The following is a 110992-nucleotide window of genomic DNA, read 5'->3' on the forward strand; positions in this document are numbered from 1 at the left end:
TCTCGAAATACATCCCGCTCTTTGCCGACACCAAGGTGGGTCTCGAGCTCACCGAGCCGGACGGCAAGCTGAAGCTTGGCCTCGTCCCCCTGGTCCGTCCCGTCACCATCGAGGATCTGCTTCGGCATACTTCGGGCATCACCTACGATTATATCGGAGCCGAATGGATCGAGCAGGCCTACAAGACGGCCGACATCTTCGAAAATCCCCTCGACAACCGGGTATTCGCCGATCGAATCGCCAAGCTGCCGCTGGCGCGGCAGCCGGGAACGCTGTGGCGCTACGGCCATTCGACCGACGTGCTCGGCCGCGTCATTGAGATCATCTCGGGCCAGACGCTTTATCAGTTTCTGAAACAACGCATCTTCGACCCGCTGGGCATGAACAGCACCAACTTCGTGCTCGCAACCGAGGATGAGCTGGCGCGGATGGCGCGTCCGCTGCCGAACGATTACATCCTGCTCGCCGGCGAGCGCGAACGCCTCGACCATCCCGACTGGCAATCCGGAGGCGGCGGCCTGCTCTCGACCATCACCGACTATCAGCGCTTTTCACAGATGCTGCTCAACGGCGGCGCCTTCGCGGGCAGGCGCTATCTCAGCCCGGCCGCGTTCAAGGCGATGACGACCGATCACATCGGGCCGGGCTCCGGCGTCGGACGCGACTATTTCTACTTCCCCGGGGACGGTTTCGGCTATGGCTATGGCCTTGCCGTGCGGACCGATCCCGGCAACGCCAAACCGCCGCCGCCCGGCTCGCTCGGCGAGCTGAAATGGGACTCAGGCAGCGGCACCTATTTCGGCGTCGATCCCAAGCTCGACATGGTCTATCTGATGATGCAGCAGACCCAGAACGAGCGCGGCCGCATCACTCCCGCGTTCAAGGCGCTGGTCTACGATTGCTACCCGCCCCCACTACGCCGCCCGTGAGGTGCGCTGACCGAAATCAGCCAGTAGCTTCGCGATGTCGGTCGCAGGCCGGGCCGCGCTGAACAGGAACCCCTGCACCTCGTTGCAGCCTTCGGCGCGCAGCCAGTCGAGCTGATCCTCGGTCTCCACGCCCTCGGCCGTCGTGGTGATGTTGAGACTGCGGCCGAGCCCGGAGATCGCGCGCACGATCGCGCCGCAGTCGGGCCGCTCCGCCAGATCCTTGATGAAGGAGCGGTCGATCTTGATCTTGTCGAAGGGAAAGCTTCGGAGATAGCTCAGGCTTGAGTAGCCGGTGCCGAAATCATCCATGGAGATGCCGACGCCGAGCTCGCGCAGCTGGTGCAGGATCGCGAGATTGGCATCGGTCTCGGCCAGGAAGATCGACTCGGTGATTTCGAGTTCGAGCCGCTTCGGCGACAGGCCGGACTGCGCCAAGGCGGAAATCACGACCTGAACCAGGTTGCGGCTGCGGAATTGCGCCGGCGACAGATTGACAGCGACCTTGACGTCGGAAGGCCACTTGACGGCCTCGGCGCAGGCTTCGCGCAGCACCCACTCCCCGAGCTGGATGATGAGGCCGATGTCCTCGGCAACGGGGATGAACTCAGCCGGCGAGATCATACCCTTGTCCGGATGACGCCAACGCAGCAGCGCCTCGAATCCGGAGATGCGGTCGGAGGCGATTGACACCAGCGGCTGGTAGTGCAGCTCGAACTCGCCATTGGCGAATGCACGGCGCAGATCGAGCTCCATATCGCGGCGCCTCTGCGCCTGAAGATCCATCTCGCGCTCGAAGAAGTGGTGCACGCCACCGCCGTCGGATTTCGCCCGGTATAGCGCCATGTCGGCATTGCGCATCAACTCTTCCGGCGTGGTGCCATCGCCCGGCGACAGCGCGATGCCGATGCTGGCGCCGATCACCATCTCCTGTCCGTCGATATCGTAAGGCGTCTTCACCATGTCGATCAGCAAGGACGCGCAGGCGCTGGCCTCGTTTGGCGAGACGTCGGCGGCCAGGATCACGGCGAATTCGTCACCGCCGAGCCGCGCCGCGAGATTGGCGCCGCGCACGGCGGTGGTCAGGCGCTCGGCGACCTGCTTCAACAGGCGGTCACCCACCGGATGGCCGAAGGAATCGTTGATGTTCTTGAACAGGTCGAGATCGATGTAGAGCACGCCGACCCTTTTTCCCTCCGCCTGATCGAGCGCCTGTTTCAGGCGCTCCTGGAAATGCTCGCGGTTCGGCAGGTCGGTGAGCCCGTCATGGTGCGCCATGTGGGCAATGCGCGCCTCCGCCTTGCGCCTTTCGGTGATGTCGACCACCGCCACCAAGTAGCCATCGCGGTCGTCGAAGGCGACGCGGCGGCCGAAAGTGAGCACCTCGATCTCGCTGCCGTCGGCGCGCAAGTGCCGCCAGTTGCGCGTGGAGTGATAGGCATCGCCGACGCGCTCCAGCGCCGCGGCGTGGCTGTCCCACTCGTCCTCGGGCCAGATCTCGTGCAGCTTCATGCGCAGGAAGGTGGCGCGGCTATAGCCGTAATGCTGGACTGCGGCGTCGTTCACGCTGAGGAACGCCTTGGTCTCGGCATCGAACACCCACATCGGCATCGGATTGTTGTCGAACAGCAGGCGGAACGAGGCATCGCGCCGCTTCAGGGCCGTGACATCGGAGATCGTCAGCGAGACCACGTCGGCGAAGGCGGTAGCGCTGAGCCGGAGGTAGCGTCCCTCGCTCTCGATCTCGAGCTGCTCGCCGCGGTCGCCCGAAACGGCCTTGAGCAGGAAGTTGATGATTTCGGGCGAGCCCAGCAGCGTGCCGCCCTCGCCGATCCGCCGCCACAGCAAGGGCCCGCTCTCGACCTTCAGGAGCGCGTTTGCACTCTTGTTGTGATGGACGACCTGGAGATCGAGCGGACTGCCGCCGGCATCACGCAGTGTCACCAGGGAGACCACCGCGTCCTCGGTCGAGGAAAAGATCGCGTCGAGAAGATTGTATTGCGCGCCGCGCTCGTTGACATAGGCACCGACCAGCGTGGCGCCCCAGCGGGAGGAGGTCGGCAGCGCCAGCACGTCGTAGGTCCTGACGATTCCGTCGCGCACGCAATGCGCACTCGCCTGGTGCGGCCGTAACGTCGCAAGCGCGTTCGCCGCCGCTTCCGACAACGCCGTGGCGCAATCGGGCGAAAGCTCGACGACTGGAATGTCCCAGCGCTCCTCGCCGAGCCATTTTTGCACATAGCGCCCGCTCCGCGACAGCTCGAGCGCGCCGTCGCTCCTGAGCAGCGCGATGTGGTCGGCGAGCCGTCCGAGACTGCCGAGCATCACGTCCTCGTAGCGCGGCAGCCTTTCGCCGGGCTTCAGCGCCGCGTGCCATTTGCGCTGAAGCACCGGGATGTCGTCAAACATTTCGGCGGCCGGTTTTCCCGGCATCTTCTTCGCGGCAGTCATTGCAGTCCCCAACGCACTTTGCCGGCGCATCCAATGCAGGCGCGCTTAACGACATGTAAAAGGCGCGCAGGCGCGGGTTCCATTCGGCGATTATGACAGTTTTAAGTCAGGTGTTGGTTAGTGGGCGTTAGAGATTATGACCGTGATGCGAAGACGATGCTCTCGTGTTCCGGACTCCGTCGAGGCCTGCGTCGCGCAGCATACCGGCAGCCGTCGGTTTCGACGTCGTCTACCACACTGTCGGCGGCAAGGTGCTCGACGCCTCATTCGAAGCCGTGCGCCGCTTCGGCCATGTGGTGAGCGCGCTCGGCTGGGGCAAGCATGCCCTTGCGCCGCTATCGTTCCGCGCCACCTATTCGGGGGTCTTACCCTGCTGCCGCTGCTGTCGGGCGAAGGCCGCGCGCGTCACGGGGAGATCATGATGCAGGCAACGCGCCTCGTAGAGACCAGCAAGCTGGTGCCGCGGCTCGATCCCAGGCGGTTTTACGCTGGAAAGCGTTGGTGATGCCCATGCGTTGATCCGCGATCATGCCGCGAAGGGCAAGCTGGTCGTCGACATCTGAGCTGAGGCTGGTTGCCGGGATGAGCGAGACAATATCCGGCGCTTCGCCGACGCCGGCCCGGAATCGCTCAATCGGCTGCGAAGCTGTCCGCTACTAATCCTCGCTGGACGCCGCAGAGCGGTTGCGCAAGTAGGCTTGCGACAGCAGGAAGAACAACGCACGCTCGCTCTGATATTTGGCGGACGGCCGCGTGCGTTCGAAGCCATCGGCAAATATCTTGCCGGACTGGTCGCACACCTGCCATCGCCAGCCAAACCGCTTGCGCCTTGTAAGGATCACTTCGAACATGCCGACCGGCCTGGTCCCCTGCTCCATGCCGGTCTCGCAGGCGCACATGCCTGCTCCGGCCCCCATTACACGGACGCCAGACATATAGCCTAGCGGAGTGCAAAGAGAATAAAATTGATGATCGGAAATTCGTATCGTGCAGCGGAGCGACGAACTCGCACGATGCGGGAATAAGGTCCCGCCGACGGTGTTTGCGCTGGCCCGAGCGGCAACTTGGCGACGCCAGCAGCCTTCAGTGAGCTAAAGGATGCGGGCGTACAGCCGTTGCTCACCCGGCATTCATGGCGGACCGGCGCAAACGGTAACCCGGGATGCACTTTCGTGCGCCAGATGAGAATTGCCGTCCCAGCCGTCACGGCGGCTGCACCCGGCATGGGCGTCGGGCCCTACCGAGCGACGACCTCGACTTCACCGTCGACGCCGTTGACGACGTTGAAACCGCGCTCGTAGACCTTGCCCTCGTTCTTGGCGATGGCGCGATATTCGCCTTCGGAGAGCACGACGCGCGGGAACGCACCGATGGATTCCTTGATCACGTCGCCGCCGGGGGTCAGCACCGACCAGGCGGTGTTGGCGAGCGCCTCGCCGCCCTTGTCGCTGACCAGCTTGAGCGTGATGACGGCTGCGCGGTGGGTAATGGTGACGTCCGTGAGCTTGCCGGCCTGGACGCGAATATCCGAGCGCACTACCGAATTGGCATCGCCGTAATTCGAGACGATGTAATAGGTGCCCTCGGGTATTAGCACGACATCGCCGGCCGCGACGTTCGGCACCAGTGAGGCGCGATCGCCGGATTCGAACTGGCTGCCCTTGTAGATCGAGAACGAGATCTGGTTCTGCGGAATGCGGCTGGTGCCGACCCGGCCCTCGATCCGCAGCCCGCCGGCGGGCAGTACGAATGATTCGCGGTCGGTCTCGGCCTTCAGGCTGACGGTGCGCACCGCGCTGACGAGGCCGAAGGCGACGTGAACGACGTAATTGCCAGGCGGCAGCACGATGTTGGGCGTGGCGCTGCGGTCCTCGCGGATCAGCTTGAAGGTGCCGTTCTCGTCGGGACGGTCGGCAAACACCCGCCATACCAGGCCGCTGGTAATGGCAGGGGAGTCCTTGCCGTATTTCGCCGTCAGCGACAGCACGCCCTGTCCGGGCACCGCCGCGTTCAGCGGGGCGGCCGGCGGCACGGTCGTGACCGCTGGCGGCGGCATGCTGGGCGTCGCCGGCTGCATCAGCGTCGGCGGGAGGCTTGGCGGGCCGGCGCCCGGCCCGGAGGGCGGCGCCAGGCTGACGGCGCCGCCGGGGTCGGGCACCGATGCCGGCGGCACCGGCGGCGGACGATCCGAGAAAAGCTGCGCCTGCACAACATTTTGGCTTGCGGTAACAAGGCACGCCGCAACGATCAGCGCCGGCAGCAGCCTGCTGCTGCGCCGCCATCCAATGATGCCGTCACCCCCGCGTGTCATGGTCCCTGCTTTTCACTGAAAACGAGGCAAATTCAAGCCTCTGAAGTCCTAGGAAATACGGTCCGAGCACGTTCGCTGGAACCCGAGTGACGGCGGCGTGATTACCCACAGGCATCGCCCTCGCCATACTCCTGCCCCGTGCCCTCCGCAAAGCGGCATAAACCATGCTTCGCCCCCGGTATGGCGGAGCGCAGATGCGGTGCCTAGTCTTAGGACACGGGCTGGCCTCGGCGTTAGGAGAGTGTTTCGGTGCTGGACAGATTGAAGGGGCGAGGCGCGAACGGCTCCAATGGCGAGAAGGTAGGGCTCGGCAGCATCCGCCGGCCGGTGATCGGCCTTGCGCTCGGCGGCGGCGCGGCGCGCGGTTTCGCTCATATCGGCATTATCAAGACCCTGCTCGCCAACGGCATCGTGCCTGACGTCGTGGTCGGTACCTCGATCGGCGCCGTGGTCGGCGGCCTCTATGCGGCTGGCAAGCTCGAGACCCTGGAAGAATGGGGCCGCAGCCTGCAAGGCATGCGCACCATCCTCGGCTATCTCGACATCCGCCTCAATGGCTCGGGCTTGATCGGCGGCGAGAAGCTCGCAACCCGGCTCGAGGAGGCCTGCGGCCAGACCCTGATCGAGGACCTTCCCATCAAGTTCGCCGCTGTTGCGACCGAGGTCCGTACGGGCCACGAGATCTGGCTGACGCGCGGCCGCGTGGTCGACGGGATGCGCGCCTCCTATGCCCTGCCCGGCATCTTCGCGCCCGTATTGATCGGTGACCGCTGGCTGGTCGACGGCGCGCTGGTCAATCCGGTCCCGGTTTCGGCCGCCCGGGCACTCGGTGCCGAAATCGTCATCGCAGCAAATCTTTCCAGTGACATCTTTACCCATTCCACGACGATCTATTCGCACGGCGCAATGCCGGACACCGCCGCGCCGGTAGCCGGGGAGTCGCCGGCCAAGCGGCGCTTTCCGCGGCTGTTTTCGCCGGAGAGGACGGTGAAGCGCGAGTTCTTCGGCGGCGCTGGACGGCCCGGCATCTCCTCGGTGATGGTCGATGCCTTCAACATCATGCAGGACCGCATTACCCGCGCCCGTCTCGCCGGCGATCCGCCAGACATGCTGATCACGCCGCGGGTTGGCCAGATCGGCTGGTTCGACTTCCACCGCGCGGACGAACTCATTGCCTTCGGCACCCGCGCCGCCGAGCGCGCGCTGGATTCGATCCAGGAGGCCATTCATGTGCTGGCGCCGGCGCCCGAGGGCACCGCGCCGAAAGCGCAGGAATGAGGCCAGCGGCGAGGACGATCAGGCCGTTTTGATGTAGTCGCGCAGGGCTTCCTGCTCGGACTCGTATTCCTGGACGCGGCGCTTGACGACGTCGCCGATCGAAATCAGGCCCACAACCTTGCCGTTGTCGACCACGGGCAGATGCCGGAATTTGCCTGACGTCATCATCCCCATGAGCTCGGCGACGGTGTCGGTCTCCTTGCAGGTCACGACCTTGCGGGTCATGACCTCCGAGACCGGCGCCTCCAGCACGCTGGCCCCGCGCTCGCCGAGCACGCGGACGATGTCACGCTCCGACAGGATGCCCTCGAGCCGGCTCTGGTTCATCACCAACACCGCACCGATCTTCTTCTCGCCAAGCAGCTTGATCGCGGCGGCCAGCCTGGCGTCGGGCTCGACGCTCACGATGTGATGGCCTTTGGTGTTGAGAATGGAACGTACCGTCATTGTCGCCTCCCTGAATCGGAGCCGTCCGCCTTGCCGCGTCCGAACTTGTTCTTCGAGTCTACAACTAACAGTTTCAGCGCCGGTTTCACGCTCAGGCGCCTTTGCGAAGCATCGTCGCCAGCGGCTTGCGGAACATTCTTCTGGGGAATGATGGATGAATTCGGGCGGAGCCGCAAGCGCCGCTTCAAATACGGTCTGAAACGTCCTGTGATGACGCACCCGCAGCATTGCCTCGAGCCCGCGGCACGGGATCGAACAGGGCGAACAGCAACAGGCCGGCGAAGAAGCCGCCGATATGCGCCTGCCAGGCGACGCTCGTCGTTTCGGAATCGACACCGATCGCGCCAACACCGAAGATGATGTTGACGCCGAACCACACGGCGAGGAAGCCGACCACCCGCCCATCGCGCAGCGCACGCGACAGCGGCAGCGCCGGAACCCTTGCGGCGGTGTCGGCGTCCGAACGACTGAACGACAGGAAGCTGCCGCGGACGAAGGCGAAGCGGATTGCCGCCGCCATCGCGCCCGACACTGAGGCCGAGGCGCCGATCATCGGCGCCACCGCGTGCTCATGGGTGATGAGATGGGCGAGCGCGCCGGCAGCCGCCGTCACGGCCAGGAAGACGAAGAACCGGACCGTGCCAAAGCGCCGCGCCAGGGCGCTGCCGAACGGCAGCAGCCACAGCACGTTGAAGCCGAGATGGGTGAGATTGGCGTGCAGCAGCGAGTAGGTGACGAAGGTCCAGATCTTCGCACCCGCCCCGCCCGGAATCTGCAAATTCAGCAGCGAGGAATCGTAGCGCTTCGGGATGAAGCCGAACACGTCGATGGTCCAGTTCTCGAACTCCGGCGGCAGCAGCACCCGCAGATGGATCACCGCCAGCAGGACGATATAGGCGGTCAGTGCCGGGGGCAGCGTCAGGATCGGCTCGCGAGGAGCCTCCTCGATGACGGCCGGCAGGTCCGGTGACGAATCTTGCGGAGAATCCAAGGCAGCTTCGCTTTCAGGCGCGATCGGAGCGACCGTCTGGAGATAGTCGCCTAGACCGCCCCTGCGCAAGTGCACAAAAGGAAATCCTCGACTGGGGGGCCTCGCTTTGAGCAAAAGCGTGCTGCGAAGACGGAAAAGGCAGGGCCCTGGGAAAGCCCTGCCTGTCCGTGTCGGTCTTCCGGTGGCCGGAGAGATTGGCTGATCCCCACCCCTCCCGCGGCCCGTGACCAAACTGTTTGACGCCCTAATTACAGGCCTCGCCGAGAACCTGGAGAAAGCGGCGAGGCTTGCGACCGCGGTCACCATAGCAGGCGAGCGGCCGGCACAAAGCGCATAGTTAACTTAACGTTAACGACGCAAAGCCTGGCACGAGAGTGCTGGAACCGCCGCTCCGGCATGGACGCTGCAGATTCCCTCCTGCACAACAAAAGAAGGGATCGCGGGTGCATTGAAGCGGGACAGGTCTGTCCCGCGGGGTTGCGCCCCCGGGGCGAGCGTTCAGTCATGAAACATCCGTCGAGCCGCGCGTTCTTCGCGTATTGGGACAAGAAGCGCGGTACGGCGCGGGCCCCCGACCGGGCCGACATCGACCCGGCCGCAGTCCGCGGCCTGCTCGGCGACATCTTCGTGCTGTCCTGTGAGCCGAACCTTGGCTTCCCGTTCCGCGTCGCCGGCACGCGCGTCTGCGCGCTTGCAGGAACAGACCTCAAGGACCAGAGCTTCGCGGCGCTGTTCACCGATGCGAGCCGCGGCGAGATCGAGGAGATCACCACCATCGTCGCCGACGAGACGCTGGGGGCGATCGCAGGCGTCACCGCAGCGCGCGAGGACGGCAGCAAGGCGCATCTCGAACTGCTGCTGCTCCCTTTCAACGCCCGGCCACACACCCCCGTGAGCGTGACCGGCGTGCTCGCGCCGTTCGGCGACGAATGCGGCCCGTTGTCGGCCTTCACGCTCACATCCTGGCGTTACCTGCACCAGCCCGAGAAGCTCCTGCCGCGCGCCATCCGCAAATTGCAGGTCGCACGCGGACTGATGGTGTATGAGGGGTTGAGATAGCCTCCGCAGTCCGCCGCGCCAGCAAATCAATCTGCACATGGCCGTTTTTGCCGGATCTGCGTCATTCCTGATGTCGTTGCCAGGGAGTAGCTTTCGCCCGCATGACGCAACGAGGATCGGGTGACATCATCATGGCATGGCGCATTCTGGCTTGGACCTGCGTCGGCTGCGTGGCATTGCTGGCGGCGATTGGCGGAACCTGGCTGTTCCTGCTGCCCGGACCGCCGGCTCAAGACAAAGCGCCAGCGATATCCAAAGAGGAGACCGAGGCAACACTTGCGGCATTGAAGCCGCCAAAGCGCAAACGTCCCCTGATCGCCATCGTCGGTATCAACGACATGAGCGAGACGACCGACTATCTGATGCCATATGGCATCCTCGCGCGCGCAGATGTCGCCGACGTCCTCACCTTGGGAACGGAGCCTGGCCCCGTCGCACTCTATCCCGCATTGAAGGTGCAGCCGCACGCCACGATCGCCGAATTCGATGCTGCGCATCCCGACGGCGCGGACTACGTCATCGTCCCCGCGATGAGCCGCGAGGACGATGCCGTCGCCCTGCAGTGGATCAAGAGCCAGGCCAGCAAGGGCGCGATCGTCATCGGCGTTTGCGTCGGCGCCAAGGTCGTCGCTAATACCGGGCTGCTCGACGGCCGCAAGGCCACCACGCACTGGTACTCCGTGCCAGATCTGCAAAAGCATTCCGACATCCGCTATGTCGCGGACCGCAGGCTGGTGGTCGACCGCGGCGTCGCGACGACGACCGGCATCACCGCATCCATGCCGATGGCCCTGACTCTGGTCGAGGCCATCGCGGGTCGCGCCGAGGCGGAGGCGGTTGCCCGCGACATCGGACTTGCGGAATGGGATGCGCGCCACCGCAGCGAGGCGTTCCGGTTCACGCGCCCGTTTGCGCTGACCGCGATCGCCAACACGCTCGCATTCTGGAACCGGGACCAATTCGGCATCCCACTGACGCCTGATGTCGATGAGGTGTCGCTTGCACTGGTTGCCGATGCCTGGTCACGCACATATCGCTCGCACGCCCTCACCTTCGCCGCCACGGCAGAGGCGCAGACCAGCCGTGGCGGTCTCCGCATCCTGCCGGACAAGGTCGCGGCCGGCTGGCCGGCCAAGCAGACGCTGCAGGCCGCCGTCGACCTGCCTCCGGCGCGGGCGCTGGAGCAGACATTGCACGCCATCGATGCGCGCTACGGGGAGCGCACGGCCGACTTCGTCGCGATGCAGCTCGAATATCCGAGATAGCGGCGCGGAAGTGCGCCGGCCGTCGTCTGCAACGGCCGGCGCAGGGCGTCGGCGCCCCGGGAGTTACGGCATCGCCAGATGCCAGGCGCCGTTCAGGAAGCCGTCGCCGGTGACGTCGCCGGGCTTCTGGTCCTTGGCGAACGTGTAGAGCGGCTTGCCCTTGTAGGCCCACTGCTTCGAGCCGTCGTCCCTGGTGATGATGGTGTAGCCGTCGCCACCGACGTCGCTCGCCTCGGCCTTCAACACCGGCCAATTCGTGGCACATGGACCGTTGCAGGCCGACTTGCCATCCGCATCCTTGTCGAAGGTGTAGAGCGTCATGCCCTTGGTGTCGGTGAGCACGGTGCCCTTGTCGGTCTTGCCGGTCTTGGTCGGCGGCGCTGCGAAGGCGGCGGGAGCGATCGCGAGCGAAATGGCGAGCGCGAGCGCGAGGCGGATCGAGGACGTCATGATATCTCCTTTCATGCGATTGGCTTGCATGGATAGGACGCCGCGCGTGGCCCCGTATTCCGCGAAAGGCGGCAAAGATATTTTTCGATGCGCGCGCCGATGCGGCGGAATAAACTGAACCAACAGAGATGGAACGGCGATACGACATGAGCAAGCCGCATTGGCGTCCGGCGCACGCATCCGACCTGCCCGCCATCAGCACCATCGCGGCGCGTATCCATCCCGATCTTCCGGAAAGCCCCGAGGTGCTCGCGGAGAAGATGCGGCTCTGTCCCGACGGATGCCGCGTGCTCGTCGCCGGCGATGAGATCGCCGGCTACGGGCTCGGGCATCCCTGGAAGCAGCACCAGATCCCGCCGCTCGATGGTTTCCTCGAACGACTGCCCGAAGACGCAGACTGCCTCTACGTGCACGATGTCGCCGTGCTGCCACATCGGCGCGGAGGCGTCGCGCGCACCTATATTGCGGGCATCGCGGAGCTGGCGCGCGCATCCGGCATCGGAACGCTCGCGCTGGTCTCGGTCTACGGCACGCGGCCGCTGTGGCAACGACTCGGCTTTCGTCCGCTGATGGCGGATACAGCGTTGCGCGCGAAACTGGCCTCCTACGGAGAGGGCGCGACCTACATGCTGCGCGACCTCGCTGCGACTTAACGCCCCTCCCCGCTCGCTCCCGCCTCACGCGGGCGTGAAACCGCCGGCTCGAACCGGGTCAGATCAGCCTCCGTCGAAGGTGTGTGCGAGCCCTTCCGGTCTCGCCGAACCGAGGCTGGAGAATGTCCATGAAATTCACATTGTCGAAAGTTGCTTTCGTTGCGTGCGTTGCGGCGACTGCGTTCACCGCGACCAGCGCCAACGCGGCGCAGTACCGGACCTATGGCTGCGACATCGCCTTTTTCGAAGGTTGCGGCTTCCTGATCGAGACGCCGAACGTGGGCAGAAAACCCACCACCGTAACCCATCGCGACACCTCGCCCGTCTACATGAAGCAGACCGATCCCCGCTACAGTTCGTCGCTAAGCGATGCCGGCGGCGGTGGTGGCGGAGGCGGAGGCGGAGGTGGTGGCGGCGGTGGCCGCTGAGTCCACCTGACTTTTCGAGTGATGTCGCCGGTGCAAGCCGGCGGCATCATAGCCGTCCTTCCTGAATGGCGGCGCTTCAGCCGCGATGCTTCTTCTTGGTCTTCTTTCCCGGCGCCCCCCTCACCGGCCATGGCGTAACCGACGGCTCCGCGCGGCCCATCTTATCGCGATGCTTCTTTTTCTTTCCGGAAGACGGCGCATCCTCGAATCTCGGTCCGCGCCCGCCGAGCGGTTTGCTGTGAGGTTTGAACTCACGTGCCTCGCGCGGACGATCCTCGCGGCGCTCGCCATCGTCTCTCGCGCGCCGCGGCGCGTGTGATCGCTCTTCCGACCGTGCCTGCTGCTGCGGCGCGTCCGCCATCGGCTCGATGCGGATGCTGTCTTCCTTGTCCGGACGCTTGACCTTTGCTGCGAAAGACTCCGCAACCCGCTCGGAGATCTGGAACTCGGTGGTGGTGTCCATGATCTTGATGGCGCCGATATCGCCCTTCTTGATGCCGCCACGTCGGCAGATCATGGGAAGCAGCCAGCGCGCCTCCGCGTTCTTACGCCGCCCGATCGCGGCCCGGAACCAGACGCTGCCCTCGTCCATGCCGTGCTTCGACGACGCCTGTCCGGACTTCGATCGCGGCTTCGCGGGACGATCGTCGCCACCTTCAAGCCTGTCGCGCCCCCGCTCGTCGCGCGGCCGGCCGGCCCGCTCGCCGGGATCGATGATGTCCTCGGGGGACGGCAGCCGGGCGCGATAAAGCCGCGCGAGCGCGGCGGCGATCTCCTCGGCTGACCGCTCGGCGAGCAATGCCTGCGCCAAGGCCACATCGTCAGGCGTCGTCTCTTCGCTGAACAGCACATCCTTCATGCGGTCGTGATCGAGCTTGCGGATCTCCTCGGCCTGCGGCGCCGTGCCCCAGACCGCATCGATACCCGAAAGATTGAGCAGCAGCTCCGCGCGCCGCCGACGCGCGGGCGGCACCAGCAGGACACTTGTGCCCTTTCGTCCCGCACGCCCGGTTCGGCCCGAGCGATGCTGCATCACCTCGGCGTCGTTGGGCAGATCGGCATGAATGACGAGGTCGAGACTCGGCAGATCGATGCCGCGGGCGGCAACGTCGGTTGCGACGCAGACGCGGGCGCGTCCGTCACGCAACGACTGCAAGGCCATGGTGCGCTCGTTCTGCGTCAATTCGCCGGAGAGAGCGACGACAGAGAAGCCGCGCTCCAGCAACGCCGCCTGCAAATGCCGGACGGCATCGCGCGTGCTGCAAAACACCAGCGCGCTCGGCGCCTCGTAGAAGCGTAGCACGTTGACCACGGCGTGCTCGACATCGGCAGGCGCGATGCGGATCGCGCGATACTCGATGTCGGCGTGGCCGCCTTCGTCGCCCGCGACCTCGATCCGGAAGGCGTCGCGCTGATATTGCCGGGCCAGCGCGACGATGCCGCGCGGAAAGGTCGCCGAGAACAGCAGGGTCCGGCGCGTCTCCGGGGTGGTCTCGAGGATGAACTCCATATCCTCGCGAAAACCGAGATTGAGCATCTCGTCGGCTTCGTCGAGAACGACGGCGGCGAGTTCGGAGATATCGAGACGACCGCGCCGCAAATGATCACAGAGCCGGCCGGGCGTCCCGACGACGATGTGCGCGCCGGCCGCCAGCTCGCGTTGCTCGCGCCGCGGATCCATGCCGCCGACACAGGAGACCACGCGCCCGCCTGCATGTCCGTAGAGCCAGGCCAGCTCGCGCTGAACCTGAAGCGCGAGCTCGCGGGTCGGCGCCACGATCAATGCGAGCGGCGCACCGGCCTGCTCGAACCGCTCGGTATCGCCGAGCAAATCCTTCGCCATGGCGAGGCCGTAAGCGAGAGTCTTGCCGGAGCCGGTCTGGGCCGAAACCAGCAGATCACGGCCAGCGGCTTCGTCCGCAAGCACGGCGAGCTGAACGGGAGTGGGAGAATCGTAGTTCCGCTCGGCCAAAGCGCGGGCGAGCGGCGGGGTCAGGGCCGGAAAGGACACGAGATGGAGAACCTTGGTTGATTCAGGCGCGTAAACGGTGGACGGCGGGCCTGAGCTCACGTGCGCGGCAGAAGGCCAGCAGCACGGGGCGATTTGATTTGGATGCTCTTTACGCCAAGCGCGGGGAAATCACCATGCTTATGTTGCATGGCTTGAGGGAGAGTAACGCGCCCGTTGGTTGCGGCCGACCTGGCATCAACCGTTCCGGACGCTTGTACCATGCAGGTTCTTTCAGATTTCCGCGTACACCTCCAGCAGATTACCGTCGGGATCACGGAAGAACAGCGTACGGTGGCCGAAGGACTGGTCCGTCGGCAGAGCCAACAGCACCACGCCTTGCCGCTGGAGTTCATCGGCGCACTGGTCGACCTCGTCCGCCGAGACCTTGAAGGCCAGCTGCAGCGCGGCGCTTCCCGCCGGAATCGGCACGTCGGAGGCCGTCCGGCTTGGCCTCGCCAAAACCAGCGTGTTGCTGCCGATGCCGTATTCGATCCAGTTCGGCGACAGCTCGCGTAGCAAGGAGAAGGCGAGCACGCCCTCGTAAAAGCGGCGCATCGCTGCCATGTCGCGCACGAAGATGACGGTGTAATCGATCGCGCGGATGGCGTGGAAGGGGGAGCGCGCGTTCACGTCGGGGGCATCTGTCATCGTGGCCCTCATTCCAGATTTCGGCACGTAACCCGCTTGAGCGGGGCGACATGCGGGAACGCCCGATTCGAAAACGCCTCGGATATCGCTCGTTCATCCGGGCTTCGGATCGTCTATCACGGCGGGGCATTACTCCACCAGCTCTGGCCACGGCACGATGGTCGACTTCACCGTCTTCATCGCCATCGCGTCTTTCACCGCCTGCGCGACGCCATCTTCCGTGAAGGGATAGATCGTCTGCATCTTCAGCCAGGGATACTTGTCCCGCGTGCGGTAGAGCATGTCGACGCCTAATGGCAGATCGTTGCCGGTGAAGCCCCAGGACCCCAGCACGTTGAGGTCCTTGGTGCAGATGCGGTGCCAGGAGGTGTCGATCGAGCCGGCGTCGGTGAACTGGCCCATCTCGACATAGGTGCCGCCGTCGCGCAGCATCTCGATGCCTTCGGGTCCGGCGGTGGGATGGCCCGAGCAGTCCATCACCAGATCGGCGCCGAAACCGCCCACGATCTCCCGCACGCGCGCGATGCGTTCTTGCGGCGATTTGAGCTCCTCGATGTTCACTGTCGCCTCTGCGCCGAACTCGCGCGCGAGCTTCAATCGCGGCGCCTCGGGCGCACCGACGCAGATGACGCGCCCTGCCCCCATCTCTTTTGCGGCCGCCACGGCGAGAATGCCGATCGGTCCCGAGCCCTGAATCACCACGGTGTCGCCCCAGCTGAAGCCGCCGGCGCGGGTCGCACGGTTGAAGGCGCGAATGCAGGAGGTCAGCGGCTCCGATAGCGCTCCCAACCGCAGCGACATGTCATCGGGCAGCTTGTAGATCTTGGTGCCCGGCAGCATCTCGAGATCGACATAGACATATTCGGCCCAGCCGCCCCACAGGTGCGGCGCCTTGTCGAAGCCGAGATAGCGGCCGTAATAGACCGGCGTCAGGCATTTGTTCGCGGTCTGGGGATAATGGATGCAGTAATAGCAGCGCCCACACGGCATCAAGGGCGGGATCATCACCTTCGAGCCGACCTTGAGCGGCTTGCTCATGAAGTCCTCGGAAAATTCATCGCCGCATTCGACGATGACCCCACCGAGCTCGTGTCCGAGCGTGAACGGCCACGGCAGCGGCTTCGGCCAATGACCTTTCAGGATATGCAAATCAGTGCCGCAAACCCCGCAGGCGCCGACCTTGATCAGCGCGGCCTTGCGGCCGACCTTCGGCCACGGCACGGTACGGATGACGGGCTCGGAGCCCGGACCTGCGTGAGTGCAGACGCGGATGGATTCCATGGAGACTTCCTCGCTGCCCGTCTGTTATGATTGATGGTGCGGGCTGATGCGAAGCGTATGTGAGATGCGCGCGCGTGCCAAGCGCTCGGCCTCGTAGCCTGCGTGAGCGCAGCAAGAACCTGCGGTGTGCTCCGGGGTCGGCACGAAGACAACTGATCACAAGACATGACCAGCGATCGCTCTCCTACATTGCTCGTATTCGGCGGCCTCCCCGGCACCGGGAAAACGACAATCTCCCGCGAGTTGGCGACACGGCTCAACGCAACCTACCTCCGTGTCGACGCCATTGAACAGGCATTGCGGCAGGGAGGCCTGGCGGTTGGCTCTATGGGGTATGCCATAGCGAATGCCATCGCCGCCGAGAACCTCAAGCTCCACCGAACCGTTGTTGCCGACTGTGTGAACCCGGTGCTCGCAAGCGTATCGGCTGGCGACAGACCGCCGCGGAAACTTCGGCACGCATTATCAAGATCGAATTGGTCTGCAGCGATCTGGCTATCCACCAGCGGCGGGCGGAAGACCGCGTCGCTGACATCTGGGGTCACGAGCTCCCAAGCTGGGAGGAGATAGTGAACCACGACTATGAGTCATGGGATCGAGAGCATTTTGTGCTCGACACTGCCGGAGCCTCTCTCGATCATCTCGTCGAGCAATTGGAGAAACATGTCTGTGACAGGCTCGGCTAATCTTAGGCCCACGGATAACCGCGTAGGCACGGGCCAATCTCACATAGGGTAGTGCGAATCCCTTGCTCGGCATGCGGGCCTTCAGCGAGAACACGATCGGATATTTGGCATGGCGGCCGGCATTCACTGGTGGCTTGGCCTGTCGGTCGCGCTGCGGCGGGTGACGCGCGCGGCTTGACCAGTCGAATCGGGTCCTCGGAATGTGGCTTTTCGAGCGCATTGCGTCGGTTCGTCGTGGCTAGGCCCAATCCTAACGCGGCATTAACCCTATACACCTTAGGGTCGTCCCGGACTCCGCCCGGGCGGGGGGTCGGGTGTTGGAAATGGCGTTGGCGAACAAAAAATTTCTTCCGGCCGCCGAGGAGCGCAGGCGCTTCCAGCGGGTGAAGGTGCACCTGCTCGGCCGTTACATGCTGCCGGACCGCCGGGAATTCCCCTGCCAGGTGATCAACATGTCGCCGGGCGGCCTCGCTTTGCTCGCTCCCGGCATCGGCAATGTCGGCGACCGCGTGGTCGCCTATCTCGACCACATCGGCCGCGTCGAGGGCAAGATCACCCGCATCATCGACAACGGCTTCGCCATGACGATCGGAGCCACGCCGAGGAAGCGCGACAAGCTGGCGGCCCAGCTGACCTGGCTCGCCAACCGCGACATCCTCAATCTGCCGGAGGATCGCCGCCATGACCGTATCGTGCCGCGCAACCCCATTGCAGTGCTGACGCTCGAGGACGGCACCAAGATGACCTGCCGCATCATCGACCTTTCTCTGTCCGGTGCTGCCATTGCCGCCGAGAACCGGCCGCCGCTGAAATCGACGGTGCTGCTCGGCCGGGTCCAGGGCCGCGTGGTCCGCAACCTCGAAGACGGCTTCGCGCTGGAGTTCTTGCACGAGCAGCCGATCGAGACACTCGAAGAGAGCGTTACCGCGCGGTAAAGCGCGAGGACGCGAAAACCTCGACATTTCCAGGCTGGAACGCGGCTTTCGCGATGAGCGATGCCGCCTTTTTCGCGTCCGGCGGCGAACGCCCTGCAGTTAACGCAGGGCCTGCGAACGCGCGCAATCACCGGTTCCGCCGCGGGTTTCGGGTTAATCGATAAAATTTGAATCAATTGCAGTCATGTCCAATTTTATTCGAATTCGATTCAAGTATAGATCGAATTCGTCGCGCGTTTTACTTGTATTCGTTTCGACTTGACTTGGTTGACTTAGCGGCAGCTCAAAAGCTCCGTGCGCAATGTGGTCCCAACAAGAAACGGGGGCCGCAATGTTTGACTTCAGGGGACAGGGGAAGAAGCTGGCGCTGGTCGCCATGCTCTTCGGGATCAGCGCGACAGCGCAGGCTGGCGAAAGCCGTCTGCTCTACGCGAGCCTCGGCGATACCACGCGTGCGCCGATCGGCTGGGTCGAGTTCTGCGCGGACAAAGCCGCCCAGTGCCAGGGCGCACCGCTGCAGCCGCGCGACATCGTGATGTCGCAGGCTGCGTGGCGCGACCTCGTCAAGGTCAATCGCTGGGTCAACGAGACCGTCAAGCCTTTGACCGACCAGGAGCACTGGGGCGTGATCGAAAAGTGGTCGCTGCCGTCAGACGGCTACGGCGACTGTGAAGACTATGTGCTGTTGAAGCGCAAGATGCTGATGGATGCCGGTTGGCCACGCCAGGCCCTGCTGATCACCGTCGTGCGCGACAAGAAGGGCGAAGGCCACGCGGTGCTCACGGTGAAAACCGACAAGGGCGAGTTCGTTCTCGACAATCAGAACGAGAACGTCGTTGCCTGGACGGAGACCGGCTACCGCTTCGTCAAGCGCCAGTCGCAGAGCGATCCCAACGTGTGGGTCTCGCTGGGCGATACCAGGCCGGCGGTCTCCACCGCCAGCGCGAGAGATTAGGAACGAGACAACGAGTTACGCGGCCCGGTCACATCCCCACCCCTCCCCGTCCCAGACCGGTTCGCGCGCGCCCAGCCATCCCCCAATGGCTGGGCGCAACTTTTTGGCGAGACGCGTCGCTCTCGCACCGAGCACGTCCGCAAGCCGCAGTCGTCGGCGGCGGATCCTTCAGGAACAGTTCGGCCTCGATTCGGTGGGTGCGACAGCATCAGCGCGCGAGCAGCTGCTTGTTGTGCTTGCGGATCGCGGCCACGATTCCGGCGTGGTGATCGGTGCCGCAGGCCGGCGTGATCGAGCCAGGCCGGAGAGACCGCATCGATCGCATGATCCATGACCTCAGCCGTTTCGTTCACGATGATCACTCTTGCGCTCGGCACCAACCACATGCTCAACAAGCGGCAGGCGGCCAGAGGTCCGGACGCCGGCAAGCGACTCGTCTGAGAAAGGACTAGTCTGGTCTGATGCGACTGCACGTCGTCAATCCCAACACCACCGCGTCGATGACGGCGAAGATCGCCGCAGCCGCGCGCAGCGTCGCCCTGTCCGGCACATCGATCGATGCGCGCCAGCCGGCGATGGGCCCGGTCTCGATCGAGGGATTCTACGACGAGGCTTTCGCCGTCCCCGGCATGCTCGGCTGCATCCGCGAGGCCGACCGCGACGGCGCGGACGCCCACATTATCGCCTGCTTCGACGACACTGGCCTCGATGCCGCGCGCGCCGCCGCCAAAGCGCCGGTAATCGGCATCGGCGAAGCCGGCTTCCACATGGCGAGCCTGATCGCCGCGCGCTTTGCCGTGGTGACGACGCTCGGCGTCTCCATCGTTCCGATCGAGCACAATCTGAAGAAGTACGGCCTCGCCGAGCGCTGTGCCCGCGTCCGCGCCGCCGAGGTGCCGGTGCTCGCACTCGAGGAGCGCAACACCGAAGCCGTCGGCAAGATCTCCGCTGAGATCACCGCCGCGATCCGCAATGATCGCGCGGAAGCCATCGTGCTCGGCTGCGCCGGCATGGCCGATCTCGCCGCTGAGCTCGCCGCCACACATGCCCTGCCCGTGGTCGACGGCGTTGCCGCAGCTGTGACGCTGGCGGAATCACTGGTACGGCTGCGGCTGACAACCTCCCGGCTCGGCCCCTATGCACCGCCGCGCGCGAAAAGCTATTTCGGGCCTTTTTCGCAGTTTCAGCCTTGATCCTGCTCCCAAGGGGGCTCTCGGAGTCCACAAGGCACGATGATCACTGGTTTTTTGGCCTTCAGCCTCTTTTTGGTCCCATTCCTTGCTGAAACCTAACGCTTTCGGGACGCCCCGGTGACCCTCTGGGTTGCCGGTCTTCGCCACTCACCAAGTTTCAATTTGGGTTTTGTCAGCGATGATCGATCTCGCCCAGGACACGCCATCCAATCGCCTGTTTCGGTTCGGCGGTCAGCCCATCGCGCTGACCGCGGCAGCTCTCTTGCTCTTGATTGTAGGCGTGACCTCGATCGCGATCTGGCGCGCCTATACCGGTGCAGCGCCGGAGACCGACCGGGTCGTCGCAGCGCGGCAGCTGCAGGCCCGCACCGCCCAAGCATCCGAGCAGTTGGTCGAGAAGACCAAGGGATTGGAGGCGACCCAGCAGGAATCGATCGACCAGCTGCAGGTGATGCAGGACCAACTCCTGACCATGAAGCGGCTGATGGCGGCGCAACAGGCCGATACCAAGCGGTTGTCCGAGCAGGTTGCAGCCCTGAACGAATCCATCGACGGCCTGCGGCAGTCCTTTGCCAGTGCCCGGGCAAGCGAGGTCGAAACGCCGCCGGTCACCCGCAAGAAACCGGTGCGGCAACGCGCCCACGCCAGCGCCCGCAAGCGGTCGCGAAGCTGAGCCGACGACCACGCGACGGGAACTTATTTCGCCAGTTGTGAACTGGATCACATTCGCCCGTATGATTCCGAGCCATGCTTGCCGTTACCGGATGGCGTGAGCCGATTTCAATATCCGGGGCTGGCAAGGTCGTTGACGGTATACTGCGTCAACGGCCTTGTTCTTTGACAACTCACTCCGCCTCACTCGCAGACGTCGACCCGACGGTATCGCCATCCCGACGGCGTCATGACGCGCTTTCGCGCGACATAGCAGCCGCCGTAGCCATCGTTGTAGCCGGTACCATAATAGTAGGGGACGCCGTAATAGGGATAACCGTACCCGTAGTAACCGCCGTAGAAGCCGGCACCGGCGATACCTGCCCCGATTGCGACCTCTGGCCAAAAGCCGCCGCCATGCCAATGACGGTGCCCCCAGCCGCCTCCGCCATGGAAGCCGCCACCATGGAAGCCTCCGCCGCGCCCGAAACCGCCACGCGCCTCGGCCGCCTGCGGCGCCGAGAGCCCGACCGCGGCGACAGCCAGCGCCGTCATCATCATCTTGCGTAACATCGCTCGATCCTCCGCGTGGACACGCTCCACGCTTCCGAACCAAGCTAGCTTCACTTGGAAACTCGTGACAGCCACGCTGTCTCACTTCCGCGCGAGCGTCAGCAGCCGCGACAGATGCTCTTCAGTCTCTTATCGAGCTGCCGATTCTCGGCGTTGACGGTTGCATCGACCCCGCCACCTCCGCCGGTGCCGGTCGTGACTCCGGAGCCGGATGATTGAGCCGTACCCAGGCTGTTGGTCCCGGGCGGCGGAACGGGCGAATTGCGAACACCTCCGGTCGATCCCGCCGAGCCTCCCGTTGATCCCATCGAGGCTCCGCTCGAGCCTGTCGAGCCGCCGGCCGCCTGAGCGAGCGCTGCAGCCGGCATCGCCGCGAGCGCGAGGATCACGATCATTCCTTTGATGGGGCCGAACGATGCGGGCATCGGAAATTCTCCTTTGGCGGTCAACGGCCGCCACGAAGACCTGTTCCGGAACAAATGCCGCCATATCAGCTTGAAGCGAGGGAGGCACGATCATGACCGTGGATTCAGATCCCTTTACGGAAGGCGAACGCGCCGCGCGCGAAAACATTCCCGCTGAGGCGAACCCCTACCAAGACGGCAGCGATGAGCATGCGCTGTGGGCTGCGGGCCACGAGAAGGTCGCAGGCGCGATCGAAGCGCGGGAATCGGAAGGCAGCTGACCTCAGCCGATCCGCTTCAATCCTTTCTTGAAGCGCGGGCCGTTGGCCACGTAGAACCTCGCGGCGCTTCCCATCCTCTGGACTTGCGCATCGTCGAGCGTGCGGATCACGCGCGCCGGCGAGCCGATGATCAGCGAGCGCTCCGGAAATTCCTTGCCCTCGGTAATGACGGACCCGGCGCCGACGATGCTGTTGCGGCCGATTCTGGCGCCATTCATCACGATCGAGCCCATGCCGATCAGCGCGCCCTCCTCGATGGTGCAGCCGTGCAGGATGACGTTGTGGCCGACGGTGCAGTTCTTGCCGATGACAAGCGGAAAGCCGAGATCGGTGTGGCAGGTCGAACCGTCCTGCACATTGGCGCCCTCGCCGATCTCGATCCACTCGTTGTCGCCGCGCAGCACCGCGCCGAACCAGACGCTCGCACCCGGCTTCAGGCGCACGCGGCCGATCACGGTGGCAGTCTCGGCTATGAAGTAATTGCCGTCGGCGGGAAGGTCGGGCGCTTGCCCGTCGAGCTCGTAGATCGCCATGGAGGTCTCCTGTCGCGTTGACCAGCCATAGCGAAACGGCAGCCTGGAGGCAAAGGGCCGGCCGCGTCCGAAGCGCGGGGATCAGACCGGAATGCCGGCGGCGCGCAGCGTCATCAGGAAGAAGGTGCCGCTCATCATGCTCCAGAAGCTCGCGATGACGGTCGCCATCATCACGAACTCGATCCGGCGGCTTTCCACCTGGATGCCTCGCAGCGTGTTGCGCATGATGATGAAGGGCGCGGCGAACACGAGGAACGGAACCGCCGCGAAGGTCTTCGGCGCCACGCCCTCCTGCAACAGGCCGAAGCCGGCGGGCCGCTGTGCGAGCGCCTGGTATCCGTTCACGAGCGCGCCCGCGAGCGCGAAACCGATGCCGATCGCAAAAAAGGTATTGAGAGCCTCAGGTGTCATCGGAACGGTCCGCCCTTACGCAACGCCACCGTCTTCCTGTGACAAAGAGTGCGGGTTAACGCTACATTATCCTTAAGGGAAGGTTAACGCCGCCGCCCGCCCGGCGCAGGTCCCTCCTCTGTCCCAGCAGGCGGGAACGCTGCGCGAAACCGCCGTCGCATGGCATATTCGCCGCTGATTCGTCGGCCACCGGCCGACGTCCGGCTTTCCCCAGCGCTCAGCTCATGACGGTGTTTTCGGCAGCTTCCCTCAGGTCCCCCCGCACGCGCATCAGGTCGCATATCGTCCCGATCGTGCTCGGAGGCGCGTCTGCGGTCGGTGCGGTCGCGCTCGTCGCCTATCTGCTGTGGCCGACCTGGGGCACGCGCGCCGCGAACGCACCGGACAAGCTGCCGGTGAGCGTCGGCGGCACGCTGTTCAACCTGCCCAGGGCTGCGATCCGCATGAAGATCCAGCGGCACTCGGGCCCGCAGGAGCGGATCGATCTCGACTTCCTCTATCCCTCGCTGGAGCCGCCCGGCGCGCCCAAGCACGTCACCGCCGACACGGTGGAAGCCGTGGTGCAATCGATCGATCGCATCTTCCTGTCGATCGCGGCCCATCACGATGCGCTCGCGCCCGAGCAGCGAACGGCCACGATCTATCCGCGCTATCTCGATCGGGCCGCGACGATGCCTGTGGAAGGCCTGACGATGCGGATGTTCCGCGCCGACACGCCCTACGGAAGCGAGGACCTCTATTCCGCCGCCAGTCCCGCGCTGACCGCGCGCTGCACGCGCGATGCGGCCACCCCGGGCATGTGCCTCTCCGAGCGCCGCGTCGGCGGCGCCGACCTCACCTTCCGCTTTCCACGGAGCTGGCTGTCGCAATGGCGCGACGTGGCGGATGCGATGGAGAAGCTGACGGCGCAACTGCGCGGACCGAAGGGCTGACCACGGCCGTGCTGACACGGCTCGGTGCCTCTCAAGCCAGAAATTCGAAAACAACCCCATGCACAGTAGCCAAGCCCTTGGCCGGATTTCGTATTTCCAGAATCACGGCCTGATCGTCGCGCCGCGAGCGAATGACGTGGCTATACCTCCCCTCCCTGCGGTATTCGCTCCGGCAATTCGTATTCTACGAAACTAGCTTGAAGCGACGGGCAAAACAGGGGCAGAATGGCGCGATGAAAAATGCGAGTGGGTCGTGTGAGCCGACCTCGTGACGTCGAGGTGCGGCGGTGACGGGCTGTTGTTGAAACGATAGAGTACCGGACTGCAGTCGCTGCTGTTCCTCGTTGCGAGCCAAGGGCCCCGCGCAAAGCGCGACCCGATGACAGGCTTCACGAAGCGATCCAGAATTTCTCCGCGGAAAGACTCTGGATTGCTTCGCTCCGCTCGCAATGACGGCCTGGAGAGAGCGGATCCAATTTCTCTGCGGTGGGTGTGGATCCCTCCCCCTGCACAGCAACGCTCGAGGCGTTGCAGCGCGTCCGGGACACGAGAGAGCGCGCGCGGCGAGGATTTCGTTACGCTCGCGACGGCGCCAAACGCCTATTCCTGATCGACGAGATCGTCTTCGAGGATCGCCATCTGGAACTGGAACGAGCGATCGTCGTCCTCGTCGTCGACGAACAGCACGCCGATGAACTCCTCGCCGATATAGACCTCGGCGGAATCGTCCTTCTTAGGCCGCGGCACGACGCGGATCTTGGGATTGCCGAATACGCGCTTCAGATACGCGTCGAGCTTCCTGACTTCCTTGACGTCCACGGCAAGTCTCCAATCGAAATCTAACGTGGCGGGGTTTTAGGACGAGACGCGACGAACCGCCAGCATGAATTGCCAAAGAATTTGGGGACGAAAAAGGCCGGAATTTCCGGCCCTTCGCGAGCATCATAGCCTGGCCTCAAAGCCCCATCGCGTTGATCATCTGGTCCATGGTGCGCGAGGGCTCGGCGCAGCCGGCTTCGCCGACGATCTTGGCGGGAACGCCCGCAACCGTGACGTTGTGCGGCACGGGCTTGACGACCACCGAGCCGGCAGCGATGCGCGCGCAATGGCCGATCTCGATGTTGCCGAGAATCTTCGCGCCGGCGCCGATCAGCACGCCGTGCCGGATCTTCGGATGACGATCCTCGTTCTCCTTGCCGGTGCCGCCGAGCGTGACGCCGTGCAGGATCGAGACGTCGTCCTCGATGATCGCCGTCTCGCCGCAGACGAAGCCGGTGGCGTGGTCGAGGAAGATGCCGCGGCCGATGCGCGCGGCGGGATTGATGTCGGTCTGGAACACCGCCGAGGACCGGCTCTGAAGGTAGAATGCGAAGTCCTTGCGGCCCTTCAGGTAGAGCCAGTGCGCGAGGCGATGGGTCTGGATCGCATGGAAGCCCTTGAAGTAGAGCAAGGGATCGATGAAGCGCGAGGTGGCGGGATCGCGATCGTAGACGGCGACGAGATCGGCGCGGAAGGCGTTACCGAGATCGGGATCGTCGCGCAGGGCCTCGTCAAAGGTCTGGCGCACCAGATCACCCGACAGCGCGGAATGGTCGAGCCGGTCGGCGACGCGATGGACCACGGAGTCTTCGAGGCGGCTGTGGTGCAGCACCGTCGAATAGATGAAGGTCGCAAGCTCGGGCTCGCGGTGGACGATGTCCTCCGCCTCGCCCCGGATCCGGTCCCAGATCGGATCGAGCGATGCGAGCTTCCCTCCCGGATTGACCTGATGCACTGCCATGGGATCTGCTCTCTCGAATTGGCTTCTTTTGCTGGCTGTATAGCACATCCTAGGCGACAAAGTCCTGACGGGCTTGCCTGAAAGTGAACAGCACCTTGCCTCGCGGGCACCTGCCAAACCCTTGAAACGTAACCGGTTTCCTCTGACGCCCCAAGCGGCAAGTCGGATCAAGGTGGTCAGAGTTCCACCAAATTCAAGGCGGGCTGCGTCAAACTATTGGTGAATTCTCTCCGAGCCGCTATTGCGGTGATGGTCCGAACGAGGGCGGGAGCGGATTTGAGCATCACCACCGATCAATTACGCGCGCGCGCCGCCGATACGTTATGGCTGCGCCTGACAGCGGCGGCTCTGCCCCTCCTGATGATCGCGCCGGCGTTCTGGAACGGCTATCCGCTGTTGCAATGGGATACCGGCGGCTATCTCGCACGCTGGTACGAGGGCTATCTCGTCCCCAGCCGCTCCACGGTGTTCGGCCTCTATCTGCATTACGGCGAGAGTTTGGGATTCTGGATCAACCTCGCCGTCCAGTCGCTGGCGACCCTGTGGCTGCTGCAGCTCACTTTGCGTGTCCTGGGATTGATGCAGACCTTTCGCTTCGTCGCGATCAGCCTCGGCCTGATCCTGTCGACCGCGCTGCCCTGGCTGGCGAGCATGCTGCTCACCGACATCTTCGCAGGACTTTCGGTGCTGTCGCTGTTCCTGCTGGTGGCTGGCGCAAGCCACACCTCGACGCTGGAGAAGATCGCGCTGTTCGTCTTCACCGCGTTTGCCGCCGCGACCCACAGCGCCACGCTCGGCGTGCTGCTGGGCCTCTGCGTCGCGGGTTGGATGGCGCGGCCGCTGCTCGGCAACCGGCTTCCGCTCGCCGGGCTGACGCAAGCGAGCCTCACCATCGTTGCGGGCAGCCTGATGCTGGTGTCGGCGAATTACGCGCTGTCCGGCAAGCTGGCCTGGACGCCCGGCGGCTATGGCGTCGCCTTCGGCCGCATGATGCAGGACGGCATCGTCGCGCGCTTTCTCAACGACCGTTGCCCGCGCGAACGCTTCAAGCTCTGTCCCTATCGCAACGAGCTGCCGGCCAGCGCCGACGAATTCCTGTGGGGCAAGAGCATGTTCAACACGCTCGGACGCTTCGAAGGCATGAACGACGAGATGAGCTACATCGTCGTGCATTCCCTCAAGGACTATCCTGCCTGGCAGGCCGCCGCGGCGCTGCGCGCGACGGGACAGCAATTGCTGCACGTGGCGACCGGCGAAGGCACCAATGGCTGGATCCCGCACACCTACGGCATCATCGAGCGCTACATCCCCGAGCAGGTTGCGCCGATGCGGGCCGCGCGGCAGCAGCACTGGGCAATCGATTTCGACTACGTCAACTGGCTGCATGTCCCCGTCGCGCTGGCCTCGATGCTGGCCCTGGTTACGCTGCTTGCGCATGCGCTGGCGAACCGCCGGCTTGACGACCTCACGCTGCTGGCGGGGACCGTGGCGCTGGCCCTGCTCGGCAACGCCTTCATCTGCGGCGTCATCTCCGGTCCGCACGATCGCTACGGCGCGCGGATGGTGTGGGTTGCCACCTTCGTGGTGCTGATGGCGCTTGCGCGCCGTTTCGGCGGCGACGTTGAAGCGCGATGAGATCGGGGTGTAACGTCATCGCGCTTGGTAGCTCTTTCGAGCTCGACCTCCCGCGCCGACGGCTTCCCATCTCGACGGCACTCATGCTCGCGGCGAACATAGCCAAGCGGGCCGGCCTGAGCGCTGAATCAGCGGATGCAACGGGACGGGGCTTTGCGGCTTGCTGGAACGGGCCGATGCTCATGGCGGACGGAGTCGCCGGCCGTTACATCCTGGCTGGCCGCCCAATAGCAGGCCTTGGCGACTCCGGCAGCGCTCGGAGCGGCGACCGGTGACCCAGAGCAGACGTGTGCGCTGTAAATGAGCAGGCTACTCAAACTGAGTAGCTCGCTCTAGGACGAAAGAACGCCCGAATAATCTCGGAGAACATGTGAAGCCGTGATAGCGTTTCACGATCACTGAACGACTTGTGGCTTATGACAGTGACTGAGAGACAATTTGCGCTCCCGCCTGAATGAGGGGGAGCGCCATGTGCGACAAATGCGATGAAATCGATAGGATGGTCAGCCAGTGGAAATTTATTCAATCATCAGCCACTGAACCCTTGGCCATCGAATTGCTTCGTATCGACATCGACGAACTCCTTCGTAGAAAGCACGAACTGCACAACGATCCGAAAGCTTCGGCCGATGAATAGCTCTCATCAGGCGGCGTGTTTCTTTTAATGCGTCGGCAGAATTTTTATGGTGCTGTTCCCTGCGATACCTCGTTCAGGCTTGCAGGGTGGTGGCCACCAAGCCTTGCATATCCTAATGCCGCTTTCGAGTCGCGAGCAGTTGGCGGATGTGGTCGAGCACGGGGCGATAATCAAGCTTCTTCGCCGCCTGGGGCCCCCCTTCGCAAAGGTCACCCGCGAGCGCAAGGACCTTCCCGACCGTCGCGCCTAGCATCGTCTTCACGGCTGGATAGTTGCTCCGTATCCACGCGGAAAGAGCAAACCCGGAACCGGTGGGAGCACCTACATCGATCAAGGCAACATCGATGTTGTGTTTGCCACCTTCGAGGCATTCACGAGCATCCTCGTGCTGAGCTGCTTCCACCACGCGGTAGCCGCACTCGCGAAGGTACTCCGCCAGCGGGTGACGCACGAGGACGTCCTGCTCGACGATCATCACAGTTGCTGCTTGCATGTATATTACGGCGCCGAGCCGAGCATCTCCGCGATCAGCGCTGCGATCTGCTTGGGATCGTACGGCTTGCTGATGAACCTACCTACGCGGCTCGCTGCGCTCTCCAATTCTACGCTTCCAGAGGCAACAAGGATAAGCAGCATTGGTTGCATGACGCGCAGCTTCCCGGCCAGTTCAAGACCATCAAGGGTTCCGGGCATTCGGATGTCGGTTATAAGCGCGTCAACTCGCTCGCCTGAGGAGATGTAGTCCATCGCTTCGTCGGCAGTGCTCGCCTCAACAACCTCAAACCCCGCAGTTCGAAGCTGCTCAGCTACGTCAAATCGGATGAACCATTCGTCCTCCACCAGCAAAACCCTGACCCGATCGCTCTCTAGCTGCTCTTGGGGGACCATCGTCGGCTCCGCAGATGACCGGGAGCCCAACTAGCTGAGGGGTCGAACGTTCCAAGCCATTGAGTTCTCTGCAGTTTGGAAGTCCGAAGCGCAGAGGCGGAATATCCGCAAGGCGGTACGCAAAATTTGATATCGCCGTCAGGGTCAGGGGCTCTGACCTACCTGCGACGACCCCGCGTTGTCGTGATGCCACAAAAGCGTCGGTTCATGACCCTCTGCTGGTGAGCTGCGGCCCGGTACCTCTGAGGGAGGGACTTCAGTTAGGAACAATAGAGTCGACTGATTGTTTGCGGCATGCGCCGAGCGTTTGAACTAAACCTCGGTGAGGATGTAGTCCATCAGCTCCCGCCGACGGGTCGGTATTGCCTGCATCACTCCAAGAGAGCCTCGACCGGATCGAGCAACAGATTCGGGCCTACGAGGCATACGATCTGGCCGAGAAGGCCCGGTTCGCCCGCGAATCCTGGCTATGGACAGCAGAAGAGCGAATCGAATGGCAGGAAACTCAATCTGACAACGGCAGGGTACTTCGTGATCTGCGTGAGCAGGCCGATGCCCTGCGTCAAAAGCTGACGCCCTTTCAAAAACCGGCATAACCTGAGAGCCGCGAACCGATACCCTGAGGGAGCGCGAACGTGGAGGGCAACATAGCGGGTTGCCGAGCTGCGCAAACACGTCGGGCGGATCACCGGCGAGCCCCGATCTTACCGAGGCCGCGGCAGGCTGTTCGAAAAATCTGACGATGCACTCTCTCAGGCTTAGAACCTTCGCGCCTACGAACACCCAGGACAGCCACGCAGGAAGCACACGACTGGCGCGTCATCGCGAGCAGTCAACCAGTCAGCGGCGGTAAGAAGCTGGCAAATGGCTCCTGCCGGAATCGAAACAAAGCCCTCGCTGACGGGCGAATAAAGGCGAACAGTCCCGCCACCCCCGAGCGGCTCTCAGCATCTATCGGTGGCGTGAACGCAGGTGCGCTCCCGTTCATCAACGGTCCCCAGGACATTCCTTGACGTTCGTCTGCGGCGTCATCTCCGGCCCGCACGATCGCTACGGCGCGCGGATGGTGCGGGTTGCCACCTTCGTGGCGCTGATGGCGCTGGCGCGCCGTTTCGGCGGCGACGTTGAAGCGCGATGAGATTGGGTGAAGCGTCATCGCGCTTGGTACCTTGTTCAAGCATGCGCTCCACGCCGACGGCCTCCCTCCCCATTTCCACCGCACTCATCCTTGCGGCGACCATAGCCCAGCGTGCGGCCACGCGCCCATTTAGCAGAACGAGCGGCACATCGGACGTCCGCGACAAGGAAGGTATGGGGACTGCGAGGAACGCACGAGCTGTTTCCTGATTGTCAGGCATGCCACGCTACTACTTCGACTCCCGTGACAATGAAAAATTCGTCTCAGATGAGATCGGCGTCGAGGTCGCCTCCCTGCAGGAGGTAAAGACGCTGGCCTCCACTGCTATGGCCGAGCTCGCTAGGGACGTGCTGCCCGGTTCGGTGGCTCGAAGGTTGGCGATTGAAGTTCGTGACGAGTTCGGCCTGCTCCTCAGCGTCTGCCTCCGTTTCGAGATCGAACCGGCACGACAAATAAGATAGAGCAGGTTTGGAACCTTTCCCTTAACCTGTGATTGTTGATTACCACCGGCCGAAGCATTGGGCGCTGGTGGCTGAGAGTTTTGTGCTCCCGCCTGTCTCGGCCGGAGCGGCGAGTTCCATCCGGCTCAAATTTCTCAAGCGTGGAGAAGTGCGATGCCCGGTAGCCCAACGGCTGCGCTCGTTCAAAAACTCACCAAAACCAATCGGCTTGACCAGGACGATATTCTGGCGATTCAACAGCTTCCGATCCAGAGCAAGCGGGTTCCCGCCCAGCACTGCTTCGTCCATGACGGTGACCGCCCATCGGAATCCTGTCTCATCGTCGATGGGTTCGCCTTCCGCTCCAAGCTGACGCCGGACGGTCAGCGGCAAATTCTCTCGCTCCACATTCCAGGAGAAATCCCGGACCTGCAAAGCCTGCACTTGCACGTCATGGACCATGACTTGACGACGCTCACGGAATGCACCCTCGGATTCATCAAGCACGAAGCCTTACGGGAGCTGAATCTGAGGAGGCCCAACGTAGCTTCTGCGCTCTGGCGCGAAACCTTGATCGACGCCGCAATCTTCAGGGAATGGATCGTCAATGTCGGGCGCAGGCCGGCGCGGGTCCGAACTGCCCACCTGCTGGCGGAGCTCTATGAGCGGCTCGAACTGATCGGACGAACCACGAATGGGTCCTTTGAATTGCCCATCACTCAGATCGAGCTGGCGGACTGCCTTGGATTGTCGGTCGTGCATGTCAACCGGACCCTGCAGGAGCTTCGTCACGACGGTCTCATCGCAACGGAACGCAGAACCTTCCACTTGCTCGATAAGAGCGGGGTGGAGGAAGCAGGGCAATTCGAGAAGATCTACCTGCACCAACGTCCTGCGCTTTGAAGAAGGAAAGCCTCCCCTGCATCGACACTTCTGGTTGCCCCTTGCCGACGTCCCGCCGTCCTCGATCCGTCGTCTCAATCGGCGCCAAGCGGACTCCCGATGTCTGCGCATGAAGGCGTGGACAACTGGCATGACATCAGGAGTATTGACCGACGAGCTCATCGGCGAAGACAGCATGCCTCAATCGCGGCGTGAGAGGAAATCGAGCACGCCGGTCTTGTAGACCTTGTCGCCGACCGCACGCATGTGATCGCGGTTGGGAATGTCGAGCACTTCCGAGCCGGGGATGATGGCGCCGAGCGCACTCGCAGAGCCGGCTACGTCGTCGGTGGTGCCGACCGCAATCAGCACCGGCACCTCGATGCGCGCGGCTTCCTCCCTGCTCATGAGATCGCGCGTGCCGCGCAGGCACGCCGCAAGCGCGCGGTGATCGGAACGGGTCTGGTCGGCGAACGCACGGAAGGTACGCCCCACGGGATCGGTGACGTCATCAAGGGAAGGCGCTTCCAGCGCCCTCGCGACGTTCTCGCCGGGGCCGGTGCCCTCGATCAGGCCGCCGATGCCGATGCCGCCGAGGATCGCCGCGCGCAACCGCTGCGGCTCGTTGAGGGAGAGCCACGCCGCTATCCGTCCACCCATCGAATAGCCCATGATATCGGCCTGCGGGATGGCGAGATGATCCATCAGCGCGAGCACGTCGCCGGCCATGGCCGGGATCGAGTACTGCGCGGGCTCGTAGAGCTTCGCGCTCTCGCCGTGGCCGCGATTGTCGAGCGCGATGACCCGGCGGCCGTTCTTGCGCAGCTCCGACACCCAGGTCGGATAGACCCAGTTCACGTTCTTGCTGGAGGCGAAGCCGTGGACCAGGATGATCGGATCGCCCTCGCCTTCGTCGAGATAGGCAATTTCAACGGCGCCGTTGTGAAAGCTCGGCATCATCAGTTCCGTGAGATCTTGTGGGGGACAGCTCGATCTTAGAGCATGATCCGGAACACTGTGTAGCGGTTTTCCGGCAACATCATGCTCAAACAATAGCCTGAGGCGCGCAGCGCTTCAGGCCGTCGCGGCCGCATTGGCCAGACTTGCCTCTGCTGCGATCTGCGCACGGCGGAGCCGGCGCGCGCGCCTGCGATCGCACCAGGCCTGGGTCAGGCCTTCCGTCGTGGCCTTGATCGACGACAACAGGCCAAACAGCGTCAGGGCCGCGCCGAACAGCCAGAGGGTCAGATTGAACGCGCCGGTCGCAAGCAGCAGCGCGCCGCGGCCAAGCAGCTTCATGATGGCGCGGGTCTTGCCGCCATGCGCTTCCGCAAGCCGCGCCGCGCGCGCGACATCCTTGGGGCCTTCGGCGATGCGCAGCGTATCCATCGCCCCGCGCGTGCCGGTCTTTCCGGCGACGCGCGTCACGTCCTTGCCGAGCCGGACCAGCGCACCGGCCTTCTCCGCCCGGAAGGCAGCCTTGATCGCGCTCACGGTCTGGCCCGGGCGCAGCACCGAGCCGGAGGCGACGGCGTTCCGGAGCATCGGCGCGTCGACCACCTCGCGTGCGGAGCGGCCGGCCCATGCGGCAAGCCCCTCGCCGAGCCGCCCCACCTTGCGCGCGTCCTTCACCAGCGATAGCCCCGCGCGCACCGGCGCGGCACCGCCGACGGAGACGTAGGTCGCCGCCGTCACCGCAAGGCCGGCAGCCGCAAGGGCGAGCACGAGGCGGTCGGTGTCCTCGCCCATGGCAAGATGCTTGCCTTCGCGCACCACGTCCCTGATGTCGCCGAACACGAAGAGATCGCCGGTCACCGTCCCAGAGAGGCTCGCGACGTCGTCAGCATTGCCGGTGACGAGACCGGTGACGAAGCGCTTGGCGAAATGCGAGGTGGAGTTCTCTGTTTTGACCGCATCGCTGACGCGGCTGAGGACGTCGTCCGGTAGCGCGATATTCCGGTCACGCGCCAGCGCGACAAAACTGTCGGCGAGGTCGGCGTCTCCGGCCGCGAGTGCGGCCTCGATGTTGTCCTGGACCAGACCCTCGTTCTGCCGCAGCAGTGCATCGAGCTTGAGCTCGGAGAGCACGGCCGGATCGTCCTGGGCCGCGAGAAGCGCGCCGGCCTCGCGGGCGTGCGGCGCGACCTGCACAAGCAGGAAGCCGCACGTCGCGATACCCGTCAACGCGGTGGTGATTCGCAGCCACTTCATCTGGAAAAGCCCGGCGATCCCAAAAAATCGACTACGCCTGATGTTTTCGTCTTTCGGCGCAAATTGCTCGCCAGAGGAGATAGTATGCCAAAATTGCGACACAACGTCCCCGACGAAAGAAGGGCTTCTCTCAGGCCGCAAGATTGTGTCGAATTTGCATGAGCAAATGAGCATGGGGCAATTGCGGAGCCTGCGGTTCCGCTGGACTAGCAATCATCTGCACCCGCCTTTATGGTCCGCCGCGCCTTAAAGATGCCGCGTCACTTGTTGATTGTGTCTGCCGCCATTGCCACTCCAGGATGAGTTACGATGTCCGACCATGTCGTCCCGCACTTCCATAACGATGCCGGCGTTCCCGTCATCGAGATCGGCTCGCATGAGTTCATGTGCGTGGGCGCCAACCCTCCGTTCGACCATCCGCACGTCTTCCTCGACCTCGGCAACGACGACGAGATCATCTGCCCCTATTGCTCGACGCTGTACCGCTTCGCGGCCGACCTGAAGCCGGGCGAAGCCCGCCCGCCGGAATGTGTCTTGAAGGACAAGGTGGCCTGACCGCTTCCGTCGGTCAGGGGTGGCGCTCTCCCGAACGATTGTCATCGCCGGTGCCGGCATCGGTGGGCTGACGGCCGCGCTTGCGCTCGCGGCCCGCGGCTTCCGCATCGTCGTGCTGGAAAAGGCCGAGCGCCTCGAGGAAGTCGGCGCCGGCCTGCAGCTCTCGCCCAACGCCAGCCGCGTGCTGGTCGAGCTCGGCCTCGCCGAACGCCTCGAGGGGCGCGCCGTCACTCCGGAAGCGGTCTCGATCATGAGCGCGCTCGCCGGAGGCGAGCTGCTGCGCATGCCGCTCGGGGAGGCCGCCTCCGCACGCGCGGGCGCCCCCTATTGGGTGGTGCACCGTGCCGACCTGCAATCCGCATTGGCCGGCGCCGTTGCCGATCATCCCGACATCGACCTGAAGCTTGGAGCGACCTTCGAGGACGTTGCAGCCCACGCCAAGGGCCTGACGGTGGTCCATCGCAGCGGCACCATCCGCCGCAGCGATCTCGCCAGCGCGCTGATCGGCGCCGACGGCATCTGGTCGACGGTGCGCCAGCACCTGTTCCCCGAGGTGCAGCCGCGCTTCTCCGGGCTGATCGCCTGGCGCGGCACGCTCGACGCCACGCAGCTGCCGAAGGACTATACTGCGCGGCGGGTGCAGCTCTGGATGGGGCCGAATGCCCATCTGGTCGCCTATCCGATCGCGGGCGGACGCCAGATCAACGTGGTCGCGGTGCTGCCCGGCACCTGGAACCGGCCGGGTTGGAGCAGCCCCGGCGATCCCCTCGAGGTGATGGACGCCTTTGCCGCCCCGCGCTGGCCGCCGCCGGCACGGATGATGCTCGCCGCGGTCGACAGCTGGCGGAAATGGGCGCTGTTCGGCGTGCCCGACGGCTGCCCCTGGAGCAAAGGTCCGGTGGCGCTGCTCGGCGATGCCGTCCACGCGATGCTGCCGTTCGCGGCGCAAGGCGCCGGCATGGCGATCGAGGATGCCGCCGTGCTCGCGCGGCATCTGAGCGTCGAGGCGGCGGAGAACACTGACGGCATCGCAGCCGCACTGACGCAATATGGCCGTGCGCGCCTGGCGCGGGTACGGCGCGTGCAGGGAACCGCGCGGCAGCAGGGCCGCATCTATCACCTCGGCGGGCCGCTGGCGATCGCACGCGACCTTGCGATCCGCGCGCTCGGCCCGGAGCGCATGCTGGCGCGGCAGGACTGGATCTACGGCTGGCGGACTTGATGCGACCCGCCGCCGGCGCGGCGCCTCAGCGCAGCGTTCTTCCGGATTTCGAGGCGGGCTTGGCGACGGGCGACGGCGGCTCGGCAGCCGGCACCGGCTCGGGCGTCTCCCGGCACCTGTTGCGGCGCCAGGCGTCGTCGGCCAATTGGGCCTGCCCTCGCACGGCGATATAGTCGTTGCGATAGGCGAGCTCGGACACGACCGCGCCACCCGCCCCGGTCTCGGCCTTCTGCATCAGCTTCTGCAAATCCTCGGTGCGCTTGTCGAGCTGCTTGCGCTCGGTCTCCAGCTGCTTGCAGTCGTACAATTCGTATTTGGCGGGATCGGCAAAGGCAGGCGCGATCGTCTCGCTCATGCCGGCGCAGCCGGACAGCGCGGCACCCGCTGCCAGCAGCGCGAGGAGCGCGCCGAAGCCGCGCAGCGAAGAGGACAACGAAGCAACCATGCCGGATGAATAGCCCCCGTGGATTGAGAATGCCTAAAGCAACAACAGATGTCGGGATTGAGGCTTTGCCTTGTGCGCCCGGCTCGCTTAAGGAAGGACCGTCCCCGGGCTCGAGCAACACGCCAATTCCAGACCGGGGATGGACTTAAGTGTTTGATCTCGTTGGATCAAGCGGGCATGGCGGAATTGGTAGACGCAAGGGACTTAAAATCCCTCGGTGCGCAAGCGCTGTGCCGGTTCGACCCCGGCTGCCCGCACCACCCGAGATTTTCTCGGCACGCTCAATGCATTTCGCTTGGAGTGCCGCCCTGAGCGTCGCGCAACCGTCTTTGGCTGGCCATCCGCGGGAAGGCGCTCCAGCGGCTTGTCGCTAGCAATTCAGACGAGAAGCTCGGCCGCCGAACGAGCTAGCCGCGCTCGAGGCGCTCGGGCTCCGCGCGGAAATCGAGCAACACGATCCAGAAGCAGATCAGGGCGACGACGAGGAGGATGAAACTACCCTCGAATGGTCCCCCAAGAAGCGAGATCAGCGTCGGGAACGCGATGCCGACGCCGAGAACGGCGGCGAGCGCCATGGCGGGAAGATCGACGATGAGGATGGCGGCATAGAGCGCGAGCTCGAAGAAGGCATATTCCTTGAGACGCGGTGAGCTGAGATAGAGCGCGAACATGGCGAGCACGGTGACGCGCATGGCCGTGCGAGGATGATCCCTCAGCCAGAGATCAAGTCGGATCAGAAGCGATCCCCCTTCCCCCGCGGGGCCGCGGCCCACCACGCGCAGGACGGCAAGGCCGAACGGCACGAGCACGAGCGCGAGTGCTGCGAGCGCATAGGCCGCGAACAGTGCCGGCTTGACGTTACCGAGCCCGGCGTAATCCATGAGGCTCTGCGCCAGCAGCAGCAACGATGGATTTGTCTCCAGCAAGTCGACAAAATGCTGGTCGGGAATCTGCGCCGCCATCGCGAGCCGCCAGCTTGCGAACAGATCGGGATACAGCAGTTTGGATATCAGGATCGGCACGGCAAAGCTGAGGATCGCCGCCGCGATCAAGGCCAGCTTGCGGACGCGCGGCAGCGGCAGGAAATAGAGCGCCGCCAGCACCGGGAAGAACACCAGCTTGAACGAGGTCACGAGGCCGAGCAGCGCAGCGCCGGCGAGGCGCGACGAGAAGCCTTGTTCTCCCTGCGCTTCCGATCCAAGCGGACGAAGCAAGAGCCTGAGCGCGAACGCAGTCAGCACACCGCTCAGAATCGCAAAATTCCCCGATGCCTGCACCCATTCGAAACCGACGAACGCGCCGATCGCGCAGAGCACCCGGAGCGCAATGTCGCGCGGGCTCGGGCGCGCACGGGCAAGGCCGGGCAAGAGCAACCCGCAGAGCACGCCAAGCACGAGAAAAATGCTTCTGTAATGATCGACCAGAACACCACCCGCGCAGAGGGGACGGAAAACGTCCAGCGTCACCGGCAGGTAGGGATAAGAGAGCTTGGTGCCCTTCAGGTTCTTGACGAAATAGGGATCGCGCCCTTCGGCATATGCATCGACCGCCGCGCAATTGACGCGAACGTCCCAGCCAAATTTCACATCGAGCGTTGCATCGTTGGCGAGATTGCCGAGCACCAGCAGCGCCGTCAGCGCGATCAGGCAGGCAAGCCAGACGTTGCGCCTGCCAGTCGTGGCGGCCGCGGGCTCCAGCCATCGTGCAGCACCGGACATGTCGGACACGGGCGGCCCCCTGTTTCGCCTGTTTCTTCCGGTGCCGCCGCGGCAGCCGGTCCTGCCACAATGGTCAGGATGGGTTGCAGATTCATCTCCCCGACGTCCTGTGCCCGACCTTATGGTGAATCCCTGGTTGCCGGCCGACCTCCGATCGCGGGAACTCGCTGGCGCCAACGAACCGCGGGCGCCTACCGCGACGCGCGAGGGGCCAGCCAGGCATCGAGCGCCTTTCGGGTGTCCTGTGTCGCCGCCATCCGCGCGAACTGCTCGCTTTCGATGGCGAGGCCCTCCGCGATCGAGACGTTCAGGCCCCGCGTGGCGGCCGTGATGACGCGGGCGACCGCCAGGTGGGAATGCCGCGCGATCCGATCCGCCAGCCCGAAGGCCGCGTCGAGAAGCTGTCCGTGCGGAACGACACGGTTGACCAATCCCAGCTCCACGGCGCGCTGTGGTGAAAAGGATTCCCCGGTCAAGAGGCATTCCAATGCCCGCTTGCGGCCGGCGAGCCGCGGCAAGCGCTGCGTGCCGCCGAAGGTCGGCGTGATCCCGATCGCGATCTCGGGCTTGGCGAAGCTCGCCCGTTCGCTGGCGATTGCCAGATGCACGGCTTCCGTGATCTCGCAGCCGCCGCCGAAGGCGATGCCGTTGACGGCGGCGATGATCGGCTTCGGAAATGATTCCATGCGCGCCGTCATCGCCTGCCCGCGTCGCACGAAATCCTTGACTGCAATGTCCGGCCCGAACCTCACGCTCTCGGAGAACTCGGCAATGTCGGCGCCCGCCGAGAAGGCGCGATCCCCGGCCCCGGTCAGAACCACCGCCCGGACATTCGCATCGTCCTCGATGCGGTCGAGGACGGCCATCAGGCGATCGATGAGCGCGTAGCTCAGTGCGTTGAGCTTGCTCGGGCGATTGAACGTCAGCAGCGCGACGGCGCCCCGCATCTCGATCAAGATCAAGTCGGACAATTTGCGGCTCCTTCCAGGTCGAACACGCAGGAAGTCAGCCACATCAAACTTGTCATGTATACTCACTAGGCAGTATACAAATGAGATGTCGGGAAGAGGCGATATAACGCGCCAGCAGATCGTCGTTGCGGCGACGCGCCTGTTCTATGGCGAAGGCATCAAGGCGGTCAGCATGGATGCGGTCGCCGAGAAGGCCGGCGTCACCAAGAAGACGCTCTATTATCACTTCGCCAGCAAGGACGAGCTCGTTGCGGAAACCATCGCGGCCCGGGACCAGCCGACGCTCGAACTCTACATGCGATGGTTCGCCGAGACCGACGGGAGCGTAGCCGACAAGATCCGCGGTCTCTTCGCCAAGCTCGGCCGCTCCGTGGATACGCCGCGCTGGCGGGGCTGCGGCTTCCTGCGCACGATCGCCGAGCTCGCCAACACGCCGGCCCATCCGGCCGTCAAGGCCGGCGCGGCACACAAGAAGCGTTTTGAAGCATGGCTTCAATCGGAGTTGCGAGATCACGGCGTGGCCGATGCAAGCGCGCTCGCGCGCCAGCTCGTCATCCTGCTCGATGGCGCCACGACCGTGATGCTGATCCATCGCGACCTGGACTATGTCGAGGCTGCAGGACAATTGGCGCGCGGCCTGGTCGAGCAGGCGGCAACCCGACCCGATTGAGGCAACCGTCGCGACGGCGACCTCACCAATTGTTGTCCGCCCCTGCTCCGCCTGCCAGCCATCCCGAAACATGGGTTGTGCACCGCAGCATCAACGATAGGTAGATCGCTCAATTTCAGGGGTGAGCTTCTTGTCTGACGTCAATGCCGACGATTGGGTGTCTACCGGACACCGCCCGATGGGGTTTCCAGAATTCGTCATCGTGATCGCGTCCATCATGGCGCTGAATCCGCTTGCGATGGACATGATGCTGCCGGCCCTGCCTAATATCGGGGCAGCTTTCAAGATTCCCGTCGCGAACCATCTCCAGCTGGTGCTGTCGACTTTCCTGATCGGCTTCGGTGCCGGCCAGTTCGTCATGGGCCCCCTGTCGGACCGCTTCGGCCGCCGGCCGGTGCTGCTCGGCGGCATGGCCGTCTATGCAGTGGCAAGCGTGCTGGCGGTCGCAGCGCCCTCTTTCGAGACGCTGCTGCTGGCGCGCGCGCTGCAGGGGCTCGGTACCTCGGCGACCCGCGTGATTGCGACATCCATCGTGCGCGACTGCTATGTCGGCCGCCGCATGGCGAGCGTGATGTCGCTCGCGATGATGGTGTTCATCGCGGTGCCCGTGATCGCTCCCTCGTTCGGGCAGGCGGTGCTGCTGGTGACGGCGTGGCGCGGCATCTTCGTGGTGCTGATGCTCTACGGCCTGCTCGCGCTCGCATGGTGCGTGCTGCGGCTGCCTGAAACACTCCCCGAATCCGAACGCAGGTCGCTGGCGCCCGCCGACGTGCTCTCGGCCTTCCGGCAGACCGTGACCAATCGCCAGACCATCGGCTATGCGACGGCTGCCGGCAGCGTCATCGGCGCGCTGTTCGCCTATGTCTTCTGCGCCCAGCAGGTCTTCACCGGCATCTACCATCTCGGCCAATACTTCCCGCTCGCGTTCGCGGCGATCGCCGCCGGCACCGCCATCGCCGGTTTCCTCAACGCAAGGCTGGTCGGGCGACTCGGCATGCGCGCGATCTCGCACGGGGCGCTGACGCTCTATACGCTAGTGGCCGGCGTGATGCTGCTGACGGAAATCCTCGGCGTGCTGCCGCTCTCACTGTTCATGCTGCTCTCCGCCCTGATGATGTTCTCATTCGGCATGATGGTCGCCAACTTCACCGCGCTCGCCATGGAGCCGCAGGGACACATCGCCGGCACCGCCTCTTCGCTTTACGGCTCGATCACGACGCTGATCGGAATCGCGGTCGGCATGGCGATCGGCCAGAGCTTCGACGGCACGCTGCTGCCGTTCTCGGTCGGCTTCTTCCTATCGACCCTCGCCGCACTCGGGATCGTGCTGGTGGTTGAGAAGGGCCGCCTGTTCAGGCCGCATCATCGTCCAGTCAGCTGAGGAACATCCCGGAGCTCTCGATGTTGTACCGCAGCAATCGAGAGGATGCCGAGATGGAACAAGAGAGCAGACCCGATCACCCCGCGTGGGAGATCGAACGGCCGGCGTCACAGCAACGTCCTTCGCCCGGCGAGCGGCCGGACCCCAGCTTGCCATTCATGAGCGAAGGGCTCGAGCAGCTGCGCGACAGCCACTGCTAACAGAAGCTCCGTAACTATCGCCCAATAGAAAAGGCGCCGTGGGAGACCCACGGCGCCGCTCGCATTTCAGACGAAGGCTATTCCGACTTCTCGATATTCCAGAATACCGGGGTCGCCGGGCCGTCGAGCACACCCTTCAGTGACTTCTGCCAGGCGCTCGGGGCCTGATACTGGCCGAGCGGAATGTAGATGACCTGCTCCATGGCTTGCTTCTGAATGTCGGCTGCGATCTTCTTCTGCGCATCTGCTGACGAGGCGCGAACGAAAGCATCCTTGAGCTCTTCGATCTTGGCGTCTTCCGCCCAGCCGAACCAGCCGCCGTTCTTGCCGCGACCGCCAATCGAGACGTTGGCGATCGGATTCATCACGTCCGCGGCAACCCAGTTGGTGAAGAACATATTCCAGCCGCCCTCCTTCACCGGCTTCTGGCCGGCGCGGCGGGCAACCACGGTCTGCCAATCCGTTGCCTGGAGATCGACCTTGAAGCCGGCCTCGCGGAGCAGCTGCGCCGCGACGATCGGCTGCGCCTTCAGAGTGGTGACGTCGCCCGGTGCCATGATGGCGATCGGCGTGCCGTCATAGCCGGATTCCGCAAGCAGCTTCTTGGCCTCCGCCATGCCGCCGCCCTTCACCAAAGTATCCGAGCCGATCTCCGAGGCGAGCGGCGTGTCGCAGACAAAGAAGGCGCCGCAGATCTTGTAAAATTTCGGATTTCCGACAAGCGCGTCCAACACGTCTTTCTGGTTCATCGCCAGAAGTGCAGCGCGGCGCACCTTGGGATTGTCGAAGGGAGGCAGCAGGAAGTTCATGCGGCCAAGCGTCTGGAAGCCGAACTTGTTCAGCACCTCGATCTTCAGGTCTTTGTTGCCCTCAAGGACCGGAAGCATGTCCCAGGGCACGTTCTCCATGAAATCGATATCGCCCGACTGCAGTGCGTTCACGGCGGTCTGCGAGTCCGGCATGGTAATCCACTCCACGCGGTCCACCTTCACAACCTTGCCGCCGGCGGTCCAGCTGGCCGGCGCGTTGCGCGGCACGTAGTCGGTGTTCTTGACATAGACCGCCTTCACGCCGGGCTGGAATTCACCCTGCACGAACTTGAACGGACCCGAGCCGATCTGCTCGGAAATCTGCTTGCCGGGCGGCGTTTCGGCGAGTCGCTTGGGCATCATGAACGGCACCAGCGACGAAGGCTTGGCGATGGATTCGAGCACCAGCCCGTAGGGCTCCTTCAGCTTGAGCACGATGGTCTTGGCATCGCTTGCCTCGATGCTCGCCGTGAAGTCCATGAGCTTCTGGCCCATGCCGTCATTCTTGCCCCAGCGCTTCAGCGAGGCGACGCAGTCTTCGGCCGTGACCGGCGCGCCGTCGTGCCACTTCAGGCCGTCGCGCAGGGTGAAGGTGTAGGTGAGCTTGTCGTCGGAGACCTTCCAGTCCGCCATCTGCGGCTGGACCTTGAAGCTTGAATCGGTGGCCAGCAGCGTGTCGTAGACCATATAGCCATGGTCGCGCGTGATGTAGGCCGTGGTGAAGATCGGGTCGATGATGCGGAGATCGGAATGCATCACGGCCGTAATGGTCTTCCCGGCGGCAAGCACGGGCGAGGCCAGCGCGGTCGAAAGCGCGACGACCGACAGCGCAAGTTTGGAGGCGAATGCGCGAGGCCCCCGGCGCATGAAGTGAAACATAGAAAGTTCTCCTGACGTGAAACTGTTCAAAGGCAGGCTATTGGTTAAGCATGAGGTTCATTCGTTGGGCGAACTAACTTCATGCAATGCCTTTGTCTTTTCGAGACTTGCAGACCGTGCCGAGCGCGTCAATCCGGTTTCGTTGCAAGCCCTCGCGGCGCGCGCACGGGCTCCACAAAGATCGATTTAGCTCTACAACACCCTCCGCTTGTCCCGCCCCGCGCTGATGCAATGCGCGTTCCACCTTTCGAAGCTTGAGAGACATTAAGATGAATCCTGCCAATCTCCCCTTTGATTCCGAGGCGATGCTCGAGGGCCTGCGCGGCTGGGTCGAATGCGAGAGCCCGACCTGGGACGCAGGTGCGGTGGACCGCATGCTTGATATCGCAGCGCGGGATATGGCGATCATGGGTGCGACGATCGAACGCATCGCCGGCCGGCAGGGTTTTGGCGGCGTCATCCGCGCGCGCTTTCCCCATCCGAAGCAGGGCGAGCCGGGCATCCTGATCGCCGGGCACATGGATACCGTCCACCCGGTCGGCACCATCGAGAAGCTGAAATGGCGGCGCGAGGGTAACAAGTGCTACGGCCCCGGCATCTACGACATGAAGGGCGGCAACTACCTCTCGCTGGAAGCGATCCGGCAACTGGCGCGCGCCTCCTTCACCACGCCGCTGCCGATCACCGTGCTGTTCACGCCGGATGAGGAGGTCGGCACGCCTTCGACCCGCGACATCATCGAGGCTGAGGCCGCGCGCAACAAATACGTGCTGGTGCCGGAGCCCGGCCGTGCCGACAACGGCGTCACCACCGGACGCTACGCCATCGCACGCTTCAATCTCGAGGCGACGGGACGGCCGAGTCACGCCGGTGCCACGCTGTCGGCAGGACGCTCGGCGATCCGCGAGATGGCCCGGCAGATCCTCGCGATCGACGCGATGACGACGGAGGACTGCACCTTCTCGGTCGGTGTCGTCAACGGCGGACAATGGGTCAATTGTGTTGCCACGACCGCGACCGGCGAGGCGCTCTCCATGGCCAAGCGCCAGGCCGATCTCGACCGCGGCGTCGAGAGGATGCTTGCGCTTTCGGGCACCAACAACGACGTCACCTTCAAGGTCACGCGCGGCGTCACGCGTCCGGTCTGGGAGCCGGATGCCGGCACCATGGCGCTCTATGAGAAGGCGCGCGGCATCGCCAAGTCTCTTGGCATGGAGTTGCCACATGCAAGCTCGGGCGGTGGCTCCGACGGCAACTTCACCGGTGCCATGGGAATCCCGACGCTCGATGGTCTCGGCGTGCGCGGCGGCAATGGCCACACGCTCGAAGAGTTCATCGAGGTCGAGAGCCTGGTGGAGCGCGGCCGGTTGATGGCCGGGCTGCTGGCGACGTTGGAATAAATTGAATCAACTTTGCACTGCACAATGCATTGGCAGTCGCGGTCGAAATTTAGCCTTGTCTAAAAATGAGGCGTATCGTACTGCTCGGCCGTCCACGCGACGATGCGGGAGAGATCGCGACGAAGGTTCTAAGCCTTCGTTGCGGCGCCGACGGAGCAACCGCCCCGGAAACTCTCAGGCAAAAGGACCGTTTCGTCAGGACGATCTGGAGAGAGGCGGCGCGATTTCAGGCAATCGCGACGTCCACCGAAGGGGATAGTCCGTTGCGAGATCCGCAGCGGATCAAGCTCTCAGGTAACCGTGACAGATGGGGCGCCGCCAACGGCCTTCGGCCGGCGGTTAGCCGACTCTAAACACGGGAGCCCCGAACCTCATCATGACTCATCTCGCCATCATCGGCGCCGGCATTACCGGCGTCACGACCGCCTATGCCCTGCTCGAACGCGGCTACAAGGTGACGGTGCTCGACAGGCACCGCTACGCTGCAATGGAGACGTCCTTTGCGAATGGCGGACAGCTCTCCGCCAGCAATGCCGAGGTGTGGAACAGCACCGCGACGATCCTGAAGGGCCTGCGCTGGATGTTTCGGCGCGACGCGCCGCTGCTGATGAACCCGCGGCCGAACTGGCACAAATATTCGTGGATGAGCGAGTTCGTCGCCAATATCGGCAACTACCGGTCCAACACGATCGAGACCACGCGGCTCGCAATCGAAGCGCGCCGGCACCTGTTCGACATCGCGTCGCGCGAGGGCATCGACTTCGATCTCGAACGCCGCGGCATCCTCCACATCTATCGCGACAAGGCCGGCTTCGAATCCGGTCTGCGCGTCAACGCGCTGCTGCAGGAAGGCGGCCTCGACCGCCGCCCGGTGACTCCGGACGAGATCCGCGCGATCGAGCCGACGCTGCGCAACGACTATTATGGCGGCTTCTACACGCCGTCGGATGCCACCGGCGATATCCACAAGTTCACCCGCGGGCTGGCGGAAGCCTGCAAGCGGCGCGGCGCGACCTTCGTTCACGAAGCCAACATCGATTCGATCGCACGTGCCGGCAGCGGCTTCGTCGTCGGCTGGGCCGATCTCGCCGCGAGCGATGCCGGCGCGTCGGCCCGCGGCATGCTGAAGGCGGACGGCGTCGTGGTCTGCGCGGGCGTTGCGAGCCGGCACTTCGCCGCCCTGCTCGACGAGCGCGTCAACGTCTATCCGGTGAAGGGCTACTCGATCACCGTGCAGCTCGACACCGCCGAAAGCCGCAATGCCGCCCCGACGGTCAGCCTGCTCGACGAGGCCGCCAAGATCGTCACCAGCCGGCTCGGCGCCGACCGCTTTCGCGTCGCCGGCACCGCCGAGTTCAACGACTTCAACCGCGACATCCGCGCCGACCGCGTGCAGCCGCTGATCGACTGGGTGCGCATCAACTTCCCCGCGGTCGAGACCTCGCGCGTCGTGCCGTGGGCCGGGCTGCGCCCGATGATGCCGAACATGATGCCGGTCGTGCGCGCAGGGCGGATACCGGGGGTCTTCTTCAACACCGGCCACGGCCATCTCGGCTGGACTTTATCGGCGGCGACGGCGCAGATGATTGCCCAGACCATCGACGGTTGGCGCGGACTCAACGCGCCGCCGACGGTACCTTCACTTGGGGTTGAGCGTGAACTACGGCAGGCATCCTGAGTGGCCGGCGCCCGAGACATGCCGTCCTCTTGCTCCAGCGCAGCCCTTGGCACACAATTTGCCCCGAGAGGGCGGCGTGTCCGGGCGACCTTTCCAGCCTATGTGGTAGGCATGATAGACACGACAGAGTTCACAGGCGCCCCAGGGCCCCACAAGTTCCGCAGCCGGAGATAGGTGCATGCTAGGTTATCTTGTTCGCCGCGTTCTGGCCGCGGTACCCGTGATGGGCGTGGTCGCCCTGTTCGTGTTCCTGCTGCTGCGGCTGACGCCGGGCGACCCCGCGGCGATTCTCGCCGGCGACAACGCAACGCCGGAACGGCTCGAGCGCATCCGCACCTCGCTTGGCCTCAACGAGCCCCTGATCGTGCAGTTCGTCACCTGGGTGAACAAGCTGCTGCACGGCGACCTCGGGACTTCGCTGATCTCCAACCTGCCGGTGATGAAGATGATCGGCCAGCGCGTCGAGCCGTCGATCTCGATTGCGCTTTCAACCATCATCCTCGCCGTGATCGTCGCCGTCCCCTTGGGGGTGATCGCGGCCTGGAAGCACGGCACCTGGATCGATCGCTTCGTGATGGGTCTGTCCGTGCTCGGTTTCTCGGTACCGGTGTTCGTGGTCGGCTATGTGCTGATCCAGGTCTTCGCCATCGAACTGCGCTGGGTGCCGGTGCAAGGCTTCCGCAGCATCTTTAGCGGCTTCGGGCCGTTCTTCGAGCGCATCATCCTGCCGACCTGCGCCCTCTCCTTCATCTACATCGCGCTGATCGCCCGCATGACGCGCGCGGCGATGCTCGACGTGCTCGGCGAGGACTATGTGCGCACGGCGCGCGCAAAAGGCATCAACGAGGTTGCAGTGATGATGCGCCATGCGCTGCGCAACGCGGCGGTGCCCGTGATCACCGTGATCGGCACCGGCTTCGCGCTGCTCATCTCCGGCGTGGTCGTCACCGAGAGCGTGTTCAACATACCCGGCATCGGCCGCCTCACCGTGGATGCGGTGTTGGCGCGCGATTATCCGGTGATCCAGGCGATGATCCTCCTGACATCGTTCATCTACGTCGTCGTCAATCTTCTCATCGACGTCGCCTATACCCTGCTCGATCCCCGGATCCGGTACTGAGGCAAGGATTAAGAACACAATGTCCGTCGATACCCTTCCCCAGTCCTCCATTCCGATCACGTCGCCGCTGCGGCCTCGATTCGGATTCCTCACCTCGACGCCGATCATCGCCGCGGCGACGGTCCTGCTCACCTTGATCGTGGTGGTCTCGATCCTCGCGCCGCTGATCGCGCCGCATGATCCGATCCAGCTCGCACCGTCGCAGCGGCTCAAGCCGTCCTCCGCACAATTCCTGCTCGGCACCGACGCCTACGGCCGCGACCTGTTGTCGCGCGTGATCTATGGCGGCCGCATCTCGCTTCTGATCGGCATCGGCGCGGCGATCCTGTCGATCGCCATCGGGCTCGCGATCGGGCTCGTCTCCGGCTTTTTCAAGCTGGTCGATTCGATCCTGATGCGCGTCATGGACGGCCTGATGGCGATGCCGAGCATCCTGCTCGCGATCGCGGTGGTGTCGCTGTCCGGCGCCAGCCTCTGGACCGTGCTGATCGCAATCACGATTCCGGAGATCCCGCGCGTGGCGCGCCTGGTGCGCTCGGTCGTGCTCTCGGCACGCGAGGAGCCTTACGTCGAAGCCGCGATCTCGGTCGGCTCCAGCTTGCCGAAAATCATGCTGCGGCACCTGATGCCGAATACCATCGCGCCGCTGATCGTCCAGGGCACCTATGTCTGCGCGAGCGCCATCCTCACCGAAGCCATCCTCTCCTTCCTCGGCGCCGGCATCTCGCCGGAGACGCCGACCTGGGGCAACATCATGGCCGAGGGCCGCCAGTACTTCCAGATCAAGCCGTCGCTGATCTTCTGGCCCGGTCTTTTGCTCTCGATCGCCATCCTCAGCATCAACCTGATCGGCGACGCCGCCCGCGATGCACTTGATCCGCGCATGAAGCAGCGGGAGGCAAAGTGATTTGTCTCGCGGCCCTGCCCCCTTGTCCGTCCTTGCGAGCGAAGCGAAGCAATCCAGTCTGCATCCGCGGATGGGCTCCGGATTGCTTCGTCGCTTCGCTCCTCGCAACGACGTCGGAGTGACCTGATGACCAACACCGTCCTCGACATCAACAACCTCGTCGTCTCCGTCGGCAAGAAGCCGGGCGGGCCGAAGATCATCGACGGGATCTCGATCCAGGTTCGCGAGCGCGAGACGCTGTGCCTCGTCGGCGAGAGCGGCTCGGGCAAATCGGTGACGTCGCTCACCACGATGGGCCTGCTGCCGAAGGGAACGCTGGTTCCCACCGGCGGCAGCATCAAGCTGGTCGGCGAGGAGCTGCTCACCGCGACCGATCGCCGCCTGCGCCAGCTCCGTGCCACGCAGATGGCCATGATCTTCCAGGAGCCGATGACCGCGCTCAATCCGGTGGTGCCGGTCGGCCGCCAGATCGACGAAGTGCTGCGCGCGCATACCGATCTCGACGCGAAGGCGCGCAAGAAGCGCATTCTCGACATGATGGAGCAGGTCCACCTGCCCCAGGTCGAGCGCATCTTCGCCTCCTACCCGCACCGGCTCTCCGGCGGCCAGCGCCAGCGCATCATGATCGCGATGGCGCTGGTGCTGGAGCCGAAGCTGCTGATCGCCGACGAGCCGACCACCGCGCTCGACGTCACCACTCAGAAGCAGATCCTGAGCCTGATCCGCGAATTGCAGCGCGATCACGGCACCGCCGTGCTGTTCATCACTCACGACATGGGCGTGGTTGCCGAAATAGCCGACCGCGTCGCGGTGATGCGGCAGGGCCGCCTGGTCGAGACCGGTCCGCTCGAGACCATTCTGCGCAATCCGACCATGGAATACACCCGCAACCTGCTCGCGTCGGTGCCGAGCCTGGTGCCGCGTGCGCCGCGCGAGGAGAGCCGCGACCCCGTGGTGCTGGAGGCCAACGAGCTCACCAAGGTCTACAAGGAGCGCGCCTTCTTCGGCAAAGGCCGCGAGGTCGTCGCCGCCGACAAGGTCACGCTGACGCTGCGCAAGGGCCGCACCCTCGGCATCGTCGGCGAAAGCGGCTCGGGCAAATCGACGGTGGCACGCTGCATCGTGCGCCTGATCGATCCGACCTCCGGCGGCGTGCGCCTGGCCGGCCGCGAGATCGCCGACATCTCGCGCCGTCTGCTCCAGCCGCACCGGCAGAAGATCCAGATCGTGTTCCAGGATCCCTATCGCTCGCTCAACCCGCGGGTCACCGTCGGCGAGAGCATCGCGGAAGGTCCGATCAACTACGGCGCGGCGCACGCTGACGCAATGAAGCGGGCGCGCGACCTGCTCGAGCTGGTCGGCCTGCCCGCCGATGCCGTGTCGCGCTATCCACACCAATTCTCCGGCGGCCAGCGCCAGCGCATCGCGATCGCCCGCGCGCTCGCCCTCGATCCGGACGTGCTGGTCGCGGACGAAGCGGTCTCCGCGCTCGACGTTTCCGTGCAGGCGCAGGTGCTGGAACTGCTCGACGAGATCCAGAAGCGGCTCGGCATCGCCATCCTGTTCATCACCCATGATCTACGCGTCGCCGCGCAGATCTGCGACGAAGTGGTGGTGATGCAGCACGGCCGCGTCGTCGAACAGGGCCCCGCCGGGGAAGTGCTGACGCATCCGAAGGAGGCCTACACCAAGGCGCTGCTGGACGCCGCGCCGGGCCGCAACTGGGACTTTGCCAATTTCCGGCCGGTGGCCGAGAGCGTGATGGCCAGCGCGTAAAATCTCCCCTCCGTCATTCCGGGACATCGCGAAGCGATGAGCTTTGGTGTGCTTTGCGCACCATGGTTCGCGCCCAAGTAGGCGCGCCCCGGAATGACAGCGCAGCAGCATTCCCAAAACGTCTTGACCCTATGCATGGCGCGATTGCTTCCCAGCTTGCCCTCGTCGCAATGCCGGGGCTAACGTCGCGCACTTTCAATCTAGGACCGAACTGAATGACACGTATCGCCGTCGGCGGCTTCCTGCACGAGACCAACACCTTCGCTCCAACCAAGGCCACATTCGCGGACTTCCAGCATGGCGGCGGCTGGCCGGCGATGACCCAAGGTGCCGACGTCTTGAAGGTGATGCGGCGCATCAATGTCGGTCTCGCCGGCTTCGTCGACAGCGCCGAGGCGAACGGCTGGGAACTCGTTCCGACCATCGCCTGCGGAGCAAGTCCGTCGGCTCATGTCACCGAGGACGCTTTCGAGCGCATCGTCAAAGCGATGGTCGACGGGATAGCAGCCGCAGGACCTGTCGACGCGGTCTATCTCGACCTGCACGGCGCCATGGTCACCGAGCATCTCGACGACGGCGAAGGCGAGATCCTGGCGCGCGTGCGCCGCGTCATCGGCAAGGACGTTCCGCTGGTCACCAGTCTCGACCTGCATGCCAACGTTACCCCCGAGATGATGGAGCATGCCGACGCTCTGATCGCCTACCGCACCTATCCGCACGTCGACATGGCAGAGACCGGCCGTGCCTGTGCACGGCACCTGGCCCTGCTGCTGAAGACGAAGCAGCGCTTCGCAAAAGCATTCCGGCAATTGCCGTTCCTGATCCCGATCAGCTGGCAGTGCACCAATGACCAGCCGACCAAAGGCATCTACGAGAAACTCGCCGCGCTGGAAGGGGACGCGGTTCCGACACTGTCTTTCGCGCCCGGCTTCCCGGCCGCGGATTTCCGCGATTGCGGGCCGAGCGTGTTCGCCTATGGCAAGACGCAGGCGGACGCCGACCGCGCAGCCGATGCGATCGTGAAACTGATCGAGAGCCACGAGGACGATTTCGACGGCAAGATCTGGTCGCCCGACGACGGCGTGCGTCACGCCATGGAACTCTCGAGGAACGCCAGCAAGCCAATCATCATCGCCGATACCCAGGACAATCCCGGCGCAGGCGGAGATTCGGACACGACGGGCATGCTGCGAGCGCTGGTGCGCAACAACGCGAGCGCTGCGACGGGCGTCATCTACGATCCGGAGTCGGCGAAAGCTGCGCACGAAGCCGGCGCCGGCGCCGCGGTAACACTCTCGCTCGGCGGCAAGTCCGGCATTCCCGGCGACGAACCCTATACCGAGACCTTCGTCGTCGAGAAGCTCTCCGACGGCCGGTTCATCGCGCCCGGTCCCTATTATGGCGGCCGCGAGATGGAGATGGGCCCCTCGGCGTGCCTGCGCATCGGCGATGTCCGCGTCGTCGTCTCCTCGCACAAGGCGCAGCTCGCCGACCAGGCGATGTACCGCTATGTCGGGATCGAGCCGACCGCGCAGAAGATCCTGGTCAACAAGAGCTCGGTGCATTTCCGCGCCGATTTCGAACCGATCGCGGAGAAGCTGATGATCTGCGCCGCGCCCGGCGCGATGCCGGCGGACACCGCTTCCCTGCCCTGGACGCGCCTGCGCCCGGGCATCCGCATCAAGCCGAACGGCCCTGTTTTCACGCCTCCCTCACGCTAACTGGACAGACCCTATGCCCACGATCGACCGCATCGACGGTTACGCCGACGAACTCACCGCTATCAGGCGCGACCTCCACGCCCATCCCGAAATCGGCTTCGAGGAAGTGCGCACCTCCGGCATCGTCGCCGACAAGCTCAAGAGCTGGGGCATCGAAGTGCATCGAGGTCTCGGCGGCACCGGCGTGATCGGCGTCATCAAGGGCAAGGGTTCGGGCAGCAAGCGCATCGGGCTGCGCGCCGACATGGACGCGCTGCCGATGGAAGAAAACACCAACCTGAAATGGAGCTCGAAAATCCCGGGCCGCTTCCACGGCTGCGGGCATGACGGCCACACCACCATGCTGCTCGGCACCGCACGCTACCTCGCAGAGACCAGAAACTTCGACGGCACCGTGCACCTGATCTTCCAGCCTGCCGAGGAAGGCCTCGGCGGCGCCCGCGCGATGATCAAGGACGGGTTGTTCGAGAAGTTCCCCTGCGACGAACTCTATGGCCTGCACAACGCGCCCGACCTCAACCATGGCGAGATCGCGATCCTGCCCGGCCCGGCGATGGCCGGCGCGGACTTCTTCGATCTGCGCATCACCGGCTATGGCGCGCATGGCGCGATGCCCGAGCGCTCCAAGGATGCCGTGATCATCGCAACGACGCTGGCGCAGGCGATCCAGACCATCGTCAGCCGCAACGTCGACCCGCTGCAGGCCGCCGTCATCTCGATCACCCAGATCCATGCCGGCTCGGCCTACAACGTCATTCCGGGCGATGCGCATCTGTGCGGCACCATCCGGACCTTCTCGAACGAAGTCCGCGCCATGATCAGCGAGCGCATCCGCACGATCTGCGCAGGCATCGCGAGCGCCTATCAGTGCGCGATCGACGTGGACATCCGCGACACGTTCGGGGTGCTGGTCAACCAGGTCGAGCAGTCCAAGGTGGTTGAGGAGGTCGCCCGCACCATCGTCGATCCCGCCAACGTGATCACCCGCACCCAGCCGAAGATGGGCAGCGAGGACTTTGCCGACATGCTGCAGACCATCCCCGGCGCCTATTTCTGGGTCGGCCATGACGGCTCGGTGCCCGTGCACAATCCCGGCTTCGTGCTCGACGACAAGATCCTGCCGATCGGCGCCAGCATGTTCGCCCGCATCGTCGAGACGCGCATGCCGGTGGGCGGCAATGCCTAAGAAGAGCGCCGAAGAGGCGGTCACCTCGCTGCACGATCTCTCCGCCGTCGATCTGATCGCGGGCTATCGCGCCAAGCAATTCTCGCCGAGCGAGGTGCTGGAGGACGTGCTCGCGCACGTCGCTGCGTGGGAACCTCACCTCAAGGCGCTCTATGCATTCGATCCCGACGGCGCGCGCGAGGCCGCAAAGGCCTCGACCGCGCGCTGGAGCGGCGGCGAGCCGTCGGGTGCGCTCGACGGCGTCCCGGTCACGGTGAAGGACAACATCGCGACCAAGGGCGTGCCGGTGCCGCTGGGCGCGGCCAGCGTCAAGCTCGTGCCGGCGGAGAAGGACGCCCCGCCTGCCGCGCGCCTGCGCGAGGCCGGCGCCATCATCTTCGCCAAGACCACCATGCCGGATTACGGCATGCTGTCCTCCGGTCTCTCCAGCTTCCACGCGCTGGCGCGTAACCCCTGGGACCTCTCCAAGAATCCCGGCGGCTCCAGCGCGGGCGCAGGCGCCGCCGCGGCCGCCGGCTATGGCCCGCTCCATCTCGGCACGGACATCGGCGGCTCGGTGCGCCTGCCCGCTGGCTGGTGCGGTCTCGTCGGCCTCAAGCCGAGCTTCGGACGCGTGCCGATCGATCCCAGCTATGTCGGTCGCGTTGCGGGCCCGATGACGCGCACGGTTGATGATTGCGCCCTGATGATGAGCGTGATCGCAAAGCCCGACCGGCGCGACGGCATGAGCCTGCCGGCCGAGCCGCTCAACTGGAAGGGCCTCGAGAAGTCGCCGCGGAAACTGCGCATCGGCCTGATGCTCGATGCCGGATGCGGGTTGCCGCCGGAGAAGCCGGTGCGCGAGGTCGCGGTGAAGGCGGCTGAGGCGTTCGAGTCGGCAGGCAGCGTCGTCACCGAAATCGACGGCATTCTCACGCGGGACATGCTCGACGGGCTCGACAATTTCTGGCGCGCGCGGATGTGGGACGACCTGTCCAAGCTGACCCCGGCAGAGCAGGCCAAGGTGCTGCCCTATATCTTCAAATGGGGCGAGTCCGGAGCCAAGCTCTCGGGCATCGACGTCATCCGCGGCTTCAACCAGACCATGGCGATCCGCGCTGCTGCGGCGAAGCTCTTTTGCGAGCTCGACTATGTGATCTCGCCGACCGCACCGAACGTGAACTATCCGGCGGAATGGGCCTCGCCCACCAACGATCCGATGAAGCCGTTCGAGCACATCGCCTATACCGTGCCGTGGAATATGTCGGAAAACCCTGCAATCTCCGTCAACGGTGGCTTCGACGCCAACGGCTTTCCGATCGGCGTGCAGATCGTCGGCCGCCGCTTCGACGATATCGGCGTGCTCGGCATGGCCAAGGCGTTCGAGGGCCTGCGGGGGCCGCAGCGGGCTTGGCCGAAGCCGCCTGCACACAAGACGCCGTACTAGCGTCACAGCACAACTCGTCATGCGCGGGCTCGACCCGCGCATCCATCGCCCTCAAAAAAGATGGATTGCCGGGTCAAGCCCGGCAATGACAGAATTGACTCAAGGAATGACAAGGAAGGAAACACCATGGCGTATGAGACGATCAAATACGAGGTCGCCGAGCAGATCCTCACCATCACGCTGAACCGGCCCGACAAGCTCAACGCCTTCAACGCACAGATGCAGGCCGAGCTGATCGACGCGTTCGATGCCGCGGACAAGGACGACGATATCCGGGCCATTATCGTCACCGGTGCCGGCCGCGGTTTTTGCGCGGGCGCCGACCTCTCCTCCGGCGCCGACACGTTCGATCGCGATGCGCGACGTGGGCCGGTGAAGCGCCTCCCCGACGGCAAGGTCGATTACAGCGATCCGCAGGTCCGCGACGGCGGCGGCCAGGTGACGCTGCGCATCTTCAAATGCCTGAAGCCGGTGATCGCCGCGGTGAACGGACCAGCGGTCGGCATCGGCGTCACCATGCAGCTTGCGATGGACATCCGCATTGCCTCCGAAGCCGCACGGTTCGGGTTTGTGTTCTCCCAGCGCGGCATCGTGCCCGAGGCGGCCTCGAGCTGGTTCCTGCCTCGGATCGTCGGCATCTCGCAGGCGCTCGAATGGTGCTATTCGGGCCGCGTCTTCCCGGCGCAGGAAGCTCTTGCCGGTCGTCTCGTTAGCAAGGTCGTGGCCCCCGATGATTTGCTGCCGACGGCGCGCGCGCTCGCCAAGGAGTTCGCCGCGAAGACCGCGCCGGTTTCGGTGGCGCTGATCCGGCAGATGATGTGGCGCATGATGGGCGCCGACGATCCGATGGAGGCCCACAAGGTCGACAGCCGCGGCATCTACGCGCGCGGCCGTTCGGACGACGTGAAGGAAGGTGTGGTGTCCTTCCTGGAGAAGCGTCCCGCACAGTTCAAGAACAAGGTGTCGACGGACATGCCGGACTATTTCCCGTGGTGGACGGAGCGGGAGTACAAGTGAGGCGGAGCGTCATCCCGGGGCTCGCGAAGCGAGAACCCGGGATCGCGAGAATCCGGGTTCGATGCTCCGCATCGCCCCGGAATGACGCTGGTAGAAACTAATCCATCACCAGCGCCACACGCCCGATCGCCTTGCGGTCGAGCAGCAGCCGCATGGCCTTTGCATAGTCCGCCAGCGGCAGGCGGTGTGAGACGTTGGGACGCAGCTTGCCCTCCTCCGCCCATTGCAAGAGCGCCTTCAGGCGTATCTCGCCGAGCTCCGGGTTCTTCCGCACGGCTTCGCCGGCGCGCACGCCGAGCACACTAGCACCCTTGATCAGTAACAGATTGGTCCTGGCCGAACCGATGCCGCCGGTGAAACCGATCACCAGCAGCCGCGCGCCCCAGGCGATGCAGCGCATCGAATCCTCAAAGATCTGGCCGCCGACCGGATCGAACACCACGTCCGCCCCGCGACCCTCGGTGATGCGCTTGACCGCATCGCGAAATGGCTCGCGATCGTAGCGGACGAGATGATCCGCACCGCGCGACTTCGCGATCGCCAGCTTCTCGTCGCTGGAGGCCGTTGCGATCACGGTCGCGCCCAGCATCTTGCCGACCTCGACCGCGGCAAGCCCGACGCCGCCGCCGGCGCCGTGCACCAGCAGCACCTCGCCCGGCTCGAGCCGGCCACGATCGATCAGCGCATGATAGGCGGTGCCGTGGCCCGCGAGATAGGTCGCAGCTTCCGCGTAATCGAAGGTCGACGGCATCGGCGTAAGCTGCGCCGGCGAGGCCACGGCCTCGTCGGCGAATGCACCATGGCGCATCTTGACGATCACCTTGTCGCCGACCGCGACGCCCGTTGCCTCCTGCCCGACCTCGGTGACATCGCCTGCAGCTTCCATGCCCGGGGTGAACGGCAACTCCGGCTTGAGCTGATATTCGCCGGCCGCCATCAGCACGTCAGGGAAATTCAATCCGGCCGCCCGGATCGCGACACGCACCTCGCCCGGCTTCAAGGCACGCGACGGAAACTCCTCCAGCCGCAGCGTCTCGGGCGCACCAAGCTCACGGCAAACGACAGCACGTACCATCAGGCCGCGCTCGCCTTGCTGCGCATGAGCGCCTCGCGGATCAACGGCAGCCGATCGTTGCCGAAGTACATGTCGGTCTTGTTCACGAAGATCGTCGGCGAACCGAAGCCGCCGCGCGCCACGACTTCTTCCGTATTGGCCTTGAGCTGGTCCTTGATGCCTTGCTCAGCAATGCCGGCGAAGAATCTTGCCTCGTCGATGCCGACCTTCTTGCAGATCCCGGCGAGCACCGCGTCCTGCGAAATGTCCTTGTCCTCGCCCCAATAGGCTTCGAACACCGCCGTCGCAAACGGCACCGTGTCTTTGCCCAGCCAAATGCAGCCGCGCATCGCCTTCACGCTGTTCACCGGGAATACCGTCGGCGGCATCTTGATCGACAGGCCGGCCGAGCGCGCCCAATCCTGAAGATCCTTCGTCATGTAGCGCGCCTTGAGCGGCACCGGCTTCTCGCGCTGCGCATAGACGCTCGGATTGACCGTGTTGAAGATGCCGCCCACCAGGATCGGCCGCCAGACGATCTCCGCGCCGAGCTCCTTGGCGAGCGGCTGGATGTTGTGAAAGGCGAGATAAGTCCAGGGACTGGAACAGTCGAAGAAGAATTCGATCATGGCGTTTCCTTGTTGCGTTATTGGCACTCTTCTCGTCGTTGCGAGCGCAGCGGAGCAATCCAGAGTGTCGCCCCGAAAGATTCTGGATTGCTTCGTCGCAAGGGCTCCTCGCAATGACGGGCGTGGCGAGCGGTCTACTTCTTTCCCAGCACTTCCTTAGCCCGTTGCCCGAACATGATCTTGCGTGATTCTTCGTCGAACGGCTCTTTCACGAACTTGCCGATCGCGAGCCCCGCCTGCACCTGCGGTCTCGCGCGGACCGCGGCATACCAACGCTTCACGTTTGGATAGTCATCGAGCGTGAAGCCTTGCGCCTTGTGAGTCATGGCCCACGGAAAGCAGGCGATGTCGGCGATGGAATAGTCGCCGGCGACATAGCTACCGGTCTTGCCGAGCTGCCGGTCAAGAACCCCATACAGACGGGCCGACTCGTCGCGATACCGCGTGATCGCGTAAGGGATTTTCTCTGCGGCGTAGAGGGCAAAATGCCCGTGCTGGCCGAGCATCGGTCCCAGCCCCGCCATCTGCCACATCACCCACTGGATGGTGGCAGAACGCCCGCGCAGGTCCGCCGGCAAGAACCGTCCGGTCTTTTCAGCGAGATAGATCAGGATCGCACCGGTCTCAAAGGCCGAAAACGGAGCACCGCCGTCGGCGGGATCGTGATCGACGATCGCCGGGATGCGATTGTTCGGGGAGATCGCGAGGAACTCGGGGCTGAACTGCTCGCCAGCGCGGATGTTGACAGGCTTCACGCTGTAGGGAAGCCCGAGCTCCTCCAACATGATGGAGATTTTCCAGCCGTTCGGCGTCGGTGCGTAATAGAGATCGATCACGGCCCTTTCCATCGGCCTTTCCCGGGCCTTCCCTATCGTCGTCTCCGAATGGAGAGCGACTTTCGTTGTTCTGTACCTAGAGGTTAAGTCATGGCAGGAAGAGGCGCAACACAACCTGCCGGGAGGGCCGCCATGCTGTTTCCAACCACGATCGCCGGCTCCCTGCCGAAGCCGGAATGGCTGGCGGAGCCGAACATGCTGTGGGCGCCCTGGAAGTCCGACGGCGACGAGCTGCTCCGGGCCAAGCGCGATGCGACCTTGATCTGGCTGAAGATCCAGGAAGACGCCGGCATCGACATCGTCACCGAGGGCGAGCAGGCCCGACAGCATTTCGTCCACGGTTTCCTGGAGAGGATCGAGGGCATCGATTTCGCCCACAAGGTCGAGATGGGCATCCGAAACGACCGCTACAAGGCAATGGTGCCGCAGGTGGTCGCTCCGCTCCGGCTCAAGGGACGCGTGCACGCCTTCGAGGCGCGCGTGGCGCGCACGCACACCAGGAACAAGCTGAAATTCACCCTGCCCGGCCCAATGACAATCATCGACACGATTGCCGATCGCTATTATGGCGACCGCGTGAAGATGGCCTTCGCCTTCGCCGAGCTTCTCAACGAGGAGGCCAAGGCATTGCAGGCCGACGGCGTCGATCTCGTGCAGTTCGACGAGCCCGCCTTCAACGTCTACATGGACGAGGTCAACGACTGGGGCATCAAGGCGCTGGAACGCGCCGCGCAGGGCCTGACCTGCGCCACCGCGGTGCACATCTGCTACGGCTACGGCATCAAGGCCAACACCGACTGGAAGGAGACACTCGGCAGCCAATGGCGGCAGTACGAGCAGATCTTCCCGGCGATCGACGCGAGCCCGATCCAGCAGGTCGCGATCGAGTGCCGCAATTCCAAGGTGCCGCTGGACCTGCTGGCGCTGCTCAAGACCAAGATCGTGCAGGCCGGCGTGATCGACGTCGCCAGCGACACGGTGGAGACCGCCGAGGACGTCGTGAAGGTGATCGACGCGGTGTCGCAATTCGTGCCCAAGAGCAACATCATCGCCACCACCAATTGCGGCATGGCGCCGATGCGGCGGGAGATCGCAGAAGCCAAGCTGATGGCGCTCGGCGCCGGCGCCGCGCTGGCACGCGAGAAGCTGGGGTGACGGCGGCGATCCGCAGATCGCCCTGCCAGTTAGTCCAGAGCGGTCGGATGCAGCGCCGGCTGATATCCAGCATTGAGCGCGCGGAGTGTGGAGGGTGGCGTCAGCAGCATCGGGCCCTCCAGCTCGTACTCCACGCGGGCATAGCCGGCCGGCGACCATAGCAGCGGCCGGCCTCTCGTCATCAGAAAGCTCTGCTCACCCTGCTGCACCATCGCGCCATCGGGCAGTTCTGCAAGCTGCACCGGCAGCGCATGCAGGCGCTTGCGACCATGATGCAGCCGCTCCAGGTGCAGCTGCGCGTCCATCGCCTTTGCGCTCACCTTGCTCGCGCCATTGCCCCTCTCCCATGCCGCGCGGAAGCGATTGGCATCGTCACGGCGGCAGAAGAAGCACGGACGGTGTCCCGCGGCAAAGGCGGTGGCCTCGTCGAGGAAGAACAGCTCGGTCCAGCTCCGCCGCGCCATCACCGGGCGCCGCCAGCCGCGGAATTCACACAGGCATGTAATCCACGCCGGCGACGACCAGCGCTTGTTCAGCAGTGTCTTCGTCGCGGGATCATGGATGATACCGCGATTGCCGGTGAACAGGCCGCGATGCGGCGTGGCGATGATCTCGCCGGTGGGCGTGACGCGGTTTTGCAGGGGGCGGGTAGCGAATGGCGAATTGCGAATTGGGGATTCACTACTCACCATTCCCTACTCGCTAGTCACCATTCGCGCTCAGTCAGGCCGCGCCATCGCGCAGCGGCGGGTGGTAGGACAGCGCGGTGTCCCAGGGGAAGAAGATCCAGGTGTCCTGCGAGACTTCGGTGATGAAGGTATCGACCAGCGGGCGCCCCTTCGGTTTGGCGTAGACCGTGGCGAAGTGCGCGTCCGGCAGTATCTCGCGCACCAGTCTGCCGGTCTTGCCGGTGTCGACGAGGTCGTCGACGATCAGAAGCCCCTTGCCGGTGCCCTCGCCGAGCTTCATCACCGCGTCGGAAATGCCCTTGAGGACCTGGAGCTCGCCCTGCTTGTCGTGATCATAGCTGGCGATGCAGACCGTATCGATCACGCGCAGGCCGAGCTCGCGCGCCACGATCGCCGCCGGCACCAGGCCGCCACGGGTGATCGCGATCACCGCATGGAAAGGGCCGACCTCGTTGAGCCGCCACGTCAGCGCGCGGCAATCGCGGTGGAACTGGTCCCACGAGACCGGGAAGGGCCTGCCCGCCCGCTCCTGCGCGCTCGGTTCCGGTGCTTCGCCAGCCATTGTCGTCTCCTGCTGCGTCTGCCGGTGCTAGCGCGAGACGTTCAATCCTGCCAGCATTTCCTTCACAGCAGTCATTGCCGCTGCCAGCCTCTCCGGATCGCGCGAGCGCACCACCAGATTGGTGTTCGGCTTCTGCTCCTCGTCCATGAAGGGGTAGCTGCCGATGATGGTGTCGGGATGGGCGGCGGCAATCGCCCGCAGAGGCCCGCCGATGTCGCCCTCCCGCGCATTGGCGCGGACCGATTCGGAGAGCATCCGCACGCCTGACTTCAGCTTGGGCGCGACGATGTCCATCATCGCCTGCATGATCGAGGGCACGCCGGCCATGACGATGACATTGCCGATCTTGAAGCCGGGAGCGAGAATCGTCGCGCTCTGGATCAGCTCGGCCCCGTCGGGGATGCGGGCCATGCGCAGGCGGGCTTCGTTGAGGTCCTGCTCGCTCCAGCGCTCGCGGAAACGGGCGACGACCTCCGGGTGATGGTCGATCCGGACCCCGAACGCTTTGGCGACCGCGTCGGCGGTGATGTCGTCATGGGTCGGACCGATGCCGCCGGTAGTGAAGACGTAGGTGTAGCGATGCCGCAATGCGTCCAGCGCGGCAATGATGTCTGCCTCGTCATCGGAGACGACCCGGACCTCCTTCAGATCGATGCCGATATTGGTTAGGTATTCGGCGATGAACCCAATGTTCTTGTCCTTGGTCCGGCCCGACAGGATTTCGTCCCCAATGACCAGAATGCCCGCCGTGACGATGTCGCTCATGCCTTAAATCCCTCACCTGTGACGCCGACTTTGCCGAGGTAACGCCTTGAAGTCACGCGGTTTTGCTTCTGAAATAAGCAGTCCTCAGCCATTTTTTCAGGCAAGTCGCTGGCCGTTCCCGGCAAACGTCTCTCCTCCATGCTTATCGCGCTGGCCCGGCCCTTGCTACCTCCTACGGAAGTCATGCACTCTCACGGCATGGCCACAGGCAACGCCCTGGGGGAGAACAGTCGGAATCTATGGCAGCCGCGTTTGACGAAATGAATATTCCCGGCGGGGACCTTCGCCCCGCCTATCAGGAGCTGGCGCGCTGGCTCAAGGAGACGCCTCCCGAGGCGCTCGAATATCGCCGCCAGGAGGCCGAACTCCTGTTCCGCCGAATCGGCATTACCTTCGCGGTCTACGGCGATTCCGAATCGACCGAGCGCCTGATCCCCTTCGACGTGATCCCCCGGATCATGTCCGGCAAGGAATGGGCGCTGCTCGAGAAGGGCCTGAAGCAGCGCGTCCGCGCGCTCAACATGTTCCTGCGCGACATCTATCACGGCCGCGAGATCCTCCGCGCCGAGATCGTGCCCGACGATCTGATCTTTCAGAACCCGGTGTTCCGGCCCGAGATGAACGGCCAGCAGGTGCCGCACGACGTCTACGTGCACATCGCCGGCATCGACATCGTCCGGGTCGACGCCGAAGACTTCATCGTGCTGGAGGACAACGCCCGCACGCCTTCCGGCGTCTCCTACATGCTGGAAAACCGCGAGATCATGATGCGGCTGTTTCCGGATCTGTTCGCCCGCCACAAGGTGGCGCCGGTCGAGCGCTATCCGGACGAATTGCTCGCCGCGCTGCGCTCGGTCGCGCCGCAAGGCGCATCCGGCGAGCCGACCGTCGCCCTGCTTACGCCCGGCGTCTACAACTCCGCCTACTACGAGCACTCTTTCCTCGCCGACAAGCTCGGCATCGAGCTGGTCGAGGGGCGCGATCTCATCGTCAAGAACAACGAAGTATTCATGCGCACGACGGAGGGGCTGAAGCGGGTCGACGTGATCTATCGGCGGGTCGACGACGATTTCCTCGATCCCCTCACCTTCCGTCCCGATTCCGTGCTCGGCGTCCCCGGGCTGATGTCGGCTTACGCGGCCGGCAACATCACGCTCGCCAACGCCGTCGGTACCGGCATCGCCGACGACAAGGCGATCTACTCCTACATGCCCGACATCGTGAAGTTCTATCTCGGCGAGGAGCCGATCCTGAAGAACGTGCCGACCTGGCGCTGCCGCGAGCCGAAGGATCTTGCCTATGTGCTGGACAATTTAAGCGAGCTCGTCGTCAAGGAAGTGCACGGCTCCGGCGGCTACGGCATGCTGATCGGTCCCGCCGCGACCAAAGCGACGATCGAAGCGTTCCGCGACAAGCTCAAGCGCGAGCCTGAAGGCTTCATCGCGCAGCCGACGCTGGCGCTCTCGACCTGCCCGACCTGCACCGAATCCGGCCTCGCGCCGCGCCATGTCGATCTTCGCCCCTTCGTGCTCACCGGCAGCAAGAGCACCACCATCGTCCCCGGCGGGCTCACACGCGTCGCGCTCAAGGAAGGCTCCCTGGTGGTGAACTCGAGCCAGGGCGGCGGCACCAAAGACACCTGGATCCTGGACGAGTAGAGAGATGCTGTCGCGTACCGCCGAAAACCTCTATTGGCTCGCCCGCTACGTCGAACGGGCCGAATATCTGGCGCGCACCATCGATGCGACGCTGCGCGTCACCGCGCTTCCCGCCGCCTATATCGGCAAGACCAACGAATGGGACTCGGCGCTGCTCACCGCCGGCGTCGCCGCCGGCTTCTATCAAGCCTATGAGGAAGCCAACGAGCACAACGTCGTCGAGTATCTCTCGTTCTCGCCGAACAACCCGTCCTCGATCAGGAACTGCATCGAAGCGGCGCGACTGAACTCGCGCTCGGTGCGCACCGCACTCACCAGCGAGATGTGGGACACCATCAACTCGGCCTGGATCGAGCTCCAGGCAGTGTGGAGCAAGGGCACCTCGACCCGCGAGGATCTCGCCAAGTTCCTCCGCTTCGTGCAGGAGACCTCGCTGCGATTCGACGGCTCGGCCTACCGGACCATGCTGCGCAACGATGCCTACTGGTTCTCGCGGATGGGCGTGCACCTGGAGCGCGCCGACAACACCGCCCGCATTCTCGACGTGAAGTATCACGTGCTATTGCCCGAAGAGGAGCACGTCGGCGGCCCGCTCGACTTCTATCAATGGAGCTCGATCCTGCGCTCGGTCTCGGCGCTGACGGCCTATCACTGGGTCTATCGCGAGACTCTGAAGCCGTGGCTGATCGCGGACCTGCTCATCCTCAACGACACGCTGCCGCGCTCGCTGGCGAGCTGCTACGGCAACCTCGTGCGCAACCTCGACCAGATCGGCGTCGCCTATGGCCGCCAGGGCCCCGCCCAGCGCCACGCCCGCGGCATCCGCAACCGGCTGGAACACAGCAACATGAACGACATTTTCCAGCACGGCGTGCATGAATTCATTCAGGAATTCATCACGGACAATTCAAGGCTGGGCGAAATCATCACGAAGCAGTATTTGATCTGACCCAAGCTGTCGTTCCGGGATGGTCCGAAGGAGCAGACCCGAAACCTCGAGCTTCCAGGTTCGATGCCGGCGCATCGCCCCGGAATGACGATGCCAGAACAAAACGGTCCACCATGCGCCTGCGTATCCAGCACACCACGACCTATCGCTACGAGCCGCCGGCGACCAGCGTGATCCAGATCCTGCGCATGACGCCGGGCAGCCACGACGGGCAATACGTCGCGGAATGGCAGATCGACGTCTCCACGGACACCAAGCTCGACACGCACGAGGACGCGTTCGGCAATGTCACCCATGTGCTGTCCTGCGGGCCCGTCGGCGACATCCGGATCACCGCCGAAGGACTGGTCGAGACCCACGACACCGGCGGCGTCCTGCGCGGCACGGACGAGCGTTTCCCGGCCGGCATGTTCCTGCGCTCCACCGACCTCACCTGCGTCAATCCGGCGATGACGGCGGTCGCGCGCCAGCTGCGGAGCGAGGCCGAGAGCGACACGCTCGGCTTCCTGCACACGCTCATGACGCAGATTGCCGATCACATGACATTCGACGAGGACCCGACCAACAGCGGCACGTCCGCCGCGGACGCGTTCGCGCTCAAGCGCGGCGTCTGCCAGGACTACGCGCACATCTTCATTGCTTGCGCTCGCGCCGGCGGCGTGCCGGCGCGCTTCGTCTCCGGGCATTTCTTGCGAGCAGACGACGCGGTGCATCAGGAAGCTGGCCATGCCTGGGCGGAGGCTTACGTGCCCGATCTCGGCTGGGTCGGTTTCGATCCCGCCAACAGCATCTGCGCCACCGATGCCCATGTCCGCGTCGCGATCGGGCTCGACTATCTCGGCGCGGCCCCGGTGCGCGGCACGCGCTATGGCGGCGGCACGGAAACGCTGGCGGTGACCGTGAAGGTCGAGCAGGCCGGCCGCGGCGGCCAGTCGCAATCGCAGTCGCAGCGACAGAGCTAGGCACCGCCGAGCGCCTGCGCCGTGCTACATTGCAGGATCAGATCGGACCTGTGAGGTGGCCCATGGCGACTGTGAAACTGCTTTCGGATGATGAACTCTCGGCCGAGGCGCGCGCCGTTTTCGACGACATCCGCAAGGTGCGGAAATCAGACTTCGTCAACAATTTCTGGCGCGCGCTGGCGCATGATCCGAAGACGCTGCGACGGACCTGGGAAAGCATCAAGGAGGTGATGGCGCCTGGTGCGCTCGATCCCAAGGTCAAGGAGATGCTCTACGTCGCGGTCTCGATCGCGCATGGCTGCAGCTACTGCATCCATTCGCACACCGCCGCAGCACGGGCCAAGGGCATGACCGAGGCCGAATACGGCGAGCTGCTCGCCATCGTCGGCATGGCCGCCGAGACGAACCGGCTGGTCACGGCGCTCGGCGTCCCGGTCGACCAGGCGTTTCTGGTCGATGGCGCGGATTGAGGTCGGCGGTCGCAGCAGCGTACCTTGCCTGTCATTCTGGGGCACGCGTAGCGCGAACCCGCAATCCATTCATCCACCAGTGCCGCAGCCCAATGGATTCCGGGCTCGCGACTTCGTCGCGCCCCGGAATGACAGCTTTCCCCCGCGGGAATCGGGGGTTTCATGGCCCCCTGAAATTGGCTAGTAATTCCGCGCAAACGCGTTCGGGGACTGGAAATGACCTATTGCTGCGGAATCCTGGTTCGGGACGGTCTGGTGATGATCGCCGACACCCGCACCAATGCCGGCCTCGACAATGTCTCGACCTTCCGCAAGCTGCACATCTTCTCCAAGCCGGGCGAGCGCATCATGGCGATCGCCAGTGCCGGCAACCTCGCCATCAGCCAGTCGGTGCTCTCGACCCTGACCGAGGGCCTGGAGGACCCGAACACGGGCGAGGTCGAGACGCTGATGAACGCGCCGACCATGTTCCAGGCCGCTCAGCGCATCGGGCGGGCGATCCGGGCGGTGCATGCGACCGAAGGGCCGGCGCTGAAATCCGAAGACGTCTCCTTCGACGTCTCCTTCCTGTTCGGCGGCCAGATCAAGGGGGCACGCATGCGCCTGTTCATGGTCTACACCGCCGGCAATTTCATCGAGTGTACCACCGACACGCCCTACCTGCAGATCGGCGAGCACAAATACGGCAAGCCGGTGCTCGATCGCGCCATGCACTACGATGTCGAGCTCTACGAGGCGCTGAAGACCGGCCTGATCTCGATGGATTCGACCATGCGGTCGAACCTCGGCGTGGGCCTTCCGATCGACGTGCTGGTGGTGCGCAACGATGCCTGCGAGGCCGATCTCAACCACCGTATCGAGGCGGGCGAGCCTTATTTCCACGATCTGCGCTCGCGCTGGTCGGCAGCCCTGCGCGCGGCGCATCAGAACATTCCGCGCCCGCCTTACAAGAACGACAAAGAACCCAAGACCTGAACAGCTCGAGAAAAGGCAGGAAACGATGAGTGAAGCGAAGAAGATCGCATTGGTGACGGGCGCCGGCACCGGTGTCGGCCGAGCGGCGTCGCTGGCGCTGATGAACACCGGCTTCACCGTGGTGCTCGCCGGCCGCCGGCTCGACATGCTCGAGGAGACCGCGAAGCTCGGCCCCGCGGGAAAAAGCCTTTGCGTCACCGCCGACATGACCAAGCCGGATTCCATCGCCGCGCTGTTCGACAAGGTGAAGGCAACCTATGGCCGCCTCGACCTGCTCTTCAACAATGCCGGCATGGGCGCGCCCGCCGTGAACTTCGAGGATCTCAGCCTCGAGCAATGGCAGGCGGTCGTGAACACCAACCTCACCGGCCCGTTCCTGTGCACCCAGCACGCCTTCCGCATCATGAAGGACCAGACCCCGCGCGGCGGCCGCATCATCAACAACGGCTCGATCTCGGCGCATGCGCCGCGGCCGTTCTCTGCCGCCTATACCTCGACCAAGCACGCCGTCACGGGCCTGACCAAGGCCTCCAATCTCGACGGCCGCATGTATGACATCGCGGTCGGCCAGGTCGACATCGGCAACGCCGCGACGCCAATGACCGATCGCATGGTCAACGGCCCCGGCGTGCTGCAGCCCGACGGTACGACCAAGCACGAGCCGCGCATGGACGCCAAGGCGGTCGGCGACGCCGTGGCCTACATGGCCAGCCTGCCGCTCGATGCCAACGTGCTGACCATGACGGTGATGGCAACCAAGATGCCGTTCGTCGGACGGGGCTGACCCAAAGCGCGAAAACAACCCCATGCACAGTAGGCGTCAAGAGGCGTCTACTGCTTGCCCCGCTGCGGGGTGGCGCGAGCTAAGTCCGCAGATTATCTCAACAATCGTCATTGCGAGCCAACGGGTCCGCGCGAAGCGCGGCCCGATGACAGGCTCCGCGAAGCAATCCGGGCTGCGTCCGCGGTGAGATTTCCGGATTGCTTCTCCGCAAGAGCTCCTCGCAATGACGTGGAGAAGGCGGCGCCACGACGGCATTGCCTTCGGCGTTTGCACGGCCATAATCGTTGAGGGTTTGGGGACATCATGCTGCGGCTGCAATCTGCACTCGGCATCTTCGCGTTGCTGCTGATCGCCTGGGTGCTGAGCGAAAACCGCCGGGCGGTATCGGCTCGGCAGGCCGCGATCGGCCTCGTCGTGACCTTCGTCGCCGCAATCGTGTTGTTGAAGCTGCCGGTCGTGGCGCATGCGTTTGGCGCCATCAACGAGGCGGTCGGCACGATCTCCGCGGCCTCCCGCGCCGGCTCCGCCTTCGTGTTCGGCTATGTCGGCGGCGGCACCCTTCCGTTCGATCTGAAGGTGCCGGGCGCGGATTTCATCCTGGCGTTCCAGGCGCTGCCGATCGTGCTGGTCATGAGCGTGCTGACGACGCTCTTGTTCTATTGGCGCGTCCTTCCGCCGATCGTGCGCGGCATGGCCTGGCTGCTCGAGCGGACGCTGGGCGTCGGCGGCGCGGTGGGACTGTCAACCGCCGCGAACATTTTCCTCGGCATGGTCGAGGCGCCGCTGTTCGTGCGGCCGTATCTGGCACAGATGACCCGCAGCGAATTGTTTCTGGTCATGACCGGCGGCATGGCGGGCATCGCCGGTACCGTTCTGGTGCTCTATGCGACGCTGCTGGCGCCCCTCATCCCCGACGCCGCCGCGCATTTCGTCATCGCCTCGGTGCTGGGCGCGCCGGCCGCGATCCTCGTCAGCCTGATCATGGTGCCCGAGACCTCCGACAAGCGCACCGGCGGCGCTCTGCAGAATCCCGAGATGGACGTGTCCGGCACGATGGATGCGATCGTAAAGGGCACCACCGCCGGCCTCGATTTGCTGCTCAACATTGTCGCCATGCTGCTGGTGCTGGTGGCGCTGGTCTATCTCGTCAACGCCATGCTCGGCCTGCTGCCGCATCTCGGCGGTGCCCCGATCTCGCTGCAGCGCCTGCTCGGCCTCGTCATGGCGCCGGTATGCTGGTTGATGGGACTGCCGTGGGATCAGGCGATTGCCGCAGGCAGCCTGATGGGCACTAAGACCGTGCTCAATGAATTGATCGCCTATGTCGACTTCTCGAAGCTGCCGCCCGAAGCGCTCGACCCGCGCTCGCGCCTGATCATGCTCTATGCGATGTGCGGCTTCGCCAATTTCGCCAGCCTCGGCATCATGATCGGCGGCCTGGGGGTGATGGCGCCGGAACGGCGCGAGGAGATCAACGCACTGGGCTTGAAGTCGATCGTGTCGGGGACGCTGACCACGTGCTTGATGGGCGCGGTGGTGGGAGTGTTGGCGTAGGCTCCCCGCTCGTCATTGCGAGCCAACGGGTCCGCGCAGCGCGCGGCCCGACGACAGGCTCCACGAAGCAATCCGGTGTGCATCCGGGGAAAGACAGGAAGAGCACCTACGCCTTCAACTCCACCGTCTTGAACTCAGCCGGCAGAATCACTTCCAGCAGTTCGACGTCATCCGAGTAATCCAGGATCATGTGCTTGATCTTCGGCGGCTGGGTCCAGGCGCTGCCTTCCTTCATCAAGGTCTCGCCCTGCCCGTCCATATAGGTCTTCACCCAGCCCTTCAGCACGTAGACCATCTGGAACTCGACGTCGTGGAAGTGCAGCTTCGACACCTCGGCAGGATTGCACGGGCCCTGCAGCCGGATCACATGCGCCTGCGCGAGGCCGTGCGTTGCCGCAGCGATGCCGAGATCGCGGTACTTCGCGTAGGCACGCAGGCCGTCGGCCTTGAAGTCCTCCTCGCGGTGATGGCTGATGGCGATGCGCTGCTTCGGCCGCACGGGCTTCTTTGGAGCGACGGTACGCGGCTTCGCCTTCACCGCCTTGCGCGCCGAGGATCGCGCCGCAACATTGGCGCCGCTCCGCTTCTTCAACGCGGTCTTCATTGCGGGTCTCGATGCCTTGTGCTTGGCCATTGTTTGCCTCCCTGATCTGAGCCGCGTCCGCCGGACGGGCACGACCCGAAAGGCAGACTATCCAGTCCGGGGCGAGGCAGCAATCGCCAAGCTTGAGCCAGTCATTCGATTGCTCAGCAGATCGTAGCTTGTCCCAAGCTGTCGTGGCGAGCGGCGCTCGTCTCGTCTTCGCTCGCTCGCTGAACTAGTCTCGCCAGGAGATCTTGGGGGAATGATTCATGGGCAACAGCGTCGGTCAGCGTGCGTTTCAGAATGCCCGGCTTCACAAACGGCAAAAGGGCGTAGTTCTGCCATTGCTCGGGCATGCGCTCGAGTTGCACAAGAAGGGACGCCTCCCCGAGGCCAGAGCTGCCTATCGCGAGCTCCTGCAGATCGCGCCTACCCAATTCATCGCGCTGCACATGCTCGGCGCTCTCGAGTCTGACGCAAAGAACTTTCAGCAGGCTGAAGCCCTGCTGAGCCGGGCGGTTGCCGTGGATCCGCGCTCTGCCGAAGCTCATATGAGCTTGGGCATCGCCCTGAACGGGCTGAAGCGTCACGATGAGGCCCGCGAGAGCTATCGAAAGGCTCTCGCCTTGCGACCCAACTACGCCGCGGCCCTTGCCAATCTCGGCAACGCGAGCGCCGCGCTCGATCTGCACCAGGACGCGGTCGAGAGCTACGACAAGGCGCTTGCAATCGACGGAACTCTTGCCGAAGCCCACAACGGCCGCGGCTCTGCGCTCTGCCGACTGCGCAACTATGACGAAGCTCTCGCAAGCCTCGATCGCGCGCTCGCGATCTAGCCCGACTATGCCGCCGCGCTTGCCAACCGTTCCGTCGTATGGCGCGAGCTGCACCGGCTTGACGAGGCCATGGCGGACTGCGATCGGGCAATCGCCCTCGCCCCCGACGACGCGAATGGGTGGCTCTCGCGGGCCAGTGTCTTGCTCCAAGTCAAGCAAATTGCCCGCGCCTATTCCGATTGCGCGACGGCCCTGGCGCTTGCTTCCGATTCCGCGCAAGCTCACCTGGTGCAGGGCCTATGTCTTGCCGGACTTGGCCGGGTCGATGAAGCGCTCGCAAGTTTCGACCGAGCCCTCGACATCCAGCCTGACCTTCAGAGCGCCATCTCCAGCAAGATCTTCACGCTCGACTTTGCGGCGGACGCGACTGTCGAGCAGCATCAGCAAGCGCGGCAAGTCTGGTGGGAGCGGGTCGGGGCGAAAATCGCATCAGAAGCGGCGGGCCCGTACGACAACAGCTGCGATCCGGATCGCCGTCTGGTGCTCGGCTACGTCTCGTCGGATTTCAACGCGCATTCAGCGGCATTCATTTTCAAGCCGGTCCTGCAACACCATGACCGGGCACGGTTCGAGATCGTGTGCTATTCATGTTCGTCGAGGGTCGACGCCACGACGCGCGAATTCGAAGGAATGGCCGATCGCTGGCGCGACGCCGCGCAATGGACCGACGATCGCCTCGCCGCTCAGATTCGCGCCGATGGCGTCGATATCCTGATCGACCTGTCCGGCCACACCAGAGGCAACCGCCTCGGCGTGTTTGCGCGCAAGCCGGCGCCGATCCAGGTTCATGGATGGGGCCACGGCACCGGCACCGGACTGCCGACGATCGAATATCTCTTCTCGGACCCCGTCGCGATTCCTGTCGCGGTCCGCCATCTGTTTGTGGAGACCGTCATCGATCTGCCGTGCTTCGTGACCCTGGCGCCGCTGCCGGCCGGGATCGCGCGGGCGGGGGCGCCGGCTCTCTCGAACGGCTTCGTCACGTTCGGCGTGTTCACCCGCATCAGCAAGATTTCGGACGAGGCGGTTGACGTCTGGTCCAGGATTCTCGAGCGGGTGCCAGGTTCGCGCCTGCTGATCAAGGATTTTGCGCTGGACGATCGGCTGGTGCGCGACAACCTGCTGGCGCGGTTTGCAGCTTGCCGCCTGCCAGCCGAACGGGTCGAGCTGCTCGGGGCCACTTCGAGGGACGAGCATCTGGCGTCGTTCAATCGCATCGACATCTGCCTCGACACATTCCCGCAGAACGGCGGCGTCAGCACCTGGGAAGCCTTGCAGATGGGCGTGCCGGTGGTGGCGAAGCTCGGCAACAGCCTGCCCGGCCGTGCGGCGGGCTCCATCCTGACCGCGCTTGGCCTGCCGGACTGGGTCGCCGATTGCGATCAGACATATGCCGACATCGCGGCAATCCGCGCATTTGGGATCGGCGACGTTTCGCAGCTGCGCCGCGAATTGCCGGAACGGATCAGAGATGCTGCCGCCGGCGACCCCGTCTCCTACGCGCGCGCGGTGGACGACGCCTACCGCGCGATGTGGAAACGGTACTGCCGCGATTGCGCCTGATCTCTGCTCAATGCAGCCGGAATACGCCGTCCACCGCGCGCAGCTCGGCGGGCTTGATCAGCTTGGAATGCGCCACCGTGACCGAGTGGAGAGGGCCGTCGAGCTTCTCCTGCCAGAATGCCAGGAAATCCTTCAGCGCCGGAAATTTCGGAAACATGTCGTAGTTCTGCCAGACATAGGTCTGGAGCAGCGACGGATGATCCGGCATCCGATAGAGAATTTGTGCCGTCGTCAGTCCGTATCCCAGCATCTGCTTCCGGAAATCGTCGGAAACACCCCCAACGCGCAGTCCCATGCCAAACCTCCTTTGCAGGAGCGCATTCAGGGGGTGGCTTGATCCGTGCCCCGGGAGCCACCCGGAAACGATGCGCTCACAGACGAGAAATGTGACGCAAACTGACAATCCATCTCAAGCCCAAAAGTTTAACAAGCTGTTGAAATTCAATGCGTTAGCAGCAGATGCCGCTCCGTGCTAATACGGCCTCGGCCTCGGTTAACGATGGCTGAGAGATCCTGGCAGTGCGAACTGTCGGCTGCTAATTTTTCTGCTACAAACCCTTGCCCCCGCAAAATTCCTGTCCTATTTGAGCCTCGCTCGTGCTAGCACTCGCGGGCAACGATTGCTAACAATCTCAAAATCCTCAACTCGTGCAAATGCTTAGGAGGACTGCATGAAATTCCGTCCGCTTCACGACCGCGTCGTGGTCAAGCGCATCGACGCAGAAGAGAAGACCGCTGGCGGCATCATCATTCCCGACACTGCCAAGGAAAAGCCCTCCCAGGGCGAAGTCGTCGCCGTCGGCCCGGGTGGCCGCGACGAGTCCGGCAAGCTGATCCCGATCGACCTCAAGGTCGGCGACCGCGTGCTGTTCGGCAAGTGGTCCGGCACCGAGGTCAAGATCGACGGCCAGGACCTGCTGATCATGAAGGAGAGCGACGTGATGGGCGTTCTCGAAGTCAGCGAGTCCAAGAAGAAGGCGGCTTAAGAGCCCTTCTCCTCCCCCCAGTCAAACACCACTCAAGGAAAATTCCAGATGGCAGCCAAAGAAGTCAAATTCTCGGTTGAAGCGCGCGACAAGATGCTGCGCGGCGTCGACGTCCTCGCCAATGCAGTGAAGGTCACGCTCGGTCCGAAGGGCCGCAACGTCGTGCTCGACAAGTCGTTCGGCGCTCCCCGCATCACCAAGGACGGCGTCACCGTCGCCAAGGAGATCGAGCTCGAGGACAAGTTCGAGAACATGGGCGCGCAGATGGTGCGCGAAGTCGCCTCCAAGTCCGCTGACGCGGCCGGCGACGGCACCACCACCGCCACCGTGCTCGCCCAGGCAATCGTGAAGGAAGGCGCCAAGTCCGTCGCCGCCGGCATGAACCCGATGGACCTCAAGCGCGGTATCGACCTCGCGGTCGAAGCCGTCGTTGCGGACCTCCAGAAGAACTCCAAGAAGGTCACCTCGAACGAGGAGATCGCTCAGGTCGGCACCATCTCGGCCAACGGCGACCAGGAGATCGGCAAGTTCCTCTCCGATGCCATGAAGAAGGTCGGCAACGAGGGTGTCATCACCGTCGAGGAAGCCAAGTCGCTCGAGACCGAGCTCGACGTCGTCGAGGGCATGCAGTTCGACCGCGGCTACATCTCGCCCTACTTCGTCACCAACGCCGACAAGATGCGCGTTGAGATGGACGACGCCTACATCCTCATCAACGAGAAGAAGCTCTCCTCGCTGAACGAGCTGCTGCCGCTGCTCGAGGCCGTGGTGCAGACGGGCAAGCCGCTCGTGATCGTCGCCGAGGACGTCGAAGGCGAAGCGCTCGCGACCCTCGTCGTGAACCGGCTGCGCGGCGGCCTCAAGGTCGCGGCCGTCAAGGCTCCGGGCTTCGGCGATCGCCGCAAGGCCATGCTGCAGGACATCGCGATCCTGACCGGCGGCCAGGCGATCTCGGAAGATCTCGGCATCAAGCTCGAGAACGTCACGCTCAACATGCTCGGTCGCGCCAAGAAGGTGATGATCGACAAGGAGAACACCACGATCGTCAACGGCGCCGGCAAGAAGGCCGACATCGAGGCGCGCGTGGCCCAGATCAAGGCGCAGATCGAGGAGACCACCTCGGACTACGACCGTGAGAAGCTCCAGGAGCGTCTTGCCAAGCTCGCGGGCGGCGTCGCGGTGATCCGCGTCGGCGGCGCGACCGAGGTCGAGGTGAAGGAGCGCAAGGATCGCGTTGATGACGCGATGCATGCGACCCGCGCGGCGGTCGAGGAAGGCATCGTCCCGGGCGGCGGCGTCGCCCTGCTCCGTGCCTCCGAGCAGCTCAAGGGCCTGCGCACCAAGAACGACGACCAGAAGACCGGCGTCGAGATCGTGCGCAAGGCGCTGTCGGCTCCGGCTCGCCAGATCGCGATCAACGCCGGTGAAGACGGCTCGGTGATCGTCGGCAAGATCCTGGAGAACAAGACCTACAATTACGGCTTCGACTCCCAGACCGGCGAATATGCCGACCTCGTCAAGAAGGGCATCATCGACCCGACCAAGGTGGTCCGCACCGCGATCCAGAACGCTGCCTCGGTGGCCGCGCTCCTGATCACCACGGAAGCCATGGTCGCCGAGCTGCCCAAGAAGGGCGGCGCCGGTCCGGCGATGCCTCCGGGCGGCGGCATGGGCGGCATGGACTTCTGAGTCCAGCCTTTCAGGCAAACGACGAAATGCGAAACCCCGGCAGCGATGCCGGGGTTTTTGTTTCATGGAACGTCACTCCGGGGCGCGTCCCCTTGGGCGCCAGCCCGGAATGACAGCGCGGCACAATCGACCCCGCCGCCCCGGAATGAGGGGCCGTCACTCCACCTTGCCCAGCCGCTCGAAGCGCGGCTCGCCGTCCTCGTCGAGCGACCAGAAGATCCGCGTGACCTTGCCGACGAGATTGTCCATCGGGACGAATCCGATCCCCGGCATGCGGCTGTCGGTGGAATTGTCACGGTTATCGCCGAGCACGAAGATATGGCCCGCCGGCACCGTGAAGACGCTGGTATTATCCAGGTTGTCGTCGTCGCCGCAGTCCAGAGTCACGTAGGACGCGCCGTTCGGCAGCGTCTCGCGCCAGAGCTTCGCCGTCGCGTCGTCATCCACGCCGCACGTGTCGCCGACCTGTGCCTTCTTCTGCGCGACACGCGTCACGGGACGATCGTTGAGGAAAAGCCGGCCCCGCCGCATCTGGATGCGGTCGCCGGGCAGCCCGACCACGCGCTTGACGAAGTCGGTCGCGGTATCCTTCGAGGAGCGGAATACGACAATGTCCCCATATTCCGGATCGGCGGCGAGGACTCGGCCCGAGATCCAGGATGGCGCAAAGGGGACGGAATAGCGGCCGTAGCCGTAGGCATGCTTCGCGGCGAAGACGTAGTCGCCCACCGTCAGCGCCGGCGCCATCGAGTTCGAGGGGATGTTGAACGGCTGATACAGGAAGTAGCGAAACAGGAACGGCGGCGACCATAGCACCGGGATCAGCAGGATCAGGATGACGATCGCCCTCCATTCCCGGGATTGTGCCGCTCGCCGCGCGGGCGGCCGGATCGTGTCCTGACACGTAGTCATGCAACTGCCCTGGTCAAAATCATGTCATCGCGAGATTGGCAACTCCTGCGCGCATGCGCAATCTCCTGCGAATTCCGAAATTTGTCGCACGTCGAGCAGGCTGCGTTCAACGCGGGGCCGTGAACGTCGCCGGGCTGTCAGCCCTGGGAAATATCCCTGAAGCACTGCCGCACCCATTCGATGGTGAGCCGCGCCGCCGGATCGCGCTTGAGGTGGTTCTGCACCAGGAGCCAGACGTCCCGGCGCCTCGGCAGCAACGTGGCGCGCAGGCTGCGGTCGGCGAGCAGCAGGCCGCAGCTGTACTCGGGCAGCACGCCGATGGCCAGATGCGACTGGATCATGGTGCGGATGATGCGGACATTGTCGGTGATGCAACGGGCGTTCTTCAGTCGTTTCGACCGTAAGAATTGCTGCTCCGGGATCGCGTCGAGTTCGTCGGGATAGACGCACGCAACCGGCTCGATCCCGCTGCGGTCCGCGGGCTCGAGGAAATACAGCCTGACCTCGCCAAGCTTGGAGATGGTGAAGTCGCCCTTCTCCGGCTTGCGCAGGCGAATGGCGAGATCGGCCTGCCAGCGCGAGAATTTGACATTGCCGCTGGCGGTGAGGAATTGCAGCGTCAACCCTGGATGGTCGCGCAGGAAGTCGCTCGCATGCGGCGCCAACAGCTCTTCGGCAATGGCATTGGTCGAGGCGATGCGGAGCCGGCCGACCGGACCGGGCTGGCTCTCCTTGATCCGGTCGATCGCCGCGGCATGCGCCGCCATCGCGCCGACATGCTCGAGCACCGCCTCGCAATGGCGCGTCGGCCGGCGCAAGCCATCCACGGCTTCGAACAACGGCACGCCGAGATCCCGCTGGATGCGCGCCAGCCGGCGGCCGACAGTGGTCTCGTCGATGCGCAGCCGCGCGCTGGCGCCGGCATAGGTGCCCTCGTCCCTGACCGCGGCGATGATGCGCAGATCGTCCCAGTTCATTCCAGGAGCCTAGCAGGAGACAGCGGCATCCTGCAAATTCGCAGCCATATGCCGCAATATTCCTGCACATCGGCAGGCGCCGGCTGCGCTAGTGTCGCGTCATCCGACATCCACAGGAAAGCCTGCCAGCATGACCGCTCCCAAGACCCTGCTCGAACTCGCCGGCGCCGATCTCAATCCGCCGAAACTCCACGAGGCCTGCCTCGTGCTGGTCGACATTCAGAACGAATATTGCGCCGGTCCGCTGGCTTTGCCCGATGCGCAGCCCGCGATCGCCGCGGCTGCGCGCCTGCTGGCGCGGGCACGGGAGAGCGGAGCCGCGATCTTCCACATCGCGCACAAGGGCCGCGCCGGCGGCCTGTTCGACCGCGAGACCGCACGCGGCGCAATCGTTGACCGGCTGGCGCCCCTCGCAAGCGAGCCCGTGATCGAGAAGGCGCTGCCGAACGCCTTCGCCGGCACCGACCTGCAGACACGGCTTGCCGCGACCGGACTCAAGAACGTCGTGCTGGCCGGATTCATGACGCATATGTGCGTCTCTTCGACCGCCCGCGCCGCGCTCGACCTAGGCCTGCGCACGACGATCGCAGCCGACGCCTGCGCCACGCGCGACCTGCCAGACGGCCGAGGCGGAACGCTGGACGCCCGGACGATCCACCAGGTCGCGCTCGCCGAGCTGTCGGATCGCTTCGCGATCATCGCGCAAGTCGACGCGCTGACTTGATGGCGCGTGAGACGCTGCAGCTTTATTTCTCCGACGGCCTGCCCGCTATCGAGCCGCATCGCGCTGAGGGAGGCCGATATGGAGGCGCAGCATCAGCGCGCCCGCTGCCGCAAGGCGATGGCGGCGTGAATGCCTCACTCCACCCGCTCGAGCACCGCGAGCTTGCGGATGCCCTTGTTGCGGTAGGCGTCGAGGAATGCGTAATAGTCCTTGAACGACACGCAGCCGTTGGAATCTCCGTTCGGCCCCAGCATGTAGGTGTGGGCGAGCAAACCGTCGCGGCCGTAGATCGCGCTCTCGCCGCCGATCGGCGTCAGTCGCAACGCCGGCACGCCGTGGAACAATGCCTCGCGCGGTTTCAGAGTGTAGATGTGCGGCGGCGTCACGCCGCGCATGCGCAGGCGGCGGGAGCCCGGATCGTCGCGGTTGGCGCCGAGGCCGGAATGAGCCTCGAGCCTGGTGCCGTCGGGCAGATACACCATCTTGGCCGTGATGTCGTAAACGGCGGTGTCGCGCTCGTAGGGCGGAGCGCCGCCGAGCATCGGGTTCTGCTCCTTCGGCGCGATGGACGCAGTAATGCTGGCGTCGGCGGAGGCATAGGCGAGCAGCCCGCCGGACGGCTCGCGCTTGCCCCAGAGCTTCTCCACCATCGACTGGCGCGGAGCGGTGATCGACATCACCGCGGCCTTGGCCCGGTCGGCGAAGGATTTTGGTTTGGCTTCGGGCGCCGGCACGATCTGGGCCGGGTCGGCCGAGGCAAGCTGCAGCTGGGCCTCCGGCGCGCGCTTGGCCCTGTCTGCAGCCTTGTCAGCTCCCTTGGCTGCCGGCTTCAGTGCGTCCGCAACCTTCGCGATCACGCTCTGCTTCGGGGCATCTTTGGCCGCGGCAACCTGGGTCGCGGGGGCGGCGCTCGCCGCATTCGATGGCACGCCTTGGGTCGCAGCGGCGGCGAAGCGCTCGTTGAACATCTCGCGCGAGATCGGCGTCGCGACCTGCAAACGGTCGGGCAACAACGCAAAGGCGTCCTTGATGGCCTCGCCGGCGTCGCGCAGCACGACCTTGGGCGCGCGCCTGACCACCGGCTCGTCGTAGCCGATGCTGCCGACGGTCGGATAGACGCTCGCGCCGAGAATGTTGCTGTAGATGGTCCAGCCGGCGCCCATCACGACGCAGCCGATCGCCGCGGCGCCAAGCCAACTCGTCGTGGTCATCTTCCGGGAAGGCTTCCGAAGAGAATTCTTGGACTTCCGTGCCGCGTTACTTTGCGCAGCGATACTCGTACTCATTCGCCTTGCGTCCAGGACGGTGTCACTCAGTCCCCCCTCGAAGTGCCGCTGGTCACGATCCGGGAACAGCATCTCGCAGAGGGTCGGAGCGTCATTAAGGCGACTTTTAGTTAAATGCGGATTAAGTTCGGGCGGATGTGAGGCAACTCGTTAATGCTGTCCCATTCTGAGAAAAATCCCGCAGAATTACGGACTTAGTCGCATCTGTTAACCATGTTTCTCGACCGGTTTGCGTCGCCTCTCCGACGCTTGCGGCCGCACTCATGACGCATTCGACAACGTCATTTTCGTGATCGTCGAACCGGCCTCGACCCTAGTTCGGTAGCGTTGCGCGAAGCTGGTGGCTCCACGTCGGCCGGCCTTACGGCTGCCGCCGATCGCGGCCCATGCGCATCACGCGCCGCACGGCTTCCGGCAAGCCGGCGCGTGACCGAAAGTTGATCGCATCGGTTCTGGACACCGCCGTCACAAGAAAATAGCTGCTGCCTCGGCACTTTCGGCGGCCTCTTCGTGTGATACGATGCAGTATCATCCCACCTTTGAGCTGTTCCGAACACGCAAACGGAGGCCGGCATGAAAGGGATCGCGCGCGCAGGTCTTGTCGCCCTGGCGGGTTCGTTCTTGCTGATTGGATCTGCGACTGCCCAGCCCGCAGCCAATGCGGGCTGCACGGCAACGCTCTCCCTTGCCGGAACGCAGACCTGGCGCTGTGACAACGGCATCACCATCGTTGCGGAAAACGGCGCCAGGTTTGAACTTAAGGACGCCAACCGCGACGGACGTATAGACGCCGTCGAATTGAGCAGCAAAGCCCTGCTGGTCGACGTACCCAGGAAGCCACGCGGCACTCCCTTCAAGGTGCTGACGCCACAGGCGATTGCCGCCGTGCGCGGCACGAGATGGGCGGTCGACGTGGCCGACATCAAGACCGCCGTGTTCGTCGCCGACGGCCGGGTCGGGGTGACCCGCAGGACTGGCGGACGCGGCGTCGTGCTTGGACCCGGCGAAGGCGTCGACGTCGAGGCAACCGGCCCGCTGACGGTCAAGACATGGGGCCAGCCGCGCGTCGACGCGCTCATGGCAAGGCTCGGACAATAAGGCTGGGTCGAGACGGCCTCGGCCCTCGATATTTGAACAACAGTAGATTGCAAGACGACCGCATGCGCAGGCGACGCGTTCAGATCCTGGTGGCACTCGTCCTCACCGCGCTGTGGGGCGCGGGCATCTATGCCGCTCATGCCAACGGCCGCCTGCGCTTTCTCGACCGGCTCGAGGCGACGTTGACGGATTGGCGGACTCAGGTCCGCGGCGTGCAGCGTCCGCCCGACCTCGTCACCATCGTCGCCATCGACGACACCGTCGTGAAGCGCGGCGGCAGCTATCCGCTGCCGCGTGCCGACCTTGCCCGCGTCGTCGACACCATCGTGCAGTTCAAGCCGAAGGTGATTGGAATCGATCTCCTGCTCGTCGACCGCAGCGCTGCGATCGGCGATGCCACGCTGGCCAACACGCTCGCCACCGGCCCCATGGTGCTCGCCGCCGCGGCGATCTTTCCCTCCGCCAGCGAAACAGTGGCGCCCGACAGCGAAGGGCCCCTTGCCGTTCTGCCGCAGGCCGAACGCTTCCTGCAGCCCCTGCCCGCCTTCGCCGATCACGCCGAGGTCGGCATCGTCAACGTCGCGACGGGACAATCGGGGTCGCCGCTGTCAGTGCCGATGCTGTTCCGGACCCGCGACAAGGTCGAGTTGTCGTTTCCATTGCGCGTTGCCGCCCGTGCTCTCGACGAACCGTTGACCGTCGCGCCGGACCATCTGCGAATCGGTGAGCGCGTGGTGCCGACCGACAGCGATTTCGCGCTGCCGATCACTTATTACGGCCCGCGCCGCACGATCCGCACGGTCAGTGCACAAAGCATCTTCGACGGCACGCTCGACCGCGCAGCGATCGAGAACCGGATCGTCGTGATCGGCGCCTCGGTGGCGGGCGGCGGCGACTTCTATCCGACGCCGTTCGATTCATTGATGCCCGGCGTCGAGGTGGTCTCGACCGCAATCACGCAACTCGTCGCTGGCGACGGCATCGTGCGCGACCGCAGGGTCCGCATCGTCGACGCGCTCACTGCGATTCTGCTGCCGGTGCTATTGGTGGGCCTGCTCGCCTGGCGACGCAGTGCGCTCGGGATCATGGCGGCGGCGGCGATCATGATGGCCTGGGCCGGGCTCAACCTGTTTACGTTCACGCACGGCGTCTGGCTGAACGCCGCAACCACGCTGGCCGCAGCGGTCCCGCCGGTTCTCGTTTTTGCCGGCGTGCAGCTGTGGGCGGGAAGCCGCCGCACGCAATATCTTGCTGCCAAGAGCAGGTCGCTTGCGCAATTCCAAGCTCCGGCGGTGCAGGAGTGGCTGGCGCGAGATCCGGACTTTCTGTCGAAGCCCGTCCGGCAGGACGCAGCGGTAGTCTTCCTCGATCTCTCCGGGTTCACCGGCCTGAGCGAGCGGAGTGATCCGGACGAGCTCAGGAATCTTCTGAAGGCGTTTCACGCCTTGATCGACAGGACCGCGGCCGATTGCGGCGGCATGATCACCGGATTTCTCGGTGACGGCGCCATGATCCTGTTCGGGCTGCCGCGCCCGATGCCCGACGACGCGGCGCGCGCGCTGAAATGCGCGATCGATCTGCATCGCGGCGTCGAACGCTGGATCGCCTCGCTGCCACCGCCGATCGCGGGGCAGCTCGGCTTCAAAATCGGCGCGCATTACGGAGAGATCGTCGCCTCCCGGCTCGGCGAGAGCCATCAGCACCTGACGGCAACAGGCGACACCGTCAATGTCGCGAGCCGGCTGATGGAGGTAGCCGCCCAGAACGATGCGCGCCTCGCGCTGAGCGATACGCTGCTGGATGCCGCCGACTTCGAGGGAACCCCCGACGGGATCCTGTCGGGCCCCCTGCTCGCCCGCATCCGCGGCCGCTCAGCCGTCGTGACCGTGTGGTTCTGGCGGGATCCGGACGGGCCGGGTCAGGTTGCGACCACGGCCGAGACAATCGTCTGAGGTCTGCTACCGCGCTTCCGGCGGGGGCGAGCGGTCCAGCACGTCGCCCTTGGCGCCCTCGAGCAGATCGATACCGTAGGTCTCGACCACGAGCGGCCCGCGCTTGCGCTGCAATTGCGCGATCCGCGTGACCTGCGCAAAGAGATCATTCAAGGCGGGATGCCCGTCCGGGCGCAGTTCGTCGACATAGAGCAGCTTGCCGGCCAGCAGGCTGGGGTCGGGCTCGGGCATGTTGACCCAGCGGATGCGCTGGGTCTGCTGCGCGACGCACGTGCCGGGCGGGAGATAGAACGCGAGCCAGCCTGTAGTGCCGTAGTCCTGCGCGAGCACGCAGGTCGCACCGCTGCGCACGCGCACTGCTTCGATCTCTGCGGCGAGTTCGCGCCAGCCGACACCGACGCTGCGCACCGTGGCATCGCGGCGATAGCCCGACAGCCAGCCTGTATTGGCCTGAACGATCAACGCTGCAAACATCACGATGCCCACGGGTGCAGCCCAGCGCCGGCAGAAGGCGACGAGACGCCGCTGGCGCGGCTTCCATTGCGCGAGATTGGCTGCGGCCGCCGCCGCGATGACGAAGGGCGGATAGACGGGTGCGAACCAATTGGCCTCGACGCGGGCATGCAGCGAATGCCAGACGAAATAGGCGACGATGGTCCAGAACATCGTCCCGATCAGCACGCGCGAGGCCAGCGCGCCGGTGCGCTGCCACGTCAGCGCGTGCAGGCCCATGGCGCCGAGAATGAAAGCCAGCGGCGTTGCGAACGCGATCTGGGTCGGGATCAACTCGGCAATGAATACGGGGCGGAAGTCCTCGATCCTGGCGCGGCCGAGCTGCTTTGCGAATGAAACCCATTGATGGTCCGCGTTCCAGAGCAGCACCGGCGAAAACAGCGCCAGGGCAGCGAGGCCGCCGAGATAAGGCCACGGCGAAAGGAACCAGCGCCTGAGCTTCGGTACGACCGCGAGCCAGATCAGGATCGCCGGCCCAAAGAACATCGCCGTGTATTTCGACAGCAGCGCCGCGCCGACGGCCGCGCCGACGGCAAGCCACCAGGCACCCCGGCCGGTCTCCAGCACCTTCGCGAGGAAGAACAGCACGTAGCTGGAAGCGACCAGCAGCGGCGCATCGGGCGTGACGATCAGCGTTCCGACCGAGGCCAGCAGCGTCACATTGAGCAGGATGGCGCTGGTCGCAGCCACGCGCACGCCGCCGAACAGGATTGCTGCGGAGCGATAGACCGCATAGCTCATCGGCAGCGCGAGGAGGATCGAGACGAGGCGAACGCCGAGCTCGGTATCGCCCGCGATCATGGTGCCGGCGCGGATCACATAGGCGACCATCGGCGGATGGTCGTAATAACCGCCCGCCAGATGCTTCGACCACATCCAGTAATAGGCTTCGTCGAAGGTGATGGGCGTGAACGCAGCCGCAACCAGCCGCAACCCGACGAGGGCAAGAATCAGCAGCGCGGTGTTGCGGACGATCCGCGCGTCAGCCTCGCCCATCACGCGCTATTTCTTGCGCCAGACGAACAGTCCGGACATCGCGTAGTTCCACACCACGCCCATCAGCGCGCCGGCCATGCCGGCCAGCCACCAGATCGGCTCCTGGTCGTACACCGAGAAGGCGACGCCGACATTGGCGAGCAGGCCGACGCTGCACACGATGTAGAAGGCGATGAGGCCGCGCAGCAGCGCAAAACCCTTCAGGCGCTGGTCGCGGTAGGTGAGGAAGTTGTTGAGGATGAAGTTGCTGGTCATGGCGACGATGGCGCCGGCGGCTTGCGCCTCCGCGAACGGCGCGTTGAACAGGCGGAGCGCGATGAACAGCGTGGTCAGGTGAACCACGAGGCCGATACCGCCCACCATCGCGAACAGGATGAAGCGCAGCGAGACGATGTCGTTGGTCAGCTTGGCGAGAACGAGACCGAGGAAATCGAGCGCGACCATGGAATCGAGCTTGCTCTCGCCATGCTGGCGGGCGCCGAACGTATAGGGAATCTCGACCGTGCGCAGGGTGCCGTGTGCGGTCGCGACGACATCGAGCAGGATCTTGAAGCCGTGCACCGACAGCTTGGGTGCGATCTGCTCGAAGCGATCGCGGCGCATCATGAAGAAACCGCTCATGGGATCGGCTATCTCGACCCGCAGCATCTTTCTTGCGAACTCGGTCGCAAGCGCGCTGGCGCCGGCGCGCTGCTTGTTGAAGCCCTCGCTCTTGTAGCCCTCGATGTAGCGGCTGCCGACCACGAGGTCGGCCTGATCGCTTGCAAGCAGCAACAGCATCTTCGGCAGCTGCGTCTCGTCGTGCTGGAGGTCGGCATCGATGACGGCCACGTAAGGAGCGCTCGAGGCGAGGATGCCCTCGATGCAGGCCCCGGACAGGCCGCGGCGGCCGATGCGGCGGACACAGCGCACGCGGCTGTCGCGCTGCGACAGCGCGCGCACCACGTCCCAGGTGCCGTCGGGCGAATTGTCGTCGACGAACACGACTTCCCAGGCAATGTTGGCGAGCGTCGCCTCCAGTCGCCGATACAGCACCGTGACGTTGTCGCGCTCGTTGAAGGTCGGGACGATGACCGACAGTTCCGGGCCCTCTTGAGCCTGCGGCGGGATGTCGGCGCCGGGTCTGATCGCTTCGTTCATGACGGCAGCGTATATCCGCCGCGTCCTGCGCTGCCAAGCCGGGGGCTCTGGAGAACGGCCGAAATGGGGGGCTAAAATGCCAACGACCCCGGAACGGCGGGCCGCGCGTACATCCGGCGCAAGCCCAAGCTATTCCAAGGTCGTTCCAGCGCCGGAGTTTTTGCTCAACGTCGCCGTTACAGACCAGATGGGGACGGAAAAGGCGCTTCGCAAGAGGGCGGAAATGCCATTTTTCGCGCCCTATTGGTTAGGCACTTCCCGGATGATCGGCCCGCGCGGCGCGGGCACAGCGGGGGCCGCCGGTTCGGCCGCGGGGGCCGGCTCGACCTTCGCCGGCTTGGGCGGCTTGCCGTACTGGCCAATCGGCCCGAACACGACGGCAACCGCAAGCACGATCACCGCGACGATCGCGCCCAGAATGCCCCCCAGCGACTCAGACGACATGCAAGTCCACCCCTACTCCAGATGCGGCGAGTAGTACCACGGATGCGCGCGCGGCCGGAAGGCCCGGGCGAATGGCGAATAGCGAATGAGGCAACCGGGGCCTCAGCCCTCCTCGCTCCTCGCCATCCGCCACTTCCTATTTCGCTGGTGCCCGATGCTTTACATAGGCCGTCACGATGTCCTTCTGCGCTGCCTCGACCGCCCTGTTCGCGGTGGCGAGATGGGCGCCGGCATCGATGCTCGGATATTGCGTGGTGAGATAGTCGAGCAGCGTCACCCGGTAATATTGCCGCTCCGAGGGACAGGCGCCCGCAACCGAGCGGCCGAAATCCCGCTCCGACAGGCCCTGGTTGGATTCGCGCGAATATTCCCGCGCCAGACAATGCCAGTAGTCGTCGCGGCTCTGCTGGGCGAGCTTCTGCATACTCTTGGCATCGTCGTCATCCGCCAAGGCGGAACGGGTCATGGCAGCAGATGTCATCATGACGAGCGCGGCTCCCACCAACAGCATCCGCATGTTGTTCTCCTTCTTTCGCGGGCCCTTGCGAGCTTAGACGGGAGCGGCCAACTGGCCAATCACATCTGGTTTGATTAGGATGAGATCCCTCCCCGTCGATGCGAGATCCTCCCGTGGCCAATGCAAAAACCGCGTCAAAAAAATCCGGCAACATCTTCATCGGTATCGGCGGGTGGACCTTCGAGCCCTGGCGCGGCGTATTCTATCCGGAGAAGCTCGCGCAGGCGAAGGAGCTGTCCTACGCCGCCTCGAAGCTGACGTCGATCGAGATCAACGGCACCTATTATGGCTCGCAGAAGCCGGAGAGCTTTCGCAAATGGGCCAGCGAAGTCCCTGATGGCTTCGTGTTCTCGGTGAAGGGCCCGCGCTTCGCCACCAACCGCCGCGTGCTGGCCGAGGCCGGCGATTCCATCAAGCGGTTCTACGATTCCGGCGTGCTGGAGCTCGGAGATCATCTCGGGCCCGTGCTGTGGCAGTTCGCGCCGACCAAGAAGTTCGACGCCGGCGATTTCGGCAAGTTCCTGGAGCTCTTGCCGCGCAAGCTCGACGGACGCGCCCTGCGCCATGTCGTGGAAGTGCGCCACGACAGTTTCTGCACACCTGATTTCGTTGCGCTGATCCGCGAGTTCGAGACTCCAGTGGTGTTCGCTGAGCACGGCAAATACCCGGCGATCGCCGACGTTGCCGGCGATTTCGTCTACGCAAGGCTCCAGAAGGGCAGCGACGAGATCAAGACCTGCTACCCGCCGAAGCAGCTGGACGCCTGGGCTGAGCGCCTTCAGGCCTGGGCGTCAGGCGGTGAACCGGACGACCTGCCGAAAGTTGACAAGGCCAGGCCGAAAAAGGAGCCGCGCGACGTGTTCGCCTACGTCATCCACGAGGGAAAGGTGCGCGCGCCCCACGGGGCCATGGAGCTGATCGCACGCGTGAGCTGAGGTATTCCATGGCAAAGGCAAAGAAGCTGTTCACGATCGGCTATGAGCAGACGCCGCCGAAGGCGGTGCTGGACGAGCTGGAACATGCCGGCGTCAAGCTCGTGGTCGACGTGCGCGCGGTGACGTCGTCGCGCCGGCCGGGTTTTTCGAAGAAGCAGCTTTCGGCAGGTCTCGATGAGCGCGGCATCGCCTACGTCCATCTCGCCGCGCTCGGCACGCCAAAAGATGGGCGCCTCGCAGCACGCAGCGGTCACTACGACGTGCTGGAGAAGATCTATTCAAAGCACCTGAAAACGCCGCAGGCACGGGAAGAGATGGACGAGCTCTCGGCCCTGGTGAAGAAGGCCGGCCCTGTGTGCCTGCTCTGCTACGAGCGCGACCACACCCATTGTCACCGCCAGATGATCGCGGAGATGATCGAGGAGCGCGATGGGGTGACGGTGAAGAATCTGGTGGGGCGGCAGCTGTAGCCACACTCCGTAATTCCAGCGCGCCTGTTGGCGCGAGCTGCGGTGCGCAATTGCGCACCTGAGAATCCGTCGCGCGGCAGGGTTGGTGGACAAATGGATTCCGGGATCGCGCCCCGGAATGACGGATGGATTGATCTACCCTTCCCCCGCCAGCTTGAACGTCCCCTCCATCATCTGCACGCAGCTGCCGCCGACATGAGCGGAGACGATCTTGCCGTCCTGCTTGCGCACGCGGGTGAGGAGGATGCTCGGACGGCCCATGTCAAAGCCCTGGCCGATCGTAAGCTTGAATTCGCCGTCGCGCGTCGAATCGAGATCGGCGAACAGCGCGGCGGCTGCGACCGTCGCGCTGCCGGTGGCGGGGTCTTCGATCAGGCCGCTTGCGCCGGGAAAGAACATCCGCGCCTGCCGCTCGCAGGGCGCCTCCGCTGCCGGTACATCGCGCGTGTAGAAGTAGACCGAGAATGCGCCGTCTCTCGGCAAAATCCGGCCAAACGCTGCGGCATCGGGCTTGGCCCTGCGCACGGCTTCGCGCGATCGCACCTCCGCGACCACGAACGGCGTTCCGACGCCGACGACCTGCGGCGCATGATGATCGGTTTTGATGTCATCCGCCGTCAGGGAAATGCAGCCGGCGACGTCGGCTGCAGACAGCTGCGCGAGCCTTGCCAGCGGCTGCGGCGCGGTAAGCTCGGTGCTGATGACCCTGCCCTGCTCCCGCACGATGTCGACCGGGACCACACCGGCCCTCTCCTCGAACAGCAGGCGCGGCTTCGGCTCCCTGGCGATCGTCGCCAGCACGAAGGCGGTGCCGACATTGGGATGGCCCGCGAAGGGCAGCTCGCGGACCGGGGTGAAGATGCGCACCTCGGCATCATTGGCCCTGTCGCGCGGCGGCAGTACGAAGGTGGTCTCGGAATAGTTGAATTCGGTGGCGATCGCCTGCATCTGCCCGGTCGTGAGCCCGCCAGCATCGAGCACAACGGCGAGCTGGTTGCCGCCGAAGGCGCGGTCGGTGAACACGTCGACGGTGACGTAGCGGCGCAGCATATTCTCTTCCTCATGCAAGTCGCGGCCGCAACCGGCCGCACGGGCGACAGTCTACAAGCCGGCGACGTCGGCCGTCATGCCCCAAAATTCGGAGCAATCGGAGCAATCGGAGCAACCGCGCAAGGGAGAGTGAGACGCCGTCAACCGGCGATATCCAAAGCGAGCTATCCCAGCTGAAACACGGCCACCGGCCGCTCATAGCCGCGCACCTCGACTTCGCCGAGCGCGACGGCATCGCTGCCATCATCGCCCAGCGCCTCACGCACGGAGGCGGAGATCAGGAGCTGCGAACCGAACTCCTTGTTCAGCGCCTCCAGGCGCGAGGCGAAGTTCACGGTGTCGCCGATGACGGTGTATTCCTTGCGCCGGGGGGAGCCGATGTTGCCCGCGACGACTTCGCCGAAATGGATGCCGATGCCGATGCGCAGCCGCCAGCTGCTCTGGGCGTTGATGCGATCCATCGCGGTCAGCATCTCGCGGCCCGCGGCGACCGCGCGCTGCGCGGCGTCGGACGCTTCCAGCGGCGCGCCGAACAGCGCGAGGAAGCCGTCACCGAGAAACTTGTTCACGATGCCGCCGTGGCGATCGAGAATGTCGACCAGTACGGCGAAGGCGCCGTCGAGCCGGTCGACCACCTCCTGCGGCGTGCGGGACCGCGCGCCGGCAGTGAAGCCGCGAAAATCCACGAACATCACAGCGACGCGGCGGAGATCACCGGTTGCGCTCGTTCCCGCCGCCATCAGCCGCTCCACCACCTGCGGGGAGACGTGCTGGCCAAACAGATTGGTCACACGGTCCCGGGCGGTCGCCGCAGCGATGCTGGCGGCGAATTGCCGCCGGAGCTGCGCGCCGACGGCGCCGGCCAGCACGCCGCAGATCAGGATGATAGTGCTGCGCACGGCGTGGAAGTAGACGAGCGGTTCGCCGGCCTCGCTCTCCGCGTTGTAATACAGGCCGATGGCCAGAAGTCCGGCTCCGGCCACGAATCCGGTGAACGTGGACAGCCAGAAATCGAGCCGCAGCGTCGAGAGGATGACGAATATGAAATACATCAGCGGCACGGCAAAGCCGAGCGCCTGGGCCACGCCTATGGTCCGGATTTGCAGGATGAGGATTACCGTCGGCAGCGACGTCTCGATCAGCGTACCGATATAGCGCCGGACTACCGGCAGATCGCGATCGAGCCGCAGGTTCTTCCTGATCTGCGTGTGGACCCAGACCTCGAACAGAATGAAGCCGACGAGAAGGCCATAGACCTGGACGAGTCCTTCCGTCCCGCGCCAGACGCGGTTCACCACAGCAGGGTCGATCAGATAGATCGCGGTCAGGAATAGCATCATGACGCAACCCGTGAGGATTAGTGCCCTTACCCGCAGCAGCTCGGTACGCAGCACCTCCCGCGTCAGCTCGCGTTCGAAATCTGCCGACAAGGCGGCATGCTGTCGTGCCTTCCTGCTTGCAAACCTGACCATCACCCCCCCCGTCACTCCGGGGCGCCGCGAAGTCGCGTCTCCGGAATCTCGCAATTCCCAGATGCGCAATGGCGCACACAGCGCACGCGAGGCGTGCTCCGGAATGGCTATCGAGAGGCATTGTGCCTCAATCGAGCGTGCGGCGGAAGCGCGTCACGGCGATGGTCATGGCCAGCAGCATCAGGGCCGCCAGCGCCAGCGTGTCGAAGCGCAGATTCTCCATGCTCGCACCCTTGAGCATGATGGCGCGGACGATCCGCAGATAGTGGGTCAGTGGCAGGCATTCGCCCAGATATTGCGCCCAGGCGGGCATGCCGGCGAACGGAAACATGAAGCCTGAGAGCAGGATGCTCGGCAGGAAGAACATCATGGACATCTGCATGGCCTGGAGCTGGTTCTGCACCACGGTCGAGATGGTATAGCCGATCGACAGATTGGTGGTGATGAACAACGTCGAGAGCAGCGCCAGCAGGAAGAGACTGCCGAGCACGGGCACCCCGAACAGACCGACGCCGATGCCGATAATGAGGAACGCTTGAAGGAAACCGACCAGCACGTAAGGCACGATCTTGCCGAACATGACTTCGACCGGCTTGATCGGCATAGCCAACAGGCTCTCCATGGTGCCGCGCTCGACCTCGCGCGTGACCGACAGTGCGGTGAAGATCAGCATGGTCATGGTGAGAATGGTGCCGACGAGGCCGGGCACAATGTTCAGGCTGGAGGCCGCGGCCGGGTTGTAGCGGGCGTGCGCGCGGATCTCGAACGGCATCTCCGGGGGATCGCCGATATAGAGATCATGCTTGAGCGCCGTCTGCACCACCATACCCAGCGAGCCGATCGCCGCGCTCGCCGCGACCGGATCGGTGGCGTCAGCCGCCACCAGCAGTGCCGGCTTGTCGCCGCGCCGTACCGCCCGCTCGAAGCCGCGCGGGATCTCGACACCGAACAGCACCTTGCCGGATTTCAGGAGATTGTCGAAATCATCGACGTGGTGCACTTCATAGAGGAAGCGGAAATAGGCGGTGTTCTCCAGCGCCTTCAGGATCGAGCGGGCAAGATCGGAGTCCTCCTGGAGCAGCACCGCGCTCGGCAAGTTGCGCGGCGTCGTGTTGATCGCGTAGCCGAACAGCATGAGCTGCATCACCGGCAGCATCACGATCATCGCGAAGGAGACGCGATCACGCTTGAGCTGGATGAACTCCTTGACCAACATCGCGTAGGAGCGCCGCAGAAAGCCGAAGCGCTCGCGCATTGCGCGGGCTGAAGCAGGGGCATCGACGCCGCTCATTGGAAGTTGTCCTTGGAACGCCCCATCAGCTCGATGAAGACGTCCTCGAGTGACGGTTGCGACTTCTGCCATCGCAATCCCCCCCTCTCGCGCCAAGGCGCGATGCTGTCTTCGAGCGCCGCGATGTCGCGCCCCGACACGTGCAGCGAGGTGCCGAACGGCGCCACCATGTCGATCCCGGGCTTGCCCGTGAGCGCCGCCGCAAGCTCGTTCAGCGCTTCGCCCGTGACCGTGTAGGTCGCCAGCGCAGATTGCGCGATCACCTCCTCCACCGTGCCGTGCGCCAGCAGATAGCCGTAGGCGATGTAGGCGATCTCGTGACAGCGCTCGGCCTCGTCCATGTAGTGGGTCGAGACCAGCACGGTGAGGCCTTCGGCTGCGAGTGCGTGGATCTCGTTCCAGAAATCACGCCGCGCCTTGGGATCGACGCCGGCAGTCGGTTCGTCGAGCAGCAAAAGTTGCGGATTGGGCAGCGTGCATGCCCCCAGCGCCAGCCGCTGCTTCCAGCCGCCCGAGAGTTCGCCCGCAAGCTGCTCTTCTCGCCCGGTGAGCCCGAGCCGCTTGATCATGTCGCGCGCAGCGCCGCGCGCGTCCGTGACGCCATAGAGCCGCGCCACGAACTCGAGGTTCTCGCGCACCGAGAGATCCTGGTAGAGGCTGAAGCGCTGGGTCATGTAGCCGACGCGGCGCTTGATCTTCTCGGCATCGCGGCGGATGTCATACCCGAGGCAGGTGCCCTCGCCGCTGTCGGGCGTGAGTAGCCCGCACAGGATGCGGATGGTCGTGGTCTTGCCCGAGCCGTTCGGCCCGAGAAAGCCGTAGATCGAGCCGCGCTTCACCTGCATCGACAGGTCGTGCACGACCTCGCGGCCGCCGAACGACTTCGTCAGGCCCTTGACGTCGATCGCGATGTCGTTGCCGCTGCTCATCGTCTGTCCGCCACCGGTGTCTTGAGCTCGGAATTCTTGGGATTGAGATAGACATCGATCGGCTGTCCGACCCGCAGGGCATCCGGCCGCGAGGGCCGCGCCTGGATCAGATAGACCAGCTTGTTGCGCTCATCGAGGCTATAGATGACGGGCGGGGTGTATTCGGCCGAGGTCGCGATGAAATAGATCTTTGCGGTAAGGTCGGCCGCGCAATTGTCGCAGGAGATGCGCACCGTGTCGCCGATCGCCAGCTTCGGCAATTCGGTCTCCGGCACGAAGAAGCGCAGCTTCATGTTGCCGGGCGGCATGATCGACAGCACCGGCCGCTGCGCCGCCACCATCTCGCCCTCGCGAAAATAGATCTGCTGGATGGTGCCGGCAACCGGCGCAAAGCCCTTGCGCCTCGCCATCCGCGTCTCCGAGGTCGCTACTCGCGCTTCGGCGATGCGCAAGGCGGACACGGCGGAATCGAGGTTGGCCTGTGTGCCCGAGCCGGTCTTGCTCAGCGAAGCCGCCCGGTCATAGGTCTGCTGCGCGTTCGCCAGCGTCGCCTTGTTCTGATTGAGATCGGCGCGCTGGAGATCGTCATCGACGGAATAGAGGGGATCGCCGACCTTGACCTCGTCACCCTCGCGGACGTTGAGCCTGGTGATCCGACCCGCTTCGTCCGGACTGACGAAAATCATGTCGGCCTCGACCCAGCCCTGGAAGCCGGGATCGCGCTTCTCCTTGCAGGCCGCAAGAGCGGTTGCGACCACAAGCGTCAATGCAAACCTCAAAACTGCTTGCGACGACCTCATGTCGTCCTCCGTTCGCCAAAAATCAAATCGAGATGGACGCGCAGCATCTCCTGCGCATCGAGCGGCGCATGCCGCGCAAACAGGCTCTGCCAGATCACCGCGATCATTGCGGGCGCAACCAGGATCTGCGGATAGCGCGCGAGATCCTTCTGACGGATCTCGCCGCGGGCAATGCCGAGCTCGATCAATGCGCGCATGGCGGCGATCCCGCGCGAGACGACCTCGCGATAGTAGAAGTCGGCCACGGAGGGAAAGCGCGGCCCCTCCGCCACGATCAGACGCACCAGATCGCCCCGACGCGTCCCGATCACCTCCTTCAGGAAATTGCCGGCAAACGTCTCGATGACTTCACGCACCGTTCCGGCGGGCGGCGGCAGCGTCGTGAGGCGCGTGACCACCGGCACGATCACGGTGCGCACCAGCTCCTCGAACATCGATTCCTTGTCCTTGAAGTGCAGATAAATCGTGCCCTTTGCGACGCCGGCGCGCTTGGCAATGTCGTCAAGCCGCGTCGCGGCAAACCCGCGCGCGATGAATTCGTCCATCGCCGCCTCCACAATGGCCGCGCGCCGCTCCGCCGCGCGCGTGGCACGGTTGGAGGCCGGAGCAGCTCCGCTGGCTTCGGAGTGTCCGCCGCTCTGGTGGACGCGAGCCGCGGACCGCGTAACGCTTTTGGTCGACTTCCTGGTCATCCCAGATGAATGACTGACTAGTCAGTCATTGTCAAGAACAAGAACCGGCAGGCGCCAAAACGAATTAGTGTTGACTAATGCATTAGCGTTCGCTAATTGAAACTTCATGATTGAAGCCGCCCAAAACCCCGTCACAACCGTGATGCGCGCTCTTGCCGATCCGACGCGCCGCGCCGTTTTCGAGCGGGTGTTCGCGAGCAAGGAGATCAGCGTCGCAGAGCTGACACGTGGCAGCGGCGTAACCCAGGGTGCGATCTCGCAGCACCTGAAGTCGCTCAAGCAGGCCGGTCTCGTCACCGAACGGGCCGAGGGCCGCAACGTCTACTACCGCGCCGCGCCGCAAGGACTCGAGCCTCTGGTCAACTGGATGGACCATTACGGCGTGTTCTGGCGCGAGCGCTTCCAGAACCTGCGTGATTTCTTGAAGGAGATCGATCCGTGAGTACTGCCGCGTTGAAAGCCGAAACAAAGGACATCGTCATCGACGATGTGTTCCCTCACACCGCCGAGACGATCTGGAGGGCGTTGACCAGCGCCCAGCTGATCGCGCGCTGGCTGATGCAGCCGACCGGCTTTGAAGCCGTCGAAGGCAACTCCTTCACATTCCAGACCACTCCGGGCGGCAATTGGGACGGCGTGATCCATTGCCGCGTTCTCGAGGTCGTGCCGAACCGCCGCCTCGTCTACTCTTGGAAGGGCGGCGACGAACGCAACACCGGCTATGGCGCACCGCTCGACACCGTCGTGACGTGGTCCCTCTCCCCGGTCGAAGCCGGCACGCGGATCCGCCTGGTCCATGCAGGCTTCGTCCTGCCCAGGAACGAGTCGGCCTACACGGTCATGAGCGGCGGCTGGAAGAAGGTGGTCCGCAAGCTCGACGAGATCAGCGGGGAAGAGTGAGGAGATGGCGCGATGGAAAAGTCCTATACCGGCGGCTGCGCCTGCGGCGCGATCCGCTATTCGATCCTCGGGGAGCCCCTGTTCAGCAATCACTGCCAGTGCCGGGACTGCCAGCGGGAAAGTGGCAGCGGGCATGGCTCCTACGCGACCTTCGCGCGCGCCGGCGTCACGGTGACCGGTGAAGCGACGCACTGGGACATGGTCGCAGACAGCGGCAATGTGAAGACGCGCGGCTTCTGCGCAAAATGCGGCGTGCCCGTCTACATGACCTTTGCGGCACAGCCCGATGTCTTCACGATCCGGGCGGCAAGCCTCGACGAACCCGCCCGCTACAAGCCGCAGGCGGTCACCTTCGCCGCGCGCGGTCACGACTGGGATCGCCTTGGCCCTGGCCTGGTGAAATTCGAAGGCATGCCGCCAGCGTAAGCAACGGCGACGAGAGTGACCGGCGGCTCAGATGCATGGCCGGATGTAGGGCCGGTTGATCTCCCACAACTCCTCGAGCAGGCCTCGCGCGGCCTTCTCGGAATGGACGACGGGGTCGAGCAGCAAGGCCTGCAGCGCCATCTCCTTCGAAGCGTGCATGGCCGCCTCCACCGCCATCTGCTGAACCTGAACCTGGATCGTCATCAGCTTGGCCACGGCGTCGGGCAGCGCCCCAAGCGAGACAGGATGGATGCCGGCAGCATCTACTTCCACCGGCACCTCCACGGCGGCATCGGCCGGCAGGTTCGGGATCACCTGTCGATTGTGAACGACCGCGGATTCGACGAGTTGCTTGCGGTTATGGACAATGGCGGCGATGATGCCGATCGCTCGCTCGCCCGAGGGCATCGACCACCAGTCCGGCATCTCGGCCCGACCTGCGAGCACGTCGTCGATCAGCCGCGTCAGTTTCGCGCGCTCGCTCTCGTCCCAGTCGAAATTATAGCCGCCCTCGCCGGCCTCCCAGCCGAACGAAAGATACTCGCCCACGTGACTGTCTCCGCAGCCGAGCCAGTAGCCGAACGCGTGCAACAATTTGCGCGTCAGCGGTGAGAAGGCGGGATCGAAATCCCGCTCCTTTTCGCGCAGCAGTGGATAGAGGTCCGCGCCCGTCTCGCGGTCACGAATTTCGGTCAGGCACTGGAAATGGTTGAGACCTGCACCCCACACGTCCACGCGACTCTCCGGCATCCCCAGAATTCGCGCGACGTTGTCGCGGGCAAGGAATATTCCGTGGCACAGGCCGACGCTGCGGATTCCGCTGTACCGGCCGAGCGCCAGGATGATTCGGCTTTCCGGATTGGAGAAATTGATGAACGTCGCGCGTGGGCAACGGAGCTCCATCTCGCGCACGAAGTCGAAGACGGCCGGCAAGGTGCGCAGCGTGAAGAACAAGCCGCCGGGCCCTCCGTTCTCACCCAGCGTATGACGGATGCCGAACCTGCGCGGAATCTCGAAATCGAGCCGCCACAACCGATTGCGATCGATGGCGGTGGAATGCACGACGAACTCGGCGCCGTCCAACGCCGCGCGCCAGTCCGTCGTAGCCTCGACGGCATAGCCGGCGCCGGATTTCTCGTTGAGCAGTTTGGCAAGCCGCGTCGACCGGCCAAGCCGGTCGACGTTTCGTCCGACCAGGACCAGTGTCGAACCGGCGAGATCGCGGGTCGAAAACAGGTCCCGGAACATGCTCATCCCGAAGGATGCGCTGCTGGCGCCGAGAAAGACGATCTTCGTTGTCCGGGCCATGCCCTGCTCCTCGCAGAGACTAGGCGAAGTCGAGCACCATGCGGCCGTCGATCTTGCCGGCCTTCATCCGGTCGAAGACCTCATTGATCTGCGCGAGCGGCACCTTGGCGACCTCGGCCTTGACCTTGCCGTCGGCGGCGAAAGCAATGGCCTCGTCGAGGTCGCGCCTGGTTCCGACGATCGAGCCGCGCACAGTGATGCGCTTGAGCACGACGTCGAAAATCGGAGTCGGAAATTCGCCCGGCGGCAGCCCGACGAGGCTGACGGTCCCCTTGCGGCGCACCATCTTCAGCGCCTGGGCGAACGCCGGGGTGGAGACCGCAGTCACCAGCACACCATGCGCCCCGCCTCCGGTCGCTTCCAGCACCTTGTCCACCGCATCGGCGGCGAGCGCGTTCACCGCAAGATCGGCACCGGTCTCACGGGCCAGGTCGAGCTTGTCCTCGGCGATATCGACGGCCGCAACCTTGAGACCCATCGCCTTGGCGTATTGAACCGCGACATGGCCGAGCCCGCCGACGCCCGAGATCACCACCCACTCGCCGGGCTTCGCCTCGGTCTCCTTCAGTCCCTTGTAGGTGGTGACGCCGGCGCACAGGATCGGCGCGATGGCGGCAAAATCGACGGTTGCCGGCAGCTTGGCCGCGAAGGCCGCCGAAGCGATGACATATTCGGCGAAACCGCCGTTCACGCTGTAGCCGGTGTTGTGCTGGTGCTCGCACAGCGTCTCCCAGCCGGTCTCGCAATACTCGCACGACATGCAGGCGTCGTGCAGCCAGGCGACCCCGACGGCATCGCCGACCTTCAGATTCTTCACACCGGGCCCGATCGCGGCGACGATGCCCGCCGCCTCATGGCCGGGAATGAAGGGTGGAACCGGCTTCACCGGCCAGTCCCCGGAGGCGGCATGCAGATCGGTGTGACAGACGCCGCAGGCCTTGACCTTCACCAGAACCTCGCCGGGACCGGGCTGCGGCACCGGCACATCCTCGATCACCAGCGGCTTGCCGAATTGTCTGACGACTGCAGCTTTCATGGTCGGCATCGGTCTGCTCCTTTGCGTTGGCTGGGGCAGATTAGCCATGCCGGGGGCCTTGCTCTTGACCGGCGTCAAAGAGCACAAAGTTTGCGCAAGCACTTCCGCCATCGTGACACCACGATGACAACGAGAAGCGACGACCAACGCCCTCAGCTATGGAACTTGAGGCCATCGACGATCTTGTCGATCACCTTCCGTTCGGCGCGCATCGCAATGCCGACGAGATTGAGGTCGGCGCGTGCGACGGCCCTGACCGCCTCGCGATTGGCGGCATCGTGCGTGGTCCTGAACATGTCCTCGGTGTAGACCGCCGGCTTGACATTGCGGGTGAGCGCGCGGTCCAGCGCGCGCGACAATGCGGCCCCGTCGGCGCCGTAGATCAGGATCGGCTGGCCGATCAGTGCGTGATACTTGGTACCCGAGGCGTCTTCATAGGCCTCGCCAATGCATTCGGGAAAGGCTGCGGCAATGCCGCTGGTGAGAAAGGACGCGACGTTGAGCTTCTGCCAGGCTTGAAGATCGGTGCGGATCACCACGGCGATCTTGGTGTCGAACTGCATGCATTCCCTCGATTGTCATTCCGGGCGCGCCACTTGGCGCAAGCTACGGAGCGCAATTGCGCACCTGAGAATCCATCGCGCCACAAGGCAAGGGGACGAATGGATTGCGGGTTCGATGCTACGCATCGCCCCGGAATGACAGCAAGAGGAATCAACCCTTGGCGTCGCAGGCCCAGGCGCGGATCACGCATTCCTTGCCACCATACTTGTAGCATTCGCGCGTGGCGGCATTGAGCGAGGCCGAAATCTTCGGCTTGACGGCATAGCCATAGGCGCCGCAGGGATTGGTGAGATCGACCGACATTGCGGCGCAGGCGCGCTTCATCGTTACCGTCGTGCAATCGCCCTTGCACTGCTTCTGCGCCGCGGCGCGCGCCTCATGCTCGGCGTCGTAATCATACGCTTGGCCATAGGCGCCGCATTTGCCGACTGCAAATGCGCCGGCGGCGTGGGCTTCAGTAATGTAGCGGGCGCCCGTAACGGCAACAGACAAGACAACGCAAAACATCGCGAAACGGCGCGCGACGGCATTCGAAGCCATGGAAAAACCCTCCCCCCAGGCAAGGCGATGGGAGTCTAATCGGCGGTCGTTTCCAGACGGTGAACGGGTGGTTGAGCTTGGCGGACGGGGACGTGTCGCGGGGTGGATTGCGCCTTCGGCTAATCGACCCGGCGCTGCTGCGGCACCTTCATCCCCGTCTTGCCGCCTCCAGCGCCTGCGGCGTGTCGATGTCGAGGAAGGCACTTTCGCCGTCGACGGGCACTTCGGCGACCGCCTCGGTGTGCTTGGCGATCAGATGACGCGCGCCGACGTCGCCGTCGAGCGTCATCAACTCCTTGAAGAAGCGGCGCGACCACAGCACGGGGTTGCCGCGGCGGCCCTCGCTGACCGGTACGACGATGAGATTGCCGCAGTCGGGGGCAAAGCTGTCGATGAGACGGTCGATCAGCCCGGCGTCGATCAACGGCATGTCGCCGAGACACACGACAGCGCCGTCGCACGCCTCGGGCACGGCCGCCATGCCCGCCTTGACCGAACTGGCGATGCCACCGGCGAACTCCGGATTGCGGACGAACTTCACCTTCAGGCCTTGCAGCGCCTGCTCGACCAGCTCGGCCTGATGACCGGTGACGACGATCACCTCGGAGGCCTTGGAGGCCAGCGCCTGCTCGGTCGCGAGGCGCACCAGCTTCTTGCCGTCGAGTTCGGCGAGCAGCTTGTTCGGCCCGCCCATCCGGGTCGAGCGCCCCGCGGCAAGCACGATGGCCGCGACCTGGCTATTGCCTTCGGTCTCCGGCTTGGCGCGCGGCTGCGGCCGCGTCACGATCTCCATCAGGAGGCCGCCGACGCCCATGCCCATCAGCTCGGACCGCGTCACCTTGATGCCGGCGAGCAGCCGCATCAAGACCCAGTCAAACCCGTTCTCGACCGGCGAGCGCGCGCAACCCGGCGCGCCCAGCACGGGCACCTCGCCAGCACGGGCGATCAGCAAGAGGTTGCCGGGATCGACCGGCATGCCGAAATGCTCGATCTCGCCGCCGATGCCGGTGACGGCCGCCGGGATAACGTCGCGGCGATCGGCAATGGCGGAGGCGCCGAACACGATGACGAGCTCGGCACCAAGGCCGAGCAATTCCTTGATCGCGGCCGACAGCGCCTGCTCCTCGTGCGGGACCCGCCGCTCGGCGATGATGCCGGCGCCGGCTGGAGCAAGGCGCTCGGCGGTGACGCGCAACGTCTTGTCGATCACCTTGGAGGAGAGGCCGGGCAGCAGCGTCGAGACCACACCGACGCGCTTGATCACGTAGGGCGCGACCTTCAGCACGTCCTTGCCGGCGGCCTGCACGGCAGCATCGCGCAAACGTCCCTCGACGCCGAAAGGGATGATCTTGACGGTGCCGACCATCTCGCCCTCGACCACCGGCTTGAACGGGGTGAGCGTCGCGAAGGTGATGGCCTCGTCGATGTTATTGATACGATCGACCGCGGCGCGGTCGATCACCAGCACGCCCGGGCGCGCAGCAAACAGATTGGCGCGGCCGGTGAAGGCGCGTTCGACATGGATGCCCTCGCCGCCAATGGCGAGCGCGATGCTGGCGGCTGCAATGTCCTCGGAGACGTCGCCCTCCTCCATCCGCACCACGACAATGTCCTTGATGCTGGCGCGCTCCAGCGCCTCGGCCTCCGCCGGTCCGATCGTCGTACCTTTCTTCAGAACCAGCGGTCCCTGACGCAGGGTGTGGACGGTCACCCCTCCGATCGCATCCCTGGGGCTCGCCGGTCCGAACTTCATGCCGCTTCTTCTTTTTCTTTGGGAGGCAGACGAAGCACCGCCGTGATCTCGGCCATGATCGACACCGCGATCTCGGAGGGAGAGACTGCCCCGATCGCAAGCCCGATGGGCGCGTGGATGCGTGCGATGTCGCTTTCCTTGGCGCCCTGCGCCCGCAGCCGGTCGGCGCGTTTGGCATGCGTCTTTCGCGAGCCGAGCGCGCCGATGTAGAAGCAGTTGCGTTCAAAGGCATGCAACAGCGCGGGATCGTCGATCTTGGGATCGTGCGTCACCGCGACGAATGCGGTGTAGGCATCGACATTGAGCGGCGGCAGCGCCGTGTCGGGCCATTCCGCGATCAGCGGGATGTCGGGAAAACGCTCGGGGCTGGCAAAGGCCGTGCGCGGATCAACCACAGTGACGTCATAGCCGAGGGAGCGCGCGAGCGGCGCCAGCGCCTGGCTGATGTGGACCGCACCGATGATGACGAGCTTGGCCGTCGGCGCGTAGACGTTGAGAAACAGCTTCTTGCCCCCGGCCTCGACACTGGCGCTCTTGCCCATGCGAAGCTGCTTTTCGAGCTCGGCGCGCAGAGGATCTTTCGCAAAATCCCTGGCCTTCACCAGGCGTTGCTCGCCGCTGTCGGTGTCAGTCACCAGGATCACCGGCCGGCGCGCGGCGCGCTCGGCATTGAGTTCGTGCAGGATCTCGAGCTTCACGGCTAACCGACCTTCTCGACGAAGACGCGGATGGTGCCGCCGCAGGACAGACCGACGTTCCAGGCGGTCTCGTCGGCAACGCCGAACTCCAGCATCTTGGGCTTGCCGCTCTCGATCACGTCCATCGCCTCGGTGACCACGGCGCCCTCGACGCAGCCGCCGGAGACCGAGCCCAGGAATGTGCCTTCGTCGTTGATGACGAGGCTCGAGCCCGCCGGGCGCGGCGCCGAACCCCAGGTCTCCACGACGGTGGCGAGCGCGACGCCACGGCCGGCCTTCTGCCAATCCTCCGCCGCCTTCAGAATGTCCTCGTCGCGATCGAGCATGGGGTGCCTCTCAAGCTGCGGAGCGGATCAGGCTGCGGTGATGCGGCGGCAGCGGCTGGGAGAGCGTCGTGATCAGCTCCTGGATCGAACTCAAATTATGCACGGGGCGGAATTCGTCAACGTGGGGCAGCATCATTTTGATGCCCTGCGCCTTGGCCTCGAAGCCCCCGAACCGCAACAGCGGATTGAGCCAGATCAGCCTTCGGCAGGACCGGTGCAGCCGATCCATCTCGAAGGCCAGCTTGGAATCGGCCTCCCGTTCCAGCCCGTCGGAGATCAGGAGCACGATGGCGCCCTGGCTCAGCACCCTCCGCGCCCACAATTTATTGAAGTTGTGCAGCGAGGCCGAGATGCGGGTGCCGCCGGCCCAATCCTCGACCGAGGCCGAGCAGCTCGCCAGCGCCTCGTCGGGATCGCGCTGGCGCAGCGCGCGACTGACATTGGTGAGGCGGGTGCCGAACAGGAACACCGAGACGCGCTTGCGCGCGTCCGTGATGGCGTGGAGGAAGTGCAGGAACAGGCGGGTGTACTCGCTCATCGAGCCCGAGATGTCGAGCAGCGCGACGATCGGCGCCGGCTTCTCGATCCGCCCGAGGCGATGGATGTCGATGATATCGCCACCGGTGCGGAGCGATGCGCGCAGCGTACGGCGCAGGTCGAGGCGAAGCCCGCGCCGATCGGGCCGGTGCCGGCGCGTTAGAAGCTCGGCCTGCGGCAGCCGCATCCGCTCGACGGCACGCAGCGCCTCGGCAATCTCCGCAGCGCTCATCTGCGCAAAGTCCTTCTTCTGGAGGATCTCCTTGTCGGAGACCGACAGGCGCAGATCCTGCTCCTGGTGCTGCGGCGTCTCGGTCATGCGCGGCTGCGACATCGCTTCCTGCACGCGGCGCGAGCCGGCCTGCGGCTTCTTCTTGGCCTCGTCCGGCAGCGGCACCGAATCCAGCATGTGCTTCCACTCTTCAGAGGCGCGGAAGAACAGGTTGAAGGCCTGCTTGAAGATCAGCGCATGCTCGTGCCGCTTGACGAAGATCGCCTCCAGCGTGGTGAAGACATCGCTGCGGTTGCCGATGTCGATTGCCTGCAATGCGCTCATCGCATCGATCACCGCGCCGGGCCCGACCGGCAGGCCGGCTGCACGCAGCGCGCGGGCGAAGCCGACGATGTTGTCGGCGAACTGCTCGGTTTGCTCGGGGGCAAGGTGGTTGATGGCCATGGTCTCGTATCCATCCCCTCGGGGGCGCGCCACTTGGCGCGAGCCCCGAATCCATGCTCCCGATCGTGTTATGGATTCCGGGCTCGACGCTTGCGCGTCGCGCCGGAATGACGGGAGCAGCTATGACGCACGCGAGATCAATTCTCGCTCGTCGCTTCCTTCAGCACCTTCTGCAGGGCATCGCCCTGCATTCGGGTGATGTCGTCCTGATACTTGAGCAGCGCACCCAGCGTGTCGCCGACCACTTGGGGGGTGAGCGAACGCGCATCGAGCTCGGACAGCGCGGTGGCCCAATCGATGGTCTCGGCGACGCCCGGCGACTTGTAGAAGTCCTGGTTGCGCAAAGCCTGGACGAAGCGCACGACCTGCTGTGACAGCTTCGCAGAGATGCCTGGCACGCGCGTCTTGACGATCGCAAGCTCGCGCTCGGCAGCGGGATAATCGACCCAGTGATAGAGACAACGCCGCTTCAGCGCGTCGTGGATCTCGCGGGTGCGGTTCGAGGTGATGATGACGATCGGGGGGTGCGGCGCCTTCACGGTGCCGAATTCGGGAATGGTCACCTGGAAATCGCTGAGGATTTCGAGCAGGTACGCCTCGAACGCCTCGTCGGCGCGGTCGAGTTCGTCAATCAGCAGCACCGGCGGACCGGCAACGTCGGGCTCCAGCGCCTGAAGCAACGGCCGCTTGATCAAGTAGCGGTCGGCGAAGATGTCGCTCGAGAGCTGGTCGCGATCGGTGTCGCCGGCGGCCTCCGCCATCCGGATCGCAATCATCTGCGCGGCGCTGTTCCACTCGTAGACCGCCGAGGAAACGTCGAGACCCTCGTAGCACTGCAGGCGGATCAGCCTCCGCCCCAGCGCCGCCGAGAGCACTTTGGCGATCTCGGTCTTGCCGACGCCGGCCTCGCCCTCCAGGAACAGCGGCCGGCCCATGCGCAGCGACAGAAAGGTCACCGTCGCCAGCGACCGCTCGGCGAGGTAACCGCGCGACGTCAGAAGTTCGAGCATCGCGTCGACCGATGCCGGCAAAGCACCGGAAGAATTGGCCGCTGAAGTCATGAAAAAGCCAGTCTTGCTACGCCCTCGCCAGGGACAGGTGTGGACCGAGGAACGAGTTCAGCTCATTCCTTGGCATTGGCGGCGTCGACGGCACGCCGAGTCAGCACCCCGATGAGATGCGCACGATACTCTGCGCTGCCGTGGATGTCGCTGTTGAGGCCTTCGGCCGGCACCGCGATGCCTTCCAGCGCCTTCGAGGCGAAGCGCTTCTTGAGAGCCTCCTCGAACGCGGTGACGCGAAATACGCCCTCTGAGCCGGCACCGGTGACGGCAACGCGCACGTCCGACGGACGGCGCGCCACGAAAACACCGACCAGCGCGTAACGGGAGGCCTGGTTGCGGAACTTGATGTAGGCTGCCTTTTTCGGCAGCGGGAACATCACCTTGGTGATGATCTCGTCGGCTTCGAGCGCCGTCGTGAACAGGCCCTGGAAGAACTCTTCCGCCTTGAGGCGACGCTTGTTGGTGACGATGGTCGCGCCCAGCGCAAGGACCGCGGCCGGATAGTCGGCGGTCGGATCGTTGTTGGCGAGCGATCCGCCGATCGTACCCTTGTGACGCACGGCGGGATCGCCGATCTGACTCGCGAGGTTCGCCAGCGCCGGGATCGCCTCACCGACGATCGCGGAGTTCGCGACCTCGGCGTGCCTGGCGGTGGCGCCGATCACCAGCGAGCGGCCCTTCATCTCGATCGCGTTGAGACCCTCGATATGGGAGAGGTCGACCAGATGCGGCGGGCTCGCGAGGCGCTGCTTCATGACGGGAATCAGCGTGTGGCCGCCGGCGATCACCTTGGCGTCTTCGTTCTTCACCAGGAGATTGGCCGCCTGGCGAACGGTCCCAGGGCGATGATATTTGAATTCGTACATCTGAATGTCCTGATCGCGGGATGCGCGTTACGCGAGATCGGATTTCGCCATCGCCTTGGCGCCGGCAGAGATCGAGGCGACGATGTTCTGGTAACCAGTGCAGCGGCAGAGATTGCCTTCCAGCTCCTCGCGGATCGTGTGATCGTCGAGTTCGTGTCCTTTGCGATGGACGATGTCGATCGCGGTCATGATCATGCCGGGGGTGCAGAAGCCGCACTGCAGGCCATGATGCTCGCGGAAGGCCTCCTGCATCGGATGCAGCGGCGCGCCGTCGGCGGCCAGTCCCTCGATCGTCTTGACCTCGTGGCCGTCGGCCATCACGGCAAGCGTGGTGCAGGACTTCACGGCCTTGCCGTCGAGATGCACGACACAGGCGCCGCACTGCGAGGTGTCGCAGCCGACATGCGTGCCCGTCAGCCGCAGATTCTCGCGCAGGAACTGCACCAGAAGCGTGCGGGGATCGACATTGGCCGTCACAGGATTGCCGTTCACGATGAGGGAGATTTTTGCCATAAGCACTCTCTATCAGCGCCCCGACGGGTCCCGTCGAAGCGGTTCTTATAATTATTCCAACCCATCATATGGGCCATTGTCCCCCGGGGCAACATCGCCCCCGACGCAAGCCGCCATGCCGAAAGGCGATAGGTTTCAGCCCTGTACCGCCTTGGCAAAGTTCGCAAAAAATTCGTCGGCGAGCTTCTTGGCGGTGCCGTTGATGAGGCGCTGGCCGAGCTGCGCCAACTTGCCGCCGATCTGCGCCTCGACGTCGTAAGAGAGCAGCGTGCCGCCGTCCTTCTCGGCGAGCTTGACCACCGCGCCGCCCTTGGCGAAGCCGGCCACCCCACCCTCGCCCTCGCCGGAGATCTTGTAGCCGTTTGGCGGGTCGAGATCGGACAGCGTGACCTTGCCCTTGAAGCGCGCCGACACCGGGCCGACCTTCATCTTTGCCGTTGCGCGAAAGCCGCCGTCGTCGGTCTTCTCCAGCTCCTCGCAGCCGGGGATGCAGGCCTTCAGCACCTCCGGATCGTTGAGCTTGGCCCACACGGCCTCGCGCGGCGCCGCAAGCTGGACTTCGCCGTTCATCGTCATGGCCATGAGGTGCCTCCCGGATCGCGCAACTATAATGCTGATCAAGTAACGCAGGGACGCGGCAAAGGAAAGGGCGGCGCTCAGCCACGTGCAATGCATATTCGCAACTGCAAAAAGATGTGTGCAGGCGGTTGGGGATTGGCACAGCGGGGCCATGATGATTAGGTCGCGCGCAACATGAGCACATCCCTCTCCCCCCTGCTCGCGCCGATGCTGTCGAGCGCGGCGATGCGCGCGGTCTGCGACGACCGGTCTACCCTGCAGAACATGCTCGATTTCGAGGCAGCGTTGGCACGCGCCGAGGCCGCCACGGCTGTGATCCCGGCGTCCGCCGTTGGCCCGATCGAGGCTGCGTGCAATGCCGATTGCTTCGACATGGCCGCGCTGGCCGACGCCGCGACGCGATCGGGCAATCTCGCGATTCCCCTGGTCAAGATGCTGACCGCCAATGTCGGCAGGAACGACGCGGAGGCTGCGCGCTACGTGCATTGGGGCGCGACCAGCCAGGATGTCATCGACACCGCGACCATGCTCACGCTCCGCGCCGGCATCGCCGCGCTGGATGCCGATCTCAGCCGCGCCATCAAGGGATTCGCCGCGCTGACGCGCAGCCACCGCAATACCCCGATGGTGGCGCGGACCTGGCTGCAGCACGCCTTGCCGATGCCGTTCGGGCTCAAGGCGGCGGAATATGCCGCAAGCCTCGCCCGCGCCCGTTGCCGCCTGCGGCGGTTCTCCCGCGAGGGCCTGGCGCTGCAATTCGGCGGCGCGGCCGGCACGCTCGCTGCGCTCGGTGACAAGGGGCTCGCGGTGGCCGAACGGCTGGCCCAGGAGCTCGGTCTGCCGCTGCCCGAGGCGCCCTGGCACGCCCATCGCGACCGCATCGCCGAGGCTGCTTCCTGTCTCGCCATTCTCGCCGGCAGCTGCGGCAAGATCGCACGGGACGTCTCGCTGCTGATGCAGACCGACGTCGGCGAGGCGTTCGAGCCCGCCGGCGAAGGCCGCGGCGGCTCCTCGACGATGCCGCACAAGCGCAATCCGGTCGCCGCCGCGAGTGCGTTGGGCGCCGCCACCATGGCCCCGCAGCTCGCCGCGACCATCTTTGCCGCGCAGGTCCAGGACCACGAACGCAGCGCCGGCCCCTGGCACGCGGAATGGCCGACCCTGCCGCAACTGATGCTGGTCACCTCCGGCGCGCTGGCCGCCATCGTCGATATCGCGGAGGGTCTCGAGGTCGATGCGGCGCGCATGTGCAGCAATCTCGATGCGACGCAGGGGCTGATCATGGCCGAGGCGGTCACCTTCGCGCTGGCCGAGACGATCGGCAAGAGCGATGCGCACCATCTGATCGAGGCCGCGAGCAAGCGCGCAGTCGCCGAGAAGAAGCATCTGCGCGAGGTGCTGTCGGCCGATTCGCAGATCACCACGCACCTTTCCCCGGAAAAAATTGCTTCATTGTTCGAGCCGATGGCCTATCAAGGGGCCTCCCAGGCGCTGATCGACCGCCTGCTGGATTCCTTGGATCTCTCCTGATGTCATTGCCGGGCTTGACCCGGCGATCCATCATCCTGGATAGATTCACTTATTGGATGGATGCGCGGGAAATTTGGGATAAGACGCGCTGAGCGCTATTGCCCGCCCATGACGAGGAGCATGCCATGCCCATGATCGATGCCGACGGTTGCCTGCTCAACGTCTCGGTCGAAGGCCGTGACGGCGGGCCGACCTTGATGCTGTCCAACTCCCTCGGCTGCACATTGCAGATGTGGGAGCCGCAGATGAAGGCGCTGACGCAGGTGTTCCGCGTCATCCGTTACGATCGCCGCGGCCACGGCAAGTCGAATGTCCCGCCTGGCCCCTACACGATGGAGCGCTTCGGTCGCGACGTTCTCGCGATCCTCGACGATCTCAACATCGAGAAGGTGCACTGGTGCGGGCTGTCGATGGGCGGCATGGTCGGACAATGGCTGGGCGCGAACGCGCCGGAGCGCATGGGCAAGCTCGTCCTTGCCAACACGTCCTGCTACTATCCCGATCCAACAAACTGGCACAACCGCATCAAGGCGGTTAAGGAGGGCGGCATCGCCGCCGTCGCCGATGCCGTGATCGCGGGCTGGCTGACCCAGGATTTCCGCGAGCGCGAGCCTGAGATCACCGCGAAGATGAAGTCGATGCTGCTTGCTTCCCCGGTCGAGGGCTACCTTGCCTGCTGCGAGGCGCTGTCGACACTCGACCAGCGCGCGCTACTGCCGAAGATCAAGAGCCCCACGCTGGTGATCGCCGGCCGCCACGATGCGGCGACACCGATCTCGGCGGCCGAACTGATCCGCTCCAACATTCCCGGCGCCAGCATGACCATCATCGACGCCGCGCACATCTCGAACGTCGAGCAGCCGCACGCGTTCACGGATGCGGTGGTGGGGTTCCTGACGCAGCGCTAACCACAGCCGTCATTGCGAGCGCAGCGAAGCAATCCAGAGATCCCGCAGCGGAGACGTCTGGATGGCTTCGCCGCTTCTCCTCGCAATGGCGAAGGAGGAAAACACATGGACGACCAGAAGCGCCGCGATGCCGGCATGAACGTGCGCCGCAAGGTGCTGGGCAATGCATGGGTCGACAAGTCGATCGCGAACCGCAATGCGTTCAATACCGACTTTCAGGACCTGATCACGCGCTACGCCTGGGGCGAAATCTGGACGCGGCCGCATTTCGACGAGCGCACCCGTCGGGTGCTGGTGATCGGCACCATGGTCGCGCTCGGGCAATGGGACGAATTCCGCCTGCATGTGCGCGCGGCGCTCGCCGAGGGCGGCTTCACGCCCGACGACATCAAGGAAATCCTGCTGCAGCAGGCGATCTATTGCGGCGTGCCGGCGGCGAACCACGCCGTGAAGGAAGCCTCAGCGATTGTGCAGGAGCTCGGCCTGCTCAAGACCTAGCGGGGCGGCAATCTCCGCGGTCTTCGATGCTGCCGCCGGCTTCTCGATCACGACCACGATCGCGGCTCCGAGCAAGAGCAGGAGCTCGGTGGCATGCAGCCGGAGCGCTGCCATCTCGCCGACCTTGGAGGCCATCACCATGCTGGCAAACGAGATTAGGCTGCCGATCGCCAGCGCGATGCCGAGCGCCTCGTCGCTGCCGCCGTTCCTGCGGATTCGGGGAATGCAGAGCAGCACGAGGTAGATCGCGAAGAACGCCACCACCGTCACCCGCCCCAGCGCGAGCAGCCAGGCGGCGCGGACCGTGTCCATCCCCGCCATCTGAAGGTGGTCGCTGAGGTACAACGCAACGGCAACGCTCGGCCGCTCGTAAAGGCCGTGCACGGGAGCGACAATGATGTTGAAGGCGACGAGGCTCCATACGGGAATGAAATAGGCCGCCAGCAGCGCGCCGTTGACCGAGCCGATCCGCCAATTCCTGAACATGCCGCTTCCCGCTTGGTTTGCCGATGCCTTGACGAAAAGGCGGCGGCTTCGCCGGAGCTAACTCGCATCGGCCTGTGGCGGCAATTTAAACCCTTTGTTTACCTTAACTGCCCCGCGGACGTCGTCATTTTGAGATGGTGCACAGCACCATGACCGGAATCTCGAGAGTCCGCGCTCGGCTATTCGAGCTGCCCCGGAAACTCCCCTAAGAGGCCCCAGCTTTCGGCGGGCCAGGTCTCCTCACTCCTGGTGCTCTCATCTTCGGGCTCCCGGACCTTCATATTCTGACCGCGGGCTACCCTGCTGCCAGCTGACCGCCCTGACGCGGGTCTTGCTGCTGCCCAGGTTTCTGACCGCCGCCCTGCTGCTGTCCTGGGCTCTGCTGGCCGGGGGTTCTGACTCTGCTGACCCGATTGCTGGAACGAGACAACGGCTGGCATCTCATCTTGGCCCCTTGCGGAACCGGGTTCCTCGCAATCTCGGGAACCCCGGGACCCAAAATGATCTCTGTACAAGCCTTTAGGTGGAGACCGGGCCAGTTGCAGCTGCCAGTTCCCTCCTGTTACAAAACCCGAAGAACGCTCAAGGGCTGCCGGGGCCCAAGAACTCTCTCTCGAAGAGCTCCCTTTGAGCCTGCGTCAGGTGTGGTACGGCAGCCCATGGATTATTTCGCCCAGCAGCTCATCAACGGCCTCGTGCTCGGCTCCATCTACGGCCTGATCGCGATCGGCTACACGATGGTCTACGGCATCGTCGGCATGATCAACTTCGCCCATGGCGACGTCTTCATGATCGGCGGCTTCATTGCGCTGATCACCTTCCTGATCCTGATCTCGCTCGGCCTCACCGCGATCCCCCTGATCCTGCTGGTGGTGCTCCTGGTCTCGATGGCAATCACGGCGCTTTATGGCTGGACCATCGAGCGCATCGCCTACCGGCCGCTGCGTCATTCCTTCCGTCTTGCCCCGATGCTGTCCGCGATCGGCATGTCCTTCGTGCTGACTAACTATTCGCAGGTGGCGCAAGGCGCGCGCGTCAAGCCGATCCCGCCCTTCATCACCGGCGGCTACACGCTGCATGAGAGCCAGGACGGCTTTGTCATCCAGCTCTCCAACATCCAGATCATGGTGGTCATCACCACCATCGTGTTGCTGGCGATCTTCACCTGGCTGGTCTCGCGCACCCGGCTCGGGCGCGACATGCGGGCCTGCGAGCAGGACCAGACCATGGCGGCGCTGCTCGGCGTCGACGTCGACCGCACCATCTCGATGACCTTCGTGATCGGCGCCGCGCTCGCCGCGGTCGCCGGCCTGATGTACCTGCTCTATTACGGCCTCGTCGATTTCTTCATGGGCTTCGTCGCGGGCATCAAGGCATTCACCGCCGCCGTGCTCGGAGGCATCGGCTCGCTGCCGGGCGCCATGCTCGGCGGGCTTGCGATCGGTCTGATCGAGACGTTCTGGTCGGCCTATTTCTCGGTCGAATACAAGGACGTCGCGGCGTTCTCGATCCTGATCGTCGTGCTGATCTTCATGCCGACCGGCCTGCTCGGCCGCCCCGAAGTCGAAAAAGTCTGACGGACCGGCCGCGTGACAATCCCTTCGACCAATACGGCCAAACCTGCAACGGGCATCCCGGCCCTCCTCAAGACAGCCTTCATCAACGCCCTCGTCGCGCTGGTGCTGTTCTCGCTGATGGTCGGCATCCGCACCGAGGCGGGCCCGGACGGCCAGCTCACCTACTGGACGCGATTCGGAGAGGTTGCCGCCCTCGTCGCCGTCGTGTTCGGGGGCTCGATCGTGATGGAGCTCTTGCGGCAATGGATCGGTTCGACCGGCGCCGAGAAGCTGGTGCCGCCGGCGGTGCAGAGCGGCATATCCTTCATCGGCCGCTATCTCGCGCCGGCGCTTTTGATCTTCACCCTGCTGGTGCCTGTGATCTTCTATGACCAGCGCTACATTCTGGACCTTGCGATCCTCGTTCTCACCTACGTCATGCTGGGCTGGGGATTGAACGTCGTGGTCGGGCTCGCCGGCCTTCTCGACCTCGGCTATGTCGCTTTCTATGCGGTCGGCGCCTATTCCTACGGACTGCTCGCCACCAATTTCGGCTGGTCGTTCTGGATCTGCCTGCCGCTCGCCGGCATTCTCGCCGCCTTCTGGGGCGTTCTGCTCGGCTTCCCCGTGCTCCGCCTACGCGGCGACTATCTCGCCATCGTGACTCTCGCATTCGGCGAGATCATCCGGCTCGTCATCATCAATTGGCAGGATCTGACGGGCGGCCCGAACGGCGTCTCCGGCATTCCCCGTCCCTCCTTCTTCGGCATCCCGCTGGACAACAGCGATGAAGGGCTCGCCGCAAGGCTTGGCATCGAGTATTCGGCGACCCACCGCATCGTCTTCCTGTTCTACCTGATCCTGGCGCTGGCGCTGGTCACCAACTGGGTGACGATCCGCCTGCGCCGGCTCCCCGTCGGGCGGGCCTGGGAAGCCCTGCGCGAGGACGAGGTCGCCTGCCGCGCGCTCGGCATCAACACCACGACCACCAAGCTCACGGCGTTCGCAACCGGCGCCATGTTCGGCGGCTTCGCCGGTGCGTTCTTTGCCACCCGCCAGGGCTTCATCAGCCCGGAATCCTTCACCTTCCAGGAATCGGCGCTGGTCCTCGCCATCGTCGTGCTCGGCGGCATGGGCTCGCAGCTCGGCGTGGCGCTCGCAGCTCTCGCCATGATCGGCGGATTCGAGCTGTTCCGCGGCCTCGAGAGCTACCGCATGCTGGTGTTCGGCATGGCCATGGTGCTGATCATGATCTGGCGGCCGCGCGGCCTGGTCGGCCATCGCGCACCCACCGTGTATCTGACCAAGGCGCAAGCGATCTCCTCCGACCTCGTCAAGGAAGGGCACGGATGAGCGGCGACAAGATTCTCAGCGTCGAGCGGCTGACCATGCGCTTCGGCGGCATCGTCGCCGTGCAGGACTTGTCATTGTCGGCAGAGCGCAAGAAGATCACCGCGCTGATCGGGCCGAACGGCGCCGGAAAGACCACCGTCTTCAACTGCATCACCGGCTTCTACAAGCCAAGCGCTGGTGCCATTCGCCTCACCCATGACGACGGCAGAGTGATCGCGCTGGAGCGGCTGAACGATTTTCGCATCGCCAAGCAAGCCAAGGTCGCGCGCACCTTCCAGAACATCCGCCTGTTTCCCGGCATGACCGCGCTGGAGAACCTGATGGTGGCCCAGCACAACGCCTTGATGCGCGCCTCGGGTTACACGCTCCTCGGTCTCCTCGGCGTCCCCGCATACCGCGACGCCGAAAAGCGCGCAATCGACCTCGCCACCGACTGGCTGAAGCGGGTCAATCTGCTCGACCGCGCCGACGATGCCGCCGGCAATTTCGCCTATGGCGACCAGCGCCGGCTCGAGATCGCGCGCGCAATGTGCACCGAGCCCGCCCTGCTGTGCCTGGACGAACCCGCCGCCGGCCTCAACGCGCGCGAAAGCGCGGCCTTGAGCGAGCTCCTGCTTTCGATCCGGGACGAACTCGGCACCTCGATCCTGCTGATCGAGCACGACATGTCGGTGGTGATGGAGATCTCCGACCACGTCGTGGTGATGGACCATGGCGTCAAGATCGCGGAAGGCACGCCGCGCGACGTCCGCAACGACCCGAAGGTGATCGCCGCCTATCTCGGCGCAGACGAGGACGAGGCCGTAGCCGTGATGGAGAGCCCGTCGTGACCTCGGTGCCGCTGCTCGCGATCCGCGGTCTTCGCGCCGCCTACGGAAAGATCGAGGCGCTGAAGGGCGTTGACTTCGAGATCAATGCCGGGGAGATCGTGGCGCTGATCGGCGCCAACGGCGCCGGCAAGTCGACGCTGATGATGACGATCTTCGGCAAGCCGCGCGCTCGCGCCGGCCAGATCCTCTATGAAGGCCGCGACATCACCCACGTGCCCACTCACGAGATCGCCCACCTGCGGATCGCGCAATCGCCGGAGGGGCGCCGCATCTTCCCGCGCATGAGCGTGGCGGAAAACCTCCAGATGGGGGCGGACGTCACCGACTGCACCGAGGCTGAGCGCGAGACGACACTGCAACGCGTGTTCACGCTGTTTCCGCGTCTGAAGGAACGCTACGCCCAGCGCGGTGGAACCCTGTCCGGCGGCGAGCAGCAGATGCTGGCCATCGGCCGCGCGCTGATGAGCCGCCCGCGGCTGCTCCTGCTCGACGAGCCCTCGCTCGGGCTCGCACCGCTGATAGCGCGCCAGATCTTCGACGCAATCCGCACCCTGAACCGGCAGGACGGGTTGACCGTCCTGATCGTCGAGCAGAACGCCAACCATGCACTCAAGCTCGCTCATCGGGGTTATGTCATGGTCAATGGCCTGATCACACTGGCGGGGACCGGCACCGAACTGCTGCAGCGCCCCGAGATTCGCGC

General features: G+C 64.6%; 116 protein-coding genes, 1 tRNA gene, 1 pseudogene and 2 riboswitches (2 of these 120 only partly in view). Of the genes and pseudogenes, 61 read left to right on the forward strand and 57 right to left on the reverse strand.

Annotated elements, in window-relative coordinates:
* Nucleotides 1-929, forward strand: partial view of a serine hydrolase domain-containing protein gene (locus K408_RS0122310; protein ID WP_024340729.1) — the 3' portion only. The gene continues 340 nt to the left of window position 1, outside the view; 929 of the gene's 1269 nt are visible here — the last part of the coding sequence; the start codon falls outside the window, past its left edge; its stop codon occupies nt 927-929.
* Here K408_RS0122310 and K408_RS0122315 read toward each other — a convergent pair.
* Entirely contained in the window at nt 915-3377 is a 2463-nt protein-coding gene (locus tag K408_RS0122315) for a putative bifunctional diguanylate cyclase/phosphodiesterase (RefSeq protein ID WP_024340730.1), read from the reverse strand. The genes K408_RS0122310 and K408_RS0122315 overlap by 15 nt on opposite strands.
* 172 nt (nt 3378-3549) lie before the next feature.
* Here K408_RS0122315 and K408_RS38445 point away from each other — a divergent pair.
* Nucleotides 3550-3940: pseudogene (locus tag K408_RS38445) on the forward strand (zinc-binding dehydrogenase); the annotation flags it as partial.
* Nucleotides 3941-4033: 93 nt separating this feature from the next.
* Here K408_RS38445 and K408_RS38450 read toward each other — a convergent pair.
* Both K408_RS38450 and K408_RS0122330 read right to left on the reverse strand, forming a co-directional pair.
* Nucleotides 4034-4276: a hypothetical protein gene (locus tag K408_RS38450; protein WP_245265908.1), complete on the reverse strand. Its 243-nt coding sequence runs from the start codon at nt 4274-4276 to the stop codon at nt 4034-4036.
* A 338-nt stretch (nt 4277-4614) separates the two neighbouring features.
* Nucleotides 4615-5688: an RgsD C-terminal domain-containing protein gene (locus K408_RS0122330; protein ID WP_024340733.1), complete on the reverse strand. Its 1074-nt coding sequence runs from the start codon at nt 5686-5688 to the stop codon at nt 4615-4617.
* Nucleotides 5689-5937: 249 nt separating this feature from the next.
* On the opposite strand from K408_RS0122330, the gene K408_RS0122335 reads away from it, so the two are divergent.
* Nucleotides 5938-6966 (forward strand): patatin-like phospholipase family protein, encoded by a 1029-nt coding sequence (locus K408_RS0122335; protein WP_024340734.1) that lies wholly within the window; start codon nt 5938-5940, stop codon nt 6964-6966.
* Between the two features lie 18 nt (nt 6967-6984).
* Here the strand turns inward: K408_RS0122335 and K408_RS0122340 are convergent, their stop codons facing one another.
* Nucleotides 6985-7413 (reverse strand): CBS domain-containing protein, encoded by a 429-nt coding sequence (locus K408_RS0122340; protein ID WP_024340735.1) that lies wholly within the window; start codon nt 7411-7413, stop codon nt 6985-6987.
* Between the two features lie 184 nt (nt 7414-7597).
* Nucleotides 7598-8404 carry a rhomboid family intramembrane serine protease gene (locus K408_RS0122345; protein ID WP_024340736.1) on the reverse strand — a complete coding sequence of 269 codons (807 nt, stop codon included), beginning with the start codon at nt 8402-8404 and terminating at the stop codon, nt 7598-7600.
* Between the two features lie 504 nt (nt 8405-8908).
* Here K408_RS0122345 and K408_RS0122350 point away from each other — a divergent pair.
* Nucleotides 8909-9463, forward strand: a complete 555-nt coding sequence (locus K408_RS0122350; protein WP_024340737.1) for a PAS domain-containing protein — start codon at nt 8909-8911, stop codon at nt 9461-9463.
* Nucleotides 9464-9594: 131 nt separating this feature from the next.
* Complete coding sequence (locus K408_RS0122355; RefSeq protein WP_024340738.1) at nt 9595-10728, forward strand: DJ-1/PfpI family protein; 1134 nt, start codon at nt 9595-9597, stop codon at nt 10726-10728.
* 63 nt (nt 10729-10791) lie between these two features.
* Here K408_RS0122355 and K408_RS0122360 read toward each other — a convergent pair whose 3' ends face one another.
* Entirely contained in the window at nt 10792-11178 is a 387-nt protein-coding gene (locus K408_RS0122360) for a COG4315 family predicted lipoprotein (RefSeq protein ID WP_029674260.1), read from the reverse strand.
* A gap of 146 nt (nt 11179-11324) precedes the next feature.
* Between K408_RS0122360 and K408_RS0122365 the strand changes: the two genes are divergently transcribed.
* Both K408_RS0122365 and K408_RS42210 read left to right on the forward strand, forming a co-directional pair.
* Nucleotides 11325-11831 (forward strand): GNAT family N-acetyltransferase, encoded by a 507-nt coding sequence (locus K408_RS0122365; protein WP_024340740.1) that lies wholly within the window; start codon nt 11325-11327, stop codon nt 11829-11831.
* Nucleotides 11832-11959: 128 nt separating this feature from the next.
* Entirely contained in the window at nt 11960-12259 is a 300-nt protein-coding gene (locus tag K408_RS42210) for a hypothetical protein (protein WP_024340741.1), read from the forward strand.
* A gap of 76 nt (nt 12260-12335) precedes the next feature.
* Here the strand turns inward: K408_RS42210 and K408_RS0122375 are convergent, their stop codons facing one another.
* From K408_RS0122375 to K408_RS0122385, 3 genes are all read right to left on the reverse strand, one after another.
* Entirely contained in the window at nt 12336-14270 is a 1935-nt protein-coding gene (locus K408_RS0122375) for a DEAD/DEAH box helicase (RefSeq protein ID WP_024340742.1), read from the reverse strand.
* Between the two features lie 231 nt (nt 14271-14501).
* On the reverse strand, nt 14502-14918 hold the full coding sequence (locus K408_RS0122380; RefSeq protein ID WP_024340743.1) for a VOC family protein: 417 nt from the start codon (nt 14916-14918) through the stop codon (nt 14502-14504).
* Nucleotides 14919-15047: 129 nt separating this feature from the next.
* Nucleotides 15048-16199: a zinc-binding dehydrogenase gene (locus K408_RS0122385; protein WP_024340744.1), complete on the reverse strand. Its 1152-nt coding sequence runs from the start codon at nt 16197-16199 to the stop codon at nt 15048-15050.
* Nucleotides 16200-16364: 165 nt separating this feature from the next.
* Between K408_RS0122385 and K408_RS38455 the strand changes: the two genes are divergently transcribed.
* The 5 genes from K408_RS38455 (at nt 16365) to K408_RS0122420 (ending at nt 20641) form a co-directional block, all read left to right on the forward strand.
* Nucleotides 16365-16769: a P-loop nucleotide/nucleoside kinase family protein gene (locus tag K408_RS38455; RefSeq protein WP_080654909.1), complete on the forward strand. Its 405-nt coding sequence runs from the start codon at nt 16365-16367 to the stop codon at nt 16767-16769.
* A 439-nt stretch (nt 16770-17208) separates the two neighbouring features.
* Entirely contained in the window at nt 17209-17820 is a 612-nt protein-coding gene (locus K408_RS0122395) for a PilZ domain-containing protein (RefSeq protein ID WP_024340745.1), read from the forward strand.
* 331 nt (nt 17821-18151) lie between these two features.
* Nucleotides 18152-18775: a transglutaminase-like cysteine peptidase gene (locus K408_RS0122400; RefSeq protein WP_024340746.1), complete on the forward strand. Its 624-nt coding sequence runs from the start codon at nt 18152-18154 to the stop codon at nt 18773-18775.
* 461 nt (nt 18776-19236) lie between these two features.
* Nucleotides 19237-19968, forward strand: a complete 732-nt coding sequence (locus tag K408_RS0122415; RefSeq protein WP_024340747.1) for an aspartate/glutamate racemase family protein — start codon at nt 19237-19239, stop codon at nt 19966-19968.
* 178 nt (nt 19969-20146) lie between these two features.
* A complete protein-coding gene (locus K408_RS0122420; protein ID WP_024340748.1) occupies nt 20147-20641 on the forward strand; it encodes a hypothetical protein in 495 nt (164 codons plus the stop codon).
* A gap of 182 nt (nt 20642-20823) precedes the next feature.
* On the opposite strand, the gene K408_RS0122425 is transcribed toward K408_RS0122420, so the two are convergent.
* Both K408_RS0122425 and K408_RS0122430 read right to left on the reverse strand, forming a co-directional pair.
* Nucleotides 20824-21192 (reverse strand): hypothetical protein, encoded by a 369-nt coding sequence (locus K408_RS0122425; RefSeq protein WP_024340749.1) that lies wholly within the window; start codon nt 21190-21192, stop codon nt 20824-20826.
* A 98-nt stretch (nt 21193-21290) separates the two neighbouring features.
* On the reverse strand, nt 21291-21617 hold the full coding sequence (locus tag K408_RS0122430) for a hypothetical protein (RefSeq protein WP_024340750.1): 327 nt from the start codon (nt 21615-21617) through the stop codon (nt 21291-21293).
* Between the two features lie 92 nt (nt 21618-21709).
* Between K408_RS0122430 and K408_RS42840 the strand changes: the two genes are divergently transcribed.
* Complete coding sequence (locus K408_RS42840) at nt 21710-21877, forward strand: hypothetical protein (protein ID WP_196232391.1); 168 nt, start codon at nt 21710-21712, stop codon at nt 21875-21877.
* 2 nt (nt 21878-21879) lie between these two features.
* Here K408_RS42840 and K408_RS0122440 read toward each other — a convergent pair whose 3' ends face one another.
* Complete coding sequence (locus tag K408_RS0122440; protein WP_024340751.1) at nt 21880-22410, reverse strand: gamma carbonic anhydrase family protein; 531 nt, start codon at nt 22408-22410, stop codon at nt 21880-21882.
* Between the two features lie 81 nt (nt 22411-22491).
* Entirely contained in the window at nt 22492-22821 is a 330-nt protein-coding gene (locus K408_RS0122445; RefSeq protein WP_024340752.1) for a DUF6949 family protein, read from the reverse strand.
* Between the two features lie 224 nt (nt 22822-23045).
* On the opposite strand from K408_RS0122445, the gene K408_RS0122450 reads away from it, so the two are divergent.
* Nucleotides 23046-23753: a hypothetical protein gene (locus K408_RS0122450; protein ID WP_024340753.1), complete on the forward strand. Its 708-nt coding sequence runs from the start codon at nt 23046-23048 to the stop codon at nt 23751-23753.
* 600 nt (nt 23754-24353) lie between these two features.
* Here K408_RS0122450 and K408_RS0122455 read toward each other — a convergent pair.
* Together K408_RS0122455 and cysE are read right to left on the reverse strand one after the other, a co-directional pair.
* Entirely contained in the window at nt 24354-24572 is a 219-nt protein-coding gene (locus K408_RS0122455; RefSeq protein ID WP_007602550.1) for a DUF3126 family protein, read from the reverse strand.
* Between the two features lie 136 nt (nt 24573-24708).
* A complete protein-coding gene (cysE, locus tag K408_RS0122460; RefSeq protein WP_024340754.1) occupies nt 24709-25533 on the reverse strand; it encodes a serine O-acetyltransferase in 825 nt (274 codons plus the stop codon).
* A 276-nt stretch (nt 25534-25809) separates the two neighbouring features.
* Here cysE and K408_RS0122465 point away from each other — a divergent pair, with 276 nt between their 5' ends.
* Together K408_RS0122465 and K408_RS42220 are read left to right on the forward strand one after the other, a co-directional pair.
* The gene (locus tag K408_RS0122465; protein ID WP_024340755.1) at nt 25810-27168 is read left to right on the forward strand and encodes a hypothetical protein; all 1359 of its coding nucleotides are present in this window, start codon (nt 25810-25812) and stop codon (nt 27166-27168) included.
* A 469-nt stretch (nt 27169-27637) separates the two neighbouring features.
* Entirely contained in the window at nt 27638-27805 is a 168-nt protein-coding gene (locus K408_RS42220) for a hypothetical protein (protein ID WP_155248573.1), read from the forward strand.
* A 112-nt stretch (nt 27806-27917) separates the two neighbouring features.
* On the opposite strand, the gene K408_RS0122480 is transcribed toward K408_RS42220, so the two are convergent.
* Both K408_RS0122480 and K408_RS0122485 read right to left on the reverse strand, forming a co-directional pair.
* The gene (locus tag K408_RS0122480) at nt 27918-28280 is read right to left on the reverse strand and encodes a response regulator (protein WP_051350485.1); all 363 of its coding nucleotides are present in this window, start codon (nt 28278-28280) and stop codon (nt 27918-27920) included.
* A gap of 23 nt (nt 28281-28303) precedes the next feature.
* Entirely contained in the window at nt 28304-28693 is a 390-nt protein-coding gene (locus K408_RS0122485; RefSeq protein WP_024340759.1) for a response regulator, read from the reverse strand.
* Nucleotides 28694-29055: 362 nt separating this feature from the next.
* Here K408_RS0122485 and K408_RS0122490 point away from each other — a divergent pair, with 362 nt between their 5' ends.
* From K408_RS0122490 to K408_RS0122505, 4 genes are all read left to right on the forward strand, one after another.
* Nucleotides 29056-29289, forward strand: coding sequence for a hypothetical protein (locus tag K408_RS0122490; RefSeq protein ID WP_024340760.1), 234 nt, complete (start codon nt 29056-29058; stop codon nt 29287-29289).
* 413 nt (nt 29290-29702) lie between these two features.
* Nucleotides 29703-29831, forward strand: coding sequence for a hypothetical protein (locus K408_RS43940; protein WP_283805280.1), 129 nt, complete (start codon nt 29703-29705; stop codon nt 29829-29831).
* Between the two features lie 218 nt (nt 29832-30049).
* Nucleotides 30050-30292, forward strand: a complete 243-nt coding sequence (locus K408_RS0122500) for a DUF6894 family protein (RefSeq protein ID WP_024340761.1) — start codon at nt 30050-30052, stop codon at nt 30290-30292.
* Between the two features lie 153 nt (nt 30293-30445).
* Nucleotides 30446-31174, forward strand: coding sequence for a Crp/Fnr family transcriptional regulator (locus K408_RS0122505; RefSeq protein ID WP_024340762.1), 729 nt, complete (start codon nt 30446-30448; stop codon nt 31172-31174).
* Between the two features lie 180 nt (nt 31175-31354).
* Here K408_RS0122505 and K408_RS0122510 read toward each other — a convergent pair whose 3' ends face one another.
* Both K408_RS0122510 and K408_RS0122515 read right to left on the reverse strand, forming a co-directional pair.
* Nucleotides 31355-32110: an alpha/beta fold hydrolase gene (locus tag K408_RS0122510; protein WP_024340763.1), complete on the reverse strand. Its 756-nt coding sequence runs from the start codon at nt 32108-32110 to the stop codon at nt 31355-31357.
* A 117-nt stretch (nt 32111-32227) separates the two neighbouring features.
* Entirely contained in the window at nt 32228-33364 is a 1137-nt protein-coding gene (locus tag K408_RS0122515) for a hypothetical protein (RefSeq protein ID WP_024340764.1), read from the reverse strand.
* A 309-nt stretch (nt 33365-33673) separates the two neighbouring features.
* Between K408_RS0122515 and K408_RS0122520 the strand changes: the two genes are divergently transcribed.
* Together K408_RS0122520 and K408_RS0122525 are read left to right on the forward strand one after the other, a co-directional pair.
* Nucleotides 33674-33919, forward strand: coding sequence for a zinc-finger domain-containing protein (locus K408_RS0122520; RefSeq protein WP_024340765.1), 246 nt, complete (start codon nt 33674-33676; stop codon nt 33917-33919).
* A gap of 19 nt (nt 33920-33938) precedes the next feature.
* Nucleotides 33939-35141, forward strand: coding sequence for an FAD-dependent monooxygenase (locus K408_RS0122525; protein ID WP_024340766.1), 1203 nt, complete (start codon nt 33939-33941; stop codon nt 35139-35141).
* A gap of 25 nt (nt 35142-35166) precedes the next feature.
* On the opposite strand, the gene K408_RS0122530 is transcribed toward K408_RS0122525, so the two are convergent.
* Complete coding sequence (locus K408_RS0122530) at nt 35167-35586, reverse strand: hypothetical protein (protein WP_024340767.1); 420 nt, start codon at nt 35584-35586, stop codon at nt 35167-35169.
* 171 nt (nt 35587-35757) lie between these two features.
* Here K408_RS0122530 and K408_RS0122535 point away from each other — a divergent pair.
* Nucleotides 35758-35846, forward strand: a tRNA-Leu gene (locus tag K408_RS0122535).
* Nucleotides 35847-35993: 147 nt separating this feature from the next.
* On the opposite strand, the gene K408_RS0122540 is transcribed toward K408_RS0122535, so the two are convergent.
* Together K408_RS0122540 and K408_RS0122545 are read right to left on the reverse strand one after the other, a co-directional pair.
* A complete protein-coding gene (locus K408_RS0122540) occupies nt 35994-37304 on the reverse strand; it encodes a hypothetical protein (protein ID WP_245265912.1) in 1311 nt (436 codons plus the stop codon).
* 191 nt (nt 37305-37495) lie between these two features.
* Nucleotides 37496-38275, reverse strand: coding sequence for a crotonase/enoyl-CoA hydratase family protein (locus tag K408_RS0122545; protein WP_024340769.1), 780 nt, complete (start codon nt 38273-38275; stop codon nt 37496-37498).
* A gap of 85 nt (nt 38276-38360) precedes the next feature.
* Here K408_RS0122545 and K408_RS0122550 point away from each other — a divergent pair, with 85 nt between their 5' ends.
* Nucleotides 38361-38945 (forward strand): TetR/AcrR family transcriptional regulator, encoded by a 585-nt coding sequence (locus K408_RS0122550; RefSeq protein ID WP_024340770.1) that lies wholly within the window; start codon nt 38361-38363, stop codon nt 38943-38945.
* 130 nt (nt 38946-39075) lie between these two features.
* On the forward strand, nt 39076-40326 hold the full coding sequence (locus K408_RS0122555) for a multidrug effflux MFS transporter (RefSeq protein ID WP_024340771.1): 1251 nt from the start codon (nt 39076-39078) through the stop codon (nt 40324-40326).
* A gap of 277 nt (nt 40327-40603) precedes the next feature.
* On the opposite strand, the gene K408_RS0122565 is transcribed toward K408_RS0122555, so the two are convergent.
* Nucleotides 40604-42214 (reverse strand): ABC transporter substrate-binding protein, encoded by a 1611-nt coding sequence (locus K408_RS0122565; RefSeq protein WP_024340773.1) that lies wholly within the window; start codon nt 42212-42214, stop codon nt 40604-40606.
* Nucleotides 42215-42483: 269 nt separating this feature from the next.
* On the opposite strand from K408_RS0122565, the gene K408_RS0122570 reads away from it, so the two are divergent.
* The 9 genes from K408_RS0122570 (at nt 42484) to K408_RS0122610 (ending at nt 54445) form a co-directional block, all read left to right on the forward strand.
* Entirely contained in the window at nt 42484-43614 is a 1131-nt protein-coding gene (locus K408_RS0122570; protein WP_024340774.1) for a M20/M25/M40 family metallo-hydrolase, read from the forward strand.
* A 95-nt stretch (nt 43615-43709) separates the two neighbouring features.
* Nucleotides 43710-43814, forward strand: a riboswitch (glycine riboswitch).
* A gap of 3 nt (nt 43815-43817) precedes the next feature.
* A riboswitch (glycine riboswitch) is annotated at nt 43818-43923 on the forward strand.
* Between the two features lie 67 nt (nt 43924-43990).
* Entirely contained in the window at nt 43991-45292 is a 1302-nt protein-coding gene (locus K408_RS0122575) for a D-amino acid dehydrogenase (RefSeq protein ID WP_024340775.1), read from the forward strand.
* 178 nt (nt 45293-45470) lie between these two features.
* Nucleotides 45471-46412 (forward strand): ABC transporter permease, encoded by a 942-nt coding sequence (locus K408_RS0122580; RefSeq protein WP_024340776.1) that lies wholly within the window; start codon nt 45471-45473, stop codon nt 46410-46412.
* 19 nt (nt 46413-46431) lie between these two features.
* Nucleotides 46432-47319: an ABC transporter permease gene (locus tag K408_RS0122585; protein ID WP_024340777.1), complete on the forward strand. Its 888-nt coding sequence runs from the start codon at nt 46432-46434 to the stop codon at nt 47317-47319.
* Between the two features lie 126 nt (nt 47320-47445).
* The gene (locus K408_RS0122590; protein ID WP_024340778.1) at nt 47446-49095 is read left to right on the forward strand and encodes an ABC transporter ATP-binding protein; all 1650 of its coding nucleotides are present in this window, start codon (nt 47446-47448) and stop codon (nt 49093-49095) included.
* 215 nt (nt 49096-49310) lie between these two features.
* Nucleotides 49311-50816, forward strand: a complete 1506-nt coding sequence (locus K408_RS0122595) for a M81 family metallopeptidase (RefSeq protein ID WP_024340779.1) — start codon at nt 49311-49313, stop codon at nt 50814-50816.
* A gap of 13 nt (nt 50817-50829) precedes the next feature.
* Nucleotides 50830-52002, forward strand: coding sequence for a M20 aminoacylase family protein (locus tag K408_RS0122600; protein ID WP_024340780.1), 1173 nt, complete (start codon nt 50830-50832; stop codon nt 52000-52002).
* Nucleotides 51995-53428, forward strand: a complete 1434-nt coding sequence (locus K408_RS0122605) for an amidase (RefSeq protein WP_024340781.1) — start codon at nt 51995-51997, stop codon at nt 53426-53428. The genes K408_RS0122600 and K408_RS0122605 overlap by 8 nt, the downstream gene beginning before the upstream one ends.
* A 126-nt stretch (nt 53429-53554) precedes the next feature.
* Nucleotides 53555-54445: a crotonase/enoyl-CoA hydratase family protein gene (locus K408_RS0122610; protein ID WP_024340782.1), complete on the forward strand. Its 891-nt coding sequence runs from the start codon at nt 53555-53557 to the stop codon at nt 54443-54445.
* A gap of 97 nt (nt 54446-54542) precedes the next feature.
* On the opposite strand, the gene K408_RS0122615 is transcribed toward K408_RS0122610, so the two are convergent.
* The 3 genes from K408_RS0122615 to K408_RS0122625 all read right to left on the reverse strand — a co-directional run bounded on the left by K408_RS0122615 (nt 54543) and on the right by K408_RS0122625 (nt 56964).
* A complete protein-coding gene (locus K408_RS0122615) occupies nt 54543-55520 on the reverse strand; it encodes an NADPH:quinone oxidoreductase family protein (protein WP_024340783.1) in 978 nt (325 codons plus the stop codon).
* Nucleotides 55520-56128 (reverse strand): 2-hydroxychromene-2-carboxylate isomerase, encoded by a 609-nt coding sequence (locus K408_RS0122620; protein ID WP_024340784.1) that lies wholly within the window; start codon nt 56126-56128, stop codon nt 55520-55522. The genes K408_RS0122615 and K408_RS0122620 overlap by 1 nt, the downstream gene beginning before the upstream one ends.
* 134 nt (nt 56129-56262) lie before the next feature.
* Nucleotides 56263-56964: a glutathione S-transferase N-terminal domain-containing protein gene (locus K408_RS0122625; protein ID WP_024340785.1), complete on the reverse strand. Its 702-nt coding sequence runs from the start codon at nt 56962-56964 to the stop codon at nt 56263-56265.
* Between the two features lie 132 nt (nt 56965-57096).
* Between K408_RS0122625 and K408_RS0122630 the strand changes: the two genes are divergently transcribed.
* The gene (locus K408_RS0122630) at nt 57097-58119 is read left to right on the forward strand and encodes a methionine synthase (protein WP_024340786.1); all 1023 of its coding nucleotides are present in this window, start codon (nt 57097-57099) and stop codon (nt 58117-58119) included.
* A gap of 29 nt (nt 58120-58148) precedes the next feature.
* Here the strand turns inward: K408_RS0122630 and K408_RS0122635 are convergent, their stop codons facing one another.
* From K408_RS0122635 to K408_RS0122645, 3 genes are read right to left on the reverse strand one after another with little or no spacing between them, the layout of a single operon-like run.
* Nucleotides 58149-58811 (reverse strand): hypothetical protein, encoded by a 663-nt coding sequence (locus K408_RS0122635; protein ID WP_024340787.1) that lies wholly within the window; start codon nt 58809-58811, stop codon nt 58149-58151.
* A gap of 31 nt (nt 58812-58842) precedes the next feature.
* Complete coding sequence (gene gpt, locus K408_RS0122640) at nt 58843-59370, reverse strand: xanthine phosphoribosyltransferase (RefSeq protein ID WP_024340788.1); 528 nt, start codon at nt 59368-59370, stop codon at nt 58843-58845.
* Between the two features lie 27 nt (nt 59371-59397).
* Entirely contained in the window at nt 59398-60135 is a 738-nt protein-coding gene (locus tag K408_RS0122645) for a competence/damage-inducible protein A (protein ID WP_024340789.1), read from the reverse strand.
* 239 nt (nt 60136-60374) lie between these two features.
* On the opposite strand from K408_RS0122645, the gene K408_RS0122650 reads away from it, so the two are divergent.
* The 7 genes from K408_RS0122650 to K408_RS0122680 all read left to right on the forward strand — a co-directional run bounded on the left by K408_RS0122650 (nt 60375) and on the right by K408_RS0122680 (nt 67487).
* Nucleotides 60375-61793, forward strand: coding sequence for a circularly permuted type 2 ATP-grasp protein (locus K408_RS0122650; RefSeq protein ID WP_024340790.1), 1419 nt, complete (start codon nt 60375-60377; stop codon nt 61791-61793).
* Between the two features lie 4 nt (nt 61794-61797).
* Entirely contained in the window at nt 61798-62742 is a 945-nt protein-coding gene (locus K408_RS0122655; protein WP_024340791.1) for an alpha-E domain-containing protein, read from the forward strand.
* A gap of 113 nt (nt 62743-62855) precedes the next feature.
* Nucleotides 62856-63704, forward strand: coding sequence for a transglutaminase family protein (locus K408_RS0122660; protein ID WP_024340792.1), 849 nt, complete (start codon nt 62856-62858; stop codon nt 63702-63704).
* A 62-nt stretch (nt 63705-63766) separates the two neighbouring features.
* Entirely contained in the window at nt 63767-64174 is a 408-nt protein-coding gene (locus tag K408_RS0122665) for a carboxymuconolactone decarboxylase family protein (protein WP_024340793.1), read from the forward strand.
* A gap of 216 nt (nt 64175-64390) precedes the next feature.
* A complete protein-coding gene (locus K408_RS0122670; RefSeq protein ID WP_024340794.1) occupies nt 64391-65149 on the forward strand; it encodes a proteasome-type protease in 759 nt (252 codons plus the stop codon).
* Nucleotides 65150-65174: 25 nt separating this feature from the next.
* On the forward strand, nt 65175-65933 hold the full coding sequence (locus K408_RS0122675) for an SDR family oxidoreductase (RefSeq protein WP_024340795.1): 759 nt from the start codon (nt 65175-65177) through the stop codon (nt 65931-65933).
* Nucleotides 65934-66236: 303 nt separating this feature from the next.
* The gene (locus K408_RS0122680) at nt 66237-67487 is read left to right on the forward strand and encodes a NupC/NupG family nucleoside CNT transporter (RefSeq protein WP_024340796.1); all 1251 of its coding nucleotides are present in this window, start codon (nt 66237-66239) and stop codon (nt 67485-67487) included.
* A 106-nt stretch (nt 67488-67593) separates the two neighbouring features.
* Here K408_RS0122680 and K408_RS0122685 read toward each other — a convergent pair whose 3' ends face one another.
* Nucleotides 67594-68121: a cupin domain-containing protein gene (locus K408_RS0122685; RefSeq protein ID WP_024340797.1), complete on the reverse strand. Its 528-nt coding sequence runs from the start codon at nt 68119-68121 to the stop codon at nt 67594-67596.
* Nucleotides 68122-68339: 218 nt separating this feature from the next.
* On the opposite strand from K408_RS0122685, the gene K408_RS43485 reads away from it, so the two are divergent.
* Together K408_RS43485 and K408_RS38465 are read left to right on the forward strand one after the other, a co-directional pair.
* Nucleotides 68340-68906: a tetratricopeptide repeat protein gene (locus K408_RS43485; RefSeq protein ID WP_349509767.1), complete on the forward strand. Its 567-nt coding sequence runs from the start codon at nt 68340-68342 to the stop codon at nt 68904-68906.
* Between the two features lie 141 nt (nt 68907-69047).
* Nucleotides 69048-70469 carry an O-linked N-acetylglucosamine transferase, SPINDLY family protein gene (locus tag K408_RS38465; RefSeq protein ID WP_230646557.1) on the forward strand — a complete coding sequence of 474 codons (1422 nt, stop codon included), beginning with the start codon at nt 69048-69050 and terminating at the stop codon, nt 70467-70469.
* Between the two features lie 7 nt (nt 70470-70476).
* Here the strand turns inward: K408_RS38465 and K408_RS0122695 are convergent, their stop codons facing one another.
* A complete protein-coding gene (locus K408_RS0122695) occupies nt 70477-70764 on the reverse strand; it encodes an usg protein (protein ID WP_024340798.1) in 288 nt (95 codons plus the stop codon).
* A 376-nt stretch (nt 70765-71140) separates the two neighbouring features.
* On the opposite strand from K408_RS0122695, the gene groES reads away from it, so the two are divergent.
* Both groES and groL read left to right on the forward strand, forming a co-directional pair.
* Nucleotides 71141-71455: a co-chaperone GroES gene (groES, locus tag K408_RS0122700; protein WP_024340799.1), complete on the forward strand. Its 315-nt coding sequence runs from the start codon at nt 71141-71143 to the stop codon at nt 71453-71455.
* 48 nt (nt 71456-71503) lie between these two features.
* Nucleotides 71504-73144 carry a chaperonin GroEL gene (gene groL / locus K408_RS0122705; protein WP_024340800.1) on the forward strand — a complete coding sequence of 547 codons (1641 nt, stop codon included), beginning with the start codon at nt 71504-71506 and terminating at the stop codon, nt 73142-73144.
* 156 nt (nt 73145-73300) lie between these two features.
* Here groL and lepB read toward each other — a convergent pair whose 3' ends face one another.
* Together lepB and K408_RS0122715 are read right to left on the reverse strand one after the other, a co-directional pair.
* Nucleotides 73301-74056, reverse strand: a complete 756-nt coding sequence (gene lepB, locus K408_RS0122710; RefSeq protein WP_024340801.1) for a signal peptidase I — start codon at nt 74054-74056, stop codon at nt 73301-73303.
* Nucleotides 74057-74193: 137 nt separating this feature from the next.
* Nucleotides 74194-75033, reverse strand: a complete 840-nt coding sequence (locus K408_RS0122715) for a LysR family transcriptional regulator (protein ID WP_024340802.1) — start codon at nt 75031-75033, stop codon at nt 74194-74196.
* Between the two features lie 130 nt (nt 75034-75163).
* On the opposite strand from K408_RS0122715, the gene K408_RS0122720 reads away from it, so the two are divergent.
* On the forward strand, nt 75164-75757 hold the full coding sequence (locus K408_RS0122720) for a cysteine hydrolase family protein (protein WP_024340803.1): 594 nt from the start codon (nt 75164-75166) through the stop codon (nt 75755-75757).
* A 134-nt stretch (nt 75758-75891) separates the two neighbouring features.
* Here the strand turns inward: K408_RS0122720 and K408_RS0122725 are convergent, their stop codons facing one another.
* A complete protein-coding gene (locus tag K408_RS0122725; RefSeq protein ID WP_024340804.1) occupies nt 75892-76968 on the reverse strand; it encodes a DUF2778 domain-containing protein in 1077 nt (358 codons plus the stop codon).
* Nucleotides 76969-77616: 648 nt separating this feature from the next.
* Here K408_RS0122725 and K408_RS0122730 point away from each other — a divergent pair.
* Entirely contained in the window at nt 77617-78141 is a 525-nt protein-coding gene (locus K408_RS0122730) for a FecR domain-containing protein (protein ID WP_024340805.1), read from the forward strand.
* Between the two features lie 62 nt (nt 78142-78203).
* Entirely contained in the window at nt 78204-80093 is a 1890-nt protein-coding gene (locus K408_RS0122735) for a CHASE2 domain-containing protein (RefSeq protein ID WP_024340806.1), read from the forward strand.
* Nucleotides 80094-80099: 6 nt separating this feature from the next.
* On the opposite strand, the gene K408_RS0122740 is transcribed toward K408_RS0122735, so the two are convergent.
* The 4 genes from K408_RS0122740 to K408_RS0122755 all read right to left on the reverse strand — a co-directional run bounded on the left by K408_RS0122740 (nt 80100) and on the right by K408_RS0122755 (nt 83703).
* Nucleotides 80100-81602, reverse strand: coding sequence for a glycosyltransferase family 39 protein (locus tag K408_RS0122740; protein ID WP_024340807.1), 1503 nt, complete (start codon nt 81600-81602; stop codon nt 80100-80102).
* Nucleotides 81603-81608: 6 nt separating this feature from the next.
* Nucleotides 81609-82742 (reverse strand): glycosyltransferase family 2 protein, encoded by a 1134-nt coding sequence (locus K408_RS0122745; RefSeq protein ID WP_024340808.1) that lies wholly within the window; start codon nt 82740-82742, stop codon nt 81609-81611.
* Between the two features lie 240 nt (nt 82743-82982).
* Nucleotides 82983-83186 carry a hypothetical protein gene (locus tag K408_RS0122750; RefSeq protein WP_024340809.1) on the reverse strand — a complete coding sequence of 68 codons (204 nt, stop codon included), beginning with the start codon at nt 83184-83186 and terminating at the stop codon, nt 82983-82985.
* 136 nt (nt 83187-83322) lie between these two features.
* Nucleotides 83323-83703 carry a hypothetical protein gene (locus tag K408_RS0122755; protein WP_024340810.1) on the reverse strand — a complete coding sequence of 127 codons (381 nt, stop codon included), beginning with the start codon at nt 83701-83703 and terminating at the stop codon, nt 83323-83325.
* Nucleotides 83704-83801: 98 nt separating this feature from the next.
* Here K408_RS0122755 and K408_RS0122760 point away from each other — a divergent pair, with 98 nt between their 5' ends.
* Together K408_RS0122760 and K408_RS0122765 are read left to right on the forward strand one after the other, a co-directional pair.
* Nucleotides 83802-84638, forward strand: coding sequence for a DUF72 domain-containing protein (locus K408_RS0122760; protein WP_029674263.1), 837 nt, complete (start codon nt 83802-83804; stop codon nt 84636-84638).
* Between the two features lie 8 nt (nt 84639-84646).
* Complete coding sequence (locus tag K408_RS0122765; protein ID WP_024340812.1) at nt 84647-85108, forward strand: DUF488 domain-containing protein; 462 nt, start codon at nt 84647-84649, stop codon at nt 85106-85108.
* 135 nt (nt 85109-85243) lie between these two features.
* Here K408_RS0122765 and K408_RS0122770 read toward each other — a convergent pair whose 3' ends face one another.
* The 6 genes from K408_RS0122770 to K408_RS38470 form a co-directional block, all read right to left on the reverse strand.
* Nucleotides 85244-86158, reverse strand: coding sequence for a PhzF family phenazine biosynthesis protein (locus K408_RS0122770; RefSeq protein ID WP_024340813.1), 915 nt, complete (start codon nt 86156-86158; stop codon nt 85244-85246).
* Between the two features lie 164 nt (nt 86159-86322).
* A complete protein-coding gene (locus K408_RS0122775) occupies nt 86323-87630 on the reverse strand; it encodes an adenylate/guanylate cyclase domain-containing protein (protein WP_024340814.1) in 1308 nt (435 codons plus the stop codon).
* 127 nt (nt 87631-87757) lie between these two features.
* Nucleotides 87758-88921 (reverse strand): ABC transporter permease, encoded by a 1164-nt coding sequence (locus K408_RS0122780; protein ID WP_024340815.1) that lies wholly within the window; start codon nt 88919-88921, stop codon nt 87758-87760.
* Entirely contained in the window at nt 88918-89850 is a 933-nt protein-coding gene (locus K408_RS0122785) for an ABC transporter ATP-binding protein (protein WP_024340816.1), read from the reverse strand. Before K408_RS0122785 ends, K408_RS0122780 begins: the two co-directional genes overlap by 4 nt.
* Nucleotides 89847-90650, reverse strand: a complete 804-nt coding sequence (locus K408_RS0122790; protein ID WP_024340817.1) for an HlyD family secretion protein — start codon at nt 90648-90650, stop codon at nt 89847-89849. The genes K408_RS0122785 and K408_RS0122790 overlap by 4 nt, the downstream gene beginning before the upstream one ends.
* Nucleotides 90647-91342, reverse strand: a complete 696-nt coding sequence (locus K408_RS38470; protein ID WP_024340818.1) for a TetR/AcrR family transcriptional regulator — start codon at nt 91340-91342, stop codon at nt 90647-90649. Before K408_RS38470 ends, K408_RS0122790 begins: the two co-directional genes overlap by 4 nt.
* A gap of 106 nt (nt 91343-91448) precedes the next feature.
* On the opposite strand from K408_RS38470, the gene K408_RS0122800 reads away from it, so the two are divergent.
* Genes K408_RS0122800 through K408_RS0122810 form a run of 3 tightly spaced genes read left to right on the forward strand, consistent with a single transcriptional unit; the run spans nt 91449 to nt 92668 of the window.
* The gene (locus K408_RS0122800; RefSeq protein ID WP_024340819.1) at nt 91449-91784 is read left to right on the forward strand and encodes an ArsR/SmtB family transcription factor; all 336 of its coding nucleotides are present in this window, start codon (nt 91449-91451) and stop codon (nt 91782-91784) included.
* Nucleotides 91781-92242 (forward strand): SRPBCC family protein, encoded by a 462-nt coding sequence (locus tag K408_RS0122805; protein ID WP_024340820.1) that lies wholly within the window; start codon nt 91781-91783, stop codon nt 92240-92242. The genes K408_RS0122800 and K408_RS0122805 overlap by 4 nt, the downstream gene beginning before the upstream one ends.
* 12 nt (nt 92243-92254) lie before the next feature.
* Nucleotides 92255-92668, forward strand: coding sequence for a GFA family protein (locus K408_RS0122810; protein ID WP_024340821.1), 414 nt, complete (start codon nt 92255-92257; stop codon nt 92666-92668).
* Nucleotides 92669-92695: 27 nt separating this feature from the next.
* Here the strand turns inward: K408_RS0122810 and K408_RS0122815 are convergent, their stop codons facing one another.
* From K408_RS0122815 to K408_RS0122870, 12 genes are all read right to left on the reverse strand, one after another.
* Nucleotides 92696-93976, reverse strand: a complete 1281-nt coding sequence (locus tag K408_RS0122815; protein ID WP_024340822.1) for a family 4 glycosyl hydrolase — start codon at nt 93974-93976, stop codon at nt 92696-92698.
* 19 nt (nt 93977-93995) lie between these two features.
* Nucleotides 93996-95021 (reverse strand): alcohol dehydrogenase AdhP, encoded by a 1026-nt coding sequence (adhP, locus tag K408_RS0122820; RefSeq protein ID WP_024340823.1) that lies wholly within the window; start codon nt 95019-95021, stop codon nt 93996-93998.
* Nucleotides 95022-95164: 143 nt separating this feature from the next.
* Nucleotides 95165-95575: a DUF2000 family protein gene (locus tag K408_RS0122825; RefSeq protein ID WP_024340824.1), complete on the reverse strand. Its 411-nt coding sequence runs from the start codon at nt 95573-95575 to the stop codon at nt 95165-95167.
* Between the two features lie 151 nt (nt 95576-95726).
* Nucleotides 95727-96116, reverse strand: a complete 390-nt coding sequence (locus tag K408_RS0122830) for a DUF4189 domain-containing protein (RefSeq protein WP_024340825.1) — start codon at nt 96114-96116, stop codon at nt 95727-95729.
* A 148-nt stretch (nt 96117-96264) separates the two neighbouring features.
* Nucleotides 96265-97869 (reverse strand): NTP transferase domain-containing protein, encoded by a 1605-nt coding sequence (locus K408_RS0122835; RefSeq protein WP_024340826.1) that lies wholly within the window; start codon nt 97867-97869, stop codon nt 96265-96267.
* Complete coding sequence (locus K408_RS0122840; RefSeq protein ID WP_024340827.1) at nt 97866-98567, reverse strand: XdhC family protein; 702 nt, start codon at nt 98565-98567, stop codon at nt 97866-97868. The genes K408_RS0122835 and K408_RS0122840 overlap by 4 nt, the downstream gene beginning before the upstream one ends.
* Nucleotides 98568-98569: 2 nt before the next feature.
* Nucleotides 98570-98893, reverse strand: a complete 324-nt coding sequence (locus K408_RS0122845; protein WP_008564652.1) for an XdhC family protein — start codon at nt 98891-98893, stop codon at nt 98570-98572.
* Nucleotides 98894-98903: 10 nt separating this feature from the next.
* Complete coding sequence (locus tag K408_RS0122850) at nt 98904-100106, reverse strand: vWA domain-containing protein (protein ID WP_024340828.1); 1203 nt, start codon at nt 100104-100106, stop codon at nt 98904-98906.
* 137 nt (nt 100107-100243) lie between these two features.
* Nucleotides 100244-101167, reverse strand: coding sequence for an AAA family ATPase (locus K408_RS0122855; protein ID WP_024340829.1), 924 nt, complete (start codon nt 101165-101167; stop codon nt 100244-100246).
* A 62-nt stretch (nt 101168-101229) separates the two neighbouring features.
* Complete coding sequence (locus tag K408_RS0122860; protein WP_024340830.1) at nt 101230-102036, reverse strand: FAD binding domain-containing protein; 807 nt, start codon at nt 102034-102036, stop codon at nt 101230-101232.
* A 27-nt stretch (nt 102037-102063) separates the two neighbouring features.
* Nucleotides 102064-102549, reverse strand: coding sequence for a (2Fe-2S)-binding protein (locus K408_RS0122865; RefSeq protein ID WP_014494194.1), 486 nt, complete (start codon nt 102547-102549; stop codon nt 102064-102066).
* A 135-nt stretch (nt 102550-102684) separates the two neighbouring features.
* On the reverse strand, nt 102685-103131 hold the full coding sequence (locus K408_RS0122870) for an SRPBCC family protein (protein ID WP_024340831.1): 447 nt from the start codon (nt 103129-103131) through the stop codon (nt 102685-102687).
* A gap of 171 nt (nt 103132-103302) precedes the next feature.
* On the opposite strand from K408_RS0122870, the gene K408_RS0122875 reads away from it, so the two are divergent.
* From K408_RS0122875 to K408_RS0122885, 3 genes are all read left to right on the forward strand, one after another.
* Nucleotides 103303-104658, forward strand: coding sequence for a 3-carboxy-cis,cis-muconate cycloisomerase (locus K408_RS0122875; RefSeq protein ID WP_024340832.1), 1356 nt, complete (start codon nt 103303-103305; stop codon nt 104656-104658).
* Between the two features lie 125 nt (nt 104659-104783).
* Complete coding sequence (pcaD, locus tag K408_RS0122880) at nt 104784-105566, forward strand: 3-oxoadipate enol-lactonase (RefSeq protein WP_024340833.1); 783 nt, start codon at nt 104784-104786, stop codon at nt 105564-105566.
* A 105-nt stretch (nt 105567-105671) separates the two neighbouring features.
* The gene (locus K408_RS0122885) at nt 105672-106064 is read left to right on the forward strand and encodes a carboxymuconolactone decarboxylase family protein (RefSeq protein WP_024340834.1); all 393 of its coding nucleotides are present in this window, start codon (nt 105672-105674) and stop codon (nt 106062-106064) included.
* Here K408_RS0122885 and K408_RS0122890 read toward each other — a convergent pair.
* Entirely contained in the window at nt 106026-106550 is a 525-nt protein-coding gene (locus K408_RS0122890) for a hypothetical protein (RefSeq protein WP_024340835.1), read from the reverse strand. The genes K408_RS0122885 and K408_RS0122890 overlap by 39 nt on opposite strands.
* Nucleotides 106551-107209: 659 nt before the next feature.
* Between K408_RS0122890 and K408_RS0122900 the strand changes: the two genes are divergently transcribed.
* The 4 genes in view from K408_RS0122900 to K408_RS0122915 are tightly spaced (at most 12 nt apart) and all read left to right on the forward strand, a layout consistent with a single transcriptional unit that may run on beyond the window.
* Nucleotides 107210-108127, forward strand: coding sequence for an ABC transporter permease subunit (locus K408_RS0122900; protein WP_024340836.1), 918 nt, complete (start codon nt 107210-107212; stop codon nt 108125-108127).
* Nucleotides 108128-108139: 12 nt separating this feature from the next.
* Nucleotides 108140-109459 (forward strand): high-affinity branched-chain amino acid ABC transporter permease LivM, encoded by a 1320-nt coding sequence (livM, locus tag K408_RS0122905; RefSeq protein WP_024340837.1) that lies wholly within the window; start codon nt 108140-108142, stop codon nt 109457-109459.
* Entirely contained in the window at nt 109456-110289 is an 834-nt protein-coding gene (locus K408_RS0122910) for an ABC transporter ATP-binding protein (RefSeq protein ID WP_024340838.1), read from the forward strand. The genes livM and K408_RS0122910 overlap by 4 nt, the downstream gene beginning before the upstream one ends.
* Nucleotides 110286-110992: the 5' portion of an ABC transporter ATP-binding protein gene (locus tag K408_RS0122915; RefSeq protein WP_024340839.1), read on the forward strand. 31 nt of this gene lie beyond the right edge of the window; the window shows 707 of its 738 coding nt (coding positions 1-707); the start codon lies at nt 110286-110288; its stop codon lies beyond the right edge, outside the window. The genes K408_RS0122910 and K408_RS0122915 overlap by 4 nt, the downstream gene beginning before the upstream one ends.

This window comes from Bradyrhizobium sp. in8p8 (assembly GCF_000426845.1).
Lineage (GTDB): Bacteria > Pseudomonadota > Alphaproteobacteria > Rhizobiales > Xanthobacteraceae > Bradyrhizobium > Bradyrhizobium japonicum_C.

Excerpts from the sequence above, each read along its gene's own strand:
- K408_RS0122315 (WP_024340730.1), bottom strand. The coding sequence starts at position 3,377 with ATGACTGCCGCGAAGAAGATGCCGGGAAAACCGGCCGCCGAAATGTTT.
- K408_RS38450 (WP_245265908.1), bottom strand. The coding sequence starts at position 4,276 with ATGTGCGCCTGCGAGACCGGCATGGAGCAGGGGACCAGGCCGGTCGGC.
- K408_RS0122330 (WP_024340733.1), bottom strand. The coding sequence starts at position 5,688 with ATGACACGCGGGGGTGACGGCATCATTGGATGGCGGCGCAGCAGCAGG.
- K408_RS0122340 (WP_024340735.1), bottom strand. The coding sequence starts at position 7,413 with ATGACGGTACGTTCCATTCTCAACACCAAAGGCCATCACATCGTGAGC.
- K408_RS0122350 (WP_024340737.1), top strand. The coding sequence starts at position 8,909 with ATGAAACATCCGTCGAGCCGCGCGTTCTTCGCGTATTGGGACAAGAAG.
- K408_RS0122355 (WP_024340738.1), top strand. The coding sequence starts at position 9,595 with ATGGCATGGCGCATTCTGGCTTGGACCTGCGTCGGCTGCGTGGCATTG.
- K408_RS0122360 (WP_029674260.1), bottom strand. The coding sequence starts at position 11,178 with ATGACGTCCTCGATCCGCCTCGCGCTCGCGCTCGCCATTTCGCTCGCG.
- K408_RS0122365 (WP_024340740.1), top strand. The coding sequence starts at position 11,325 with ATGAGCAAGCCGCATTGGCGTCCGGCGCACGCATCCGACCTGCCCGCC.
- K408_RS42210 (WP_024340741.1), top strand. The coding sequence starts at position 11,960 with ATGAAATTCACATTGTCGAAAGTTGCTTTCGTTGCGTGCGTTGCGGCG.
- K408_RS0122380 (WP_024340743.1), bottom strand. The coding sequence starts at position 14,918 with ATGACAGATGCCCCCGACGTGAACGCGCGCTCCCCCTTCCACGCCATC.
- K408_RS0122385 (WP_024340744.1), bottom strand. The coding sequence starts at position 16,199 with ATGGAATCCATCCGCGTCTGCACTCACGCAGGTCCGGGCTCCGAGCCC.
- K408_RS38455 (WP_080654909.1), top strand. The coding sequence starts at position 16,365 with ATGACCAGCGATCGCTCTCCTACATTGCTCGTATTCGGCGGCCTCCCC.
- K408_RS0122395 (WP_024340745.1), top strand. The coding sequence starts at position 17,209 with ATGGCGTTGGCGAACAAAAAATTTCTTCCGGCCGCCGAGGAGCGCAGG.
- K408_RS0122400 (WP_024340746.1), top strand. The coding sequence starts at position 18,152 with ATGTTTGACTTCAGGGGACAGGGGAAGAAGCTGGCGCTGGTCGCCATG.
- K408_RS0122415 (WP_024340747.1), top strand. The coding sequence starts at position 19,237 with ATGCGACTGCACGTCGTCAATCCCAACACCACCGCGTCGATGACGGCG.
- K408_RS0122420 (WP_024340748.1), top strand. The coding sequence starts at position 20,147 with ATGATCGATCTCGCCCAGGACACGCCATCCAATCGCCTGTTTCGGTTC.
- K408_RS0122425 (WP_024340749.1), bottom strand. The coding sequence starts at position 21,192 with ATGTTACGCAAGATGATGATGACGGCGCTGGCTGTCGCCGCGGTCGGG.
- K408_RS0122430 (WP_024340750.1), bottom strand. The coding sequence starts at position 21,617 with ATGCCCGCATCGTTCGGCCCCATCAAAGGAATGATCGTGATCCTCGCG.
- K408_RS42840 (WP_196232391.1), top strand. The coding sequence starts at position 21,710 with ATGACCGTGGATTCAGATCCCTTTACGGAAGGCGAACGCGCCGCGCGC.
- K408_RS0122440 (WP_024340751.1), bottom strand. The coding sequence starts at position 22,410 with ATGGCGATCTACGAGCTCGACGGGCAAGCGCCCGACCTTCCCGCCGAC.
- K408_RS0122445 (WP_024340752.1), bottom strand. The coding sequence starts at position 22,821 with ATGACACCTGAGGCTCTCAATACCTTTTTTGCGATCGGCATCGGTTTC.
- K408_RS0122450 (WP_024340753.1), top strand. The coding sequence starts at position 23,046 with ATGACGGTGTTTTCGGCAGCTTCCCTCAGGTCCCCCCGCACGCGCATC.
- cysE (WP_024340754.1), bottom strand. The coding sequence starts at position 25,533 with ATGGCAGTGCATCAGGTCAATCCGGGAGGGAAGCTCGCATCGCTCGAT.
- K408_RS42220 (WP_155248573.1), top strand. The coding sequence starts at position 27,638 with ATGTGCGACAAATGCGATGAAATCGATAGGATGGTCAGCCAGTGGAAA.
- K408_RS0122480 (WP_051350485.1), bottom strand. The coding sequence starts at position 28,280 with ATGATCGTCGAGCAGGACGTCCTCGTGCGTCACCCGCTGGCGGAGTAC.
- K408_RS0122485 (WP_024340759.1), bottom strand. The coding sequence starts at position 28,693 with ATGGTCCCCCAAGAGCAGCTAGAGAGCGATCGGGTCAGGGTTTTGCTG.
- K408_RS0122500 (WP_024340761.1), top strand. The coding sequence starts at position 30,050 with ATGCCACGCTACTACTTCGACTCCCGTGACAATGAAAAATTCGTCTCA.
- K408_RS0122505 (WP_024340762.1), top strand. The coding sequence starts at position 30,446 with ATGCCCGGTAGCCCAACGGCTGCGCTCGTTCAAAAACTCACCAAAACC.
- K408_RS0122510 (WP_024340763.1), bottom strand. The coding sequence starts at position 32,110 with ATGCCGAGCTTTCACAACGGCGCCGTTGAAATTGCCTATCTCGACGAA.
- K408_RS0122515 (WP_024340764.1), bottom strand. The coding sequence starts at position 33,364 with ATGAAGTGGCTGCGAATCACCACCGCGTTGACGGGTATCGCGACGTGC.
- K408_RS0122520 (WP_024340765.1), top strand. The coding sequence starts at position 33,674 with ATGTCCGACCATGTCGTCCCGCACTTCCATAACGATGCCGGCGTTCCC.
- K408_RS0122530 (WP_024340767.1), bottom strand. The coding sequence starts at position 35,586 with ATGGTTGCTTCGTTGTCCTCTTCGCTGCGCGGCTTCGGCGCGCTCCTC.
- K408_RS0122540 (WP_245265912.1), bottom strand. The coding sequence starts at position 37,304 with ATGTCCGGTGCTGCACGATGGCTGGAGCCCGCGGCCGCCACGACTGGC.
- K408_RS0122550 (WP_024340770.1), top strand. The coding sequence starts at position 38,361 with ATGTCGGGAAGAGGCGATATAACGCGCCAGCAGATCGTCGTTGCGGCG.
- K408_RS0122565 (WP_024340773.1), bottom strand. The coding sequence starts at position 42,214 with ATGTTTCACTTCATGCGCCGGGGGCCTCGCGCATTCGCCTCCAAACTT.
- K408_RS0122570 (WP_024340774.1), top strand. The coding sequence starts at position 42,484 with ATGAATCCTGCCAATCTCCCCTTTGATTCCGAGGCGATGCTCGAGGGC.
- K408_RS0122575 (WP_024340775.1), top strand. The coding sequence starts at position 43,991 with ATGACTCATCTCGCCATCATCGGCGCCGGCATTACCGGCGTCACGACC.
- K408_RS0122580 (WP_024340776.1), top strand. The coding sequence starts at position 45,471 with ATGCTAGGTTATCTTGTTCGCCGCGTTCTGGCCGCGGTACCCGTGATG.
- K408_RS0122585 (WP_024340777.1), top strand. The coding sequence starts at position 46,432 with ATGTCCGTCGATACCCTTCCCCAGTCCTCCATTCCGATCACGTCGCCG.
- K408_RS0122590 (WP_024340778.1), top strand. The coding sequence starts at position 47,446 with ATGACCAACACCGTCCTCGACATCAACAACCTCGTCGTCTCCGTCGGC.
- K408_RS0122595 (WP_024340779.1), top strand. The coding sequence starts at position 49,311 with ATGACACGTATCGCCGTCGGCGGCTTCCTGCACGAGACCAACACCTTC.
- K408_RS0122600 (WP_024340780.1), top strand. The coding sequence starts at position 50,830 with ATGCCCACGATCGACCGCATCGACGGTTACGCCGACGAACTCACCGCT.
- K408_RS0122605 (WP_024340781.1), top strand. The coding sequence starts at position 51,995 with ATGCCTAAGAAGAGCGCCGAAGAGGCGGTCACCTCGCTGCACGATCTC.
- K408_RS0122610 (WP_024340782.1), top strand. The coding sequence starts at position 53,555 with ATGGCGTATGAGACGATCAAATACGAGGTCGCCGAGCAGATCCTCACC.
- K408_RS0122615 (WP_024340783.1), bottom strand. The coding sequence starts at position 55,520 with ATGGTACGTGCTGTCGTTTGCCGTGAGCTTGGTGCGCCCGAGACGCTG.
- K408_RS0122620 (WP_024340784.1), bottom strand. The coding sequence starts at position 56,128 with ATGATCGAATTCTTCTTCGACTGTTCCAGTCCCTGGACTTATCTCGCC.
- K408_RS0122630 (WP_024340786.1), top strand. The coding sequence starts at position 57,097 with ATGCTGTTTCCAACCACGATCGCCGGCTCCCTGCCGAAGCCGGAATGG.
- K408_RS0122635 (WP_024340787.1), bottom strand. The coding sequence starts at position 58,811 with ATGGTGAGTAGTGAATCCCCAATTCGCAATTCGCCATTCGCTACCCGC.
- gpt (WP_024340788.1), bottom strand. The coding sequence starts at position 59,370 with ATGGCTGGCGAAGCACCGGAACCGAGCGCGCAGGAGCGGGCGGGCAGG.
- K408_RS0122645 (WP_024340789.1), bottom strand. The coding sequence starts at position 60,135 with ATGAGCGACATCGTCACGGCGGGCATTCTGGTCATTGGGGACGAAATC.
- K408_RS0122650 (WP_024340790.1), top strand. The coding sequence starts at position 60,375 with ATGGCAGCCGCGTTTGACGAAATGAATATTCCCGGCGGGGACCTTCGC.
- K408_RS0122655 (WP_024340791.1), top strand. The coding sequence starts at position 61,798 with ATGCTGTCGCGTACCGCCGAAAACCTCTATTGGCTCGCCCGCTACGTC.
- K408_RS0122660 (WP_024340792.1), top strand. The coding sequence starts at position 62,856 with ATGCGCCTGCGTATCCAGCACACCACGACCTATCGCTACGAGCCGCCG.
- K408_RS0122665 (WP_024340793.1), top strand. The coding sequence starts at position 63,767 with ATGGCGACTGTGAAACTGCTTTCGGATGATGAACTCTCGGCCGAGGCG.
- K408_RS0122670 (WP_024340794.1), top strand. The coding sequence starts at position 64,391 with ATGACCTATTGCTGCGGAATCCTGGTTCGGGACGGTCTGGTGATGATC.
- K408_RS0122675 (WP_024340795.1), top strand. The coding sequence starts at position 65,175 with ATGAGTGAAGCGAAGAAGATCGCATTGGTGACGGGCGCCGGCACCGGT.
- K408_RS0122680 (WP_024340796.1), top strand. The coding sequence starts at position 66,237 with ATGCTGCGGCTGCAATCTGCACTCGGCATCTTCGCGTTGCTGCTGATC.
- K408_RS0122685 (WP_024340797.1), bottom strand. The coding sequence starts at position 68,121 with ATGGCCAAGCACAAGGCATCGAGACCCGCAATGAAGACCGCGTTGAAG.
- K408_RS43485 (WP_349509767.1), top strand. The coding sequence starts at position 68,340 with ATGGGCAACAGCGTCGGTCAGCGTGCGTTTCAGAATGCCCGGCTTCAC.
- K408_RS0122695 (WP_024340798.1), bottom strand. The coding sequence starts at position 70,764 with ATGGGACTGCGCGTTGGGGGTGTTTCCGACGATTTCCGGAAGCAGATG.
- groES (WP_024340799.1), top strand. The coding sequence starts at position 71,141 with ATGAAATTCCGTCCGCTTCACGACCGCGTCGTGGTCAAGCGCATCGAC.
- groL (WP_024340800.1), top strand. The coding sequence starts at position 71,504 with ATGGCAGCCAAAGAAGTCAAATTCTCGGTTGAAGCGCGCGACAAGATG.
- lepB (WP_024340801.1), bottom strand. The coding sequence starts at position 74,056 with ATGACTACGTGTCAGGACACGATCCGGCCGCCCGCGCGGCGAGCGGCA.
- K408_RS0122715 (WP_024340802.1), bottom strand. The coding sequence starts at position 75,033 with ATGAACTGGGACGATCTGCGCATCATCGCCGCGGTCAGGGACGAGGGC.
- K408_RS0122720 (WP_024340803.1), top strand. The coding sequence starts at position 75,164 with ATGACCGCTCCCAAGACCCTGCTCGAACTCGCCGGCGCCGATCTCAAT.
- K408_RS0122725 (WP_024340804.1), bottom strand. The coding sequence starts at position 76,968 with ATGACCACGACGAGTTGGCTTGGCGCCGCGGCGATCGGCTGCGTCGTG.
- K408_RS0122730 (WP_024340805.1), top strand. The coding sequence starts at position 77,617 with ATGAAAGGGATCGCGCGCGCAGGTCTTGTCGCCCTGGCGGGTTCGTTC.
- K408_RS0122735 (WP_024340806.1), top strand. The coding sequence starts at position 78,204 with ATGCGCAGGCGACGCGTTCAGATCCTGGTGGCACTCGTCCTCACCGCG.
- K408_RS0122740 (WP_024340807.1), bottom strand. The coding sequence starts at position 81,602 with ATGGGCGAGGCTGACGCGCGGATCGTCCGCAACACCGCGCTGCTGATT.
- K408_RS0122745 (WP_024340808.1), bottom strand. The coding sequence starts at position 82,742 with ATGAACGAAGCGATCAGACCCGGCGCCGACATCCCGCCGCAGGCTCAA.
- K408_RS0122750 (WP_024340809.1), bottom strand. The coding sequence starts at position 83,186 with ATGTCGTCTGAGTCGCTGGGGGGCATTCTGGGCGCGATCGTCGCGGTG.
- K408_RS0122755 (WP_024340810.1), bottom strand. The coding sequence starts at position 83,703 with ATGCGGATGCTGTTGGTGGGAGCCGCGCTCGTCATGATGACATCTGCT.
- K408_RS0122760 (WP_029674263.1), top strand. The coding sequence starts at position 83,802 with ATGCGAGATCCTCCCGTGGCCAATGCAAAAACCGCGTCAAAAAAATCC.
- K408_RS0122765 (WP_024340812.1), top strand. The coding sequence starts at position 84,647 with ATGGCAAAGGCAAAGAAGCTGTTCACGATCGGCTATGAGCAGACGCCG.
- K408_RS0122770 (WP_024340813.1), bottom strand. The coding sequence starts at position 86,158 with ATGCTGCGCCGCTACGTCACCGTCGACGTGTTCACCGACCGCGCCTTC.
- K408_RS0122775 (WP_024340814.1), bottom strand. The coding sequence starts at position 87,630 with ATGGTCAGGTTTGCAAGCAGGAAGGCACGACAGCATGCCGCCTTGTCG.
- K408_RS0122780 (WP_024340815.1), bottom strand. The coding sequence starts at position 88,921 with ATGAGCGGCGTCGATGCCCCTGCTTCAGCCCGCGCAATGCGCGAGCGC.
- K408_RS0122785 (WP_024340816.1), bottom strand. The coding sequence starts at position 89,850 with ATGAGCAGCGGCAACGACATCGCGATCGACGTCAAGGGCCTGACGAAG.
- K408_RS0122790 (WP_024340817.1), bottom strand. The coding sequence starts at position 90,650 with ATGAGGTCGTCGCAAGCAGTTTTGAGGTTTGCATTGACGCTTGTGGTC.
- K408_RS38470 (WP_024340818.1), bottom strand. The coding sequence starts at position 91,342 with ATGACCAGGAAGTCGACCAAAAGCGTTACGCGGTCCGCGGCTCGCGTC.
- K408_RS0122800 (WP_024340819.1), top strand. The coding sequence starts at position 91,449 with ATGATTGAAGCCGCCCAAAACCCCGTCACAACCGTGATGCGCGCTCTT.
- K408_RS0122810 (WP_024340821.1), top strand. The coding sequence starts at position 92,255 with ATGGAAAAGTCCTATACCGGCGGCTGCGCCTGCGGCGCGATCCGCTAT.
- K408_RS0122815 (WP_024340822.1), bottom strand. The coding sequence starts at position 93,976 with ATGGCCCGGACAACGAAGATCGTCTTTCTCGGCGCCAGCAGCGCATCC.
- adhP (WP_024340823.1), bottom strand. The coding sequence starts at position 95,021 with ATGCCGACCATGAAAGCTGCAGTCGTCAGACAATTCGGCAAGCCGCTG.
- K408_RS0122825 (WP_024340824.1), bottom strand. The coding sequence starts at position 95,575 with ATGCAGTTCGACACCAAGATCGCCGTGGTGATCCGCACCGATCTTCAA.
- K408_RS0122830 (WP_024340825.1), bottom strand. The coding sequence starts at position 96,116 with ATGGCTTCGAATGCCGTCGCGCGCCGTTTCGCGATGTTTTGCGTTGTC.
- K408_RS0122835 (WP_024340826.1), bottom strand. The coding sequence starts at position 97,869 with ATGAAGTTCGGACCGGCGAGCCCCAGGGATGCGATCGGAGGGGTGACC.
- K408_RS0122845 (WP_008564652.1), bottom strand. The coding sequence starts at position 98,893 with ATGCTCGATCGCGACGAGGACATTCTGAAGGCGGCGGAGGATTGGCAG.
- K408_RS0122850 (WP_024340828.1), bottom strand. The coding sequence starts at position 100,106 with ATGGCCATCAACCACCTTGCCCCCGAGCAAACCGAGCAGTTCGCCGAC.
- K408_RS0122855 (WP_024340829.1), bottom strand. The coding sequence starts at position 101,167 with ATGACTTCAGCGGCCAATTCTTCCGGTGCTTTGCCGGCATCGGTCGAC.
- K408_RS0122860 (WP_024340830.1), bottom strand. The coding sequence starts at position 102,036 with ATGTACGAATTCAAATATCATCGCCCTGGGACCGTTCGCCAGGCGGCC.
- K408_RS0122865 (WP_014494194.1), bottom strand. The coding sequence starts at position 102,549 with ATGGCAAAAATCTCCCTCATCGTGAACGGCAATCCTGTGACGGCCAAT.
- K408_RS0122870 (WP_024340831.1), bottom strand. The coding sequence starts at position 103,131 with ATGGCCATGACGATGAACGGCGAAGTCCAGCTTGCGGCGCCGCGCGAG.
- K408_RS0122875 (WP_024340832.1), top strand. The coding sequence starts at position 103,303 with ATGAGCACATCCCTCTCCCCCCTGCTCGCGCCGATGCTGTCGAGCGCG.
- pcaD (WP_024340833.1), top strand. The coding sequence starts at position 104,784 with ATGCCCATGATCGATGCCGACGGTTGCCTGCTCAACGTCTCGGTCGAA.
- K408_RS0122885 (WP_024340834.1), top strand. The coding sequence starts at position 105,672 with ATGGACGACCAGAAGCGCCGCGATGCCGGCATGAACGTGCGCCGCAAG.
- K408_RS0122890 (WP_024340835.1), bottom strand. The coding sequence starts at position 106,550 with ATGTTCAGGAATTGGCGGATCGGCTCGGTCAACGGCGCGCTGCTGGCG.
- K408_RS0122900 (WP_024340836.1), top strand. The coding sequence starts at position 107,210 with ATGGATTATTTCGCCCAGCAGCTCATCAACGGCCTCGTGCTCGGCTCC.
- K408_RS0122910 (WP_024340838.1), top strand. The coding sequence starts at position 109,456 with ATGAGCGGCGACAAGATTCTCAGCGTCGAGCGGCTGACCATGCGCTTC.